Origin of the sequence: Candidatus Enterococcus leclercqii, assembly GCF_009933135.1 — a bacterium.
Classification (GTDB): domain Bacteria; phylum Bacillota; class Bacilli; order Lactobacillales; family Enterococcaceae; genus Enterococcus_C; species Enterococcus_C leclercqii.
In genome coordinates, this window is sequence record NZ_MAEH01000014.1 from 1 (window position 1) to 115,343 (window position 115,343).

Genomic DNA, 115,343 nt, shown 5'->3' on the forward strand with positions numbered 1-115,343 from the left:
TTCGAGTCCTACTGCCGGAGTACTTTTAAGACAGTATAGGTACTGTCTTTTTTTTATCTAAAATACGATTTAAAGGCTCTTTGTCAAATGGTGTTGATAGCTTCAAATCAAACTAGTAAAAAAGCTCAAGCAAGAGAAATTCTGGCTTGAGCTCTTTTTTTGCTCGTGCTTAAATGACAAGTAATAGGACTAGGACACAAGCTGACGAGATACTAGTACCGGTCTGTCCGCAGCAATACATAGATTCTTTCGCCGTTTTCAGGATCATAACGGCCACTGTCTTGAAAACCATGCTGTCGATAAAGAGCTGCGGTATTTGAATTTTCTTCATGGAGGCTGAGAAGAATTTTAGAGACGGGAAATTCAGAAAAGAGAAATGTCGTCAATAATTTTAGAAAGTTACTTCCAAGGCCCTTACCTTGAAAGTGATAATCCAACATAAAACGATCCAGCCAGACACTATGTTCACCGGCATCGTAAGCACCTACCATTGCAAAGCCCACCGCAATGTCTCCGTTAAATAATGCCAAAGGGCGCCACATCAAAGATTGGTCGTAAGCTGCTTCCAGTAAGGACTGCTGGTTACTCTCAATGAAATGGGATTGCTGAGGGGCAACTGTCAAGGCAGCAACTTCCCGCCAGTTGGTTTGATTAACAGGGTGAATCTTCAATTGGTTCATGGGTGACATCTCCTAGCTTAATCCGGGCGTCTCAGCGTTTCTAAGAGGCCCAAGTGGCTGTAATCATTGCCGGCCAACCGAGCGACTGGCGCCAGCTTTTCTGTCAAAATATATTCTCGCTTAGCATCAAAGACAGTTTCATCGAAATAGAAATCAGTGACTTCTAAATAAAAGATATCAGTCATAGGCAGGTCACTGCGATCGGTTAGGAGCTGGTGTTGAAATGGGCGGACATTGAACCGAATCTTTGCATTTTCCACTGCCAGTGGAGCATCTTTTTCCTGAAGTAGTTGCAGCTCGTCGGGCAGCAACTCCAGCTCGCTATCTGTAAAAGAGAGGGAAGCCGCGGTTTGATTCATAGCCGACAATAGCTCCGGTGTCACGATGTGGATCACACCGGCTGTACGCGCTGTTTCGTTTTTCGTTTCTTGAGCAGCTAGGAGATTACGGGCGGTATCTTTTGGTGTACCGTCTGGTCGGCGATTGACAGATAACATGACTAAGGGAATCCGACTACTGAGTATCGTAAAGAAACTAAACGGGGCCAAATTTGTCACACGGGTTTCGAGGTTGTGGGTGCTGATCCAGGCAATGGGACGTGGGGCAATCGCTCCGGTGAGAAATTTGTAAGCCTGCTTCTGGCTGAGTTGGTCGGCGGAATAATGGTAATGGGACATAGCGATTCATCCTTTCAAATAGGCAAGACTACCTTTTCTCTATCATACACAAAAACAAGCCCCGCTGCGAAAGTAGGGCTTGTTGGAAGTGAATATTATTGCCGCTTTTGGTTGGCGTCAGAAGTGTCAAACTCGCGGACGTATTCTTCAATCTCTTGCCGCTTAGGTTCTAAGAATGGTGGCAAAGAGAGAATTTCGCCGGCAGTTTCGTAGGTTTCGTCTTGTAAGAAGCCAGGGCCATCCGTAGCTAATTCAAAGAGAACGTTAGGTGCTGCCATGAAATATTCTGATTCGAAGTAGAAGCGTTCCACAAAACCGGAGTTTGGAAATTCTAAATCGTTGATGCGTTTGATCCACCATTCCAGCGCTTCTTTGTCAGCCACTCGCAGTGCCAAGTGATGAACGTTGCCGTAACCTTCACCAGCATCTGGAGACTGGTCGTCGTGGATTACGATGATTGATGCGCCATTGCCGCCTTCACCGATTTCATACAAGGTCATGTCACCGTCTTCAGCTGTCTTTTCAAAGCCTAGTACATTGACCAACACTAAATTCATATGGTCAAAATTGCGGACGCTGACAAAAGCCGGTCCTAAGCCGATGATTGCTTTATCTGCTGGTACGTTGCTGTTTTTCCATGGGGTTCCACCAGCAACGCCGGTATTTTTTTCATCTGAGATCAATTGATAGCGTTGATTGTCGAAGTCTTCAAATTCCAAATATTTTTTGCCAAAACGTTCTTGAATGTCACCGTGTTGAATAGCATGGGTGGTAAAGCGGTCAGCCCACCACGCCAAAGCAGCATCATCGGCCACTCGAAAAGAAGTTCGGGAAATGGTATTGGTGCCTTTTGTACCCTTAGGAACATGAGGGAAGTCAAAGAAAGTCATGTCCGTGCCGGCCGAACCCAAATCATCGGTGAAATACAGATGATACGTTTCGATATCGTCTTGATTGACTGTTTTTTTGATCATCCGTAGTCCTAAGATATCAGTAAAGAAGCGGTAAATCTTTTTCGCACTGGATGTCATTGCAGTAACGTGATGTAATCCTCTAATTTGTGTGTCCATTTTTATTTCCTCCTGAATGACAGTCGCCGCAACAAAATAGCAACGAAAGTTCAAATTTTAAGTGGTCCAACGAGTTAGTTGTTAATCGATACCTTACTAAAAGTAAGTATAAAGGTTTTTGTTTTTCTTAGCAAGAGTTCTGCTTTTAGCGACAAATTCACGTTATAATGGATGTAACTGACGATCGCAACGACGGGATCGATAGGAGGAAATAAGATGAAGTCACTTTTTTTTGATCTGGATGGAACAATCGTAGACTCCTCTGAAGGAATTTTCGCATCTGTCCGCTACGCAATGGCCAAAATGCAGCTGGAGCCTTTGACAGATGAACAGCTACGGAGTTTTATTGGTCCGCCCCTGAGTAAATCCTTTGAAAAATTAGGCTTGTCACCAGAAAGCGCGGCTGAAGGAGTCGCTTATTATCGGGAAAATTATCGCGCTGGCGGGATTTTCCAAGCTCAGGTCTACGACGGCATTGCAACCTTATTGGCACAATTGGGTCGTGATCCGGAAATCAGCGTATACCTAGCGACTTCGAAACCGGAAGTATTTGCAAAGCAGATTTTAGAGCATTTTCAATTGGCCGCTCACTTTGACGGGATCTATGGTGCCGATATGGCAGGAGAACGAGTGGCAAAAGAGGCTGTGTTGGCTTATGCCTTAGCAGCTGCTGGTACAAAAGATAAAAAGCAAGCTTGGATGATTGGAGATCGGGAACACGATATGATTGGCGGCGCCTTGAATGGTGTAACACCGGTGGGAGTCTTGTGGGGCTTTGGCGATCAGCAAGAGTTGGCGACAGCCGGGGCAAAATATCTGGTAGAAACCCCTTTGGCGCTGGCAGACTTAATCACTACTGAATTGAACTAGATTAGCAGAGGTATTAAGTGAAAAAGGGTGAAGAAGTCTGCTATGACGGGCTTTTTCTCCCTGTTAAAAGGGTAGCAAGAATTTTTAGTGATTTTTTACGTTTTCCACTTCAAAAGTGTTGACTTCATTGTCGGGATACCTTATAATTTCATTTGTGCTCGTCATTAGAATAACAAGATAATTGACGTGACTGCTTGTGGTGATGTGTCATTACCTACAAATTTTATTTTTTTAATCTGTTTTTATAACATGCCGCTTTAGCTCAGTTGGTAGAGCACTTCCATGGTAAGGAAGGGGTCAACGGTTCAAGTCCGTTAAGTGGCTTTCAGGTTTTCCAAGCACTCGTTTGGAAAACCTTTTTTTGTGGTGGCATTTTGGAAGTTGTCGCAGGCGTGTTCTTTTGCCAAATGCCATCCTTTGATCTTAAAAAAGGCGAATATCCAGTTAATCAAGTAGAGAATAAAACAGGAAAGATTGTAAAACGTAAAAACTGCAGCTAGCTGTCATTTAGATGATGACGCGCTGCAGCTTTTTTGTCTTAAAAGGCGGCATTCGTTCCTGTGATTCCGTCAAATAAATGAGTGATCAACTGTGTGTAGGGTTCAGGCTGATTGCTGTTGGTTAAAAGAATCACCCCACTTTTGGCATCTGGTGTTAGAAGCACCATGGCTCGTTGGCCTTGCTCACTACCATGGGCACGGATGTGGTCCGGATAAATATAGGAGCCACTGCGATAGGCAGGCTCGTTGTTGGCAGCCCAGAGATTTGCCAGTACCTTTTTGTCTACCACCTGACCTGCAAGTAATTGATGGAAATACCAATAGAGGTCGCGAATGTCCATGGAGACATTGCCGGTTCCCAGTTCATGGGCAAAGCTAGCAGGGGTTTCATTGATTTCTTCGGCATAAGGATCACCCTCGGCTTGCTTATAAGAATGAGTTCGCAGGGGGTCTTTCGGCCAGTTTTCGTAAAAACCGGTAGAGGTTAGACCCAATTGCTGCTGATAAGCTTTTTGAAACAATGTCTGATAATCGGTTTGATAAAGCTGTTCCAAAATTCCTGCCAGTATTATGAAATTCACCGGAGAATAAAAGTAATGTCCTTGATTCTTTAAGGTGGTGTGGGTTTTGACAAAAGCGATCAGGTCACTGTCAGTTGTGACGAAATCAGGTATTGTCGGCAGTCTCAAGCCGGAAGTCATTTCTAAAAGGTTGCGGATGGTAATGGTCTCAGCTGCCGGAAGCTCAGGATAAAAGTCACTGAGGGCCGTGTGAAAAGTCAGTTTGCCGGCTGCAATCGCCTGCATAATCAGGGAACCGGTAAAGCTTTTTTGAATGGAACCAATCTGATAGTGAGACTGGGGTGTATTGGGTTGTTGTGTTTGAGCATCGGCCAGACCGTAGCCTTTATTCAATAGGATCCGACCGTTTTTGATGAGTAAGGCACTGCCAATAAAGCCGGTCTCGCTAATCTTTTGGTCCCACTCGTCTGCTCCCTCCGTGACAACCGTTTTTTGCAAAGAGGCGTAATCATCGGCAGAAGGCGCGTCTATCAACTGTGTTAAAGCAGTCGCCTTGGAAACCGGAAGGACGGTTTCTGACTGAAAGAGGCCTAAAATTTTATCTGTCCAGGAGTTATTGGTTAAAATGATAAGTGCACCTGCCACTAGTAGGCAGCTAAAAAGCAAAACGAGATGGTGTTTTCGTGGTTTTGCGTGGCGCATTGGCATAAGCTCACCTGATTTCTTCGTATTCGGCCGTATTTAGAACAAGACGGAAAAAAACAGTCCTGTGTTCAACTGTTTCTTAGTAGCGAGTACTTTGTCACTGGCTGCTATTATTCTACTCAGTTGGCGCCTTTTTACAAGTGATAGCTGTCTGAGGAAACGAACAGTTTTGCAAGGTCTTGGTAGGGGCAGAGGCTTTGCCTTTTCTCTTGAAAAAATGCTTAAAAAAGTATTGTCAAAAGGCGGAGAACTTGATACTATATTTGTAACGGTTGGCTGGCATTTCGTTGGCTAAACCTTATTGTTTAATCTTCCGGCATAGCTCAGTTGGTAGTAGCGCATGACTGTTAATCATGATGTCGTAGGTTCGAGTCCTACTGCCGGAGTCTAAAAAACCTTTCGCATATGCGAAAGGTTTTTTTGCTGTCTTCAGGGGCTGCAGCTGATGGCTATCAAAAAAAGAAAAAAAGCACCACTTTTTGATTGCCAAATTAATAGCTAAAAAGTAGTGATTTTTATCAGTATACATAGCGTCAACTGTTGAAATCAGTGACCATGCGTTCAATCTCGGCAAGTAAGTCTGCCAATGCTGGAACATTGGCAGTGGATTTCGAGCTTTTATCACCTTTTTCGATGATGACCGCTTCTGCCAGTCCATCTGCGCGCTTGGGCATCTTCAATGCGGTCAACTCGTCGTAATCTCGAATTTTGTAGCCGCCTTCGCCTTCTTGAACTACGAAAATCTCGCCACCATCAGCTAACCATTCCTTGATTTTATCCATTAGGAAACATCTCTTTTCCAAAAATTTAGCGGATCATCATCCTCTAAAACAAGTCTAGCACCGGCAAGATAAAAAGAAAAATGATAACGCTTATTTTTCAGAGCTGCTTGCAGGAAGTTCCTTTAATTTGGTTTGAAGGGTAGTAAAAAGGGCCTTTGTCTGTGCAGGTTCTTTGAAGGTGAAGTAATAGTCTTTTTCCCTAGTGACCAGATGGAGTAACGGTTGAGAACGATTGTCGAGATAAAAGACGGCCTGTTTTCCATCGACTGTGAAACGGCCGATTTGATAATAAGCACCACCATAGCCATTGGTACGGTGGATACTGGCGACTCTATCCGAAATTTTATCGATGAGTTCTGCTTTTTGGATTGCTTCAATGGGAATCTGTGAACTGCCGGAAAGTGGTGCTGACAGATACACGTCACCATTATTTATTTCCCCTGTAAAGGGTTCATGACTAAAGTCCAATAGATAAGTGGGAAGTAAGGTCATGACCATCGCTCCGAGGACCAAAAGACCAATGAGCCCCACGAGGACTTTGCCAATTGGACGACCCAGATTCATAGAGATGTTCAAACCGATGCGATCAGCTACCATCAAGCGGTGATCAGCCGGGTTGATATAAACTCCAAAAAGCCAGTAGCGATCTTCACCAGCATAGCGGAAGTCTTCTGTCTGGGCTAATAGTGCGTCTTGCTTTTTTCGCAGTCCCAACAAGTGAGCGATACACAAGAAGATACTGCCAAAAATGGTTAAGAAGGAGACAATCGCTAAAAGAATGGCTCCTAGTCCGGATAGCTGTGGGCCGATAATCGACAAAAGAAAGATGGCCACAAATCCATAGGAAATTCCAACAGCCACTTGAGACCAACTACGTTTTGTCAGGTCATTGTAGCGACGGTTCAAGTCAGAATCATCTGTGGGTGCCATTACAGGTAGCCGCTTGACAGAGTACCAGCAACCAACTGCGAGCAGCCAACTAAAGATAGCAACGAGATTCATCATTAAATTGTCGTCAAAATCAGTGCTGAATTGCCAAATTGTAAATCCCAACGTTACGATTAGTGGCGGAATCAACCAGGCAAAACCCACCATTTGTTTGTTTTTGGCTACGGTTAGGCGAGTATCCACCATGATTGGTTCTACTGGAATCCGCCAGCCAAGTTGTGCTTTGAGCAGCGCCATTTTACGAATATACCGGATCTCAATTCCATAAAAAACCGTCAAAGGCACCAGCATCAGCAGCCAAAAGAAGGTCATTATCAAGGAATCGTAGGTGAAAATGAGTATCGTCAGTGACAACAGCGAACTCACGGCGGCGGTTTTCCATAAGGCGCGCTTGTAGCTATTGATTATTGCCAGGGTTTCCGGCGCAGTTAATTTGTCGGTGGGCAGTGTATTTTCCAGGATTACATTTTTATGAGGCTTGCCGGCAATCCCGAGACTGAAGGCCATAATGACATACAGAAAAATTAAGACACCCACCAGAATGAAGTTGACAAAAGCCATAATTATACCTACTTTCTCAAGGGGTTAAAAAGAGCGTTTCAAAGCTGTCGGCGACTAAAGATTCGGTTAGCTGATCCGATAGCGACTAGTATTAACAACAGTGCCAGCAAGATTGCCGGCCAACTGTGACTGATTTTGGCACTTCCTGTCAGCCATTCCAAGTTGCGGCTACCCAGTGTGAAGGGATCGTAGTCTTTAATCTTTTGAAAAATCCCCAGCAACATGGAGCTGCCTAATACCAATGCCATCAACAGTAAGCTTTGCATACTGCTGGCGGCAATGGCGGAGGCTGTTATCATTAAGCTGAGGAAAAGAACGCCGTAAAGCCATAGCAATAGGCAACTGGTCAAGATATGAAGCTGGCCACTGTCAGGAAAGAAGTAGCCAGTGTAGCCCCAACTGACCAAAAATGAGCCCCAAAAGCCCAATGTCCAAATGCTCAAAAGATACATGGTCTTCCCTAAGACGACAGCGGTCCGATTCATTCCTTTGGTCAATAAATTTACTAATGTGCTTCGTTCAATTTCCCCACACAATGTATCCGCGTGAAACAAAACCATTGCTAGAAGTCCGAATTGTAGACTGTTTTTGAAAAACTGTGTCCAGGCGTCAGCAGCGCTGGGAGCCGGCAACTGTAAAGCCATTCCTGCCGGCAGTGCGGCCCTCATGATTTCCGGCGTTAGTTTGGCCAAGGTGGGAGACATCAGTCCGGTAGCGACAAAGACAATCACCAATACCAAAATGCGTTTGCGACGCCATGCTTCAAAAAATTCTTTCTTCAATTGAATGCCGGTTTGTCTGATCATGAGTTAGCCACCACCTTTAAGAAAATCTGTTCCAAGTCTGGCTCAACCAGACGAAAACTACGAGGCAAAAGGGCCAGTTTCTCGATGAGATTCAATAGCTTACGACCCTCTGTCTCCGGCTGAGAAACACTAATTGTCAGACTTTCACCAGAGGTTTTAACGCTGCCGGGGAGGTCTGTTTGTACTTGTAAAGCCACCGCCAATTTTTCGCAAGCGCTGACTTCAGTAAAAATCACTTCATATTGAAAGGCACCATAAGATTGCTTTATCTCATCTAATGGACCACCCAATTGAATCTGACCCTTATGAAGTAGGGCCACATGATCGCAGATCGCTTCCACGTCATTTAGGATGTGGGTAGAAAAGAGGACAGTGGTTTTTTGTCTCAGTCCGGCAAAGATATCCAAAAAAGCACGACGGCCAATGGGATCTAGAGCAGAAGTGGGTTCGTCGCAGATCAAGATGGCTGGCTCATTTAATAAGGCTTGGGCCAATCCCAGCCGCTGCTTCATTCCCCGAGAATAGCCGCCAATCTTCTTGTTGACATTGCTGAGACCCACCAACTGTAGAAGCTCTTTGGTGCGCTTTGAAATTTGCTGAGGATCCATGTCGGTAATTTCACCGCAAAGCCGCAAGTATTCGGTGGCCCGCATATAAGAATAAAAGCTGGGAACATCAGGCAGATAACCGATGTTTCGATTGGTACTAGAACCACCCATTCGGACGGGTTCTCCCAATATCGTGATCTTGCCGCTGTCAGGAGGCAACAGTCCTAAAAGCAGTTTCATGGTGGTAGTTTTACCGGCGCCGTTTTCGCCGACGAAACCAAATATGCTACCTTGAGGAACGGTAAGATTCAACCCTTCCAAGATTGTTTTTTGACCAAAGCTTTTGGTGACGTCCCTCAATGTGATGGCGTTCATTCCTCTACCCCTTTTCCGAACGCGAAGTAGCAGATTGGGCCGATAAACGAGATTAGGCCACAGACCAGCACCCACAACAGTTTGTTGCCGAAACGATAGTGGGGGTGCCGCAAAACATCAACAATGGCAAAGATAGCCAGGCCCACCTGCAGGATAATCAGTGGAATCAGCACTGGTAAATATTGATTCAGATCAATCGTCATGATTTTTTTCTCCTTTAGTAACGCAAAACGTGTCGTGTTTGGTTGATAAAACTAATCGGTTTGCTGTTCATTTGTCTTTTCAAAAGTCTGCCAGATATCAGCAATAGCGGCTTCTGCTTGCTCTTTTGACAGCTGATGGACGTGAGCTTCTGCTAAAAGCAGTGCCAGTCGTTTTTGCCAATCCAAAAGAGCGACTTCAGGAAAAGGATCCGGCCGGGTGACAATCGAACCTTTTCGGCGGTCAGTTACCAGGTAGCCAGCCTCTTTCAATAAGTTGTAAGCTTTGGAAATCGTCATGGTGTTGACGCCCAACTCGTCTGCCAACTGCCGAACTGTGGGAAGCGTCTCACCAACGGCTAATTCCTGCCGTGCAATTCCCACAATAATTTGGTCACATAATTGCTGATAAATGGGGGTCTCGGAGCGGGTATCAATTTCAAGCAGCATAAGATCACCTCTTTGTATTATCAATATTAATACAAACAATACAAAAAGGCAAACACCAAAGCTGATTGGCCGACGTTGTTCAAATAAAAAAACAAAGACAGCTAGCGAAAGTTTTATGGTTCTCTTGGCGTAGTGATTCTTTTTATCTGAATAGAAAACAAGGATTCCGTTAGAGTCATGATGGTTTTTACAGAATTTTTGCACATTATTTGTTTTCAGAAAATCAAAGGAGTACAATGGTTTTCGTAAGTGTCTAAGCGTCGCTGGGAAGCGACACTTAGACCCAAGTAAAGAACGGCTGTCCCTGTCGTTAAGTCGGGTGGCAGTCGTGTCTGATGAATGAAAGGATGAATCACATGTCAGAAATCACCAAAGAAATGACAACCAAATTCGCGGCGGATTTCAATGCCAACAACAAACACAACGCCTTGGCTCGCGGGGTCATCAAAAACGGCATCACCGCTTCCGCAGAAAACTTCGAGACACAAGTCAACAATGTTCCGGTTTTCTCCCTGGATCTTGCTACTGGTAAAGTTGCCAATCAAAAGCAATCCGGCCGTTGCTGGATGTTTGCGGCATTGAACACTTTCCGCCACAAAATGCTCAACAGTTTCAAACTGAAGGATTTTGAATTGTCTCAAAACTATACATTCTTCTGGGACAAGTATGAAAAAGCCAACTACTTCTATGAAAATATCTTAGCAACGGCAGATCAAGAGTTGACAAGCCGTAAAGTGGCGTTTTTGTTGCAAACACCGCAACAAGATGGCGGCCAATGGGATATGATTGTTTCCATCTTCCAAAAATACGGTGTGGTTCCGAAAACGGTTATGCCAGAAAGCAGCAACTCGTCTAATTCTCGCGATTTGAACAACTATTTGAACAAATTGTTACGCAAAGATGCCGTTACTTTGCGAACAATGGTTGCTGAAGGCCAGGCAGCTGATGCCATTCAGGCAGCTAAAGGGGATATGTTGCAAAACGTCTACAACTTCTTGGCTATGTCTTTGGGAACTCCGCCGACTGAATTCGACTTTGAATACCGAGACGAAGACAAAAACTACCATATCGATCAAAACCTGACACCACAAAGCTTCTATGAAAAATACGTCGGTGTCGACCTGAATGACTACGTGTCAATTATCAATGCGCCAACCGCTGACAAGCCATACGACAAATCCTACACAGTAGAAATGTTGGGCAATGTCGTTGGGGGCAAAGATGTTAAATATCTGAATGTGGATATGTCAACCTTTAAAAAATTGGCTATTGCACAATTGGAAGCTGGCGAGTCTGTCTGGTTTGGTTGTGATGTGGGTCAATCTTCCACACGGGAATCAGGGATCATGGCTTTAGATGCCTATGATGTGAATGACTTGTTTGACATTGACTTTACGATGACTAAAGCACAACGTCTGGATTTTAGCGAAAGCTTGATGACTCACGCAATGGTCTTGACTGGTGTAGACATTGTGGATGGCAAATCCACAAAATGGAAAGTTGAAAACAGTTGGGGTGAAAAAGTCGGCGATAACGGCTTCTTCGTCGCGTCAGACGACTGGATGGATCAATACACCTATCAAATCGTCGTTCGCAAAGAGTTCCTGACTGCTGATCAATTGGCAGCTTTTGAAGCTGAACCAACTGTTTTGGCGCCATGGGACCCAATGGGAGCATTGGCATAAGCTTGTTCGTTGCCATTACTTGAAAAATATCATAAATAAAAAACAGAGAGGCAGGCCAAAAGCTGGCAGCTTCTCTGTTTTTTTTGCAGAATTGGTCGATGACTCTTCAAGATAACCGCCAGGATTAGCGATTCAAATCTTACTGATTTTTGCAGCGGCTTTGACTGAGATTGGTTAGCTATTCATTAGGGCTACTATTGAAAATGAGTGTGGGAAAATAGCGAGCTGTGGCTGTGTAAGGGGAAAATCAGATTTTGACAAAAAAGGAAAATCAGATAGTTCTCCTTTTTCATAAAAATTTCCGAGTTTCTTGAAAAGACATTTCTTAACTCTTTCGCTATAATAAGGTCGTCACTGATAATAAGTAAGTTATCAGAGTGAACTGTTGAAGAATGGTCACTGGGAACCTTTACTTCCTTTGACGGACTTGTCATTTAACAAATCCGGCTAGCGCCAGTTCTCTAAAAGCCTGTTCGTGGTCCTCCGTCCCGAGAGCAAGACGCGCTTTTTGTGTGGGCAAAATGCTGGAAAAAGAAAGGTTGATTCTATGACAACTCTGCTCATTGTACTTATTCTAGCCGTCTTTGTGGCGGCGCTGTATGGCTTTTATCGTATGCAGCAAAAACATTTGAAATTCTCCACTCGAGTATTTACGGCGCTTTTTGCCGGGATTATCTTCGGGGGGGCACTGCAGCTGATCTTCGGGACGGAAGACAAAGTTGTGACCGGTTCTTTGGAATGGATGAAGATTGTCGGCAACGGCTATGTCGCCTTTTTACAAATGCTGGTGATGCCGTTAGTCTTTGTTTCCATCGTTTGTGCCTTCACTCGGATGAAAGAAAGCAATCAGCTGGGCAAGATCAGTTTCACGGTTTTGGCTGTCTTGCTTAGTACTACAGCCATTGCCGCATTGATTGGGATCGGTTCGACGATGCTTTTTGGTTTGGACGGTGCTTCTTTCACTCAGGGATCAGCAGAAACCGCCCGCATCGCAGAATTGGCAGAACGCCAGACGGAAGTCGCTTCTCTGTCGATTCCAGAACAGATTTTGTCTTTCATTCCTAAAAATGTCTTCGCTGACCTGGCTGGGACACGACCGACTAGTACGATTGGTGTCGTGATTTTTGCAGCCTTTGTTGGGGTCGCCTATCTGGGGGTAAAACGAAAAGCACCAAAAGAAGCCCAAACATTTTCTGATTTGATGGATAGCCTCTACAAAATCGTGATGCGCATTGTGACTTTGGTGTTGCGTCTGACGCCTTATGGGGTGTTTGCTTTAATGACCAACGTCTTGGCATCTAGCAATTTCAAAGCAATTGTCAATTTGGGGAAATTTATTCTGGCTTCTTATTCAGCGTTGATCGTAGTACTGCTAGTCCATCTGTTACTGTTGGCTTTTGTTAAAGTTAGCCCGATTACTTACTTGAAAAAAGCGCTGCCGGTACTGAGTTTTGCTTTTACCTCCCGTTCATCAGCCGGTGCGATGCCGTTGAACATCGAAACCCAGACGAAAGCATTTGGCGTGGATGATGCCACGGCCAATTTTTCTGCTAGTTTTGGGATCTCCATTGGTCAAAATGGTTGTGCCGGGGTTTACCCAGCTATGCTGGCGACTATCGTAGCACCAACTGCCGGAGTCAATGTCTTTAGTCTGGAATTCATCTTGATGTTGATCGCCATCGTCACCATCAGTTCCTTCGGGGTGGCCGGTGTAGGGGGCGGCGCGACTTTTGCCTCTCTGATTGTTTTAGGAGCCATGAACTTGCCAATTGCAATCGTTGGGTTGGTGATTTCCGTTGAACCATTGATCGACATGGCCCGCACAGCAATCAATGTTTCTGATAGCATGGTAGCAGGAATTGTGACCAGCGCGCGTATCAAAGGGCTGGATCGCAACGTGTTGGAAGATCCAAATGCAGTAATTGACGCACAATAAGCTATTAAAAAAACAGCTGAAAAGCAATGGTCGTAAATCAGAATTCATTCTGAACTCTGGACCACAGCTTTTCGGCTGTTTTTTTAGGCAGAAGATTGACTGAAACTCGGAGCATCACTAAAAAAGCAGCTGCTGGCAAGTTTCAACTATTCTTTTCATGGAATGTCGGATCCGCTTCGTCGAGGATCTGAAACGTCAAATCGATTAAGTACAACAGGCAACAGGTTAAAAGCCCGATTAACAGATAAAACATCATCATCATCTCCAAGTCGTTTGTTATAGCCGACAGCTGAAACAAAAACGGACTGACCATTTTCTGATTATATTATACCTTGTTTTTTTTATTTGTGAACGGCATTCCTTCACTTTCGTAAGCTTCAAAGAAAAAAGCGTAAATAATAAGAATGTTTCGTCGTTTTCAGATAAAAAGGTTACAATCCTAAGACGGTTTTACGAGTTTCTGCTATACTCAGTAGTAACGAGGGCTTGTATCTTGGAAAAAAGTCGTTTACAAAAAGCAAATAGTTACAAGGTTTGCTGGTTACGGTCTTTGTACCAACGGCCCCAAAGCACAGAACGAATAGAAGGTGGAGGTCGTAACATGGTAGAACGATTGATTCGGCTGCAAGGTGCAGCAAATGTCCGGGATCTAGGAGGCTATCGCAATCGAGAAGGAGCAGCCGTCCGCTATAAAAAAGCAATCCGCTCGGCAGCAATTTCTGATTTAACTGCGGAAGATGCTGAGCAACTAGCGGCTTATGGCATTGTAAAAGTGGTTGATTTCCGTTCCATTGCTGAACAATCCAGGGAACCAGATGTCAAAATTCCTCATACCGAAAACATCTTTTTGCCGATCTTTAAAGAAGATGAAACCCAGGTGTCGGCAGCTCCCCGTACATTGATGGAACAGATTCAGGCAGGGCAGGATGCTGCACAGCAGATGCAAAAAGTATATCGACATTTTATTGAAGAAGATTATTCACGGGCTTCTTATCACCGTTTTATCGAAATTCTGCTGGAAAATGACGCTCCCGAGGCGGGCGTTTTGTTTCACTGCACTGCTGGAAAAGATCGTACTGGTTTTGGCGCGGCGCTGATTCTCGCTATCTTAGAGGTTGATCAAGACAGCATCATGGAAAACTACCTGGAAACCAACAGCAACATGGTGCAAAAAACCAGCGATATGCTGAAACAAGCCCAAGCAGCGGGAGCGCCAGAAGCAATGCTTGCTGGCATCAAAGAGTTGATGCGAGCCGATCAAAGCTATCTGGCAGAAAGCTTCAAAGCAATTACTAAAAACTATGGCGACATGTCCGGCTTTTTGAAAAATGGGTTGCAGTTGTCCACAAGTGATTTGTCAGACTTTCGCAAACTCTACACAGATTTTGCGTGAAGCTCGTGTTTGTTGAAAGCCGTGACTTTTTGAGGCAATTGTGTCGCAAACAAGCAGCTAAAGGGGGTAGATGACCGATGGGAACGACAGAAGTTATGACAAAGCTCGGATTGAAGGGTCAAGTTCTGCCTATCAGCGGTGGAGATGTCAATCAGAGTTTTCGAATCAATACCGAAGAGGGCAGTTTTTTCCTGAAATACCACCCAAATGTCAATGCAGAGTTCTTTCAGGCAGAGGTTCATGGGCTCAAAGAGATTTTCGATTTCGTGCGGGTACCTAAAATCTATGACTTTGGTGAAGTTCCTTCTGGCGCCTACTTGTTAATGGAGTGGATTGAGCCTGGGGAAGGGGATCATCGGGAGTTGGCGGCTTCGTTGGTAGACTTACACAAACAGAGTGCCCAACAATTCGGATTTTACGAGGATAATTTCATCGGGATCTTACCGCAAGTCAATGCCAAGACGGGGAGTTGGGTGGATTTCTTTTTGACCTGTCGCTTGGATGTCCAAGTAGAATTAGCCAAATTGCACAATGTTTGGAATGTGGAGCGGGAAGCTGGCTACTTGAAGCTTAAAGAATACGTTTGGAATCATTGGCGAGATCGCGATTTTATGCCGAGCCTGCTTCACGGTGACTGTTGGAGTGGCAATGTCTTTTTTGCGGCAAACGGCCAGCCAATTTTTATAGATCCAGCAGTTTCTTACGGGGATCGGGAGATGGATATTGCCATGAGTCAGCTCTTCGGTGGATTTAAGGCGGAGTTTCTGGAAACCTATCAAGATCTGTTTCCACTACCTTCAGGCTGGCAAGAACGCCAACCAATCTATCAGTTGTATTATCTGCTGGCGCATTTAAACCAGTTTGGCGAAAGCTACGGTACCCAAGTGGATCAGATTCTAGCAGCATTTTAATAAAATCACAGCGGGCAGCGGTTAGGCAGCAAGCCACCGCCTGCCTGTTTTTTGGGGGAATTATTTTGGCAGTCAAATATGCAACAACACATGAAGTCGCTTACTACGAGTGCGATGTCAACGGGACGATGACTTTTCCAGCCATGATCTCTGCATCCATCAAAGTCTCTGAAGAGCAAAGCGATAGTCTTAATCGTGGAACAAAATTTGTCCACAGTTTCGGATTGACTTGGATCTTGACCAACTATCAGCTGGAAATTACTCGCCTGCCACGAGTGGGTGAAGTGTTGACGATTGCTACGATGGCGATGGAGTACAACAAGTATTTCTGTTACCGTCATTTTTGGATTGAGGATGCTTTTGGCAACGAATTGGTGAAAATCGAAGCGGTCTTTGCATTGATGGATATCAAAAATCGGAAAATGGCCAGTGTGCCGGAAGAAATTATTGCGCCCTATGAAAGTGAAAAAGTGAAACGCATCCGCCGTTACCCGAAAATTGAAAAGATCGAAACAGGAACCTATCTGCCTTACCGGGTGCGTTTTTACGATATCGATAGCAACCATCACGTCAACAATGCTGTTTATTTCAACTGGATGATTGATGTGTTGGGGAGGGACTTTTTGACTACGCATGTTCCAGTGTACGTAATCGTCCGCTATGATAAAGAAGTAGAATATGGCAATGAGATTACCAGTCATTTCGAAATTCTGCCGCCAACAAAGGACAGTGATGGCTTGATTGTGACGCGCCACGAAATCCGTTTGGGAGAGGACCTTTGTTGTGAAGCCAACATCAAATGGCAGGAAAAAATGTCATAAAAGTGCGGGAATCTGACAAGCTTTCTGTCAACCTCCTCTAAAGCGGACACTACTAAATATGAGCCGCAAGCCAAAAGAGACACGTAGCTTCCACTGTTTATTAATGGAAGTTGCGTGTCTCTTGTTTGTTGAATATGTCATGCATTTTTTGCAGGTACGGTCACGTTTTTTTACGGAGAAAGCCCCAAGGAGTGCATCCAATATACTTTGTTTAAGCTTTGAAATAGTTGGCATTGCTCGGTGTTACAGCCTTGCTTTTTGTAAAATTGCAGCTTAGTTTTCCATGAAAGTCATCAATTCTTCACGGCTCAAGTGGCGGTTATGGGCAATCAGCAATTTAATACGAGCTTTTTGAGAATTGAGGCTGTTGGAGAAGATGATGCCCATTTCCTGTAGTTGGCGTCCGCCGCCGGTATAGCTATAGACGGGTTCGGCCACCCCGTTGAAGCAGCGGGACACTAAAACGATCGGTAGCCCACGATCTAACATCTGTTGTAGAGGTGGGAGCGTATCCGGAGGCAGATTGCCAGCTCCCAGGGCTTCAATCACCAAGCCGTCGATACTGCTTTGAGCTAAAGCCGTAAACAGTTCCCCATGCATCCCGGCATAAGCTTTGATGATAGGAATCAAGCCGTCTACGCGATCCACATCCCAATGAGGTGCGGGTAGTAGTTCTTGCATGAAGAGAATGCGACTTTTAGTCACCAGACCAATAGGCCCCAAAGTTGGCGTGCGGAAAGTCGCAACATTGGTAGTGTGAGTCTTCGTCACGTAACGAGCAGAGTGAATTTCGTCATTCATCACCACCATGACACCTTTATCCACTGCTTTATCGCAGGCAGCGACCCGAATGGCACTTTCAAAATTGTAAAGACCATCACTGCCTAGTTCGTTGGAAGAGCGCATGGCTCCGGTGACTACGATAGGAAGCAGATTACCAATAGTGGTATCCAAAAAGAAGGCTGTCTCTTCCAGCGTATCGGTCCCGTGGGTGATGACTATACTGTCAAAACCAGCAATTTTGGCAATCTGGATTCGTTCTTTGAGTTGAAGCATGTGTTCCGGCGTGATCTGAGGGCTGGGGAGATTAAAGATATCTTCCACTACCAACTCGACATCTAGAGGAAGTGCCACCGACGCATCCATTAGCGGATTTGCCACATCTGGTGTGACCCCGCCAGTCAAGGCATCTTCTTTCATGGCAATGGTGCCGCCGGTATGAAGAACCAGTATTTTTTTCATTGAGCCACCTACTTTGAAAATAATTTTAGTAAAACCAGCGGATTTTCGACCCGTTGTTTATTTCGAAGCCATTGTATCATGATACCTGAAATCCCCCAAGCAACAAAAAACGCCGACGCATCACTTACCATTTTCCCGTGGTTTTGATATGATAAAGTCATTGAAGTCATAAGAAAGGGAGGAAGACGCATGATTAAAGCAATCTTTTTTGATATCGATGGGACACTGCTTTCAGCTGGCGGTCATGTGCTTCCTAGCACCAAAAAAGCAATCCGTGCAGCGCAAGAACGGGGAATATTGGTGGGAGTTGCTACCGGTCGTGACCCTGCTAAAGTGGGGCGTTTATTAAAATGCCTGCCATTGGATATGTATGTTACCTATAACGGCCAGTTAGTTTATACCAACGAAGACCTCGTTTACTCGCGAACTTTTGAGCGAGAAGCTTTGGAGCAAATCGTCAGCTACGCCGATCAAAACAGTCGGTCCGTGAATTTTGGCTTGAGAGAACAAGTCATCGGCAGTCGCTTGATGAAATTGGGCCAGTCGGTAATCGGCCAGCGCTTGGTCCGCTTTTTGCCCCGCAGTTTGCCCGTCGGATTCATGAAAGGGGCGCTGCAAAAAATTCATTTTTTGCGTTCGGACTTGCATTATCGGCGGATGGGAATTTTGGATCAACCGGTGTACCAATGCATGATGTTCAGTCCCGTTGCTGGAGATCGGCGCTTGGCGGCGGCATTGCCAGGCTGTGATTTATTGCGCTCCAATACTTTTTCAGTGGATATCGTGCCAAAGGGAGGTTCCAAATTAGCGGGAATCCAGCATGTGTTGACAGAAAAAGGCATCGATACCAAAGAGGTGATGGCTTTTGGCGATCACCTCAATGACATTGACATGCTAAAGGGTGTAGGAATTGGGGTAGCAATGGGAAACGGCCAGCAACAAGCCAAAGCTGCGGCAGATTACGTCACTGGCTCCAATAATTCCGATGGGATTGCCCAAGCTCTTAGACACTATCGAATCATATGATTGCTTGCTAAAGGAGAAATAACTAATGACTGAGACAAAAAATAAGACGCCTTATGAAATGGTGGCGGCTTTTCATGATATTTTTGATCCTAGAAAGTCCCCACAACCCACGGCTTTTGATTTTCAAGAAGCTCTTTTTCGCGCAGATTTCAAAGTCGAAGAACTGGTCGAATTCTTATATGCCGCAGCCGCTGGCGATCACCGGCTATTTGACCAACAAGTGGAAGCACTCCATGAGGCAATTGATCGCGCACAGGCGAAGGTTTTACAAAAAAAGAGCCAGTGACCGATGCCTTGGTGGCTCAAACGGATGCATTGACGGATTTGTTATACCTGACTTATGGGAGCTTTGCTTTGATGGGGGTCGATCCCCAGCCAATTATGGCCATCGTGCATGAGGCAAATATGGGCAAGCTGTTTCCTGACGGCAAGCCTCATTATGATCCTGTCACGAACAAAGTAATGAAACCGGCAAACTGGGCTGAAGAATTCGCGCCGGAAGCCAAAATCAAAGAAGAATTGCAGCGCCAACTTCGACAAGGACAAGAAAATTGATCAAAGGTACGGCTAAATTCAAGTCTGACCTGCTAAACTTCTTTTAAACTGTTAAACAAAGTCGAAAAAACCGTGCTGTCTGAAGACCCGCCAACTGCCATATTTTGGCAACTGGCTATGTCTTAGACAGCACGGCTTTTGTTTAGTCAAAAAAGGTGTAATACAAGGTGCGGATAGCCAATTTCTCTTGGTCTTTATGGATGCCGAACATGATGCTGACTTCAGAAGAGCCTTGGTTAATCATTTCCAAGTTGATTCGTTTGCGAGCCAGTGCGGCAGTACTTTCTGATGTGACCCCGACTCGTTGACGCATTCCTTCACCCACCACCATAATCATGGAAAGATCATGGGTGATGCGCAGTTCATCTGGATCAATTTCATAAGCAATCTTACGCATCAGCTGTTCTTGCAGCTCATTGTCTAACTGATTGCTGCGAATGACAATTGAGATGTCATCAATTCCAGAAGGCATGTGTTCATAGCCGATACCAAACTCTTCTAAAATTGTCAGTACACGGCGGGTAAAGCCAATTTCTCGGTTCATCAGATATTTGCTGATGTAAATCATGCTGAAACCTTCATCACTGGCAATCCCGATGACTGGCTTTTCATGCTGATCGCGCTTGGGAATAATCTTGGTTCCCTTACAGTTGGGATTGTTGGTATTTTTGATAACCACTGGAATCTTCGCACGATAAGAAGGCATTAGCGCCTCATCATGGAAGACCGTAAAGCCGGCATAAGCCAGTTCTCGCATTTCCCGATAGGTCAGTTCTTTGATGATTTCAGGATGATGAACATACCCGGGATGGGCGGAGTAGATTCCGTCAACATCCGTGAAGTTTTCATAGAGATCCGCCTTCACACCGGCGGCGACAATCGAGCCACTGATATCTGACCCCCCGCGAGAGAAGGTACAAATATTGCCTTCTTCGGTGTAGCCGAAAAATCCGGGAATCACCAGGACAGCTTCTGAGTCGGCCCATTTATAGATTTTTTTGTATGCCTTGTAGAGGACCCGGGCGTTGCCGGGTTCGTCAGAAACTAAAATCCCCAGCTCTTTAGGATTGATATAGCGAGCATTGACGCCTTCTGCCTGCAAGATTCCGGCAATCAGCTTGGCATTGTTGTCCTCTCCTCGACTTAAAATATGATCGTAAAGATGAGGATTATTTTCAATAGGCAGCTGATTCACCGCCTCCAGATCAAGCCGAATCGCAGCCAGGTGTTCTTCATCGACTTCAAAGGCCTCACCAATCTCCAGATAGCGGGAGAAAATCTCCTCAATAACCGGTGAGAGACTTTTATGGGCCAATTTTCTTTCATATAGTTGAATCAACAGATCAGTCACTTTAGTGTCAGAACTGTTCCGCTTCCCCGGTGCGGAAACCACAACAAAACGCCGGGTTGGATCATCTTTGACGATAGCCACAACTTTGCGAACCTGTGCACTGGAAGCAAGCGAACTGCCTCCGAATTTGATAACCTTCATGTTGACCTACCCCTTTTGTGTAAAGTGAGGCATCCACCCTCCGATGCCTTCATGACAGAAACCTAAGTATTGTTTTTAGAGTACAAAAATCTGCCACAAATTGCAAGGTGTTTCCAATTGAATTGTCAGAAAAATGGAAAATTTGCTGAAAGACTTTATAAAAACTGCTGTAAATCTTTTAAAAGTTTCTAGGGCAAAGGAAAATTTCCACAGTGTTTATGAAAATTAAGCGTTGCAAAAAAATGTAAAGTTTTTTATGATAGCTAGTGCTAGTGTTGGGGCTTTGTGCTATAATCTAGCGTAGATGCCTTTTAGGGTATTTTCCATATATACAGTGTTTTTCACTACTTTTTTCATATAAAATAAGCCTGCTTAAAGGCATAATACCAGATATTTTGAATGCGGAGGAGACCAGCAATGTCTACACAAGTTATCATCGGGATCATCATCGCCATCGTCGTCGTGGCAGCCATCTTATATGGTGTCGGTTTTGTGATGAGGAAAAAGAATCAGGATAAGCTTCATGAGTTGGAAAAACGGCGGGAAGCACTCTTCGATCTGCCGGTCCTGGAAGAAGTCGACGATGTGAAAAAGATGCATCTGGTAGGACAAAGCCAAAACACCTTCCGCGAATGGAATCAAAAATGGACGGATATCTCCACTTCTTCTTTTGCGGAATTGGAAAGCCGCATTTTCGAGGTAGAGAGCCTAAATGAAACTTTCCGGTTTATGAAAGCTAAAGCGGCTATTGTGGATGCCGAAGAAACCATGAACGAAATGGAAACCGAAGTCGAGCAAGTCAGAAACGGCTTGAAAGAATTGCGGGAATCAGAGGAACGCAATTCATTGGAAGTCCAAAAAGCGCTGGATGTCTACGAAGAGTTGAAAAAGACATTGCGGGAAAACGGAGAGGAATATGGTCCAGCCTATTCCGAACTGCAAAAACAACTGAAAAATATCGAGATCGAATTTACCCAATTCGTAACACTGAATACTTCCGGCGATCCGGTTGAAGCTCGGGAAGTACTGGAACAAGCCGAACAGCACACCTATGAGTTGGAAGATACGATGAAGCGTATCCCGGCAGCCTATGAAGAATTGAACAAAACTTTCCCGGATCAGCTCAAAGAAATCCAAGAAGGTTACAAAAAACTGTTGTCAGACAACTACGTCTTTCCAGAAGAGAACTTCCAAACTGAAATTGACCGCGTGAAAAAGCGCGTTGAAAAATCAATGGGAGATCTGGAAAAAACCGAAGTTCAAACGGTGGAAGTTGCCAATCGCGACACGGCCAGTGCGATTGATTCACTGTACACAGTCATGGAACGAGAAATGGATGCCCGCAAATACGTGCACAAAAATCGTCCTGTTGTAGAAGAATACATTCAACATGCCAATAAGAATAATCATCAGCTGATGATTGAGATTGACCATACCTCTCAAAGTTATACGTTGAATCACAACGAATTGGGCAAGGTTCGTGGTTTCCAACAAGAAATCGACGAGCTAAACCGTCAGAAAAATGTAATCCATCCAAAACTGGATAACCACGAATTGCCATTTTCTGATGCGCAAACTTTCTATAAAGATGCCTACAAGATATTAGATGATGTGGAAGGCCAACAAGTAGAGATTGACAATGGCTTGCGAGAACTGCGACAAGGGGAACAAGCTGCTCAGAAAAAAATCGAGCAGTATGAATTCCGCTTACGCAACTTAAAACGCTATGTGGAAAAACAACGCTTGCCAGGCTTGCCAGGAGATTATCTAGAAGGGTTCTTCATGGCCACCGACCGCGTGGAAGACTTAAGCAAAGCCTTGAATAAGATTCGGGTCAACATGGTAGAGGTCAACAAATTGGTGGCCGATTGCGAAAGCGACATCAAGGCTCTAGAAACCAAAACCAACGATTTGGTGGATGCAGCAGCATTGACTGAACAAATGATGCAATACGCGAATCGTTACCGTCATTCTCATCCTGAGATCAAAGCGGCCATCGATCGTAGCCTGAGCTTATTTAGTAAAGAATACAAGTATCAAGCTGCTTTGGACGAAATTGGTCAAGCCTTGGAACGAGTAGAACCGGGTGCCTTCAAACGTATCGAAAGCTTCTACTTCAATAACCGCGACCTGGTTTAAGTCACAACCTGTCAATAACCAAAGACCTTCCGTGAAAGTTCGGAAGGTCTTTTTCTATCGAAAGCTTTTAAAGCTACGGATAGGACGGTTAAAAGTTTTTACAGAGGGGCTGTTCTATTCTGCCGACAGAACGATCACAAAATGCACATTGACGCGTTGTTAAAGTTTTAAGACCGAGTAAGGTCCCTTGAAAGGCAGGATAACAACGTATATAATGAGAAAGAATTTTTGCCTGCCGCTGCTCAGTACTTTTAGTTGGGCCCAGGGTAGGAACAGAGAGGACCGTAATTATGATATATTTTGACAACAGTGCCACTACCGCTATTCATCCATTGGCACTGGATGCTTACGTAAAAACCAGCCAGAAAATTATGGGCAATCCTTCCAGTCTGCATGATCTGGGGACACAGGCGAATCGTTTGATGCAGCAGGCTCGCAAGCAAATTGCCGGTATTTTGGCAGTATCACCTCATGAAATCTGGTTTACTTCCGGTGGAACAGAAGGCGATAACTGGGTGTTGAAGGGAACGGCTCTTGCTAAAAAGTCTTTTGGCAATCATCTAATTATCTCTGCTGTTGAACATCCAGCAGTTTCTGAGACCGCTCAACAGCTGGCAGAATTAGGCTTTGAAGTGAGCATTGCACCAGTGAACAAAGAAGGCTTCGTTGATGTGGACCAGCTGGCAGCACTTATTCGCAAAGAGACGATTTTAGTCTCGGTGATGGCAGTAAACAATGAAGTTGGGATGATTCAACCCATCCAAGCAATCAGCGAGCTGCTGAAGAATTATCCGAAAATCCATTTCCATGTGGATGCGGTTCAAGCGATTGTCAAGGTTCCTCAAGAACTCTGGCTAACAGAGCGAGTGGATTTTGCGACTTTTTCCGCCCATAAATTTCATGGACCACGAGGCGTTGGCTTTATCTATTGGCGAGAAGGCCGCAAACTAGCGCCACTTATGACCGGTGGTGGACAGGAAGAAAATCATCGCAGTGGAACCGAAAATGTTGCCGGAATTGTGGCGATGGCCAAAGCGCTACGTCTCGCTGTTGAAAAAAAAGCGGAACGACCTGCACATGTAGCAAAGTTGAAAGAATACCTGACCGAAGAACTACAGAAGTTTGCGAAGGTCACCGTCTTCAGTGGGGCAGAAAACTTCGCACCTCATATTCTGTGTTTTGCTCTACAAGGAATTCGAGGCGAGGTAATGGTTCATGCTTTGGAAGAAAAGCAAATCTACATTTCCACCACCAGCGCTTGTTCTTCCCGCAGTAAGACCGAAAGCAGCACGCTTCACGCCATGAATGTAGCCGGCAATTTGGCAACCTCTGCTGTACGGGTCAGTTTGGACGAAAGCAATACCATGGCAGAAGTGGAACAGTTTTTGATTATTTTCAATCAGCTGTACCGCAAATTTTCAAAAGTCAACTGAGACACAGCAAAGACCAGGCTGCTGTTTGATAGAAGCAGCTGTTCAATAGACAAGTAAAGGGGAAACGATAGTGAATTTGAATTATACCGAAATCATGGTGCGTTATGGCGAGCTTTCCACCAAAGGAAAGAACCGCAGAAGCTTCATCATGCGTCTGGCAGAAAATGTCAAAGGGGCATTGGCTGCTCATTCTGAAATCATTGTTCGGGCAGACCGTGACCGGATGCACCTGTATTTGAATGGGGCGGATGCGGCACCTATCATTGAAAAGCTGAAGAAAGTCTTTGGTATCCAAAACTTTTCTCCTAGTATCCGGGTGGAAAAAGAACTTGATGTAATCATCACTGCGGTGCAAGAGCTGATGAAGGAAATTTATACCGGTAGCGAGACCTTCAAAATTACTGCAAAACGCAGCGACCATGGCTTTGTGCAAAACTCTGATGAATTGAACCAAACACTGGGGGCAGCTGTTTTTCGGGCAATCCCCGGAATCAAAGCGCAAATGAAAAAGCCAGACATCAACTTGCGGGTGGAGATTCGGGAGAACGGTGCTTACTTGTCCTATGAAACTATCCAAGGTGCTGGTGGCTTGCCAGTAGGAACCAGCGGCCGAGGCATGCTGATGCTCTCTGGCGGTATCGATTCCCCCGTAGCCGGCTACTTGGCAATGAAGCGAGGCGTCGAGATTGAAGCTGTTCATTTTGCTTCGCCGCCTTATACCAGTGAGCAAGCCCTGCAAAAGGCCAAAGATCTGACAGTCAAATTGACCCCCTATGTGGGCAAAATTCAATTTATTGAAGTCCCTTTCACAGAGATTCAAGAAGAAATCAAACGCAGTGTCCCCCAAGGCTATTGGATGACCTTGACTCGTCGTTTCATGCTGCGAATCACAGATGCTATTCGTGAACAACGGCGCGGCCTAGTGGTTATCAACGGCGAATCTTTAGGCCAGGTTGCTTCTCAGACCCTGCAGTCGATGGTGGCTATCAACGAAGTGACCAGTACACCAATCATTCGTCCGGTGGTAACGATGGACAAATTGGAAATCATTGAAATCGCACAAGAAATCGACACCTTCCAATTAGCCATTCAGCCTTTTGAGGATTGCTGTACCATCTTTGCACCACCGCAGCCAAAAACACGACCAAAATTGGAAAAAGTCCATTACTACGAAGCACGTTTGGATGTTGAAGGTATGATTGCCCGTTCTTTGGCCGGTTTGAAAATTGAAGAAATTAGCCCTGACCAGGCAGCCGCTTCCCAAGCAGAAGCGGAATTTGCCGATTTGCTGTAAGAAAAGAAAGCTGTCCGGAGCGGGCGGCTTTTTTCTTATGAAATCAGTTGGGAGCGGGCAGCTGTCACCAATACAGCTAGTTTGATTGCTTGGAATAATTTCACAAATCTTCCGCTAATAATCAAAGGTGGTTATTGTGCAGGAGCGCATGAGATAAAAATGACAAATCATCTTTGTGAAGAAACTAAAAAACGTTGCGTATCTGTGGCTGTCGTGATACACTAACTATGTGAAAAAACGAACAAAGGAGCTTCCACCAATGGATGAACTCAATTTAAAAAATGTACCTAAAGCAACGGCAAAACGACTGCCATTGTATTTGCGGTATCTTAATATGCTGCAAGATTCCGGTGTCACTCGGATAAAATCAAAAGAATTCAGCGAGATCACCCAAGTACCCTCTGCCACGATTCGGCGGGACTTTTCCCATCTGGGGGAATTAGGACGTAGTGGTTATGGTTATGATGTCAGCTATTTGATTGAAGTATTTAACCGCATTTTGGATACCAATGAAGAAAAACGGATTGCTCTTGTAGGGTATGGAAATTTGGGTAAGGCGTTAGCTAATAATAATTTTCGCCGCAACTCCAATTTAAATATTGTTGCAATTTTTGATAACAACCCTGAGTTGGTAGGGACCGAAGTAGATGGGCATTATGTGTATCCCATCGAAGCCCTGCAAGAAAAAGTGGCGCAAGAGTGCATCACAGTAGCCATTTCAACTGTACCCAGCCAGTTTTCCCAAAGTGCGATTAATCAGATTGTGGCTGCCGGCATTACCGCAATCTTGAATTTTGCGCCAGACCGGGTGGATGTTCCCCAAAATGTCCATGTCCAATACATTGATTTGACAACTGAACTGCAGACCTTGATTTTCTTCGATCAAAATTATCAGAGCAAGATGGCGGAAAAAGTCTGAGACGCGGTTTGACTTTCAGAAAGTTCCATTGTAGAATGACCTCAGACATGGAACAAGAGGAGTAACCGCAACTTTGCTGCTTCAGAGATGGGATTCAAGGCTGAGAAATCCCTGCGGCAAGACGGTGAAGGTAGCTTGGGAGTCATCATTTCTGAAGAATGCTTTTTTGCGAAGTAGGAAGTGACGTTTTGTGCCCGTTAACGCACGTCAAAGTGGCAGAGAAATTTCTCTGCAAATTAGGTGGTACCGCGCATTCGCGCCCTAAGATGATTCGTCATCTTAGGGCGCTTTTTTTATTTGCCGACCGCCTGCCCACGCTCGTCAGCGTGTAACCCCTTGATTCCAACTAAGAAACGGAGGAACTGTTATGACTGAAAATTTGTCGACAAAGTACAATCCCCAGGAAGTAGAAGCTGGCCGTTACCAAAACTGGCTGGACCAGGATCTGTTCAAACCCAGCGGTGACCAAAATGCCGAACCCTATTCCATCGTAATTCCACCGCCAAATGTTACCGGTAAACTTCATTTGGGCCATGCGTGGGATACCACCCTGCAAGATATGATTATCCGTCAAAAACGGATGCAAGGCTTTGATACCCTCTGGCTGCCGGGAATGGACCATGCCGGGATCGCTACCCAAGCCAAAGTAGAAGAAAAGCTGCGAGAACAAGGAGTTTCTCGCTACGATCTGGGACGAGAAAAATTCGTTGAACAAGTTTGGGACTGGAAAGAAGAATATGCCGGTCATATCCGGGAACAATGGGCGAAAATGGGCCTGTCGTTGGATTACAGCCGCGAGCGCTTTACGCTGGATGATGGGTTGTCCGAAGCAGTCCGCAAAGTTTTTGTAGGCCTGTATGAAAAAGACTTGATCTACCGTGGCGAATATATCATTAACTGGGATCCACAAGCGCGGACTGCCCTTTCTGATATCGAGGTTATCCACAAAGATGTCGAAGGCGCTTTTTATCACATGACCTATCCGTTGGCCGATGGTAGCGGGGTGGTTGAGATTGCTACGACTCGTCCTGAAACTATGTTAGGAGATACGGCAGTTGCGGTACATCCAGCCGATGAACGCTACCAAGAGTTGATTGGGAAAAACGTCATCTTGCCATTGGTAGACAAAGAGATTCCAATTATTGCTGATGAATATGTGGACATGGACTTTGGAACCGGGGTTGTGAAGATTACGCCAGCCCATGACCCCAATGACTTTGAAGTGGGTAATCGCCACGACCTGCCACGGGTCAACGTAATGAATGACGACGGTTCCATGAACGATCTGGCGGGTAAATATGCCGGCATGGATCGCTTTGCTGCTCGTAAATTGGTTGTCAAAGATCTGGAAGAAATTGGCCGTCTTGTGAAGATTGAAAAGATGACCCACAGTGTCGGTCATTCTGAACGAACCGGTGTGGTAGTGGAACCACGACTGTCTACTCAGTGGTTTGTCCGCATGGAACCGCTGGCTAAAAAAGCCATGGCCAACCAGGAAACGGATAACAAAGTGGAATTCTTCCCACCTCGCTTCAATCAAACCTTCATGCAATGGATGGAAAATGTCCACGACTGGGTAATTTCTCGCCAACTGTGGTGGGGCCATCGAATTCCTGCCTGGTATAACAAGACCACCGGTGAAATGTACGTAGGGATGGAAGAGCCGGCTGATCCGGAAAATTGGGAACAAGATCCTGACGTGTTGGATACATGGTTCAGCTCGGCGCTGTGGCCGTTTTCAACAATGGGCTGGCCGGATGAAGAAGCCGCCGATTACAAACGCTATTTCCCTACCAATACTCTGGTCACAGGTTACGACATCATTTTCTTCTGGGTAAGTCGAATGATTTTCCAAAGTCTGGAATTTACCGGCGAACGTCCGTTTGAGAATGTTTTGATGCACGGGTTGATTCGTGACGAACAAGGCCGGAAAATGAGTAAATCATTGGGCAACGGGATTGATCCGATGGAAGTGATCGACAAATACGGCGCAGATGCCTTGCGTTGGTTCTTATCCAACGGCTCTGCACCAGGTCAAGATGTTCGTTTCAGCTACGAAAAAATGGATGCTGCATGGAACTTTATCAACAAGATCTGGAACGCTTCTCGTTTTGTTTTGATGAATGTCGAGGATCTCAGCTATGAAGAAATTGATCTCACTGGGCAAAAGACAGTGGCGGATCGCTGGATCTTGACCCGTCTTAATGAAACGGTGGCTAAAGTGACGGATTTGTTTGACCGCTTTGAATTTGGGGAAGCTGGTCGCCAATTGTACAACTTTATCTGGGACGATTTCTGTGACTGGTATATTGAAATGAGTAAGGAAATCTTGTACGGAGAAGATGAAGCGGCTAAGAAAACCAACCAAAGTGTGTTGGTCTATACATTGGATCAGATCCTGCGATTGCTACATCCAATCATGCCATTTGTGACTGAAGAAATCTGGAGCAAGCTGCCACATCAAGGCACATCCCTTGTAGTAGCAGATTACCCGGTAGTTCATCCGGAGTTTGATGATGAAAATGCGGTAAAAGGGATGGCGACACTGATTGAATTGATTCGCTCGGTTCGTAACATTCGGGCAGAAGTGAACACCCCGCTGTCCAAACCAATCACGTTATTGATCCAAACCGCTGATCCGGAAATCGACAAATTCTTAATCGAAAACCAGAACTATATTGAACGCTTCTGTAATCCGGAAGAATTGGTTATCTCAGGCTCTCTAGAAGCGCCGGAACTTGCGATGTCCGCTGTTTTGACCGGCGCTACTATCTACTTGCCACTGGCGGGGTTGATCAACATTGAAGAAGAAATCACGCGTCTGGAAAAAGAATTGGACAAGTGGACCAAAGAAGTCAAACGGGTTCAAGGAAAATTAGCTAACGAACGCTTTGTTGCCAATGCTCCGGAAGCGGTCGTGGCCGAAGAACGGGCCAAAGAAAAAGACTATTTGGAAAAACAACAAGCAGTGACAGATCGGATTGCACAACTAAAAACAATCGGTTAATGAACTGTTAGAAAAAGGGTGAAGCACTAACAATCATCAAATCACCTGCTTCTGAACTGAATACGACAAATGTGAGCCAGTAAAAAACGGCTATCTTTCATTAAATTTGATTGGAGGATAGTCGTTTTTTTTTGCCGACAATTTAAAGCTGGAGGATGCTGGAGTTCATCGTTTTAAAATCAGCATTCTTTTACGCTGCTCTTTGCAGCGACGAGAGGATAGTGTGCTTTCTTTGGTCGTCACGAATGCTTGGTTGGTATTTGGCTCCTGCGTTTTGGGGTGCTGAGAATCGTAGCTTTCTTTCTTGAAATTTTTTTAATGAAATAGTGAAAAAAATACTCTAAAAGCAAAAAATCAGACTATAGGCTGATTTTCGTCTATACTATGTATTGTATAGTATGAGTGTAAACAAGGTATAGGTTCAAATGGCTGCATCACCAGGGAAAATAATCATAGCAAGAAAAAGAATGGAGGGGATCGGTTGGACAGTCAGTTGAAGCGCGGCTTGTTGGAATACTGTGTGTTGGCTTTTTTGCTGCAAGAGGATTCTTACGGCTATGAGATTGTTAAAAATATCAGTCCGATTATTCATATCAGTGAGTCCACCTTGTATCCCATTTTAAAACGTCTGGAAGCCCAAAAGTTAGTAACTACCTACAAGCAGGAGTACAACGGGCGGCTGCGAAAATATTATCGTATCAGTAGCAAAGGGCGGGACAATCTGCGGATTTTTTATAAAGGAAAAGACAATGTTATCGCAATCTATGAGTATATTGGGAGGAGTTTGAGGGAAAATGGATAGAAAACAGTTCTTGGCAGCGTTGATGATGTATTTGCCGGCGGGGATAAATGATATTGAAAAATCAGAGTTTCTCGATTATTACGATGAAATGATTCGGGAGTTTGTGGCGGATGGCTATACAGAAGAAGAAGCGACTGCCATGGTAGGAGATCCTGAAGAAATTGTTGCCAATGGGGAATTTTCAAAGGCTTATATGAAGGACAATGCCGCATCAAAAGGCCGGATCAATCTGGGAATTCTTTTACTTTTGGTTTTGGGCTTTCCGCTGTGGGGGAGCATATTGTTAGCCGCAGTTTGTCTGCTGCTTTCAGGTTATATTTTGTTATGGACGCCGCTAATCGTGACAGGTAGTTTCACAGTTGCCGGGCTTTTGGGCGGGCTGGCTTCCATGTTATTGAGTCTAGTGGCGGTACAAGATGGTCTGGCAGTTGCACTGATGCAATTTGGCAGTGGTATGGTGCTGGTGGGCATTGGTTTGATTTGCGGAGTACTGACTGTCAAATGCAGCGGTTGGATTTTGGCAGTTAGCAAACGAAAAACAATGGCAATTTGGAATGGGTTGCAAAAGGGGGTCACCAGGTATGGCTACTAAGAAAATTTTGCAGATTGGCGGCGCGTTTATTTTGATTGGGCTGGTGCTGATGATTGGCGCTGTGTTGCTGGTGGGTGGTGACTTGAATCCCCTGATCTCCGGAGAATGGCATTGGTACCGCACCATTCATTTCGGCTGATTCGCAGGGGTGTTGAAAGAATTGTCATGGTTTTGTCAAGCTAATGTTCCAGAATAGCCTTAAAACCCGCAGAGGTCTGTTTTAGAGCAGCAATCTGCGGGTTTATTGTTTTTTCAGATCAAACGCTCTTTTTGACGAATATTTTACCAGGACAGCGTTCCCACGAAAAACCGGATAAGACAGGGGTTCAGGCTTTTGTTATAATGGGGATGTTCAGCAATCAGGGCGACCCGTACGAGAAAGTCGGGTACGTAAAAATGAGGTGCGGGAAAATGGTAAAAACAGGAAACGAAGCAATCGCATGGATCCACAGTCGGCTGCCTTTTGGCTCACGGCCGGGGCTGGAGCGGGTCAATGGACTTTTAGAACTTGTCGGCCATCCGGAAGACAAAGTTCCGACGATCCATATTGCCGGCACCAATGGCAAGGGCTCGACAGTCAGCTATCTGCGGGAAATGCTGCAAGAAGCGGGAATTACAGTGGGGACATACACGTCGCCTTATATCGAAGCCTTCAATGAACGAATCGCAATTGATGGCAAACATATCTCTGATGAGGAACTGGTAACGCTGGTGAATAAGTATCAGCCACTTGTCGCTCAGTTAGATGCCAAAGAAGAAGTCAAAGGAATCACCGAGTTTGAAACACTAACGGCCATGGCGCTGGACTACTTTTTGGAAAAAGAGGTGGATGTGGCAATTATCGAAGTTGGCCTTGGTGGCTTGTTGGATTCTACAAATGTAGTGAAGCCATTGCTGTGTGGAATTACCACTATTGGGATGGATCACACGGAAATCTTAGGGGACACGTTAGAGGCTATCGCTTACCAAAAAGCAGGAATCATCAAACCAGGTATTCCGGTGGTGACTGGGAACATTCCCGTCAATGCCCTGCAAGTGATTCAACAAACCGCGGCTGAAAAGCGGGCACCGATTTATCGCTATGAAAAGGAATATCATGTCAACTATAAACACCCTGCTGATGAGTGGGGAGAAGTGTTCGATTTTCTCAATGAGCGAGGCAAACTCACGAATTTGAAAACGGCTCTCATCGGTCGCCACCAACCAGAGAATGCCGGTATGGCTATCCAGTTGTTCGAATGCTACTGCCAAATCAAAGGCATTCCCATTGAGGAAAAAGCGATTCGTAACGGGTTGAAAGAGACCCACTGGCCAGCTCGAATGGAGCGTCTTAGTAAAGAACCGCTGATTTTGCTGGACGGAGCCCACAACACACATGCAATGCGCCGCCTCGTGGAAACGATGAAAAAAGAATTCAAGGAGTATAAGGTCAGCATTTTATTTTCGGCATTGTCTACTAAAAATGTCGATGAGATGTTGGCGCTGCTTCTAGAAATTCCCAATGCTAAGATTTATGTGACTACCTTTGATTATCCTAAGGCACTGGAGCTAGATGACAAGTTTGAAAATACTGCGGACAAGCGTGTGACCATTGTTTCGTTGTGGCAGTTTGGCTTGGGAGAAATCTTAGAGAAAATGACCGATGAAGACCTGCTGCTAGTGACTGGTTCATTGTACTTTGTCTCAGATGTTCGCTCACTACTGCTGGAGATGGGAGGAGACGGACATGCAGACTAAAGGAATCATTTTTGATATGGATGGGTTGATTTTTGACACGGAGGCACTGGTGTATAAAAGCAGTCAGCAAGCTGCCGATTCATTGGCAATGGCTTACGACAAACAAACGTATCTTCGCTATTTGGGAATCAGTGATGAAGAGTTCGTGGAAAAGATTCACGCAGACTTTGATGAACAGTACGGTGCTGAAACCATCAGTGAATTTGTTCGGCGGGCCTACGCCAATTCTGAAGCCATGTTTTCAGCTGGTTTGGTGGAATTGAAACCAGGGGTAAGAGAACTGTTGGCCTATCTGGATGAACAAGGAATCACCCGCATCCTCGCTTCTAGCAACAATCGACCAGCGATTAACCGCTTATTGGCGCAGGCTGAGTTGGCAGAGGAGTTTCCTGTTGTTGTCTCGGCAAATGATGTGAGCCGGGCCAAGCCTGATCCGGAAATTTTCTTATTGGCAGCTGAAAAATTGGCTTTGCCCAAAGAAAATCTGTTGGTACTGGAAGACTCCAAACACGGCGTCAATGCGGCATTTGCTGCTGATATTCCGGTGATCATGGTACCGGATCTTTTGGGTCCAGATGATGCACTGACTGCTAAAACTGCGGCAGTACTGCCGGATCTTTTGGCGGTACGAGACTGGCTCAAACACAACTGAAATTAGGACTCTTTTGCGTATGTTCTTTTGAAGAGACTGCACTGCTGTGGCGGTTTTTTTCAACAGCTGTCGGTGAAAAAAACGGCAGCTGCCATTCCTGCGCAAAGGAGTTTTTTTGTATGACTCAAGGATTTCAAACAATCCCTAAAAGCAGCCGTCCTCGGGAACGACTGCTGACATATGGTGCAGAAAGCCTGTCGGATCAGGAACTTCTGGCAATCTTACTGCGTACAGGCACACCGCAGTTAAATGTAATGGAGTTAGCTGCCCAAGTTTTGTCTGAGTTTCCTTCGTTATTTGATCTGAAGCTGGCCAGCCTGGCTGAGTTGCAACGGATCAATGGTGTGGGTCAAGTCAAAGCGTTAGAACTTTTGGCCATGATTGAATTGGGCGGGCGAATCCAAAAAGCCCTACAGCCGAAACTGGGACAAGTCCGCACCAGCATGGATCTGGCTTTCACGTTGATGGAAGATATGAAAGACTACCAGCAAGAACACCTGTTGTGTCTTTATTTGAATACTAAAAACGAAATCATTAAAAAAGAGACCCTCTTCATCGGTTCCCTTAATCAATCTGTCGCTCATCCGCGAGAGATCTTTCGTGGCGCGGTTCGGGTGTCAGCGGCTCATCTGATTGCTGTCCACAATCACCCCAGTGGCAATCCCGCACCAAGTGAGAATGATCTGCAATTTACACGGCGTTTGAAAGCTTGTGGCGAGATGATGGGAATCGAATTGCTGGATCACCTCATCATCGGTCATGACAGCTATGTCAGTCTGCGGGAAGAAGGTCTTTGGGAGAAGTAAAGGTATTTTTTCTCATTTATTAACTGTTATTGTCAGACCCGAACGTTTGCGCTAGAAATCATATGGGAAAGAATACCACAGGCTTGCAAATATCTAATGAGACGTGTAGAATGAGTATGTAATTTTGTTTGCTCCATAGAAGTGCTTAACACCTGTTAACGTTATACCTCTATCGTATGCAAGGCAATGTTACACTAAATTTTATTTGTGCTGATGCACGAGAGAGGATGTATTTAACATGGAACACGGAACAGTTAAATGGTTCAACGCAGAAAAAGGCTTCGGATTTATTTCACGTGAAGACGGCAGCGACGTATTCGTTCACTTCTCAGCTATCCAAGGCGACGGCTTCAAAACTTTGGAAGAAGGCCAAGCAGTATCTTTCGACGTTGAAGATTCAGACCGCGGCCCTCAAGCAACAAACGTTACAAAAGACTAATATCTGACGAACGTACCGGGCATCCTTCGAGGGTGTCCGGTTTTTTCTTTGTTCTAAATTCCAGCAGCACCAAATTAAATGCCTGACAGAAGTGAGGTTTGCTATACTGGAAAAGAGAGGGAGTGGCAGCATGTCCGTTTTGGAAGTACAGCAGATGAGTTATAAGTCAGGAGCAAATCAGATTCTCACAGAAATCAGTTTTGCTGTTTCACAAGGGGAATATCTGGCAATCTCGGGCCCGTCAGGAGGAGGCAAGAGCACGTTATTAAAAGTGATTGCCAGCTTATTGACACCGACCAGCGGCAAGATTTTATTTAAGGATAAAGACCAGAACGAGTATCCGGTGACTGACTATCGCCGGCAGGTTTCTTATTGTTTTCAGCAGCCGACACTGTTTGGAAAGACTGTCCGCGACAATACCGAATTTCCTTTTACCATTCGCAATCAAGTTTTTTCGGAGGATAAAGTTCGTGAGCTGCTTCAATTGGTGGACTTGCCGGTGTCATTTCTGGATAAACCAATCATTGAACTTTCCGGTGGAGAACGGCAACGAGTGGCGCTGATTCGCAATCTGATGTTTTTGCCGGAGATTCTGCTTTTAGATGAGGTAACAGTAGGCCTGGATGAAGAAAGTAAAGGTATCGTCCAAGCGCTGGTGCAAAACGTGCACAAACAGGGCGTGACTATCCTGCAGGTTAGTCATGATGAAGAGGATCTGCAACAGGCAGCTCGGGTTTTGAAAATGGAAGGGGGACATTTGAAGGATGAATCAATTGGCCGTTAACGATTTGTCATTGGTATTTGCTTTTTTACTGGTTTTGATTGCTGTCGGAATTAGTTATAAGGAAAAATTGCAGCTGTCAAAAGACATTCTTTATAGTATTTTTCGAGCTGTCCTCCAACTGGTGATTGTAGGTTATGTATTGAAATATATTTTCCAGCTGGACAATCTATTTTTGACAGCTAGCATGAGCCTGTTCATCGTCTTCAATGCCGCTTGGAATGCCCACAAACGCAATCCAAACCGCCAGAAGAAATATTGGACCTCCTTGTTGGCGATTTTTGTCAGCACTTATGTCACTTTAGGCGTGTTGGTGGCCGCCGGAGCGATTAAGTTCGTTCCTTCTCAGATTATCCCTATCAGTGGCATGATTGCTTCCAATTCAATGGTAGCAATCGGGTTATGTTACCGCAATCTAGCCAGCCAGTTTCGTGATCAACGACAACCAGTATTGGAAAAATTAGCCTTGGGGGCAGATGCCAAGGCAGCTTCTTTACCTATCCTGCGAGAAAGTATCAAAACTGCCATGCAACCAACCATTGATTCTGCGAAAACAGTGGGACTGGTGAGTCTACCAGGGATGATGTCAGGATTGATTTTTGCCGGCGTTGACCCGGTTCATGCTATCAAATACCAAATCATGGTGACCTTCATGCTGTTGTCTACCACTAGTCTGGGAGCTATTATTGCGGGGTATACGGCCTATCGAAATTACTTCAACGACCGTTTGCAGCTGCTGGATATGTAATTGCTGCCTGCTCTTTTGGAACTTGACGATTTTCAGTCCAACTGTTGCCAGGTTAAAAGCCGATTGATCAGCAGGGGCTAGACTAAAAACAGGCTCTGACAGCAATTATTTCTCAGTGGAAAGTGGTGAATGCTTGCATCTTAGTCTTAGAAGGAACCTTGCCATACCCATAGAGAAAAAATGAATGACACTGACTTTTCTTGATGAAATCAAGCTTAGTCAGTGTTTGAAATGTTTAGTAATGAAAAGCCAAGGCCCTTCCACTGTTTTTAATGGAAGGGCCTTGGCTTTTGAAATCTCACGTTTGGTAATGCTCGCTTTGAGGACGGTGACAGGTTGTGATCACCGTCCTTTTCATATTCTTATTCAGGTGCCATGATCATTGAGAGAATCATTGGATGGCGCTCAGTCTTTTCAAATAGGAAAGGCTGGAGCGCATTGCTCATGGCTTCTTTCAATTTGTGCTCATTGACATCTTTTTGATTCAAAGCTTCTCGCAAGGCTCTGAACAAAAGGGTTTGGGCTTCATAAATCATGTCGCCGGATTCTCGCATATAGACAAAACCGCGAGAAAGAATATCTGGGCCAGCTAAGACTTCTTTTTTATCCAAGTCGACTGTGGCAACGGCCAAAACCAAACCTTCTTCTGATAAAATGCGACGATCTCGCAAGACCACGTTGCCGATGTCCCCAATGCCACTGCCATCGATGTACACATCGCCGCCATTGAAATGACCGGCAATTCGAGCGCTATCCGCAGTCAATGCCAACATGTCGCCATTTTCCATGATGAAGCAGTTTTCTTTTGGTACACCAGTATCTTGTGCCAAGCCGGCGTGAATTTTCAGCATCCGATATTCACCGTGGATGGGGACAAAGAATTTTGGCTTAATCAGACGCAGCATCAGTTTTTGTTCCTGTTGGCCACCGTGGCCAGAAGTATGGACATTGTTCAATTTACCGTGAATCACTTGCGCACCAGCTTCCATCAACAAGTTGATGAGATGGTTGACGCTTGTAGTATTCCCTGGAATTGGTGAGCTGGAAAAAATCACTGTATCATCCGGCTGAATCGAAATTTGCCGGTGGGTTCCGTTGGCGATTCGGCTCAAAGCAGCCATCGGTTCACCTTGGGAACCGGTACAGAGGATCATCACTTTGTTGGCAGGCAAACGGTTAATCTCGCCAGCATCGACGAAAGTTCCTTCAGGGACATTGATATACCCGAGCTTCTGGCCGTTTACGATAGCATTTTCCATACTGCGTCCAAAGACCGCAATCTTACGTCCGCAGGCAACCGCCGCATCCGCAGCTTGTTGAAGACGAAAAATATTTGAAGCAAAGCTGGCAAAGATGATCCGTCCATCAATTTTTTCAAAGATCTTTTGGATGGATTGGCCGATTACTTTTTCCGACTGGGTAAAGGTGGGAATCTCCGCGTTGGTACTGTCAGACAAGAGACACAAAACGCCTTCTTCGCCAATCTTAGCCATTCGATGCAAGTTGGCAGGTTCGCCAACTGGAGTAAAATCAAATTTGAAGTCCCCCGTGTGCACGATATTGCCAGAAGGTGTTTTGACAACCACACCCAGCGCGTCCGGAATCGAGTGGGTAGTGCGGAAAAAGCTGACTGATGTCTTACGGAAGCGCAGGACAGTGTCTTCGTTGATTTCATGTAGTTCGGCATCCCGCAAAAGACCGTGTTCGTCTAGCTTGTTGCGAATAAGGGCCATGGCAAGCGGGCCGGCATAGATTGGAATATTGACTTGCTTTAGCAAGTAAGGAACACCACCGATATGGTCTTCGTGACCATGGGTGATAACCAGTGCTTTGACTTTATTGATATTTTGTACGATGTAACTATAATCTGGGATTACATAATCAATCCCTAACAAATCGTCTTCTGGAAACATAATCCCAGCATCGATAATGATGATCTCGTCTTGGAATTGAACCCCATAACAGTTCTTCCCGATTTCACCTAAACCGCCGACGCCGAATACGCCGGTTTCATTATTTTTTAAATTGACTTTCATAGATTAAAACTCCGTCAATTTGAAGTCGGCATTTTCTTTTTCATATTCCAAGTGGTTGCCGTCCAACTCTTGAATGAATTCGATATTGTATGGGGTATTTTTTTCGACTTCTGCCCGCGCATCTACTTCGCTGTTGGCTTCAATGTAAAGGGAATGTGTTTGTTCCCGTTTTGGATTGCGGACCTTGGTTTCTTGATAATAAACTTTGTAAATCATGTGTTAGTCTCCTTTGTAATAAATGTGTGAAAACAGGGTGAAACGGTGCACGAAAAAACACGAAGGGCAACCTCCGTCGATCACTATGCTTTTTACAGACAACTTGTGAGTAAAAAGAGAAGGCCTTGTCTTTGCCTTTCCGCATGTTCGAATGATTCTTCTACCGTCCATGTATGTCACCATACGTCAATTACCAATATTCTAGCACAGAATTTTTGATAAGTATAGAAACAGACCGGCGTGTAAGGGTTTCCCACTGAAAAAAAGCCGGATGTTTGGGTTCTCTTAAAATTTTGCCTGTGATATAGTAGAAGTAATTGCGACGGGAGAGAAGGTTGCAGCGGGCAAAGGCTGGCTGTAACGATTCTTGACACAGTCCTTCAATTTTCGAGCCAGGCTGTCGACTTCGGGTTTTTGACGAGGCGGCAGCCGGCTTTCTGTCGCCCGAAATGTCATGGGAAAAGATCGCGGTGTGGTGGCCGCTCACTCTTCTTTCGTTGACTTGAAGAACTGTTTGACACTGTAGGTCACAGCGTCACGAGATACAGCGGGATTTTACGTGCCTTCCGCAACAGTTGCGATTGTTGAAACAGCTGATCGTTTCATGGTTGTGAAGGTGTGAAGTCGGGTATCTGATTTTTAAAGGCCCCACCAGCTAAGCTAGTGAGGGTATCAGAAAAGAATAGGAGGTTTTTATTTGAAATTGATGTGGCACTATACGATGCGCTACAAGAAGCTGCTGCTTTTTGATTTTATCTGCGTATTCGGCTTTATTTTGATCGAGTTGGGGCTACCAACAATCTTGGCACGCATGATTGACCAGGCCATTCCTGCTGGAAGTACCAGTGATGTGAATCGCTTGGGAATTCTGATGGCAGTGGTGGTGGTTATTGGGGTAATCATGAATATTCTTTTGGGGTATTTCACGACTCGAATCACGACCAATATCACAGCGGATATCCGAGATGATCTGTTTGCCAAAACACAAGGTTATTCACATCGAGAATACGAAACGATCGGTGTTTCTTCTTTGATCACACGAGTAACCAACGATGCCTATCAGATCATGCTTTTCATGCAGAATATTTTGCGGATGGGCTTTATGACACCAATGATGTTTGCCGTTAGTCTGTACATGATTTTTCGGACCAGCCCGTCACTGAGCTGGTATGTTCTGTTGGCTTTGCCGGCACTGCTCGTGGCAGTCGTGGCAATCGCTAAAATTTCCGATCCTTTGTCCACGCGGCAACAAAAAAATCTCGACAAAATCAATGGTATTTTGCGGGAGAATCTTTCTGGTTTGCGGGTAATCCGTGCCTTCGTTAATGAAAAATTTGAGGAAAAACGCTTTGACAAGGTCAACACCGCCTATACGGAAAGCTCAACGAGTCTCTTCAAATTGATGGCTGTGGCGCAGCCGGGTTTCACTTTTTTGTTCAATATCGTCATGGTCTTGATCATCTGGAACGGAACCAAACAGATTGATGCCGGTCAACTACAAATCGGTGATTTAATTGCTTTTATCGAGTATATTTTCCACGCCTTGTTCAGCTTTATGCTGTTTGCCTCAGTCTTTATGATGTATCCGCGGGCCGCAGTTTCTGCTCGCCGGATTCAAGAAGCCTTGGATGCGACTTCGGAAATTCATGAAAATGCCCAGCCGGTGACTGAGACCGCACAAAAGGGTTATGTGGAATTTCAAAACGTCACCTTCGCCTATCCCGGGCATGCAGAAAGTCCTGTGATTCGTAACGTGAGTTTTACAGCCAAACCTGGTGAAACCGTGGCTTTTATCGGAAGTACCGGTTCTGGTAAATCAACACTGATTCAATTGATTCCACGTTTTTACGATGTCAGTGATGGCCGTGTATTGGTAGACGGTGTGGACACTCGAGATTTCAGCTTGGCAGCTTTGCGTCAAAAAATCGGTTATATTCCGCAAAAAGCATTGCTGTTCTCCGGTACCATTGCTGAAAACCTGCGTTATGGTAAAGAGGATGCGACAGTTGCACAAATGCAGCGAGCTGCAGATATCGCACAAGCAGCCGATTTCATCGCCGAACAACCAGATGGCTTTGATGCCCGTTTGTCAGAAGGCGGCACCAACTTTTCCGGAGGCCAAAAACAACGTCTGGCTATTGCCAGGGCTATCATTCGCGAACCGGAAATCTATATCTTCGATGACAGCTTTTCGGCATTGGATTACCAAACAGATGCAAAATTGCGGGCGCGACTGAAAAAAGAAACAACTGAGTCTACTGTCCTAATCGTGGCGCAGCGGGTGGGGACCATCATGCACGCCGATAAGATTATCGTGTTGAATGAAGGGGATGTCGTAGGAATGGGCACCCATCAGGAACTCCTGAAAAGCTGCCAGATTTATTATGACATCGCTGCTTCACAACTCTCAGAGGAGGAATTAGCCCAATGAAATCATTTTCTTCTTTGAAACGTTTATTCGTCTATTTGAAACCTTATCGTCGCAATTTTGCGTTGGTCATGTTTTTTACCGTGGTAACAGTGGCTGCCAATGCGGCACTCCCTTATGTCGCCGGCTTGCCCACTACCGAAATTGCCAATAATATTGCTAACGGAGAATCCTTGAATTTCAACTATGTAATTAAATGCTTAATTGCGATTGCTGCAGTCGGGTTGACCTATTGTGCCGCGCAATTAATTGCCGGTATCTTGATGGCTGGTGTCGTGCAAAGTGCTATGTACGATCTGCGGACAGACATCGATACTAAGATCAATCGTCTGCCAGTCTCTTATTTTGACCGCAATCAACAGGGAAATATCTTGTCTCGTGTCACCAACGATGTAGATGCAGTGTCTGGGGCCATGCAGCAGACATTGACGGGGATCGTTACAGCTGTTTTAGGTATTTTGACCGCAGTTGTGATGATGTTTTACATTAACTGGAAAATGGCACTGGTAGCGATTTTAATGATTCCGGCTTCCTTTTTGATTTCTCGTGGAATCATCAAGATCTCGCAAAAATATTTCCAAAGTATGCAAAATGCGCTGGGAGATCTCAACGGTTTTGTACAAGAAAACATGACCGGCTTTGCAGTGTTAAAAGTCTATGGTCGTGAAAAGCAAACGCTGGAAAATTTCAAAAAAGTCAATTACTCCGTGAGAAATTACGGCTTTAAAGCGTCATTTATCTCAGGCTTGATGATGCCGTTGGTGTCATTGACAGCTTATATCGCCTATATTGCCATGGCTGTGATGGGTGGGCACTATGTTATCGCAGGTGTGATTGCAGTCGGGCAGTTGCAGGCTTTCATCCAATATATTTGGCAAGTCAGCCAGCCGCTGGGAAATATCACTCAGCTGTCTTCTGTTTTGCAAGCTGCTTCGGCCGCTTCACGCCGGGTTTTTGAAATTCTCGATGAACCAGAAGAAGGGGTCAACCAAGAAAATCTGCCGTTGCCGGTACCGGTGGAAGGCAATGTTACTTTTGAAAAGGTGGCCTTCAGCTATGATCCGAAAAATCCATTGATTACGGATTTGAGTTTTGAAGTCAAAGCTGGTCAAACCGTAGCAGTGGTTGGTCCGACAGGTGCTGGTAAGACGACACTAATCAATCTTTTGATGCGCTTTTATGATGTAGACGCTGGTGCTATCAAAATTGATGGGGTCGACACTAAGCTGATGACTCGTAGCGACGTTCGCTCTGTTTTTGGGATGGTCTTACAGGATGCCTGGCTGTATGAAGGCACCATCGCGGACAATATTCGTTTCGGTAAGCTGGAAGCAACCGATTATGAAGTGGTGGATGCCGCCAAAACAGCCAATGTCGATCACTTTATCCGCACGATGCCCGATGGTTATGAAATGAAAATCAATGCAGAAGGCGACAACGTTTCATTAGGTCAAAAGCAGCTGTTGACGATTGCGCGGGCAGTGATTTCCGATCCCAAAATCTTGATTTTAGACGAGGCTACCAGCTCGGTGGATACCCGTTTGGAAGCCCTGATTCAAAAAGCAATGGACAAGGTAATGGAGGGGCGGACGAGCTTTGTGATTGCCCACCGCTTGTCGACGATTCGAGACGCAGATTTGATTTTGGTAATGAATCATGGATCCATCATTGAAAAGGGGAACCATGAGACCTTGTTGGCACAAGATGGCTTTTACAGCAAACTCTATCAAAGTCAATTCGCCGAAGAGGGCGAGTACGAATAATCTTGCTCACCTAATGAGTGTCGGAAAAAGACTTCAATTGTAACCAAAAATAAACTGGGATTATGACAGCTCTTCTGTCACCGTCCTGCGAAGCACCGACTAACTATGAGCCGCAAATAAAAGACAAGTCACCTCCATTAGCAAACAGTGGAGGTGACTTGTCTTTTTGTTGTTTACGATAGCGAACGATTCACTAGTTGCCATTCAGAAAACTTTAAATAAGCGATTGATCCATTAGCTTCCTTTCATATCCAAAAAAGAATAGTCACGGACATCATAGCGATTACGGCTACGGGAATACTCGAATGGTTTGCCGTCTTGCTGATAAACGATTTGGCTGATCTCAAGAATCGGATCTTCCGGCTGCGCCTGCAAATACAGTTTGTCGTAATCACTGGGCTTATCGGCACGGATTGTTCGGTAAGCGCCACTAATGCGCAGCCCTAATTGCTGACGGATATAATGATAAATCGAGTGCTCAAGAATTTCTTTTTTCATTCCAGGTACCAGATTCAGAGGCATATAGGTATGCTCAAGAACAAAGGGCTGATCCTCCACAAGACGTAAGCGCAGGATTTTATACACCGGTTCTTCTTCTGTCAATCGCAGCTTTTCCTGGACGGTTTCATCGGGAAATTCTACGCCAAATTCAATGACTTGACTGGTGAGTTGCCGATTTCCATGGGCCATTTCCCAGCTGAGTCCTTCATATTCAGATAATGTCGAAGTATCTCTTGTGGTAAAAGGATGGTCCAGCACAGTGGTACCGACGCCTTTTTTGGAGGCAACCAGTCCTTCCATCATCAGGACTTCAACTGCTTTTTGAACGGTCATTCGGCTGACATTGAACTCTGTCACTAGCTCAGTCTGCTTCGGTAAAAAAGAACCGGCGGGGTAATCCCCACTTTTGATCCGAGTTCTAAGAGTATTTGCAATGTCTTCATATTTTGCCATATTCGCCACCTCCCATCGATTATACTCAAGTTTTCATTGAACGACAAATTAAAGACAGTCATATGCTGTATCAAGTCTATCCGTTTTATGATAATGGCTGGAGGTAGCAGATAGCTGGTTTAGACGGTTGCCTACCAATGGGTGATGTGAGAAAGATGTTCCAGGAGAACTGCTGACACAAAAAGCTGAGCAATCACGATTTCCGACCGTTGCTAACGGGTGGCGAATTGAAAAGGAATTAAAGTTCATATGACTAGACATATATTTAAAATGATTGATTTTTGTTGGAGGGTAGATTACTATTGGGAGGAAGAACAGCAGTGAGACGTGAAAGCTGCATGGCGTCTGGTTGCTGTTGGTGGACAAAGCTGAGTGACAGTTGTCCGAAAATGATTGAAGGGTAGGTTTTAAGGATGGATTATACATTTCCAAAAGACTTTTGGTGGGGATCTTCTGCCAGTGGTCCGCAAACAGAAGGGCGCTTTGCAGGAGACGGCAAAGGAGACAATATTTGGGACTATTGGTATCAACAAGAACCCGAGAAATTTTTCGACGGTGTCGGTCCAGACGTGGCATCTCAAGTATATACAAAATATCAAGAAGACATTGCATTGATGAAAGAAATCGGGCATAACTCATTTCGAACCTCGATTCAGTGGAGCCGACTGATTCCAGCTGGAACCGGTGCAGTCAATCCGGAAGCAGTCAAATTTTATAACGCGTATATCGATGAACTGATAGCCAACGACATCGAACCGTTTATAAATCTCTATCATTTCGATATGCCGATGCCGTTGCAAGAAAAAGGTGGTTGGCTGAATCGGGAAACAGTGACAGCTTATGTGTCATTTGCCAAAACTTGCTTTGAACTGTTTGGCGATCGCGTGAAAAAATGGTTCACCCATAATGAGCCTATCGTGCCGGTTGAAGGCGGCTATCTCTATCAATTTCATTATCCCAATATTATCGATATGAAAAAAGCGGTTGCTGTCGGCTATCATGAAACACTGGCAAGTGCCAAAGCTATCGCAGCTTATCACGACATGAATTTAGGCGGGGAGATTGGCATCATTTTGAATTTGACCCCCAGCTATCCCCGAGACCCGCAAAATCCCGAAGATGTGCAAGCGGCAATTATGGCCGATGCCTTCTTCAACCGTTCTTTTTTGGATCCTGCTGTCAAAGGGGAATTTCCGGCGGAACTGGTGACAGTGGTCAAAGAGCTGGGGATGCTTCCTGAGATTAAAGACGGGGATTTGGAGACAATTCGCCAAAACACCGTCGATCTTTTGGGAATCAACTATTATCAGCCGCGGCGAGTGAAGGCCAAAGAAACACCTAAAGATCCACAAGCAGCGCCGATGCCGGATGACTATTTCGACAATTATGAAATGCCTGGTCGCAAAATGAATCCTTACCGCGGCTGGGAAATCTATGAAAAAGGCATTTACGATATTTTGACCAATACACGGGAAAACTATGGCAACATTCCTTGTTTTATCTCGGAAAACGGCATGGGAGTCGAAGGGGAAGCCCGCTTCAAAAATGCTGACGGGGTGATTGAAGACGATTACCGTATTGACTTCATCAAAGACCACCTGCGTTATGTTCACCAAGCAATCGAGGAAGGCACAGACTGCCGCGGGTTCCATATGTGGACTTGCATGGACAACTGGTCATGGACAAATGCCTACAAAAATCGTTACGGCTTTATTTCTGTGGATCTGGATCACGAAGGAGCGCGCAAAATCAAAAAATCAGGGCGCTGGTTCAAGACTGTGGCTGATCAGAATGGCTTTGACGACTGAGAGAAAAGTTCAGGGTCTGGCTTTAACGGAAAAAGATTGATCGATTTTTAAATACAATAGCAAAGCTCGCTGTGTAAACGTAGCATTCGCTCCTTTTTAGAATCTCTTGTAAAAAATTGCTATAATCAAATGAGCAATAGCCGGCAGCTGACTTTGATGAGGACTACCTTTTTCCGGCAATTTTTAAGCGGGGAAAATACAAAGCAAATTCAGCTAGCAAGCGCTTGGTTCAAATGAAAAGGAGCAAAGAAGATGAAACCATTTATCGCAAGAAATGCTGTCGTCGTGGGAGATGTGACACTGGGAGAAGATGTGACGGTCTGGTATAACGCCGTGATTCGTGGAGATGCCAACAAAATCAGTATTGGCGCACGTACGAATATCCAAGACGGGACCGTTATTCATGTAGATTATGATGCGCCGACTGAGATTGCAGAAGATGTGACAGTCGGACATCAATGTATGCTCCACGGCTGTCGTATCGAAAGTGGCGCCTTGATTGGAATGAGTACGGTTGTTTTAAACCATGCTGTAATTGGGGAGAACAGCTTGATTGGTGCCGGCTCTCTTGTCACGCAAGGAACGGTTATTCCCCCCAATGTTTTGGCATTTGGTAGGCCAGCCAAAGTAATTCGACCCTTGACCCCTGAAGAATTGGCAAAAAATCGTCAAAACATTCACCATTATATCGAAATGGGAACCGCTCATCGCAACGGTGAATTTCCCTTCACAAGAATCTAAGAGCATTTTCTTAGCGTAGTTATCAAAATAGCAGGGAGACTCGTTTCTCACTTTCTTTTTTGTGGCAGGGGATTTTTTGCCGCCCGCTGCTATTGATTTTTAATGAAGTCAGCTGAGATGAAGCAGTTTTTTCTATGAAACAGAGCATAGGCAAATTTTTTTGTAATGAAAAGACGGCAATCTTCCAAAAACTAAATGGAAGATTGCCGTCTTTTGTCTGAAGCACAGGTCTAGTCATATTCGGTTCGTAGAAGGGAACATGACTGATGATACGCCTTCGTTTTTGAGTTGATTATTTGTTCAAGCTCTTGGAAGATTCCATGATTTCGTCGATCAAGCCGTAATCTTTAGCTTGTTGCGCAGTCATGTAGTTGTCTCGGTCCGTATCTTTTTCGATAACGTCCAAAGGTTGACCAGTGCGTTCTGCCAAGATAGCGTTCAAGCGTTCACGAGTTTGCAGGATGTGACGAGCTGCAATTTCGATTTCTGTTGCTTGACCTTGCGCGCCCCCTAGTGGTTGGTGAATCATGATTTCAGCGTTTGGCAAGGCAAAGCGTTTGCCTTTAGTACCAGCAGTCAACAGGAAAGAACCCATTGATGCGGCCATACCCATCACGATGGTCACAACGTCAGCTTTGACGAAGTTCATGGTGTCATAAATAGCCATACCAGCTGTTACGCTACCACCAGGTGAGTTGATGTACAAGTAGATATCTTTTTCGGAGTCTTGGGCATCCAAGAACAGCAGTTGGGCGATGATTGAGTTTGCCAAATCGTCAGTGACTTGGCCGCTCAACATAATGATACGGTCTTTCAACAGACGAGAGTAGATGTCATAAGCTCTTTCGCCGCGGGATGATTGTTCGATTACTGTAGGGATCAAATTCATAATAAGGTATCCTCCTTCAAATTATCTGCCAAAGATAGCTGTCACAAACTCTTTTTTGAAAAGCTGTGATAGCAAGGTTCGGCACGTTTCTTCACCAATAAGTGTAGCACAAAATACGAAGAGCTACTAAACATATGTGTGACGGATCACAGGCGCAAAATCAGCTGCCTGCAACCTCTGACATGTAGTATACACTTATGGTCAAAAATGGTCAAACGAAAAACTTCCTGCGGATTGTCCTTTCATTTGGCGGTTTTTGTACCTTTTATGCTACAATAAAAATAACGAATGATAAAAGTGGAAAGCAAGGAAGCTACCCGCTTTTTATCTGATGAACAGTTGATAAAGTGAGGGATTATTATGACACCGACGATGGTTACGGCACTGGCTGCTTTGGGAGGCGTACTGGTGGGGGCACTGGTGGTCACTGTCGCTTTCGATTTACGGATCCGCTACGATGAACGAAAAGAAAAGCGCCGTCGCCAATTGGACCACAAAGTTAAGGAAATTGAGACGCTGTTGGTATTGAATAAAAAAATCCAGGAAATCTTACAAAAGCGCTCAGCAACAATGGCAGAATACGTTAGTTTTGATGGATTTGATGATGCCTATATTACAGTGGATGACTATGTCTATCTGCAATCTTTTTCGGCCCAAAACAACTTCTACTTGCCCAATTACATCATTGAAGAATTTTTCAAGCAGATTGGCCAGCGAAAAGTGATTTTAACACCAGAAGAAACGGTAAATATTGGTGGCTATGCTTACAAGGGTGGTCGAGTCTTGCTGGAACATTTTTCCGATACACTGATGGAGTTGGTGGACGAACGCAAAGCCCAGTTAAAGCAGCTGTCCAATGAAGAACTGACTTATTTTTCCCATTGATTTGCAGTGATCGTCATCTTTTCTCATATGAAAGGTGGCGGTCACTTTTTCATAAACAATGAAGAACTGTCCCACAAAAGCAGTTGGAAAATGAATTGGGGTTTTCATAGCCCAGCAAGCTATCTGCAAAGTAGTAGGAAAGTGGTACAATGAGACAGATTGGAGTGAACTGTGATGACCCAAGTAGTTGCTCACCGGGGAGCGAGTGGGACCCGGCCAGAAAATACGCTGCCGGCTTTTGCCGAAGCAATTCGTGTTGAAGCAGATGTGATTGAACTGGATGTTCATCTGTCAAAAGACGGTCACCTGATTGTAATGCATGATGAAGAAGTCGACCGAACCACTGATGGCAAGGGGCTAATTAGAGAAAAAACATTGGCAGAACTGAAACGGCTGAATGCTGGGAGCTGGTTTTCGCCAACCTTCAAAGCGACAAGGATTCCGACTTTAAATGAGGTCTTGAACTTGTTGCTGATGCGCAACTATCGCGGTGCGCTGACCATCGAAATAAAAACCGACAAATTCCATTATCAAGGAATTGAAGAAAAAATCAGTGAACTGATGCAAAGCCGCCAATGGCCGTTTGAGCATTGGTACTGTAGTTTTAATCTGCTTTCTTTAGAGATGATTCATGAGCTGGAACCAGACGCGCAGCTGGATTTCATCATGGGGACTGCCGAAAACAAGCCGGCGCAAGCCTTGGAGCGTCCCTTTATTGAGGGGATTCATCCGAAGCTGGACTGGGCAGAGAGCCATGCTTCTCAGATTAAGGATTTTCCAATAGCTGTGCGGCCATGGACCGTAGATACCGAAGCAAATATCCGTAAGTGCCTTTTAATGGGCGTGACTGGGATCATTACCAATTACCCGGAACGCTGTCGTCAGGTAATTGCGGCTTATCGACAGGAGAAACGATGAAAAAAGTATTAGCAATCGTCGGACCAACGGCTGTGGGCAAAACGGCCCTCAGCATCCGGCTGGCAAAAAAGTTTAATGGAGAAATCATCAGCGGCGATTCCATGCAAGTCTATCGCGGGCTGGACATTGGCACAGCTAAGGTGACAGAAGCTGAAGCCGAGAAAATTCCACATCATTTGATTGATATCTGTGACATTCAAGAGAGCTATTCCGTCGCGGCTTTTCAAAAAATGGGTCGGGTAGCAATTGAGGACATCACGGCTCGCGGAAAGCTCCCCATCGTGGTGGGGGGCACGGGGTTGTACGTTCAAGCTCTGCTCTATGATTTCAGCTTGGGAGGCAATCAGGAGAATCAGGATCCCCTGTTGCGGCAAAAATACGAGACCTATGGAACAACTCATGGCAGTCAAGCACTGTGGGAGCTTTTGGCTCAAAGAGATCCAGCGGCGGCAGCAAAAATCCATTTCAACAATCAGCGCAAAGTGGTGCGGGCGCTGGAAGTTCTTGAACAGACTGGCCGTAGTATTACGGCGCCGGAGGTTTTGCCGGAAAAGCTGTACGATTATTTTTTGGTAGGCTTGAATACCGAGCGAGAGCTTTTGTACCAGCGAATCAATCAACGGGTAGAATTAATGTTTGCTGCAGGTCTCAAGGAAGAAGCGGAGTTGTTGCGGGAATTTGCAGAAACGCAAGCTGCTAAAGGAATTGGGTATCGGGAGTTTTTCCCTTACTTTCAAGGGGAAAGTGATCTGTCAGCCGTCAAGGAGCAGATCAAACAAGATTCCCGTCGCTATGCTAAGCGGCAGCTGACTTGGTTTAGAAATCGGATGGCACCTCATTGGGTGGATCTGGTGCAAGAGCCGGAGTCGGTTGTAAAATTGGAAGAAGAGATCAAAGATTGGTTGGGGGTGTAACATGGAAGCAAAACAGGAACGCGTAATATTAGTCGGAGTCGAGACAGAAGAAACGTGGAAGAACTTCGGTGAATCAATGTTGGAGTTAAAAGGATTGACCAAAACTGCCAAAGGGGAAGTCTGCTTCTCGTTGATTCAAAAACGACCGCAAGTCGATCGCCAGACGGTTATCGGCAAAGGTAAATTACAAGAGTTGGCGCAGCTGGTAGAGGCCCATGAGGCTGATCTGGTCATTTTCAACCACGAACTGACTCCACGACAAGGGGCGTTGATCCAAGAAATCGTAGGGGTGCCGGTAATTGACCGAGTACAGCTAATCTTGGATATTTTTGCTATGCGCGCCCGTTCAAAAGAAGGAAAACTCCAAGTAGAGCTGGCGCAGTTGGAATACTTGTTGCCCCGACTGACCGGTCAGGGGAAAAATCTTTCTCGTTTAGGTGGGGGGATTGGGACAAGAGGACCTGGTGAAACCAAGCTCGAAACTGACCGGCGCCACATTCGCACCCGTATTACCATCATCAAACGAGAGCTTAAGGAAGTGGCTGCACACCGGGAACGGACGCGTCAAAAACGGCAAGGACAAGTATTTCAGATTGGTCTGATTGGCTACACCAATGCTGGAAAATCTACTATTTTAAACATCTTGACTAGCGCAGATACTTATGAAAAAGACGAGCTGTTTGCGACGTTGGACCCGTTGACGAAGCGCTGGCGGCTACCGGAGGGCTTTGAAGTAACTGTAACCGACACCGTAGGATTTATTCAGGATCTGCCGACGCAGTTGATTGATGCTTTTCATTCCACTTTGGAAGAAAGTCGCAACATGGATTTATTGTTGCATGTGGTGGATGCTAGTTCTGAAGATCGACCGCAACAAGAAGAAACGGTCATGAATTTGATGGAGGAACTGGATTTGCAGCACATTCCATTGCTGACAATCTATAATAAAGCAGATCGAATCATCAAAGATCAATTTGTGCCGACGATGTTTCCCAATGTCTTGATTTCGGCAAAGAGTAGTCTTGGCAAACAAGAGCTGACCGACGCTATTAAGCTGCGATTGATGGAGATATTGACCCCTTATGTTGCAACAATTCCACAAACAGAAGGCGGAAAGTTGAGTCGGTTAAAACGAGAAACCTTACTTTTACGGGAAGATTATGTGGAACAAGACGAAGCCTATCACGTAAGAGGTTTTGCAGAAGACGGCAGCTGGGTACTTCGCTAGAGCACGAGTAAGCAGGATCCGTCTTTTCCTTGAGAAGAGATGGATCTTTTTTGAATCAAAAAAATCGGAGGAAGATAAACATGAGTTGGACCGCAGGATTTGCACCGGAATTAGTAGAGAAAATTGAGAAAGCAGACCGCAAGATTGCTGGTCGTTTAGAGGAGATTCGTCAAATTGCATTGTCAAATCAGGCGAAAGTGTTGGCGGCCTTCACTCACCAACAAATTTCTGAGACCCATTTTATGCCCTCTACCGGCTATGGCCATGATGACATGGGACGAGATGCACTAGAAGCAGTCTATGCTGAAGTGTTTGCTACGGAAGCGGCACTGGTGCGTCCTCAAATTGTTTCAGGAACCCACGCCATCGCCACCGCTCTTTTTGGAAGTTTGCGTCCCGAAGAAAAGCTCGTCTATATCACCGGGACTCCGTATGATACCTTGTTGGAAGTCATTGGATTAGCGGGCAATGGAATCGGAACGCTGAAGGAATGGGGGATCGAGTATGATCAAGTTGAACTTGAGGCAGATGGCAGTGTCAGCTTCGCCGGAATCAAAGAAAAGTTGACGCCAGAAGTCAAGGTAGTCGGCATTCAACGCTCCCGCGGCTACGCCAGCCGTCCTTCCTTTACCATTGCCCAAATCAAAGAAATGTGTGATTACGTGAAGAGCATCGCTCCTGATGTGACCATTTTTGTAGATAACTGTTATGGGGAGTTTGCTGAACTGTTGGAACCTACCCAAGTTGGTGCGGATCTGATGGCTGGTTCCCTGATTAAAAATCCTGGCGGTGGCATCGCCAAAACCGGCGGCTACATCGTCGGCCGCAAAGACCTGGTAGAACGCTGTGCCTATCAGCTTTCAGCTCCTGGGATTGGGATTGAAGGCGGCGCTATGCTCAATACGGTTTTTGATATGTTGCAAGGTTTCTTTTTAGCCCCTCATGTGGTTAGTCAGGCAATCAGCGGTGCGGTCTTTACGGCTGCTCTTTTGGAAGAGTACGGGATTGATTCCACCCCTCGTTGGGATGATCCAAGGACTGACTTGATTCAGCTAGTGGATTTAAAAGAACAAGCCGCGATGGTTAAATTTGCCCAGGCGATTCAAGCCTTTTCGCCGGTGGATGCCTTCGTAGCGCCAATACCCTCTTACATGCCTGGGTACGAGGATGATATCATTATGGCAGCGGGCACCTTTATTCAAGGAGCTTCCATTGAGCTTTCCGCTGATGGCCCCATCCGCGAACCTTATTCTTTATATGTCCAAGGCGGCTTGACCTATGAGCATGTCAAAATCGCTGTTTCCAATGCGGTCAATCGGGTGTATCATGGTGAGTGAGCAACAATGAGGGAAACGTTTTGAGCTTTCTTATTCGCAGGCCCAATACAACAAAAGGATGGCGACACTTATCTTGTGATCCTTTTATAAAGAGAATATAAGCAAAGAGGAAAACAAAAAGGCGGGACAGTGGCAATTGGCCTGTCACCACCCTCCGAAGCCGACAATATCAAACGCGAGACACAACGAAAAGCCAAGTCACCTCCACTAAAAAACAGTGGGAGTGACTTGGCTTTTTGTTGTTAAAAATTACAGCACAGACTGTTCTTGATTTCATCATTGATGTTATAGCCTGTCTTTTTGTTATCAAAGCTACTGGTTTTAGCTGTCAAAAGCGTGCCTTATGAATAATGTTTCAACTGACAAACAAAGCGCCGTGAGCTTATCGCCCACAGCGCTTTGTTTCCTGTTAGATGATGAGTTTAGTACAATTCGAGATACTGTTCCCGCTCCCATTCAGAAACGGTTTGTCGGAAGGAAGCCCATTCCAGACGTTTGGCTTCTTGGAAGTTGGAGAAGATATGGTCACCCAAAGCTTCTTTCATCACGACGTCAGTGCGCAGTTCTTTGATGGCGTTATGAAGAGTAGAAGGCAGATCCTGGATTTGTGCTTCTTTGCGCTCTTCTTCGTTCATGATGTAGATATTGCGGTCAACGGCTGGAGGAGGTGTCAGTTTGTTATTGATTCCATCGAGACCGGCTGCTAAGAGAACGGCCATTGCCATATATGGATTAGCAGAAGGGTCAACAGAACGCAGCTCCAATCGAGTAGACAATCCACGAGATTCAGGCACACGGATCAATGGGGAACGGTTGCGACCAGACCAGGCAACATAGACCGGTGCTTCGTAGCCAGGAACCAGACGTTTGTAGGAGTTTACCAATGGGTTACAAACCGCAGTGTAAGCCCGGGCGTGTTTCATCAAGCCTCCTAAGAAGTGGTAGGCTGTTTCTGAAAGCTGCATTTCTCCTTTAGGATCGTAGAAGGCATTCTCGCTGCCTTTGAACATAGACATGTTGCAGTGCATTCCAGAGCCGTTGATGCCAAAAAGTGGTTTCGGCATGAAGGTTGCGTGTAGACCATGTTTGCGGGCGATTGTTTTGACTACCAGCTTGAAAGTTTGGATATTGTCACAGGCTTCAACGACATTGGCGTATTTGAAGTCAATTTCGTGCTGGCCAGGGGCAACTTCATGGTGGGAAGCTTCCACTTCAAAACCGAGACTTTCTAATTCCAAAACAATGTCGCGGCGGCAATTTTCACCTAAGTCAGTCGGAGCAAAATCGAAATACCCCCCGGCATCGTTTAGATCTGTTGTAATGTTGCCATCTTCATCTAATTTGAACAAGAAGAATTCCGGCTCAGGACCCAAGTTAAAGGAAGTGAAGCCCAATGCTTCCATTTTGTGTAATTGGCGTTTCAGATTGCCGCGGGGATCGCCGGCAAATGGCGTGCCGTCTGGATTATAGATGTCACAGATCAAACGAGCAACTTTGCCGTGGTCACTTTCCCAAGGGAAGATCATCCAAGTAGAAAGGTCGGGATACAAGTACATATCAGATTCTTCAATCCGAACAAAGCCTTCAATAGAGGAGCCGTCGAACATCATTTTGTTGTCCAGGACTTTTGCTAATTGGCTGACTGGGACTTCAACGTTTTTGATCGTTCCCATGATGTCAGTGAACATCAAGCGCAAGAAGCGTACATTTTCCTCCTGTGCGATACGAGTGATATCGTCGGTAGTGTAATTTGATTTTGGCATTTGATCCCATCCTTAAGTTAGTTTTTTTATTTCCACAACAGTGACTACATCCGCGGCCCCTGTTGGTATGGATTGTTTTGATTCAAACCGCCCTGTGAGAGCAGCTCGTCATAAAAGATTCGACGCACATCATTGTCAGTCAGTGGCTTTTTCGCCTTGGCTTGCTGTTCTTGCTTTTGTTTCATTTGATAGGCATGCTTGATTCCCGCCATATTCAGACCGTCTGTCAAGTAGTCTTTAATCTCCAACAGAGTATCAATATCGTTGAGGGAATACATGCGGCGGTTGCCTTCACTGCGCTCCGGGTGGATTAAATCTTGCTCCTCGTAATAACGAATCTGGCGAGCAGATAAATCTGTCAGCTTCATCACTGTGCCAATGGGGAAGACTGAGAGGGAACGGCGTAATTCTTTTTCGCGCATGAGGGTGCTCCTTTCCTGCAAAAGGTCCAGACCAGGTCTGGCAAGTCTTAACGAAACCCTTGTTGATTCAAGCAGTTTTTTGAAGCACCAACAGTCAGGTTCGTTTAACTTGTGATAACTATACCAACCGAGAAAAAATCCGTCAATGGCATATGTCAGGTTTTCTAACATAACAATCAAAAAAATATTCTGAAATTTTAGAAATGTTGATTTGCCGGGGATTTTGTAAAAAGTAAAAGACGAACGTTTATAAACTTTTTTGAGAAAAAGTGGTTGATCTGCTTGTATAAGCCGAAAATCGATTGAAAGGAGCCCTGATTTCAATTGTTTTCCGAAATAATCTGCGCTTTTGGTAGAGTTTCACTTCTTATGAAAGTAGGCTGTTGGTCTATGTTAAAATAAATGGAGAATGTAAATAGAAGATTTTTGGATGGGGGAGTTCATTTGCAAAGAAAGATTGCGCTGCTTTCAGATGTGCACGGAACAGTGACCGCACTGCAGGCAGTTTGTGACGAATTGAAAAGAGAAGAAATTACGGATTGTTGGTATTTGGGCGATCTGTTTTTGCCAGGACCTGGCGGCAGTGAGCTGCTGGAGCTATTGGCATCTGTGGGAACTTCTATCATCTTACAGGGGAACTGGGATAGCAGCATTCGAGAAATTCTAAACGGAGAATTTGATCTCGATGACCCCACAGATATTTATTTTGGAAAATTAGTGGAGTATTTGTTAGCACAGAAAAATTCAGAAAAAATCGAGGCAATCACTGTGGCATCGTTGACGGAGACGATCACTGTCAATGGCTTGCGAATTTGCCTCGCTCACCATACGCCGACTTGTAATTATGGCCGTTTTTTGGAGCAAAGTGCTGCGTCTGAGAACTTTGATGAGGCTGTACCAACAGATTGTGACATTTATATTTATGGACACATCCATCATCAATTGCTGCGCTACACGTCTGCTGACCAAGCCGTCATTAATCCCGGCTCAATTGGGCAACCCTTCTTACGACACGCACCGCTGTGTCAGGATTTGCGGGCGCAATACGCAATCTTGACGATAACCGATGAACAAGGCTGGTCCGTGGAATTTCGCAAAACGCCTTACGATGTGGAAGCTGAGTTGGCCTTAGCGGAGCAGCGAAATTTACCTTATTTAAGAATTTATGAAGAACAACTTCACACGAGTAAGATTCGCACCCATGATGCAGCTTATCTGGCGCCAATCAATGAAGCAATGGGGTATCGCGAGCAAGTTGAAAAGCGCTTTACCAACTAGCTTGCTAAACAGAAACCCCTTACTTGAAATTCCTACCCTTGACTTTTTTTTCGCCAGCTTGTATTATCCTACTTGGGCACCCTTGAAGAGGGTACACAAACTGTGATTTCAAAGCTCCCTATTCAAACGGATAGGGAGCTTTTTAAGTTTTTTGAAACCCGGAAGAGCAGTCAACAGGTTTTAAAAGGCATTGCAGCAGTGCTTCCAATGAAAAGATAGGCTAATGATTTTTATGATTGTTGGCTAGTCTTTGGCAGTGCAGATGATCCTTAACGGGATTCATTACTACAATAGGAAGAAGGAGTAGTTTTAATGACGAAATACATCTTTGTAACAGGCGGCGTGGTATCCTCCATTGGTAAAGGAATCGTAGCAGCATCTTTGGGGCGACTCTTGAAAAACCGCGGATTGAAAGTGACCATCCAGAAATTCGATCCTTATATCAACGTCGATCCAGGTACGATGAGTCCTTATCAGCACGGAGAAGTCTTCGTGACTGACGACGGCGCTGAAACTGACTTGGACCTGGGGCATTATGAACGGTTCATCGACATCAATTTGAACAAGTATTCCAACGTGACTACCGGTAAGATCTACTCTGAAGTCCTGCGTAAAGAGCGTAAAGGAGAATACTTGGGAGCGACCGTTCAAGTTATTCCTCATATCACCAATGAAATCAAAGAAAAAATCATGCGGGCAGCCAAGTTGACTGACTCCGATATTATTATCACTGAGGTTGGCGGAACTGTTGGCGATATCGAATCACTGCCGTTTTTGGAAGCCTTGCGTCAGATGAAAGCAGATGTCGGTGCTGACAATGTGATGTACATTCACACAACACTGATTCCTTATTTGAAGGCTGCTGGTGAAATGAAGACCAAGCCAACACAGCACAGCGTCAAAGAACTGCGGGGCTTGGGAATTCAGCCAAACATCTTGGTGGTTCGGACAGAATTGCCAGTAGAACAAGGCACGAAAAATAAATTGGCACAATTTTGTGATGTGGCACCAGAAGCGGTTATTGAATCCCGCGACGTAGAAACACTGTACTCGATTCCTTTGGCACTGCAAGCTCAGAAAATGGACCAAATCGTTTGTGACCATTTGAAAATTGATGCACCAGTTGCGGACATGACTGAATGGCGGGCACTGGAAGAAAAGGTATTGAATTTGAAGAAAACTGTTCGCATTGCATTGGTAGGTAAATATGTGGAACTGCCGGATGCATATATCTCTGTGGTGGAATCATTGAAACACTCCGGCTTTGCTTTTGATTCTGACATCTGCATCGACTGGATCAAGGCTCAAGACGTGACTCGTGAAAATGTCGATGAATTATTGAAAGACGCAGATGGTATCTTGGTTCCCGGTGGCTTTGGCGATCGCGGGGTAGAAGGTAAGATCGAAGCGATTCGCTATGCTCGTGAAAACGACGTACCTTTCTTGGGAATCTGTCTGGGTATGCAAATGGCCTGTGTTGAATTTGCCCGTAACGTTGTCGGCTTAGAAGATGCTGCTTCAGCAGAAACAGATCCGAACACAGCCAACAACATCATCGACTTGATGGCGGATCAAGAAAATATCGAAAATCTTGGTGGTACCTTGCGCTTGGGACTGTACCCATGCAAGCTGAAAAAAGGTACACAGACAGCGACGGCTTATGATGGCGAGGATGTTGTCCAAGAGCGCCACCGTCACCGTTATGAATTCAACAATCGTTACCGTGAAATCTTCGAAGACAACGGCATGACATTCTCAGGTGTTTCTCCTGATAACCGTCTGGTAGAAATCGTTGAATTGACGGACAAAAAATTCTTTGTCGGTTGCCAATTCCACCCAGAATTAATCTCTCGTCCCAACCGCCCACAACGCTTAATCAAAGCCTTTGTCGGCGCGGCGTTGGCAGACAAAGAAAGCAAATAAACAATTAGCATCCTTTTGCTGGTTTGATAAGCGAAAGCAGATTAAAAGAGAAACGGCGACCGCAGCAATAGTCGCCGTTTCTCTTATTTTGTCTTTGATAATTCATCAGCAAATAGTAAGGCCACATCGAAATAGTCGCCAACGTGGCGCCTGCGTTGATTTTTCCGACGATCCCAACCTTTCATATGGATATGATCGGCAGAATAGAAAAAATGGAGCAGACGATGACCACGAAATTGAGACCAGGCAAAGGTTGCTGCTGCCTCCATATCAACGAAAACGGCACCTTGTTCTTTGCGATGCGCTAATTTTTTTGGCGTTTCCCGAAAAAAAGCATCTGTTGTCCAAGTAAGTCCTTTCTCATAGCGAATCTCATGACGTTGCAAAACTTTTTCCATCAAGTGAATGGCATTAGGATCCGCTTTGATGACATCAGCTGGCGGAGCATAATGGTAACTCATTCCCTCGTCTCGCAAAGCTGCCGTAGGGAGGTTAATTTGATCGGAAGCCTGTTCTGCCTTTAACACACCGCAACTGCCGAAAATAATGAAATTTGTGATTCCTAAAGGAGCCAGGTCTTCCAACGTCCCGATGCAGGCGGGGCTGCCTACTTTTGCCAGCATGACAAGTACATCAGGACCGGCTGGGCGAGACAATAAATAAATTGGTGATTTTCCATTGATACTTTTTGTATAGCCAATCGGACGAATTTGCTTTCTCTGGAGTAGATGAGTGATGATTTCTCCAGAGAAAGGACAAAGAATTGTTGTCGGGAGCGGTAATCGATAATCCAGTAGTACAACATCGGAATCATCTGGATTGATGATAGCCTTTGGATTTGGATCGAATTCTTCTAATAACATGGCAGACTCCTTTCTAAAATCGGGATCAGCAGCCTAAAACGTTAGATAAACAGTAAAAAATCGTTATTTTCTATTAAGCAGCTGTCTAAGACTCTGACAATAAATTATCAAACCAGGACCATAAATAGCGCCTAACATATAAAAATAAACGGAAAAAAAGATAGCCTGCCGCCAATAAAAAGAAGGCAAAGTGCCAAGCGAACAGCTGCCACACCATTGCCGGAAAGGTAATAAAAACCGTTCGACAAACTTCAGGAGCTAATACAAACCAATAGAGTAAGTGACTTCCTATACTACTGCCGACTAGTAGACAACCGATAAAATAAATACTCTGCAAGGCGAACTCAATACTGATAATTTCGGTACGTTCGCCAATTAAACTCATGATTTTGAAATCTGCTCTTTGGGTCATAGCAAACAGTCGGAAGATTCGGTGACAATAAGCGATTAGAAGAACACCGGCGCACAAGATGACAAGCATCGCTAGCCCTTGGAATAGTCGGATGGGAAGTAGTGGTGTCTGGATCATCTGTATCAATGAGCCAGTTGTCTCATTATTTTCAGCAGCAGTTGTGACGATTTCTTGGTACCAATGCTCAAGCAAATAAAAGCCATTTACTCCACAGTAGGTAATTATTCCAAGTAAAAAAATCAGCATGCCACTGGACCAGACCCCTGGGGTGCGCAACAGGTTTTTACCAGCATTTCCTGCGACATAACCAGCTTTTTGGAAATTAGACATGGGCATCGTCATTTTTCAAACGCGACCAGACCTTTAGCCCATCTACCATTCCTTTGACATTGTGCACTCGCAGAATCTCGACATTATCTCTATCACAGGCAAACAAAGAAGCTGCGATAGTACCATAATCTCTTTTTCGGGGATCCGGCTCGTCTGTCAGATGTTCGATAGTTCGTTTGCGAGAAACCCCGTAAAGGACTGGAAAATCGCGAAAACGAAACTTTTCCGGCTCACGGATAATCGTGACATTTTCTGCGGGCGTTTTACCAAAACCAACACCAGGATCAAAACACAGTCGCTGCGGATCGATACCACTGGCTAGACAAGCTTCGTATTTTTCCAGATAGAAAGATTGGATGTCCTGGGCAACAGTCAATTCCTTGCGTCGAGGACGAGAATGCATGATGATAATCCCGATATGGGGCGCTTTGGCTAAGACGGCTAGCATTCCCGGCGTGTCCAGTCCGCGGATATCATTGATGATGTCACAGCCGGCAGCAATAGCGGCTTCTGCAACTTCTGGAAAATAAGTATCTACTGATAGGGGAACAGAGGTGGTTTTCTTCAATTCTCGAATCACTGGTACGATACGAGCGATTTCTTCTGCCGGTGACACTTCCACATAACCTGGTCGAGTGGACTGGCCACCGATATCCAAAATGGCGGCGCCGTCAGCGATTAGTTGTTGTGCATGAAGTAGCGCCTCGTGGGTATCAAAATGTTCACCACCATCAGAAAAAGAATCTGGTGTGACGTTTAAGATGCCCATCACTTGATATTTTTTTGTAAAATCAAACATGTTCTTCACCTCGTAGTTGTTCAATAAGTGCCAGCAGTGCTTGTACCCGTGGACTGTAGCCATCTCGTTGTGACTGAGGCAACTGTGCCAGCGTCTTTTTTTCAGTTGGCAACCAAAAGATTCGATCGAAGCCGTAGCCCATCTCGCCTTTTTCAGGAACAATTTCCCCTGTCAAGGTGCCCTCTGCTGTCAGAAAATCCTCGGAGGAGCGATAATAGACGAGGCAGGCATGCAAATGGGCTTTTCGTGATGCAGCAGTATTTTCAAACAACGAAAGGATTTCTTGGTTTTTGGCCCGGTCACTTTCGCCTTTAAAAAAACGACTGGTGTGAAGGCCCAACAAGTTGGGAAAAGCTGTCAGCTCAAGACCGCCATCGTCCGCAATGACTGGTCGGCCTAGTAAATCAGCATAAAAGGCAGCCTTAATCAGAGCGTTTTCCAGATACGTCGAGCCATTTTCTGCGGGAGCATCCGGTAAAGAGGAAAGAAAATCAGTCACCGGTCGCAACCGAACCGTCGGGTCCGCGTCTCTTAATCCTCTGCGCATTTCCTCGAGCTTTCCCAAATTATGTGTTGCAACAATCAGCTCCATTGAATGAGTTCACCTCCAGAAATAATTTCGTGGGATTACTTATGAACGAATTGCCAATAGAAAATCATCTTTTTGTTCACGGTCTTCATTGAAGCAACCGGAATAATAGAAGGTTTTCGTTTTAGATTGGGGACTGCGAACGCCCCGCATCGCCATACACATGTGCTCGGCTTCGATAGCGACAGCTACTCCTTTGACCGGGATATGGGCTTCCAATTCCTGACCAATCATCTTGGTCAGGTTTTCTTGAACAGACGGACGGCGGGCGCAATGTTCCACCAAGCGCGGCAGTTTTGAAAGACCAATCACTTTATTTTCTGATGGAATATAGGCGATGTGGACGTGGCCAAAAAAGGGTAGTAGGTGATGCTCACACATCGAATAAAAGAGAATATCCTTAACTACGACCATTTCGCCAGCACTTTCAGAGTCAAATAATTTATAGTCGTCAAACTCATTGTTTAGTCCACTGAACACTTCTGCATACATGCGAGCAACTCGTGCCGGAGTTTCTTTTAAACCGGACCGTTGGGGATCTTCTCCGACAGCTGTCAGTATTTCCGTGACGGCTTTTTCAATAATTGCTTGTTCTTCCATCCTTACCACACCTTTTCACTTTTTCGTACTTCTGAGCGATTTCCGGAAGCGGTGATCCACTCGGTTAGCGGGCGCCCCAGTAAATTTTCATCGGGGTAGACATCTTGTAGGGGAACCAACACAAAAGAACGCTTGGTCAGCTCTTTGTGAGGAATCGTCAATTGTGGTGTATCCATCGCAAGGTCTCCCAGTAAAAGAATATCAATATCTACCGTACGAGGCCCCCAGTGAATTTCTCGAGTGCGCCCCAGTGCGGCTTCGATACGATGAATCTCTGCTAATAGCATTTCCGCAGGGAGCTGGCACTCGATTTGAAGCACCGCATTTAAAAAATCATCTTGAGCCACTGGACCATAGGGATCAGTTTCGTATAGCTTGGAGGACTGTAAAACAGTGACTCCCTCTAATTGATCCAATCGGTCGCGGGCGGCAGTTAGGTTTTTCAAGGAATCACCCATATTGGAGCCCAGAGCCAAATAGCCAATCATTTGGGGAACCTTCTTTCCAGCTGCACCTCAACATTGTCAAAGGTGCCGGGCATTGGTACCCCGTATTTACGCACCCGTACCAAGGCACTAGCCAACTGCTGAGAAAAATCGGCTTCGATGTCATCTAAAAGAGCAGAAGCGACAGCCTCAATCAAGTTGAAGGAGCGAGTAGTAATCGTTTGGCTGATTTTTTCATTTACCTCCGCATAACTCACCGTATCAGCAACGTCATCGCTTTTACCGGCTTTGGCTAAATCAAGGCGTAATTCGATATCGACTTCTAGTTGTTGGCCCAAAACCCGCTCTTCAGGCAGGACCCCATTTTTCGTATAAAATTTCAGATTGTTGATTTTGATCAAATCCACCAAAACAACCTCCAATCACAGTTTGGATAGAAAGCGACACAAATAGCCAAGTGTTGCATTAGACCATTGGCCGCAAACTATCATTGGGCTTATTATACCAAGAAGCAGCCGCAAGTCGACTGTTTCCGGCTTTTTTAAAGATTTACGGGGCTTAAACAGTTGCTTTAGTTATTTTTTCTATCAGGCAGACCGCTTTCTTTGTTTTAACAATCATTAGTTTTCTGAAAAAAGCCGGAAAATTTCGCTATTTTATTGTAAATCAGCTAAGAAAAAGTCGGTAACACTAGCGCTTAGCGGATAAGTTTGCTAAAATATAAGCGTTGGTTAAGTCAAGGCTTAACAAATAAAGTACTCAATTTTAGGAGGAATTTTATCATGCCAGTAGTATCATCAGCAGAATTTCTGAAAGCAGCTCGTAAAGGCGGCTATGCAATCGGCGGTTACAACACAAACAACTTGGAATGGACACAAGCTATTTTGGAAGCTGCAGAAGCTAAAAAAGCGCCAGTTCTGATCCAAACATCTATGGGTGCTGCTAAATACATGGGCGGCTACAAAGTTATCAAAAATATGATTGAAAACTTGGTTGAATCCATGAATATCACAGTTCCAGTTGCTATCCATTTGGACCATGGTGACTACGATGCAGCTATGGAATGTATCGAAGTTGGCTACACTTCAGTTATGTTCGACGGCTCTCATCTGCCTTTTGAAGAAAACTTGGCAAAAGCTCGCGAAGTTGTTGCAGCAGCACATGCAAAAGGTATCGCAGTAGAATGTGAAGTTGGTTCTATCGGCGGTGAAGAAGACGGAATCATCGGTGCTGGCGAATTGGCTGACATTGAAGAATGTAAACAAATGGTAGCTACAGGGATTGACTCTTTGGCTTGTGGTATCGGTAACATCCACGGTGTTTACCCTGAAAACTGGCAAGGTTTGGCATTTGACCACTTGCAAGAAATCGCTGACGCTGTTGGCCATGAAGTACCATTGGTATTGCACGGCGGCTCAGGTATCCCTCAAGAACAAATCCAAAAAGCAATCTCTATGGGTATCTCTAAAGTCAACGTAAACACTGAATTCCAATTGTCATTTGCTAAAGCAACTCGTGAATACATCGAAGCTGGCAAAGACCGCGAAGGTAAAGGCTTTGACCCTCGTAAATTGTTGGCACCTGGTAAAGCTGCCATCATTAAAGACGCTGAAGAACACATCGACTGGTTCGGTTCAGCTAACAAAGCATAATCTAACATTTGCATGATAAAAATCCCTGCTTCTGATAGAGGCAGGGATTTTTTCTATTTTCTGAGAAAGTCATTTCGGCTGCTACGGCCAACAAGCGGGAAGCCTTCTTACAAATTGTGGCCTGTGGGTTGTTACTATCAGCTCAGAGGGGGGAAAAGATTATTTCTTCAATACCGCCAAGGCGGCCGCTGGGATTTCATCTTCAAAGACCTCTTCATAAGTCTCCACGTAAGCTCCTTTATTTTTCAACTTCAGGTAATGACCCACTTTTAGCTCGCTCATACCGGAAAATTCGATGGTTCTGGTTTGACCGTCTTTGTCCACTGCAGTTTGCCGATAAGTAGCGGTGCCGTAGCCGTTGACTTCATCGGCTTTTTTGGTTTTGACATAGACTTCACCTTCTGCTACCAGGGGATTGAAACGGTCAATGATGCCAGCGATTTCCCCACCACTGTTCTTGGTAAGCTGAGGAATCACCAGTAGTGCACCGCCAATTAATGTGCCGCCTGCGAGTAGTGTAATGAACAATTTTTTCATAGTTAATTCTCCTTTGGTTTGTTTGTTGCTTGCCCAGGGGCAGCTCAACTTGATGTTCTTATCTTATCAAGGAGAAAATCGTGTGATATCGGCCTTGAGAACCAGTTTACTCTTACACTTTCGTCATTTTATCTCTCTTAGGTAAAAGAATAAACTTGTCAATAGCGATTCGATGCGCTATGATGCAATCAAATCACTGTTTGCAGGGGGACGCATTTGGCGTTGAGAAGGTAAAACCTGACCCTTTGAACCTGTTGGCTAACACCAGCGTAGGGAGCAACGTCGAGCGCAGTCTTGTAGCTTTCAGCGGCTACCGACCCAGCGGATTCAGACACCTTCCTATTGCGGGAAGGTGTCTTTCTTTTTTGCAAGGTGATTGTCAGAAAATCGTCAGCTTATTTACCAAAACAGTGAAAATCAGCCTAAACCCAAAGGAGAACAAGCAAATGATGAAAACAGCATTGACCATCGCCGGCTCTGATTGCAGCGGCGGTGCAGGGATCCAAGCGGACTTGAAGACTTTTTCGGCTCACGGTGTTTTCGGGATGTCTGCTATTACCTCAGTTGTCGCAGAAAATACGGTGCGGGTAATCAGCGTACAAGATATCACTCCCGAAGTCATTCAGCAGCAAATCGATGCCGTCTGTGAAGATATTTTTCCTGATGCCGTCAAAATCGGCATGCTGTCAGGAGTGGAGACGATGAAAGCCGTCGCAGAAAGCCTAGAAAAATGGCAGCCACAAAATATTGTATTGGACCCGGTAATGTATGCGAAAAATGGTGCGCCATTGATGGCTCTGTCTGCCATCGAGACCTTGATTGAAAAAGTGCTGCCCTTGGCGACGTTGATCACGCCAAATATCCCGGAAGCTGAGTATATTGCCGGGATGAAGATCGAATCACTGGAACAGATGAAAGAAGCCGCCGCTGTGATTCAGCAACGCACCGGTGCCGCGGTTTTAGTAAAAGGGGGGCATGCAGCAGGGGATGCCACCGATATTTTATTTGACGGGAAAAGCTACTATAGTTTCAATTCTCCTCGGATCGACACGAAAAATACTCATGGTACCGGGTGTACCTTGTCTTCAGCAATCTGTGCCCAGTTGGCGTTGGGAGCGGAGATAAAAGAAGCCGTAGCTAGTGGAAAAGACTACATCACACAGGCAATCCGCTATTCATTGCCATTAGGAAAAGGACATGGCCCTACCAATCACTTTTGGAAATTTTTTGCAGCAGAATAAACCGAGTTCAGTTAACACCCGTCGATTTTCGGCGGGTGTTTTGCTAGAAACGAAGACCGCTAGCGAGTACTAAAGACTTAGCTATGAGGAAACCAGCTATTATTTAAATAAAAAAAGAGCTATCATTTAGGATCACCACAAGCAGTTAGCTCGTGAATTTTTGAAGGAGCTGCGGCAGTAAGCAAGGGGATTTACTGTTTAGAAATGACAGTGCCTGTGTTAAAATCGAAAGTGAATGTAGTCAATACATACCAATAAAAAACGTGATATAAGGTGACGATAGATGAAAAAAATAAAAATTCGCGGTGGCCGTCCATTGAAGGGCGAAGTCACCATCAGCGGTGCAAAAAACAGCGCCGTGGCACTGATCCCAGCTGCGATTTTGGCAGATTCGCCGGTGACTTTAGAAGGCGTACCGGATATTCAAGACGTCCATTCTTTAATTGAGATTCTGGAAATCATGGGAGTGCGCACAAACTTTTCTGACAACACCTTGATGATTGATCCCACCGACATCGTGTCAATCCCAATGCCGAGTGGTAAGATCAACAGCTTGCGGGCGTCTTATTACTTTATGGGAGCATTGCTGGGGAAATTCGGTGAAGCAGTTGTCGGTCTGCCGGGGGGCTGCTATTTAGGTCCTCGTCCTATCGACTTGCATATTAAAGGCTTTGAAACTCTCGGTGCACAAGTGACCAACGAGCACGGGGCAATGTATCTGCGAACGCAGGATAAAACCCTTCATGGAGAACGAATCTTTTTGGATATGGTATCCATCGGCGCCACCATCAATATCATGCTGGCAGCGGTCAAAGCAGAAGGCCGAACGATTATCGAAAATGCTGCCCGGGAGCCAGAAATTATCGACGTAGCGACCCTTTTAAACAACATGGGGGCGAAGATTCGCGGTGCCGGTACCAATGAAATTAGAATTGAAGGCGTAAAAGCACTTCATGGCTGTCGACATGCGATTATTCCCGATCGCATCGAAGCCGGTACCTATCTGGCTTTAGCCGCTGCGGTAGGTGAAGGAATCAAAGTAAACAACGTCATTTATGAGCATTTGGAAAGCTACATTGCCAAACTGGAAGAGTTAGGGGTGCCGATGTCGATTTCCGAAGATACCATTGAAGTTGGAACAGCCACGGATTTGAAACCAGTTGTGGTAAAAACCTATCCTTATCCGGGATTTGCTACCGATTTGCAACAGCCCATCACGCCACTTTTAATCAAAGCCGGTGGTACCTCAGAAGTTATCGATACGATTTATTCTAAACGAATCAACCATATTCCGGAACTGAATCGCATGGGGGCAGACGGACAAATCGAAGGCAACATGATGATTATCAATGGTCCAACAAAACTCCACGGAGCCGAAGTCGTGGCTAGCGATTTGCGGGCAGGAGCCTGTTTGGTAATCGCCGGGCTCATGGCGGATGGTGAAACGACTATCACAAATGTAGAATTTATCCTGCGGGGCTACGACCATATCGTCGAAAAACTCACAGCATTGGGTGCAGACATCGAAATGATCGAGGTAGATGAATGCCAATGATTTACGGTGAAGAGCTGACAAAAAAAGACGAGGTGGCCCATGGCTGATTATTTGACAATGGCGGAGTTGGAAAACAAAACCTTAAAGGAAATTTACAACTACGCAAAGCAATTCAAGATTCCTTATTACAGTCAGATGAATAAAAAGGAATTGTCCCTGGCAGTTATCCGCGCACAGGCTGAGAAACAGGGCTTTTACTACATGGAAGGAATCTTAGATATCATTGGGCAAGAAGGTTATGGCTTTTTACGGCCAATCAACTATGGCCCCAGTGCTGAAGATATCTATATTTCTTCTTCGCAAATTCGACGTTTTGGTCTTCGCAATGGAGACAAGGTAGCCGGAAAAGCCCGGCCACCTAAGGAATCCGAGCGTTATTATGGATTGATGCACGTAGAGTCTGTCAACGGCAAAGATCCTGAAGAAGCTAAACAGCGTCCTCATTTTCCGGCACTCACTCCCTTATATCCGCAAAGACAACTACAATTAGAAACCACTTCGGGACGTCTGGCTACCCGCATGATTGATATTTTCGCACCAGTGGGCTTTGGTCAACGAGGCTTGATCGTCGCCCCACCAAAAGCCGGAAAAACCAGTATCTTAAAAGAAATTGCCAACGGGATTACCGATAATTATCCCGAAGTAGAATTAATCGTACTTCTCATCGACGAACGACCAGAGGAAGTCACCGATTTGGAACGCAGTGTCAAAGGAGATGTGGTATCTTCGACATTTGACTTGCAGCCGCAAAACCACACGCGGGTTTCTGAGCTGGTCTTAGAGCGAGCCATGCGTCTGGTTGAAGACAAGCGGGACGTTGTCATTCTGATGGACAGTATCACTCGATTGGCTCGCGCTTACAATCTGGTTGTTCCTCCCAGCGGTCGGACACTAAGCGGCGGGATTGACCCGGCGGCATTATACAAGCCAAAGAAATTTTTCGGTGCCGCCCGTAATATTGAAGAAGGCGGCAGCCTCACCATCTTAGCCACTGCCTTAGTGGATACCGGCAGCCGCATGGATGACGTGATCTACGAGGAATTCAAGGGAACCGGTAACATGGAACTCCACTTATCTCGGGAACTCTCGGAGCGTCGCATCTTCCCAGCCATCGACATCAAGCGTTCTGGTACCCGCAAAGAAGAATTGCTGATGACGGCAGCTCAGTTGGATGAAACCTGGAAGCTGCGCAACAATATGATCGGTGATGCCTTGGAATATACGGAACAGTTCCGCCAACTTCTGAAGAAAACCAAGAACAATCAAGCGCTCTTTGAAGCATTTTCCGAAGTTTCTTTCGGTCATAAAAATAATAGCCGGAATCAAAAAAGATAATTGCATCTGATTTTGAATCATGGTAAGATGTTCATGTTGTAAATCAGACAAAATGAACTCTGGTGCAGCAGATGGACCAGGGCAAAGGAGCGAAAACGACTATGAAAAAAGATATCCATCCGGATTACCATCCAGTTGTATTTATGGACTCAACAACAGGTTTTAAATTCTTGTCAGGTTCTACTAAATCTTCACAAGAAACTGTTGAATGGGAAGACGGCAACACTTATCCGTTGATCCGTGTCGAAGTTACTTCCGACTCTCATCCATTCTACACTGGCCGTCAAAAATTCACCCAAGCAGACGGACGCGTGGACCGTTTCAACAAGAAATACGGTCTCAAGGACGCCAACGCTGCGGAATAATTCTAACTTGCTTAGAATACTGTTGTGTCAACAGTTCAGAGGTTCTTCCTTTACCCGGAAGAGCCTCTTTTTTGTCTACCTATTGATCTCAATAGTTAACCCTTCCATAAGTAGACTACTTCTCGCCTGTCGTGGGGGCAACGGATCAACTTAGAAAGTTCAGATTAAACTGAAGGTACGGCTTTAACCATTTATTTTGTAAGGCAAAGAGCCAAAAGAAATTCCGTTCTTTTGGCTCTTACTCCAGCTAAAATATGGTTTAATACAGTCTCCTCACAGCAAAAGTTCATAAGGGGCGATTCTTTTTGCGAGATCGATCATAGCGGCTATTTGCTCTGGTGTTTCCGTGGCGCCTTTGCGAATCCAAACCATAATAATGGCGATGATGCTGGATAAAAGAATTTCCATGGCATAGTCTTCCGGGATTTCTTTTTTGGGAAACAGCAGTTGATTTGTGGTTTCAAGTTGGGCATGAATCATTTCTTCCATCACTTCTTTGATAAGGGTGGGAAAGTTAGGATCACCGCCTTTACTCGCCAGTGCCGCGACAAAGGGGAAGTCATCTTTTATATAATGCATGGCAGTTACAATCCGATCATAAGGGACTAAATCAATGGTTTGGCCATGCATGGTTGGAGTGGATGCATCATCTGACAACATAATTTGTTTTAAATCATAGATAATTTCCATTTCCAATTTTTCTAATAAGTCATACTTATCTACATAATGAAGATAAAATGTTCCCCGATTAATCTCAGAACCACGGGCAATGTCGCTGACGGTTAGATTATCAAATCCTTTCGTGTTTAATAAATCGATAAAGGTTTTCCGAATATCATTTTTTGTTGATGTTTGACGTTTTTTCAACGTAGTCACTCCTTAAATGAACACTTCGCTTAGTAGTGTCAATTGCCAATTTCTATTACTCATTCTATACTGAGTCCATCGTTAAATCAACACGGTGTTTTAATTACAAGGAGTGAGTCAAATGAGTTACATCGAGGTAAAAAATAGTTGGAAAAGATACCAGATGGGTGACACGATTATTGCTGCAAATAATAATGTCAGCTTTGAAGTTGAAAAAGGTGAACTAGCGATCATTTTAGGGGCATCAGGTGCAGGAAAATCAACGATGCTGAACATTTTAGGTGGCATGGATACCAATGACGAGGGCCAAATTCTCATTGACGGCAAGGATATTTCAGGTTATAACGCAAAACAGTTGACCCGTTATCGTCGCGAGGATGTAGGCTTTGTCTTTCAATTTTACAATTTAGTTCCCAATTTGACGGCTAAAGAAAATGTAGAGTTGGCCTCTGAAATTGTTGAAGGGGCGGCCGATCCGGTGGCGACTTTGAAGAATGTCGGTTTAGCTGATCGGATCAATAACTTTCCTGCGCAACTTTCAGGTGGGGAGCAGCAGCGTGTTTCGATTGCTCGAGCAGTGGCTAAAAATCCTAAAATTCTATTGTGTGATGAGCCAACTGGTGCATTGGATTATGAGACTGGGAAACAGGTGCTGCAAATCCTACAAGACATGAGCCGGGTGCAGGGGGCGACGGTGATCATCGTAACCCATAATGCAGCAATTGCACCGATTGCGGACCGGGTAATTCGCATGCGAGATGCCAAGGTTCAAAGTGTCGATCTAAACCCAAATCCAACGGCAATCGCAGACATCGAATGGTAGGTGATACAAAATGAAGAAGAAAATGCTTTGGAAGGACGTTTTCAAATCTATTTCAAAGTCTAAAGGACGATTCTTTTCGATAGTTGGACTGATGTTGTTAGGTTCCTTTGCATTGGTCGGATTAAAAGTGACCGGACCCGACATGCGGGCAACCGGCGAAAATTATGTGAATAGATTAGATAGTGCCGATATCACTGTAATCAGTCCGCTTGGCTTGGATGATTTTGACGTAAAGACTCTCAATAAAACCAAAGGGACTCAGCATATTGAATACGGCTACTTAAAAGACGTGGTTATAAAAGGCAGCGATGAAAGTATTCGTCTGTATTCAATGGGAAAAGACTTATCTGGCTATCACTTGGTGAAGGGCCGGCTGCCGGAGAATGCCAATGAAATTGCCTTAGACAATATTCATAATGAAAAGTACCAGATTGGTGACACCTTTAAAGTGGCTGAAAAAGCGGATGCTACGGGGACGAAAATCTTAAAAACGAATAATTTTAAGATTGTGGGCTTCGTCTATTCAGGAGAAATTCTCTCCAACGTTAATATGGGCCAGTCCACAGCTGGTAGTGGTGAATTAAAAGGGTATGGTGTTGTTACGAAAGAGACATTTGATTCTCCATACTACATGCTTGCCAGGATGAGTTTTAAAGATACAGTTGCTGTGGATCCGTATTCGGATAACTACACGAATAAGATTCAAGCCCATAAAGAGGCATTAAGTAAATTGTTAGAAAACCAACCCGAAATTCGGTTGGCAGCTATTCAAAACGAGTATCAACAACAAATTGACGCTGGACAAAAGAAAATCAATGATGCAAAAAAACAATTAGCAGATGCTAAAAAACAATTGACTGCTGGTGAGTTGAAAATGAAAGCTGGTCAAGAACAGATTCAGCAGGCGCAGGACGCCATAAGTCAAGGGGAAACGCAATTAGCCAGTGCAAAAGAAGCCTTGTCGTCAGGCAAAACAACGCTAGACGAAAAATGGACACAACTACAAGTAGGAAACAGTCAGTTAGCCAGGGCTAAAAGTTCATTAGATGTTGGGGCGGTCCAATTATCTGAAGCCGCAAATGCAATTGCAGATGGCAAAAGCCAACTGGATTCCGGGCAAAGGCAAATTACTCAAAAAGAAGCCGAGCTAACCGCAGCAAAACAAGAATACGCGGATAAAAAGGCCCAACTTGACACTTCACAAGTAACGTATAGTGCTGGAAAGAGCAAATATGATGCGACAGAAAAAGAAATTGAAAAAAATGAGCAACAATTAGAGGCCGGAAAGGATAAGTATGAATCTGGCTTGCAACAATTATCCACTGGTATCGATCAGGTCAATGCCGGACTCAGCCAAATCCAGCAACAATTAGCAGATATTGAAAAAGCTCTGGCACAGCCGGATTTACCAGAGGACCAAAAACAGCAATTAGCAGCCCAACAGCAAACCCTAAACCAGAAAAAAGCGGAAGTTCAAAAGCAATTAGCTGCTTTGACAATAAAGCAAACGGCTACTCAAGCAGAATATGATGCCTTTAAAACGAATACTTACACTCCTGGTAAAACGAAGCTGGAGACGGCGAAAAAAGAATTGGCAGCTCAAAAGAAAGCGTTGGACCAAGCAGCTGAAAAAATCAGGACAGGACAACAACAGCTGACCGCAGGAGAGGCTCAGATAATTAACGGCGAGCAGCAATTAGCAGCAGCCAAAGAAACGATTGCTGCAAATCAACAAGTGTTGGCTGAAAAAGAACAGGAGTATCAAGCAGCTCTTGCCCAGTACAATAGCGGCTTGGCCAGCTATAACCAAAATCAAGCGGCCTATTATGCGGGCTTAGCCCAATGGACCCAAGGAGTGGAGACGCTAGATACGAAATCAGCGGAATACCAAGCAAATAAAGACAAATTAGCAGCTGCCAAGTCAGAACTGGCAGACAAGGAAACGGATTTGTCAGAAGCAAAAGATGAATTGGCGGAAAAGCAAAAAGCGTTTGCTGAGAAAGAACCAGATGCCAAAAAAGGAATCGAAGAGGCCGAGGAAAAACTAAACGACGCGCAAGAGACACTAGACAAGTTGAAGGCGCCAGTTTACAGTTTGGATAGTCGCCGTGAAATTCCCGGTAGCGAGGGGTACAAAATGTATAGTACCATCTCAGAAATTGTCGATGCTTTAGCCAATGTGTTCCCGATTTTCTTGTATTTTGTTGCGGCATTAGTCACCTCGACAACGATGGCGCGTTTTGTTGATGAAGAGCGAATCAACTCAGGAACACTGAAAGCACTGGGTTATTCCAATAAAGATGTTTTGAAGAAATTCACTTTTTATGGATTAGTATCAAGCTTACTAGGAACAATCATCGGGATTATTCTGGGGCATACGCTATTACCTCTTATTGTGTATAATGCTTATCACGATGGATTTGTGTTCCAAACTATTGAACTGCATTTCAATCCGGGAATTTCTCTGGTTGCTATATTATTGGCGGTCATCAGTTCTGTTGGTCCCGCCTGGTTAGTCGCAGCAAGTGAGTTGAAGGAGCAGCCGGCCACATTGCTATTGCCTAAACCACCGGCAGCCGGCTCCAAGATTTTATTGGAAAGAATGCCGTTTATATGGAAAAAAATGAGCTTCACTCACAAAGTAACTGCTCGAAATATTTTTCGTTACAAAAAGCGCATGCTGATGACGATTTTTGGGGTAGCCGGAGCCGTGGCATTGCTATTCGCCGGCTTTAGCGTGCAACATTCCATTGGTGGAATCAGTGAACGACAATTCGGTGAAATTATTCACTACGATATGATCATCGCTGAAACCGATCACCTGCTGACTAAACAAAAGACCGAGGTAGAAGATCAATTAAAAGAAACTGAAGTGAAGGAATCTTTGGGAATTCACTTTGAATCCATGACAAAAATAGCAGGAGCTAACAAAGATGCCCAAGAGATTAAGCTAATTGTTCCAAGTGATACGAAAAAACTGCCAAATTATGTGTCTTTAGATAATCGCAAAAGTGGGGCAAACCTGACACTCCCAGATGATGGTGTGGTTGTCTCAGAACGATTGGCAAAATTATTGAACGTGCAAATAGGAGACACAATTACTCTGCAGGATGGCGAGAATATTAGCCGCAAGCTGAAGATTAGCGGGATTGCTGAGATGTATATGGGACATTTTATCTTTGCCAGCAAGACAAGCTATGCCCGTATTTTTGAAACGGATTATCAAACGAATGCCTATTTAGTGAATTTAGAAAATAACTCCCTTGGCAATACAGAAAAACAAGCGGCGAAATTCATGAATCTTGCCGGTGTAAAAGGCGTCGTCCAAAATACGACAATGATCAATCAAGTGCATACTATCGTGAATTCATTAAACAAAATCATGAAAGTCTTGATTGTGATTGCCGCTCTATTGGGTATTGTTATCCTGTATAATTTGACCAATATCAATGTCTCCGAGCGAATTCGTGAGCTTTCTACGATCAAAGTTCTTGGATTTTACGATGGGGAAGTGACGATGTATATTTACCGAGAGACGATTCTCTTAACGATTCTCGGGGTACTAGCAGGATTTGGGATTGGTGAAGTACTCCATCGTTATATCATTACGGTTGTGCCGCCAGATGATGTCATGTTTAATCCGGCTTTAGGTACAACAAGCTTTGTGATTCCAGCGATAATTATTGCATTGGTGACTGCAATTTTAGGCTTTGTTGTCAACTATCGCTTGAAAAACGTGGATATGTTGGAAGCATTGAAGTCCGTGGATTGATTTTCTTACGACGAGAGGCCCACTGATTTGGATACTGGGAAAGCCTTCAGTCTGACAGTCAATTAGCGCTTTACAGAAAAGTAAAAAGAGGTTCTCTCAATTTCGAGGGAACCTCTTTTTGCACGAGCAGTTACTTAGAGAGTCGGTATTTTTGCAAAGGGACTTCTGATGTTTAGCGATTTTCCTGCGAGGCGCTGTGGACCAGTTCGTTAAAGAAGAGTCTGGCTACATTTGAAAAAGTTCCATTTTTCTTCCAAATGACACTGGTGTTGGCCGTCAGAGGAGGGGCAAAGGGAATAAATGTCAAACCGAGGTTTTTAGTGTTGATGATCCCATCAATACAAAGCGCGATAGCTTGGCCGTATTTTACTAAGACTGAAGCGTTGTAAAGCAGATTATAAGTTCCAACAACGTTATAGTTGCTTAGGTTTCCACCTAACCAGTCAGCTAGCTGATTGTCCACTAGAGACTGACTGGAAATTAAGAGTGGTTGATCAACCAAATCTGCCGAAGTAATTTGCGTTTTGCAGGCTAACGGGTGACCATCGTTAATCAAAATACCCCAGCGATCAGAAAGTGGCAAAGGCAGATAATCATATTTTTGCTTTTCAACAGGATCAATGACTAACCCAAAATCCAACAGGCCCTTATCAATTTTTTCTTTGATGTCATCGGCATTTCCACTGTAAAGATGGACGTTGATCTCAGGGTATTGTTCTAATAAAACATTTAAAATACGAGAAATAAATTGAAACGCTTGAGTTTCTCCACCACCGATTGTGATATCACCACCGATGATATCATTTTTTTTCAGGTTGGCAGTGGTGGTTTCTACCAGTGAGAGGATCTCTTTTCCACGATTCACTAAGTAAGTTCCTTCTTCGGTCAAAGTGATTTCACGGTTGCCCCGGATAAAAAGTTGTACGCCAAGTTCTGCCTCCAATTCTTTTAATTGCTTGGAAAGAGCAGGTTGTGAGAGGTATAAAGTCTCTGCGGCTCGACTGATTGTCTTTTCTCGTGCAACAGTCATGAAATAATTTAAAACACGTAAATCCATTGGCAGCTCCTTCTATAATAAAAAGTTATATTTAGGTATGTTCTATAAGTATTATTCATTATTAGTGTACCTGATTATACTTAAACTGACAAACCAACAAGGAGGCAAATAGATGACTGAAGCGAGCTTACTCGAACAAATAAGCAATAAAGAAATTTTGGCTGATTCAGAATTATTTAAGGAGATCCATCGAATAAAGCATCAAAACGAAGGCGTAATTGCAGAAATGAATACCGGCTACCATGATGCGGTAGAGACGTTACAATATTTCGAAGCTATCACAGGGAAAAAACTGGATTCCACTGTGACAGTGTCGCTACCTTTTTACACTGACTTTGGTGCTCACATTATGCTGGGCAAGAATGTTTTCATCAATCAAAATGTTACCTTTGTAGATCTAGGAGGGATTGTGATTGAAGAGGATGTGTTGATTGGACCAATGAGCCGGCTGATTACAGTAAATCACCTATTGGATCCGCAAAAGCGCAGAGGTTTGCTGACCAAGCCAATCACAATTAAGAAAAATGCATGGATTGGTGCAAATGTTACGATCTTACCAGGGGTCACCATCGGAAAAGACAGTGTAATTGCTGCCGATTCAACTGTAACCACAGATATTCCTGAGGGGGTCATTGCCGCAGGAACACCAGCCAGAGTAATCAAGCAGCTAATAAGCGATGAGGAGGAAAAAAATGAAGACTTTAAATGATACAGTAATTGTAATTCTTGGTGCTTCTTCTGGTATTGGGGAAGCTACTGCAAAAATATTAGCTGAAAAAGGTGCGCAGTTAGTAATCGCTGCTCGGCGAGAAGATCGACTGAAAAACTTGGCAACAACGTTAGGGAGAAATGTCTATTATAAAACTGCGGATGTTACAAAAAGAGAACAGGTACAACAAGTTATTGACTTAGCGATGGAAAAATTTGGCAAAATTGATGTCATCTTTAATAATGCTGGGATCATGCCCCAAGGTAATTTAGCAAAACTAGAATATGAACAATGGGAGCAGATGCTAGCGGTCAATATCATGGGTGTCTTAAACGGAATCGGAGCCGTTTTGCCAATCATGCAAAAGCAGCAGGCTGGTTTGATCATTACGACAGATTCGATAGCTGGGCATGTCGTTTATCCAGGATCAGCTGTTTATAATGGAACGAAATATGCGGTGAGAGCAATTATGGAGGGGTTAAGACAAGAGGAGCTAGAAAATGGCATTCGCGCAACAATCATTTCCCCGGGCATGGTTGCATCTGAATTGTTCAAAACAGTAGGAAATCCTGTATTAGAAGCCTCCTTGCGGCAAACCGCTAGTCAACCAGGAAATAGTTTGCTTCCACAAGACGTAGCTCGAGCCGTTTTATATGCGATTGAACAGCCGGCCCATGTTACTGTCAGTGAAGTGCTTATCCGGCCAGCAAAACAATTGATCTAGCTGAGGATAGTGAAAATGACGAAACGAGTAAACAAAGCCTATCTTTTTTTATCTTGCATGGGATTGAGTGGTTGTTGCAGTGTAGCAAAGGAACAGGTAAATGTGGATGATATGGACAGAACGCCGCCTTATATTTCCTCAGAAAATGAAAATACTCTGACTTCTGGGGGTGATAAACAGGCGAGTCTAACCCTGTGGATTGAAGATGAAAAATTTGAAATCTGCCTAGCGGAAACCCCTGCAGCCGCGCAATTGGTGCAACTATTACCAAAATCATTTATAATGCATGATTTGAACCAGCAGGAGAAGTATTATGTGCTTTCGCAAGCGCTACCTGAAGAGCCAATAAGTGTTGGCCAGATTCAAGCTGGCGATGTGATGCTATACGGCCGTGATACGCTGGTAATTTTTTATAAAAAATTTGAGACTTTCTATTCCTATACTCGACTGGGAAAGGTTGTGAATCCCGTTGAGTTAGCAAAGCTTTCTAGAAATGGCCCACTTGCTGTGGAAATCAATAATTAAGATCCAGAACGTTGGAAAACTGCTAGAGAGAATTTTTCATAAAGAAAGATGCGAGCTAAAATCCGACACAGTATTTCATGAAGCCGCTTTTTTGACGCTTCTTTTCATCCGTGTTACGTTTAAAGTAGCACTTAGCAATTTCCTAAGGAGGCCGAGGATGAAAAGATATGACAAGCTTTTTTATGATGGTAATTGGCAGGCAGCACACTCAGAAAAATTGGCAGAAGTAATCAATCCCACGACAGAAGAAGCAATCGCACAGGTAATTCAGGCAGACCACGAGGATATTGACCGGGCAGTGGCGGCAGCTAAGGAGGCTTTTCCAGCTTGGAATGAGACAGCCCCTTTTGAGCGAGCCGTTTATTTGAAAAGAATTCTAGCGGGATTGACAGCGAGAAAAGAGGAAATTGCGGATGTAATCGTTCAAGAGTTAGGAGCTAGTCGATCATTTTCGGAACAGGGGCAAGTGGGCCTAGCTCTTAAGGAATTGCAAGCAACGTTGGAAGAATTGGCAGATTTTGCCTTTGAAGAAGAAATCGACAATGCGACAATTATTAAAGAGGGCTTTGGCGTGGTAGCTTGTATTACACCATGGAACTATCCCCTAAATCAGATTCAGCGGAAGATCACGCCGGCTCTTTTGACTGGGAACACAGTGGTTGTCAAGCCAGCGTCCAATACGCCGTTAACCGCGATTTTATATGCGGAGATCATCCAAGAAGCAGGATTACCGGCTGGGGTCTTTAATTTGGTGACAGGCAGTGGCAGTGATGCCGGAAACTATTTGGCTGAACATGAAGACGTGGCGGTGGTTTCTTTTACGGGATCAACAGCAGTTGGGAAAAAACTATCTGCCAGTGCGGCTGCTACGGTCAAAAAAACAGTGATGGAACTAGGAGGCAAATCTGCTATGATTTACCTTCCTGGCGGGGATCTGGCGCTTGCCGTCAAGCTGGCAGCAAGTACAGTATTAGACAATCAAGGGCAGACCTGTTCGGCCCTCACTCGATTATTGGTTCCAGAAGACATGCTGGCTAAAACCAAAACAGCGCTGAAAGACTACTATGAGAACGTCACAGTCGGGAATCCGGCAGAGCCGACAACTCGAGTGGGCCCGGTGGTTTCGGAAGAACAGTTAAAGACTGTGTTGGATTACATTGAAATCGGAAAAAAAGAAGGAGCCGAAGTTTTGATCGGGGGCAAGGCCATTGAAGGGACTGGCTATTTCGTAGAACCGACTGTCTTCATTAATGGAAATAATCAGATGCGTATTGCTCGTGAGGAAATCTTTGGACCGGTTTTGACAGTCTTGACCTATAGTTCAGTTGCAGAGGCCATCACTATCGCCAATGATTCCGACTATGGCTTGTCTGGTGGGGTCGTTGGTCCAGAGGAGGCTGCCTATGAAGTGGCTAAAAAAATGCGAACCGGCAATGTCATCATCAATGGCAGTAATCGTACACCGAAAGCTCCTTTTGGCGGCTATAAACAGTCAGGTATTGGTCGAGAGAATGGCCGTTTTGGATTGGAAGATTACGTAGAGATTAAAGCAGTCTTTCATGGATGAGTAGAAATAAGTTTTAAAAGGGTGAGTGTCTTTTCAGATGCTCGCTTTTTTTTGGATACATTTTGCCACCGATGGATTGTTTTATTTATCACAATTATTTCTAAATTCACGAATTTGAAAACTTCTTTAATTTGTTTCTTTATACCTTTAGTTTGTATCTGTAAGTTTCCCTCTGGAAGCGGTATCTTTGGATTGATCACAAGCTACCTAGTTATGACATAGTGAAAGTCTGGCGATTTGAACTGCTTGTTCTATAATCTTACGTTATTTATCAGAAAACAGCTTTTATTTTAAGAGATTGCAGAAAAATCTCATTACGTTGAGAGTTCGTTTTTTTTTGTCAGTACCTTAGTCTTTATAACCGGTAAGTAATTGGGATCTGGTCAGTGTTGACGAATTTTCGTGGGCACAAAAAGTTACGAGGAGGAGAAACATGAAAAACATTCGCTTCAAAAGTGTGGCAGTTTTGACATTGTTGGCAGCGCTAACAATAGGAGCAGCCGGCTGTCAGAAGAACACAGGTCAAAGTCAGACCAAGGATGAAACCAAGATTGTGTATTCCGAAACCGAGGAAGCCAAATTGAATCGTGGGATGGACAATCAGCCCCAGTCTTCTTATTGGTTCCCAGAAGATCTGTTGAAGTGGGATTTTGCCAAGGATCCTGATGCCAAATATAACGTCAGCACCACACCATTGGCAAAACGAGCAGATAAAAAATCGTTGGCAACTGTCAATGATACGCAAGATCCGGATATGCAGGTAGTGGCACTGTCCATCATGAATTCCAGCACGAGCGGCAATGCGCCTCACGGGATCAATACCTTTGATGCCAACATCTTTTCATCTTGGCAATACATCGACAAAATGGTCTACTGGGGTGGCTCTTCTGGTGAAGGAATCATCGTGCCGCCAAGTGCTGATGTAATTGATGCTGCCCACAAAAACGGCGTACCGGTTTTGGGAACGATTTTCTTCCCGCAAACTGCCCACGGTGGGAAAATTGAGTGGTTATCACAATTTTTGGAAAAAGACAAAGACGGGAATTTTCCAATCGTAGACAAGATGATCGCAGTGGCAGATGCTTACGGATTTGACGGTTGGTTTATCAACCAAGAGACAGACAATGAAGTCACCAGCTTTGACGAAGCCGCAGAAAACAAGACAGAAACAAAAGAGGATAAAGCCACTTCTGAGTTGAATAAAAAACATGCCGAGCTGATGCAGGAACTGATTAAAGCCTACAAAGCCAAAGTCGGGGATAAGCAAGATCTCATGTGGTACGACTCCATGACCAAAGAAGGTAAGATGGATTGGCAAAATGCGTTAACCGATAAAAACGATGCTTTCATGGTGGATGCCGAGATGAATCCGGTAGCTGACAATATGTTCCTGAATTTCTGGTGGAATACCGATGAACTGGCTGGCGACAAACTGTTGGAAAAATCTGCCGCCAAAGCTAAAGAATTGAACATCGACCCTTACGAGCTGTTTGCCGGTATCGACGTTCAAGCAGATGGCTACATGACACCAACGCGTTGGAGTCTATTTACTGATAAAAATAACAAACCTTACACTTCTCTTGGACTATACGTACCGGATTGGACGTATTTCTCCGGTGGCACACCAGATGATATCCAAGCCCGGGAAAATACCTTCTGGGTCAATGGTCAAGCTGATCCAACTTTGAGCGTTCCAGTAGAAGATGGTGCTTGGCCGGGGGTTTCCACCTATGCAGTGGAACAGACGGCCATCACAGACATGCCTTTTGTTACTAATTTTAATTTGGGAAATGGCTACAATTACTTTATTGATGGTAAAAAAGTTTCGGGTCTCGACTGGAACAATCGCAGTCTGCAGGACATTTTGCCGACTTACCGTTGGATCTTCAATCACGGCAAAGGCAATGATTTAGACGTATTGATGGACTATGCAGAAGCTTATCAAGGCGGAAATTCCTTGAAGCTGCGGGGCAACATGAATGAAAAAACTGCTAGCACAATTAAGCTTTATGCCACTGATTTTGAACTGGCAAAGGATGCAGTCTTTACTACGACCGCCAAAGCGACAGAAGATACTGCCCTTGATTTAGTTTTGACACTGGCAGATGGCAAAGAAGAAACCTTCAAAGCCGATAAAAAAGTTGGCTCAGATTGGACGACAGTCACTTACGATGTTGCCAAAGCAGCCGGCAAAGAGATCAAAGGTATTTCTTACAGCATCACCAGTGAAAAAACCAGCGACGTTTACGAGCTGAATTTCGGTCAAATTTCCCTCACTGGTAAAGAGAGCAAATCTGAAATGGCTGTAAAAAATGTCAAGATTGAGGATACACTATTTGACGAAGAGGAAAGCAATTATGCCGGCGTGCGTTTGACTTGGGAGGCTGTCGATAGCGATAATTTTTCGCATTATGAAATCTATCGGATTAATAAAGACAACAGCCGCTCATTTATCGGTGCGACACCGGCAGCCAACCATTATATCAATGCGCTGGAACGAAATGATGACACCAATAAGACGAGTTTTGTGGTAGTGCCAGTAGATATCTGGGGCAACCGGGGCAAGGATTCCGATAAAGTGACAATGGAGTGGCCGAACAACGCGATTCCAAAAGCAGCTTTCAAAGCATCCCGGACCTTGATTGCACCTGGTGACAGCGTAACCTTTACCAATGCGTCTTCTGCCAATACCGAATCAGTTAAATGGGAATTTGAAGGAGGCAATATCAGCGACAGTACCGACGATGCACCAGTCGTAACTTACGACAAAGCCGGTACCTACGCAGTGAAATTGACGGCTAAGAACAAAGCCGGTGAAACACCTGTTGAAGTCAAAGAATTCATTACTGTTTCTGAAGATGCTAAAGGAGACTTGGCCTTGTTGTCAGCAGGAGCCAAAACAGAGGCATCCGGCTTCACCAACGATAACGAAGCGCCACAAATGGCAGTTGACGGCAAGTTGGATACCAAGTGGTGTGCCACTGGAACACCGCCTCATGAAATTACTTTGGATCTAGGGGCAATCAAGACCGTCAGCGAAGTACACTTGGCTCATGCCGAAGCAGGTGGTGAAAGCCCAGATATGAATACGAAAGCTTACACAATTTTTGTCAGTGAAGACGGCAAAGAGTTCACGCAAGTTACCCGGGTCATCAATAACGCAGCACCGGAATCGGTCGATACGTTCCCGGCAGTCAAAGCTCGCTATGTAAAACTTGCTACTGACAAACCGACACAAGGCTCTGATTCAGCAGTTCGTATTTATGAAATGGGTGTGTACGGATTGAAATAAATGACGACAGGTTGAAAGGCTCACTTAAATGAAGCAATGACAACTGCTTTGTCACCCCGCCTTTAAAGGGAATATGACTAAATGACAAGCAACTTCCATTGAAAAGCAGTGGAAGTTGCTTGTTTTTTCGCTTCAGAATACTTGATGTCACACCTGTTTTCTTGTGAGTCAAGGCTAACAGCACGGGTCTATTCAAGACAGAAATCAGCTTCTGGGATTGACGGGCTGGTAAAGAAGCGGGATAATCGCTTTATGTTGAAAAAAAGAGGGCAGACTATGAAAAAGATCATCAAACAGACGCTGACAGCAGCGGCGTTGCTTTTATTACTGGGGGTTGCCGGTTGTGAGAAGAGAAACAGCAGTGACCAATCGACTGCCAAAAACAGTACTGAGACAACGGTGCTACAGGAGAGTACAACGGTTACTGCAAAATCCTCAGAAGCATCCGCAGACAAGACTCTAAGCACTACTTCACAATCAACAAGCTCAGATTCAGCTACTGACGCGACAAAAACGACACAGCAGCTGCAAAAATTGCGAAATGAGACGCTTGAGGAATTGGCAGCGAAAGATTACAGTGGGACTCAGACGATTGAAGTCAATGGGAATCGGCCCTTTTTCTCTGATACGGATCTTTCCACCAAAGCCGGCTCTTGGGAAAAATATGGTGAGCTGGATCATTTGAATCGAGTCACGACCGCAGAAGCCCTTTTAAATCAAGATTTGATGCCTACGGAAAAAAGAGGGGATATTTCCAGTGTTACTCCCACCGGTTGGAAGAATAAAAAAATCAATGGTGCCTATTTGTTCAATCGTTCTCATTTGATTGGCTATGCACTGGCCGGAGAAAATGCCAATTGGAAAAATTTATTTACTGGTACCAGGCAACTGAACTCCCCGGAAATGCTGCGATATGAAATGGATATCAAGTATTATTTGGAAAAAAGTTCCGAGAATTACGTTCGCTATCGGGTCACACCGATTTTCCGCGAAAATGAGTTGGTGGCTCGGGGCGTACAGATGGAAGGACAGTCGATAGGCAGCGACGCCATCTGTTTTAATGTCTATATCTTCAATATACAAGACGGAGTGACGCTGAATTATGCGGACGGCTCTAGTACCATTACCTCTGCTGGTTCTGATGCGTCTCAAAGTAGCGATACAGCACCAGCCACTTCTAAAAATGATGCTGCTGCAAATACGACAGAAGCAGCAGAAAAACAATATGTTGATGAAAACGGCAAAGGTCTAATCAAAGGATCTAAATCCAAAATCTACCATATTCCCGGCTCAAAACACTATGAACAGACCACCAACCCTAAAGCCTGGTTTAAGACTGTCAAGGAGGCCGAAGAAAACGGCTACCGGGCACCAAAAGATCAGTAACTGTTTGGCAGTGCCAATTCTCAAAAAGGATAGCCGGGTGCAGAAAACCAGTAAAAGTTAAGCGAAGTAAATCCGTAGCTGACGATTGAAGCAATCGACAGCTACGGATTTTTTTGATTTTGGCAAAAAGTCTGGGCAATACAAAAGACCCGGCGTAAGCGCACCGGGTCTTTCAAGGAAAATAAAGAATATGGGGTTTAAAGAAATGAACACAAGGGTTAAATCAAATTACAGATTAAGGCAATTTGATAACTTCTTCAGATTCTTTGTCGAAGAAGTGAGCTTTGTTGATGTTGAAGGCCAAGTCGATTTGTTCGCCTGGTTTGTGGAAGTCACGAGCATCAACTTTAGAAATGAACTCTGTATCACCAGTTCTAGTGTACAACATTGATTCAGCACCCAACAATTCAGATACAACAACTTCAGCGTTAACTGTTGCTTCAGGTGAAGCTTCAATAGCCACTTGTTCAGAATGGATATCTTCTGGACGGATACCGAAGATCAATTGTTTGCCTTCGTAACCTTTTTCTACTAAGACTTTGTTTTTGCCTTCAGGAATGCGCAAGTTCAAGCCGTGGCCATCAGAAATCATGCCATTGTTCAAGGTAACGTTGAAGAAGTTCATTGCTGGAGATCCGATAAAGCCTGCAACAAAGACGTTAACTGGAGTATCATAAACTTCTTGAGGTGTACCGATTTGTTGGATGAAGCCGTCTTTCATGATAACGATACGGTCAGCCATAGTCATCGCTTCTGTTTGGTCATGGGTTACGTAGATAGTTGTTGTGTTCAAGCGTTGGTGCAATTTTGCGATTTCAGCACGCATGGCTACACGCAATTTTGCATCCAAGTTTGACAAAGGTTCATCCATCAAGAAGACTTTTGCATCACGAACGATGGCACGACCCAAGGCAACACGCTGACGTTGACCACCAGACAATGCAGCTGGTTTACGGTCCAAGTATTCAGTCAAGCCCAAGATTTCAGCAGCGTTGTCAACACGGGCTTTGATGTCTGATTTGTCATATTTACGCAATTTCAAACCGAATGCCATGTTATCAAAAACAGTCATATGTGGGTACAATGCGTAGTTCTGGAATACCATGGCGATGTCGCGGTCTTTAGGAGCAACATCATTCATTACAGTGTCGCCAATGTACAATTCGCCTTCAGAAATATCTTCCAAACCAGCGATCATACGCAGAGTAGTCGATTTACCACAACCGGAAGGACCTACGAAAACGATGAATTCGCGGTCGGCGATATCCAAGTTGAAGTCTGTAACGGAGTAGTTATCGTTATTGTCGTATTTTTTGTAAACGTGTTTTAATGCCATTTCTACCATAAGTAGTTACCTCTTTTCGTTTTTCTGTACCCATAATATAACTGAAAACGCTTTTCTTGTCCTATGACAATCTGCACAAAAGAACAGCTATTTTTTTGTATAGTTTGTTGAAAACGCAAACACCACCGGCTTTATCTGATAGCCGATGGTGAAAGAGATACTGATATAAAAGGGTTTATACTAATTTTTAGCCCAATTGGAGGATCTGTTGGTTTTCTTGTGCAGGTTTACCAAAAAGTGAAGAGGTGGCATTGTAGATGTGTCGAGCCGTGGTGGCGTTGTTCATAGTGTACAAATGAATACCAGCGACATCTTGGGTCACCAGATCCACGATTTGATCAATGGCATAGGCCAAACCAGCATCTCGCAGTGCCACTGGATCATGTTCATACTTGTCCAAAATTGCTAAAAACTTGCGAGGCAGCTTGGCTTCAGAGGTTTTGATTAAGCGCAGTGCTTGCTTGCGGTTGATGATGGGCATGATTCCCGCCAAAATTGGTGCTTGGATGTCTGCTAGTTGGCAGTTTTCTTGAAAGCGATAGAAGATTTCATTGTCGAAAAACAGTTGGGTAATCAGATGTTCACAGCCCTGGTCCGCTTTGTGTTTCAAATGCTTGATGTCGGTCACCCGGTCACAAGATTCTGGATGAACCTCGGGATAGCAAGCCCCGCTGACTTTGAAGTGAGGGGCGGTTTCTCGAATGAAAGAAACCAGGTCTGATGCATAGTGAAAATCAGTTTTCGGCGGGACATCAGGAATGATATCTCCTCGCAGGGCTAATATCTGATGGATTCCCAGTTGATCCAGAGCTTTTAGAATATCGGTTACCTGCTGACGAGTAAGATAGGCTGCCGGCAGATGGGCGATGGTAGCAACCCCCAAGCGATTTTTTACATAACCAGCGACTTTCAAAGTCGTCTCTTCAATGTTGCGTTTGTTATTGGAACAGGTGACACTGATAAAATCCGGTGCCAAGCCGCCCAACTCGGCCAAAGTTCCCATCAGTTTTTCTTCTCCGACTTGGGTATTGGGTGGAAAGATTTCAAATGAAAGTGTTGCGTGTTTTTGTTGAGCAGCTGACATGGCAGGGATTCCTTTCTTGACTACCGTTATAATCAATTGCTGAGGGCAGCCGAGTATTTTTGTAGTGACGTGTTTATTTGTAAATTCTGTAATGAGAAAGCTTGGCGCTTTGAAAGAATTTCAGAGACTTCAGCAATCTCAAGAAACAGGTCGTATCTTTCAGAGCGGGTGTCTTACAATTCATCACGGACTTGCTTAGCAGCAGTGGTCATATGGATGAGGCTGGCGCGAGTTTCCGGGATACCTCTGGTTTTTAATCCACAGTCGGGATTGATCCAAACTTTGCGGGCCGGTACTTTGGCCAAAATTTTATGGATGGTTTCAGCGATTTCTTCCACTGCCGGTACCCGAGGAGAGTGGATATCATAAACCCCTGGCCCCACTTGTGTTTGGAAGTTCTGCGCTTTGAGTTCATCCAAAATCTCCAGATTGGAACGAGACGCTTCAAAAGAGATGACATCTGCATCCATGTTGTCGATTGCGGGGATGATGTCGGTGAACTCGCTATAACACATATGGGTATGAATCTGAGTCTGCGGTTGGACTTTGCTGTGAACCAGACGGAAAGCGGGAATTGCCCAGTCAAGATATTCGCTGAACCAGTCGCTTTTACGCAGCGGTAGTTTTTCCCGCAGTGCAGCTTCGTCAATCTGAATGATGCGGATGCCATTTGCCTCTAAATCCAGCACTTCTTCTTGGATTGCTAAAGCAATCTGTAAAGTTGATTCCTTCAATGAAATGTCTTCTCGCGGAAATGACCAGTTCAAGATAGTTACCGGTCCTGTCAGCATCCCTTTGACAATCTTATCGGTTTGCGATTGGGCATATTTGGACCATTTAACAGTGATCGCCTGTTCTCGTTTGACATCGCCCCAGATAATCGGTGGCTTCACGCCGCGGGTACCGTAAGATTGGACCCAGCCATTCTTACTAAAGAGATAACCGGAAAGATTTTGACCGAAGTATTCCACCATGTCATTGCGTTCAAACTCACCGTGGACCAGGACGTCAAGTCCAATTTCTTCTTGCCAGGCCAACCAATCGTTGATTTGTTGTGCGACAAACGTGTCATAGTCTTCTTGGGAAATCTCGTTGCGGTTAAATTGAGCCCGAGTCCGCTTAACTTCCCTGGTTTGGGGGAACGAACCAATCGTAGTCGTCGGCAATAGCGGAAGTTGGAATTGTTGGGCTTGTAGCGCTTCTCGTTTTGAAAAGGCCGGTAAGCGGGTAAAGTCCGCTTCTGTTAGACCGTTGACTTGTGCTTGGACGCCAGCATCTTTTTGGATACGCTCTTTTGTAAAGAGCTGGTGATTTCTTGTCAGCAGGTCCTGTTTGTCTGCGGATAAGATAGCGGACAGCTCGACGAGTTCGGTCAATTTTTCTTTGGCAAAGGCAAAATGTTCCAATATTTCTTGTGGAAAAGTTTCATTTTCGGTTGTGAAAGGCACATGCAACAATGAACAACTCGTGGAAAGAACGATCTGTTTAGCTGGTAACTGTGCAAGGATAGCCAGGCTTTTTTCATAGTCGTTGCGCCAAATGTTTTTGCCATTGACGATGCCGGCAAAAAGGATCTTATCTTCAGGAAAGCCTTGTTGCACCAAAGCTTGTGTTTGGACACCTTCCACAAAATCTAAGCCAATCCCGTCAAAGTCTAGTGCGGTAACGGTTTTATATGCATCTCGAATATCACCAAAATAGGTTTGGAGTAAGACCTTTAATCCGGACTTGGCTGCCAAAAGCGGGGTATAAAGAGAAACAAAGAGCTCTAAATCTGCTGAGGTGAGGTCTTTTACCAGGGCGGGCTCGTCGACTTGAATCCAGTCGGCACCTATTGAGGCCAACTTGGCAAAAATTTCCTGATAGGCACTGATTAGACCCTCGAGATAATCTGCAGCAGTCTGGCCATCAGCATACTCTCCTAATGCCAATAGGGTAAATGGCCCCAAAATTACTGGCCGCGTGGTAATACCCAGCTCTTTTGCTTCAGCAAATTCGGTGAAAATCTTGTCGCCGGTGACTTTGATTGCGGTGTTCTTTTCAAATTTCGGTACCAGGTAATGGTAATTGGTGTTGAACCATTTTTTCATGGGGCGTGCTTTGATGTCCCCTTTTTCTCCTTGGTACCCGCGAGCCAAGGCAAAATATTTATCTTGAGAAGACAAATCGATAGCTGCCACTTCTTCGGGGATAATATTTAACAGAAAAGCAGTATCCAGCGTTGTATCATAGAAGGAAAAATCATTGGAAGGAATCTGATCGATGCCAGCTTCTTTGACTGTCAGCCAATGTTTTTGCCGCAGCTCTTTTCCCAGCTGTTGCAGTTGGTCTTGGTCGATTTCTTGGCGGAAATATTTTTCAGTCGCAAATTTCAGTTCTCGGTGTTCACCAATCCGAGGAAAGCCGATGATGGTTGTTGTCATAGTATCTGCTCCTTTAACATTTTCTGAAAAAATTCAGGAAATGTAAGATTCAATTGCTTGTTAGCAATTTACCACGTTTGAGAAACCTTGGATAACTGAAAAAAAATATCACTGGTTATAGCTTTAAACTATAGATTGGATTAAACTATAAGAAAAATAAGGGAGAAGGTAGACAAATGCGCATTCAGCAGCTGGAATATTTAGAAAAGATTGTCGAGAAGGGCTCCATCAATGAGGCTGCCAAAGATTTGTTTTTGAGCCAGCCCAGTTTGTCTAATGCATTGAAAGATCTGGAAGAAGAGATGGGAATCAAGATTTTGCGGCGACACAAATCCGGCGTTAGTTTGACAGATGAGGGGCGGGAATTTATGGTCTATGCTCGCCAGATTTTAGACCAGGTAAATCTATTGGAAGAAAAGTACAAACGAGGTACTCCCCGCAAACAGGCTTTTTCGGTTTCAGCACAGCACTATGCCTTTGTTGTCCATGCCTTTGTCCAACTGATTCGGGAAGTAACGACAGAAGAATATCAGTTTACTTTGCGAGAAACGGAGACCCGCAATATTCTCGATGATCTGACAGCTTTCAAAAGTGAATTGGGGATCTTGTATCTCAATCGCTTCAACCGGCAAGTTATGGAAAAGCTTTTCAAGGAGCTGGATTTGGAGTTTCAGCCGCTGTTCACTGCAACCCCTCATGTGTTTGTCAGCCGCAGCAATCCTCTGACCACGCAAAAAACGGTAGCCTTGGCAGATTTAGCGGAATATCCTTATTTGTCTTATGAGCAAGGGGATGCGGAATCTTTTTATTTTTCCGAAGAAATACTCAGCACGTTAAATCGTAAAAAGAACATCAAAGTCAGCGATCGGGCGACGATTTTCAACTTGATGGTAGGCTTAGACGGCTATACAATCAGCTCCGGAATCATTTCCAGTGAACTAAATGACGATAAAATCGTAGCCATCCCGTTAGAAGTCGATGATCCCATCCAACTAGGCTGGCTAAAGCACCGGCAAGTTATCTTGTCTCCTTTAGGGGAGCGCTACTTAAATCTACTGAAAGAACATATCCAGGGTTACGGATTTTCAGTAGCGCAAGAATAGCTGATAGTAAAAAAAGCCCCCGCTCAATTGAACGGGGGCTTTTTTAAGATAGTCGGAGCTCATGTCATGCACAGTAATCACTGTTCGGAAAAAACTGCGATTAACAAATGACAGAAGACAAGATCATCCATATTTTTCAAATCCAAACGAGTAGCTTCTTGAAACTTGTCGATGCGGTACAAAACGGTATTGCGGTGCAAAAAGAGTTCCTTGGCAGCAGAGCTAACATTGCCTTGATTTTCCCACAGTGCCCTGAGAATGGCTACCATCTCAGGGTCACTGAACCATTCTCGAAAAAGCGAGTTCATCAACGGGCTTTCTTTGATTGGCTCATTGATAAAAAAACTGATTGCAGAACGAGTAAAAGGAAATTCTTTTTGACGTGTGCTAGCTGCTAGTTCTTGCTGAAAAATCTGACGTTCTTCTAGGAAATTAGCTGCCAATAAAGCTGATTCATGATGAAAAGCACCAACGAAAACCTGAGTATACAAATCAAAGTCGCTGTCTAATGCTTGAAACAAACCGAAAATTTCTTCGACGGGATAGTTGGTATCAGCCTTTTCTTCCACCAGAATCAACTCAGTTTCGCTGATAAAAAAACTGTCCGCCAACTGTAAAAACATGTCTTTAATTTCTGCAAGCCACTCTGTCTGTAAAAAGGCACGAGGGGTCCGTATTCGAATCTGAATTACACGAATCGGAGTGGTTGTCACAGGCTTTTCGCCATCAAATAAAATCCGGTACCACTGGTGATTTCGAGCTGGGTTTTCAGTAGGTGCCTGTGGCATCAAAAGCTCGATCAGCTGCTGTTCTTTAGGCGACAGCCGCTCTTTTTCTAAAAGAAAAAAACCCTGATCGGTGGTGAAAGTAAAGACGGCATCACTTGTGGCGGCTTCATCTGAAAAGTGGCCTTCCGGAAAAAGGGTTTGTAATTTTTTACTGTCCATAGGGGTCATCCTTTTCTTGAGGGAGATCCGGCAACCAACAGCCGGTCATCATCTTTTTCATTCTAGCAGTAAAAAATAAAAAAAGGTAGCTGTCTGAAAAAAATGCGAAAGATCGGAAAATTTGCTTTAATTTTTTTACCTGTTAGAATAGATTGTAGCGCTTGTTATTTTTTGCGAGCAGACATGAATAAAAGGGGGTGATGAACCATGCATGATGATCACTTCCGGCAGGTCATCACCTGGCGGATCCATTGATAGAAAACAATAGGACAAAAAGACAAGCTTTCATATTTGAGCTTGGCTTTCTGCCTTAAAATCAGGAGGATTCCACCATATGTATATTATTGAAGGAAACGGAAGAAAAACTCAGCACGTCTGGGAACACATCAAACGGCGACACACCGGCGATAAGATTTGTGTCGTGGGCTTTGCCAACGCCCTGCCAGAAAACTATTTGCGGAATAAGCAAGTTATTTTTTATGAAGCATTACGGCAACAAGAGTGGTTGCCAGAAGCTGAAACCTTTATTGCCAAGTTTGAAGAACAGTTTGACGGTATGATTTTTTATGTTGATTGCACACCGGAAGAGGCAGCCGGCCTAGCCGAAATTGCAGCGAAATACAATAGCCGTATCACGGCAACTGTTGCCGGTGAAGGGGAGGTTGCAATCAAAAAGCTTCCATTAAAAAAAGCAGCCTAATCCTCTCCTTATTTGAAAAGGGGAGGTGAAAAGATGTATAAAGAAGTGATTCGCACGGAAACTGTCAAAAATTCAGTTCTCTTCGGAGGATTACGACTTTTCCAAAAAGCTGACTGGCGGCGCAGTAAAAAAGCGAAAGAACTAAATCGCTTGTCCCGTCAGCTTCAGAATATGATGCAGCTTCATCTGGCCACTGATCGTCTCGTGGTGGGAATACCTATGGCCAACTATGAGGTGATCTTGATGGAATTAGCTAGCAGTGAGCCTGGAGAATTTTATCATCAAGTAGAAAAGATTGTTGAATCCAACGAAGGCCATTTTGTCAAGGTGACGAAGATTGCCGCATAAAGAAGCACTACTGCCTGGCGAAAGTGAAAAGCAGTACCGCTGAATCTTCAAGAGAGAAGATTTAAGTGGTGCTGCTTTTTTGAATCCTCTTCTTACCAAAGTGATGAAAACAGCTATGGTGACAAAGTGTCACTTAGGGTGGTATACTGAACTAAGTTAAAAGAGGAGGTGATATGAATGGAAAAGCTTTATAAAACAAGCCGCAATTATTTGATTCTGGGATTGGTGCTGGGTGTTTTCTATCGAGAGTTTACGAAGTTTAATGATTATACTGATTTTACACAGCTAGCCGTTTTACATACCAATGCGTTGGTATTGGGGATGTTTTTCTTTTTAATCTTAGTCATTTTAGAAAAACTTTTTCGACTCTCAGAAGCCTCTCGTTTCAAATTGTTTTACGGCGTATACAATGCCGGATTAGGTCTAACGCTATTGCTGATGTTAATTCACGGTGTTTTGACTGTACTGGGAAAAGAAAGCGGAGCAGCCATTTCAGGAATCGCCGGCTTAGGACATATTCTCTTGACAGCAGGGTTTCTGTTGTTTTTCTCTGTCCTTCATGAAAGAATCAAAGCTGTTCACTTTTGAAAAGTTACTTTTAAAACTTGAACATAATAAAAAACGTACCCGTGGAATTTCTCCCATGTGTACGTTTTTTTATTAGAAACTGCGACCACCGCCGCCAAAAGTACCGCCGCCAGAAGAATGAGTGGTGGAGCCGCCGCCACCACCGGACCCGCCAGAGCCACCGGTATTTCGTGGAATCCGTCGTGTTGTAACAAAGGAATTGATCAACTGGTTTTCGTTGACTGTCAGATTGACATCTGAGTTTTCTTGGTAGGGGTAGGTGTAAGTACCAAGCTTTAGCTGATACTTGGACTTGATGACTATAAAGAAAGCTGCGGCGATTACCGCGGCCACTAGTAAAGCGATGACAGCTTCCAGTGGTGAAATAGTCCTGTAATAGGTAATTTTTCCGGTGTCTGCATCCACTCGATAATGCCCCCGTGGTACACCGGCCTCGACATAGTCAGCTCCTTGCTCATAAAAGGCCGTCGCTGCTTCATAGGGATTATCAGCTGACATGGCGTCGTACACCTGATCCAAGATATTGCTGATGCGATTATCATCTAAATAATCAATCATGTTACCAGAAGTTGAGATATAGAGTTCTCGTTGCCCCATATCCATGAGCAGAACCGCACCATTATTATCATTTCCCACTTTGTCTCGTAGGTATTCGTCTGCAAATTTCGCCGGCTCAAGAGTGTTGTTCGTATTGGTAACAATATAAACGTTCCCTTTGATTTTTTCGCCTAGAGACTGGGCCTTGTTTTCCAATGCTTGAATTTGTGCATCAGAAAAGAGGCGGGCACCGTCTTCGATATGGGTACTATCTGCTGTAGCATTGAGGGGCAGAAGAATCACAGTTAATAGGAACAATAACACTGGGGTCAAAAAATTCAGCCATTTTCTCATATCAGATACGCCACCCCCAAAAAGATTGCTGCCAAAACAGCGAAGATTCCGATGCTGACCAAGCCCAGCTTTTTATAGCTGATGGGGAGGATTCCGGCAACTTTACCGGTTTGTCCATTCATTGCATAATAGAAGGTTCGCTTTTGCTGGTCGTCAGCCTTATAAGTTACCAGCCAAACCGGCAGCAATAGGTATTCTTTTTGCTGATCCCGCAGTTCAAGGTGACTGCTGTTGGCAACAAAAGTAGAGAAGCTGCCAACAGTTCCCCGTAAGAGACTGTCCGCATATCCCTTCAGTTCTTTTTCGACATCCGGTTCCAATTTTTCGTATTCGATGTCTCGTTTTTCCGCTTGAAAACCCGACAAGTACTGATCTTTAAATGGGACTGCCCGCTCCAGCTGGAAAGGCTGAACAGAAGCCACCATTTTTTGCTGAACATTTTTGGACAGGGCATTTTTCACTAAATCGCGAAATTTAAAGCGCCCTGCTCGCCGAACAGAATACTGCTTGGTCTCCGTATATTCAATATCCCCTACAATCCAGATTCGAATAGAAGTTCCTGTCCCGTTTAAGCCACCCTCTGCTTCAGCGTTGACGTTCCAATAAGGAAAGTAGACACCTGTGAGCTTTTCAACCTGCGCTTTATTGAAGAAATCTTTGGGAACGAACCACTTCTTCTGAGACCATTCCAAAAATTTCGCTACGGCCTCATCTTTGGCGACTGCAAAAGGCAACACTTTGTCTGGCAGAAATTGACCGGACAAACGCCCCTTCAGCACTACCGGATTATGGCAGTAATAACAGTAGGTAGCTGCTGTTGTTGCATCGGTGACGATTTCTGCTCCGCAGTTAGGACAGAGGTAAAGCTCCATCGTTGCGCTGGCGGCTGTCTCTTTTTCCGAACTGACACTGCTTTTTGAAGCTGCAGTGTCACCTGGACTGTCACCTGAGCCACCAGAAGTCGTTACTGCCTCAGTGGTTTCATCAGCTAAGCGGGCTTTTTGCTGCTGCTCTTCAAAAGCTGTGACTTCTGCTTCGGTGAAAATGCTTAGGCAGTAGGGACAGTGGAATTTCTGATCGGAAGGTTCGAAGGTCAACGGACCGCCGCAGTTGGGGCATTTGTGTGTGATTACGTCCATAGTTTCGACCTACCTTCTGTATTAGTCATCCAAAGGGACCCCTTTGAAGGGTTTACCGCAATGAGGGCAAAACTTCGGCACACCATTGGATAAGTCCACGACTTCTCCACATTCGGCACACTTCATTTCAACTTTAGCGCTGCTAGTTGCCTGAGGTGCTGGCTTGGGCTCACCACAGTTGCTGCAGAATTTGCCAGTATTCTGAGTGCCACATTTTGGGCAAGTCCAAGTATCAGCGGCAGCTTGCTGATTTTGTTGTTGCATCTGTTGATTGTTGTTTTGAGATGCCTGGTTCAAAAAGCCACCACCGGCATTCATTCCCATACCCATGCCGACAAACCCCGTCGTTGCACCGGCTTCGTTTTTACCGGCAGCTTCCATGCCCCGGGCAACCGAGCCTTGAACGTATCCTTCGCGTACACTGGGATCACCCAACATCGCTCCTTGGTTGCGCATGTTAATTAACTGCATGGAGTCGTCCGTATAAGAAATGCTAGCCACGGCCACCGCTACGATTTCCATACCGCGCAATTGACGCCAGTTTTCGTCTAAGACATCCCCCATATACTTGGAAAGCTCCATGCTTTTTGATGGAACGTAGCTGATCCGTTGACCGTCAGCAGACATTTGGTTGATGGAAGATTGCAAGGCGGTCAGAAATTCATTGAGGTACTGTTCATTGATATCGTTGATGTCGACTTGCGTTTTATTTTTGGGAATCGCATTTGAATAAAACAAGATTGGGTCGGTAATCTTGATGGAGTAGGTGCCGTGAGCCCGCAAGAAGAGTTCGGCATTGTAGAAGTTGTCGAAATAATTCAAAGGCGCCGGTGTCCCAAATTTGATTCCTTTGATCTCTTGTAGATTGATATAAAAGACTTGTTGCTTTTGTGGTGTCACGCCGCCAAATTTAAAACGACTGAAGGTTTCTTTGACCGCTTCTTTTAAAGGTCCGTTGAACAGAGAAGGAGCGGCGTCATTTTTCACCGTATAGTAACCTTCTTCGGCAGTGTAATCGATGATTTTGCCACCATCTACCAACAACATCATCATGTTGGGATAGACATGGACGACTGAACCATCTGTGATGACATCTTCTGTTCCTTTACGGTTGGATCCGCGTTTGTCGTCTTGGCGAACTTTAACGCCTTTGGTCATGACGGTTGTGTCTCCCATGTCCTCTGGTTCGATAACCTCGAGCCACTGATCCGCTAAACCTCCGCCAATCGTACTTGTTGCAGCTTTGATAATACCCATGAATTTTTCCTCCTTTGGGAATGTTTTCTGTCGACCAGGAAGTAAAAAGCTTCGCTGTCTGACAGTAAGCGCCGGGAATTTTTGAGATGCCTGCTTCCGAAGCGCTAGTTTCTTCTAAAATTATAGCATAGCCTAGGTGTTTTCCCTTATCAGACGCAAGACTGATTTTCACCAATTCTGAAAAAAGGAGTTGCCTGCTAAAAGAGACTGTGGTGGAGGAATAAGGGGAAATTTTTTTGCAAAGGATTCCATGGGTAGTTTTTTAACTATATTTTGCGTATAATAATAGCTAGTGAATTTTGCAGTTTTCCGATGTCTTTAATGGAAAGCCTACAAACAGAAAGGGGGGAAATCCGTGGCGTATCAAGCACTTTATCGAGTCTGGCGTTCTCAGCGTTTCGACGATGTTGTGGGGCAAAAAGCCATTACCCAGACGTTGAAGAATGCCGTTTTGCAAAATCAGATCTCCCATGCTTATCTGTTTACCGGACCGCGGGGGACAGGTAAAACCAGTGCCGCCAAAATTTTTGCCAAGGCGATTAACTGCCCCAACAGTCAGGATGGTGAACCTTGTAATGAATGTGAAATGTGTAAAGCAATCACGGAAGGTTCCCAAGAAGATGTTATTGAAATCGATGCGGCTTCCAATAATGGGGTAGACGAGATTCGCTTCATTACGGATCGAGCCAAATATTCACCGACACAGGCCAAATACAAAGTTTATATCATCGATGAAGTCCATATGCTTTCCACCGGTGCTTTCAATGCATTATTGAAAACATTGGAAGAGCCCCAGGAAAGCCTCGTCTTTATTTTAGCCACAACGGAACCCCATAAGATTCCGGCGACAATTATTTCCCGGACACAGCGCTTTGATTTTAAGCGAATTGACACCAAAGATATCGCTGAACATTTGGCTTATATCTGTGAGCGAATCAATGTCCCTTACGAAGCGCAGGCGCTGACGGTGATTGCTCAAGCGGCAGAAGGTGGCATGCGAGATGCCTTAAGTATGCTAGATCAAGCCATCTCTTTTTCTGAGGGAACCATCACGATGAAAGATGTGATGGAAGTCACCGGTTCGTTGACTTATGAAATGATGGACCGCTTCATGGGGGATTGCTTTGCTCAAGATGCCACAGCGGCTTTGGAAGATTTGGCTGAAATTTTAGCCTCTGGCAAAGAAGCCAGACGCTTGTTGGAAAATCTCCTGGTCTACTGTCGAGATCTATTGCTTTATCAAAAAGCACCAAATTTATTAGTAGAAAAAAGCGGCTATTTGACAGATGAGTTTAAGAAACTGGCAGAAATGATTCCGGCAACCCAGCTGTTCACTTGGATTCAGCTGTTGAATGATACACAAAATGAAATCCGCTTTACCAATAGTCCTACGATTTACTTGGAAGTGGCCACGGTTAAGCTGGCGGGACCGCCGGCAGCTGCTCCGACAGCCGGGGCAGTGGAAGCTTACACACCAGCAACTAGCAGCCCCGACAGCCAGCTGGTCCAAGAGCTGCAGCGACAAGTTCGTCAATTGGCAGAAGAGCTGCAGCAATTGAAGCAAAATGGCATTACGACTACGAGTACCAGCGCCAACACGTCCCACAGTGCTATTCATGCCACCAAAGACAAGAGCGGGAGTAGTAGTAAATATCGGCTGCCTAAAGACAAGGTGTATAAAGTGTTGGAACAGGCGACCAAAGACGATGTGGTTAAAGTCCGCAATGTTTGGGGAGATTTATTGATGATGTTCAATGCACTACGCAAAGGACTTTTAGTAAATACCCAGATTAAAGCTGCGGGGCCACGGGGATTAGTCCTTTCTTTTGAGTCGGAGATGGTTTGTCAAAAGGCTTCCGAAGACGAAGAATTGGCGCTGATGATTTCTAATAATCTCAGTCGTCTGATTGAAGGCTATGCACCGGATACGGTTTTTATCCCTGAGTCTGCATGGCTTGAATTGCGGCAGGGCTTTTTGAACCAAAAGGATTCACAAACAAGCAGTGATGCTAACCAACAAGAAGAGGCTGCAGCTGATAGAGAAGACCAGGTGGCAGCGTCTGAAACAGGCATGGCTATGACGGAGTTGCAACCGCCTGAAAGCTGGGCGGATAGTGGTTTGTTAGAAGGCTTGGAAGATTCAACAGCTCCCAAAGAGGATCGATTGGTGACTAAAGCCGATGAACTGTTCGGTGATTTGACCACAGTTGTTGACGATTAACTAAAACAGAAAGCGAGTGATTGAGTGATGATGCGAGGAATGGGCAACATGCAAGGTATGATGAAACAAATGCAGAAGATGCAAAAGGATATGGTGAAGGCTCAAGAAGAGCTTAATGCAAAAAACTTTGTGGGGGAATCCACCAGCAGCTATGTGAAAGCCACGTTTACCGGTGACCGTAAAATGGTAGGAATCGAAATCGCTGAAGCAATCATTGATCCTGAAGACCCGGAAATGTTACAAGATTTGGTAATTATGGCTGTCAATGACGCCTTAACCAAAATCGAAGGCGAAACCGAACGTACAATGGGCCAATACACGAAAGGTTTGCCAGGATTCTAAACTGGCGCGATGTGTAATTTTGACAGGCAGTAGTGCCCTAGCAGGAGATGACGTGAGATGCAGTATCCAGAACCGATCGCAAAGTTGATCGACAGTTATATGAAACTTCCCGGTATCGGACAAAAGACCGCTACTCGTTTGGCTTTTTATACAATTGATATGAAAGATGAAGTCGTCAACGAGTTTGCCAAGTCGCTACTCAGCGTCAAACGAGACCTGCATTTTTGCAGTATCTGCGGCAATATCACGGAAGAAGATCCTTGTGAAATCTGCCGAGATACCACGCGAGACCGCAGCACGATTCTCGTCGTTGAAGAGCCTAAAGATGTGATGGCATTGGAAAAGATGCGAGAATATCATGGCTTATACCACGTCTTACACGGGGTATTGTCACCGGTGGAAGGTACCGGTCCAGAAGACATCAACATTCCTTCATTGATCAAACGACTTCACGATGATACCGTCAAAGAAGTAATTATTGCTACCAATGCAACCACTGAAGGTGAAGCGACTGCGATGTATTTGTCCCGCTTGATCAAACCGGCAGGCATCAAGGTCACTCGCCTGGCACACGGACTTTCCGTGGGCAGTGATATTGAATACGCCGATGAGGTCACCTTGTTGAAGGCAGTAGAGGGCCGCAGAGAATTATAGGTTTTGTGCAATTGTTTTTTTTCTAGTACAATAGAGATACAAGAGATGGAGGACACGCTTCGTGAACGGATTATTTATTACCATTGAAGGACCAGACGGCGCCGGCAAGACCAGTGTCATCAATGAGCTTTATCCGCGATTGCAGCTGATCGCAAAAAAGGGGATCGTCAAGACTCGGGAACCAGGAGGCGTCAAGATTGCCGAAAAGATTCGCCGTATCATTTTGGATCCTAAAAACGAAGAGATGGATGATCGGACGGAGGCATTGCTGTATGCAGCTGCTCGTCGTCAGCATCTGGTAGAAGTTATTTTGCCAGCATTGAACGCAGGCAAGATTGTGATCTGTGACCGCTTTGTAGACAGTTCACTGGCGTATCAGGGAGCAGGCCGTCGAATCGGGATGCCGGAGATTCGCAAGATCAATGATTTTGCAACAGAAGGCACCAAACCGGATTTTACCTTGTACCTGGATGTCGATAGTGATACTGGTCTGAAACGGATTGAAAACGAACGTTCCGGCCCAGCTGATCGATTGGAAATTGAGAGTCTTGAATTCCATCAGCGGGTCCGTCACGCGTATTTGAAGTTGGCGGAAGAAGAGCCGGTGCGTATTCATAAAGTGGATGCCCGCATGCCATTGACTGATGTTGTCGATGCCAGCTTTACGGCAATCACGGAAACCTATCCTCATTTCTTTTGAGTTCCATATGACCGGCAGTGAATTTCAGCGCAAGCAGGCTTCAATTAATTGAGGCACAGCAGAGTGTAACCAATACATTTATTACGGAGGGATTTTCATGAAACTGATCATGGCTATTGTACAAGACAAAGACAGCAACCGTTTGGCAAATGAGTTCATCGATGCTAATATTCGGGCGACAAAATTGTCCTCTACCGGGGGCTTTTTGAAGGCCGGCAACTCCACGTTCATCATCGGAATCGACGATGATCGGGTACAAGACACATTGGAGCTCATCAAAAAAACTTGTCAATCCCGTAAGCAATATGTTTCGACTCCGATGTCGTTGGATATTTCATTGGACGGACAAGTTCCTTACCCAGTGGAAGTAGAAGTTGGCGGCGCGACGGTCTTCGTGTTGCCGGTGGAAGGTTTCCATCAATATTAAAAGGAGCCGACAAATGGAAGAAACCGTCTTTTTGACACAGCACCAATCCTTTGTCTTCTCCCAAATCAGAAAAAGTGTGAAGCATGGGCGTTTGGCTCATGCTTATCTTTTTGAAGGGGATCAAGGGACCGGCAAGCACCTGCTGAGCAGCTGGTTGGCAAAGCGGCTGTTCTGTACCGATGTAACAGATAACGAACCCTGCGGCCAGTGCAATAACTGCCTGCGAATCGCAGCTGGCGAGCATCCTGATGTTCGCCTGATTGAGCCGGATGGGCAGAGCATCAAAGTTGACCAGATTCGACAGCTGCAACAGGAGTTTGTTCGCTCGGGCTTTGAATCCCGCTTGCAGTTTTTTACAATCCGACAGGCGGATAAAATGAATGCCAGTGCTGCTAACAGCCTGCTAAAATTTCTGGAGGAACCTCAGGGAGACTTTGTCGCTGTCTTGGAAACTGATGCGCCGGGCAAAATCTTGCCCACCATCCAATCCCGGTGTCAGATTTTGCATTTTGCACCGTTAAATCCCGCAGAATTAGCGCAGCGGCTGGTGACTGATGGTATAACCAGCGAGTCTGCCAAACTCTTGGCAGGGCTTACCAACAGTTACCAAAAAGCAGTTGAAATCTCTCAGGATGAATGGTTTAATGATGCTAAGGATGCCGTCGCACAATGGTACCTTTATTTGCGTAAAGGGGACTTGATGGCCTTTGTCTATATCCAAAAAAGGCTGATTGCCTTAGCGAAAGAAAAGGAACAACAGCGCTTGCTTTTGCAGATGCTAATGCAAGCCTTTCGTCATGAGCGCAACGAACTTTTGCGTCAGTCTCAGACTAGACAGCTTCTTGAAAATACCCGCAATGTCCAGTTGATCTTGGAAGCCGAGCAGAAGCTTGCAGCCAATGTCTCTTTCCAAAATGTCAGCGAGCAGTTGGTACTGCGGATATTGCGCCAAACAGCAGTTGATGATTGAACCAACAGCAGCCGAATCTGTCTATTGCCGAGGCTGCTGATACCATAGAAAACAGGGGGGAACAGCCGATGGAAGTCGTTGGTGTCCGTTTCCGCGAGTCAGGGCATATTTATTATTACGCCCCTGGCAAAGCCGAATATACTTATGATGAACAAGTGATCGTGGAATCTCAGCAGGCCAAGATGATGGCCAAGGTGGCGATCCCCAAAATTGATATCGATAAAAGCGACCTGCCCCATGAGGTCTTACAAATCCTGCACAAAGCCGGTGAACAGGAAATTCAAAAAGCACAGCAAAACCTGCTCGATGCCAAAGCCGCAATGGCAGTTGGTAAGAAAAAGATTCGCAGCCACAGTCTGGATATGAAACTCGTAGGGGTAGAATATACCTTTGATCGCAGCAAGATGATCTTTTATTTTACCGCTGACGGCCGGGTGGATTTCCGAGAGTTGGTGAAAGACCTGGCTGGAGAATTTCGGACGCGGATCGAACTGCGTCAAATCGGTGTCCGTGACGAAGCCAAAATGCTTGGCGGTATCGGACCCTGTGGACGACCACTGTGTTGTTCCACTTTTCTTGGAGACTTTATTCCCGTCTCCATCAAGATGGCCAAGGACCAGGGGCTTTCTTTGAACCCGACTAAAATTTCCGGACTCTGTGGTCGTTTGATGTGCTGTTTGAAGTATGAAAATGACGAATATGAGCAAGCCAAAAAGGAAATGCCTGATTATGGCAAAGAAGTCCAAACACCGGATGGCAAAGGGCGGGTCGTAGGTCTGAATCTATTGAACCGCATTGTGAGAGTCCGTCTGATTGGACGAGAAACACCGGTGGAATATTTAGCCAGCGAGTTGGAATTTACCAAAGGGCGGGGAAAACCCAAAGCAAAAGCAGGTGATCAGCATGTCCATGGATAAACGAGAACTTTATGATGGTCTGGCCAAGTTAGAGGGAGATTTGAGGATTTCTTTGGAGCAGCTTTCAGAGATGAAGGAATCCTTGCAACAGATTGTAGAAAAAAATACGACGTTGGCCCTTGAAAATCAGAAACTGCGGGAATACTTGCAGGAACTAGATGAAAAGAACACGCCGCCAGCACCAGAAGCCGATTCAAGACAAGAACCGGGAATGTCTAAATCCCGTATGAACTTGGAAAAGATATACGAAGACGGCTTTCATATCTGTCGGGAGTCTTATGGAGCCCGCAGAGAAAATGATGAGCAGTGCGTCTTTTGTTTGGAAGTTTTGTACCGGGAAAGTCAAGCCTAAAATGACTCTCAGATGTCCGCCACAGACCGCTGCGGCGGGCTTTTTACTGTTCTGCTGCTTGCTGTAAAGGTTCTGGAGGTATCGGACTGTCCCAGTCATTTGCCACCTCGAAAAAGGAGAATACTATGCAAAAACAACAAAGTTTTAAAGGAAAGACTGACTTAGGAACGCTTTTTTTGGTACCTACGCCCATCGGTAACTTGGAAGATATGACGATTCGTTGTCTCAATACGTTGAGATCTGTGGACTTGATTGCATCAGAAGATACCCGCAATACCCAAAAATTATTGAATCATTTTGAGATTACGACGCCTCAGAGAAGTCTCCATGAACATAATTATCAAGAGCGAATTCCCCAGTTGACTGCTTTACTTTTGGAAGGTCGCAGTATCGCTCAAGTTTCCGATGCCGGGATGCCTTCCATCAGTGATCCGGGTCATGAGCTGGTAATTGCCTGTATTGAGGCGCAGATTCCAGTGGTTTCCCTTCCCGGACCAACTGCTGGATTGACGGCATTGATTGCTTCAGGATTAAACCCGCAGCCAAATTTGTTTTATGGTTTTCTTCCTCGCAAGAAAAGTGAGCAGCAAAAAGCCTTAACTGAACTGCTGCCGCAGACAGCTACGATGATTTTTTATGAGTCGCCCCATCGTATCGGGGAAACAGTTAAGAATATGGCCGCAATCTTCGGAGGTGAGCGACAAGGAGTAATCTGTCGTGAACTGACCAAACTCCATGAAGAGTATCTGCGGGGAAGTCTGACGGAACTTGCAGCATATCTCAAAGAAACCGATTTAAAGGGAGAGTGCTGTTTGATGGTGGCAGGCAATCCCGATCCTGAAGGCTGGCAGGTGGTAACAGCAGTTGCTGAAGAACGAACCGTAAAAGAGCAGGTGGAGGAGCTAATTGCTTCGGGGATGAAACCCAATGGGGCAATTAAGGAGATTGCCCAACGCCTTTCCAAGAAGAAACAGGAAATTTATAACGAATACCATGAGTTAAACTGAGTCACTTTAGATTTTTAGATTTTGTATAAATATATGAAAAAGCAATGCCGGTCTCGTACATTGGGACAGCATTGCTTTTTTGATTTGACAGGCTTTTAAAGGAGACTGTTTGAGACTCAATTCTAGCCGGTTAGCTGTGAATTTAGTAAATCTGCGGTGAATGGTGACTGTATGTAATAAAATCTCACATGAAAAGCGATGAAAATTCAGAAAATTTCATTAATTTGCGAAAATCACTGGAAACTGCCGAAAACCAGTGTTATGATTTCTCACATAGTAATTCAAAAGATGACTGGACACCATCTTTTGCTGACTTGTGTGCACCAAGTCACTGTTACAAAGGGCAGATCAAGGAAATTGAGGAGGAGATTTTATGGACACAGGAAATATTGGATTTATCATCGTTTGTACGGGATTGGTGTTTATTATGACGCCGGCGCTGGCTTTTTTCTATGGGGGCTTGGCACGACAAAAAAATATCTTAAATACCATGATGATGGTGATTGCCGTCATGGGTTTGGCTTCGATTTTGTGGATAGTAGCCGGCTATAGTCTGGCTTTCAGTGGAGAAAATTCCTTCGTTGGTAACTTGGATAAAGTCTTTTTCAAAGGTGTCGAAACGACGGCTGTTAACGGCTTACCAGAGGGATTGTTTGCGGCTTTTCAGATGATGTTTGTTTTGATTACAGCAGCGATTTTGACAGGTGCGGTAGCTGGTAGAATGCGTTTTTCTGCAATCTTAGTCTTTTTAACGGCTTGGATTCTGTTGGTTTATGCACCAATTGCCCATATGGTTTGGGGCCACGGTTTTTTGGAAGAAATCGGGTCAATTGACTTTGCTGGCGGAAATGTGGTGCATATCAGCTCCGGAATCTCAGGCTTAGTATTGGCGGCAGTGCTGGGAAAACGTCACCGGCAAAAGGGTGAAGCATTTGCTCCTCACAATATTCCCTTTGTTGTTTTGGGGACTGGGCTTTTATGGTTAGGCTGGTTTGGCTTCAATGCCGGTTCGGCGCTAGCTGCTGACGGTACAGCAATCCACGCACTTTTAACTACAAATACAGCAGCGGCGGCAGGGATGCTTTCTTGGATGGGAATCGAGTGGGCGGTAAAAGGCAAGCCTTCCATCGTCGGTACCTGTACCGGTGCGATTGTTGGACTGGTCGCCATTACACCGGGAGCAGGATTTGTTTCTATCGGTGCGGCGTTGGTCTTTGGTTTGTTGGTTTCGCCAGTTTGTTTCTTTGGAATCCAGCTGGTCAAAGATAAGCTGGGCTTGGACGATGCGCTGGATGCTTTCGGATGTCATGGCTTGGGCGGCATTTTTGGCGGTATCATGACGGGGATTTTTGCCGATCCGTCAATTGGCGGCAAGACCGGCTTGCTTTTCGGTGAAACAACCCTCTTTATTGCCCAGATTCTCAGCATTTTATTTACCTTAGCTTTTGCCGGTGGCGCCAGTTGGGTGATTATTTCAGTCATCAAAAGAGTCATGCCGATTCGAGTGAGTACGGCCGAAGAAGTCGCCGGTTTAGATAATGTTCTCCATGACGAAAAAGCTTATAACACAACACTGGGATTGGAATAAAAGTAAATACCTGAATCTTTTTAACGCGGGACTCCCTATTGTTCTATACAGAACGTTTTTGCCAAGTAGTGTGTCAATCTCTGAAAAAAGAGCGGGACTATCCTTATATGGAGAAGGGAACGGCGTGGACTTTGTCAGATAAAGTCAGGGTTAGTTGTTGTTTGAAATTTTTAACAAGGAGAAGACGGGTCACTTCTGTTTTTTTAACGGAAGTGACTTATTTTTGTGTTTTGTTTTTGACAGTGCTCACTCTAAAAGGCGGTGAAACGACGATTATCAGGCTATCTTTGTGGATTGTACAGGAACGTTCGTTCGGTTATAATGGAGAGAAAAGAAGGGGTAAGGCGACAATCAGGTTTATGTCAGGAGGTGCCAGATGAGCGGATTGCAGTTTCCTTTAAAAAATGATACGTCTCGTAAGATCATTCATATCGATATGGATGCTTTTTTTGCATCGGTGGAGGAGCGGGACAATCCGGAGCTGGCGAAGCATCCATTGGTCATCGCCCGTCATCCTAGCGATACTGGCGGACGGGGGGTAGTGACCACTGCCAATTATCTGGCTCGCCAATATGGCATTCATTCAGCGATGAGTGCTCAAAAGGCATATGAGCTGTGTCCTCAAGCAGTTTTTATTCCGGGAAACCATGAGAAATATCGAGAAATCTCTCGCCAGGTGAGGGCGGTTTTTCACCGCTACACGGATATCATTGAGCCGGTTTCGATCGATGAAGCTTATTTGGACGTGACAGTCAATAAAATGCAAATTCAATCTGCGGTCAAAATCGCCCGTATGATCCAACGAGATATCTGGAATGAGGTTCACCTGACCTGTTCAGCGGGAGTCAGCTACAATAAGTTTCTCGCCAAGCTGGCTTCGGATTATCAAAAACCTCGGGGCCTGACATTGGTGGCCCCTGATGAGGCAGAGGAATTTCTGAGAGTTTTACCGGTAGAAAAATTTCACGGAATCGGCAAAAAAACGGTGCCAAAGATGCATGAATTAGGGATTTTTACTGGGACAGATTTGTATGAGGTCAGCGAAATGGAGTTGATTCGGCTTTTTGGTAAAATGGGCTATTCCCTATTTCGAAAGGTCCGAGGTATCCACGATTCTCCCGTCAATGTCACTCGCGATCGGAAATCTGTTGGGAAAGAACATACCTATGGCAATCCGCTGTCAACAGAAAATGAGGTCTTGGGCCAGCTGCGGCAGTTAGCAGAACAAGTCGCATTGGCGTTGAAAAAAGAAAGCAAGCATGGTCAAACGATCGTCTTAAAAGTCCGGTATGCTGACTATACCACCATCACGAAACGACACACTCTCAATCGCTACATTTCTGATAAAGAAGCGATTTTTTCAGAAGCCAGCTTGATCTTTGAAGAGATTCTGGGAGTAGAAAATGGTATCCGGCTTTTAGGCATTACCGTCACCAATCTCGATCCGATAACCTACGAAAATATTCTCTTACCTTTGTGGCAAAATGACGCTACGTCCGATAAGTCTCAAGCAGGCGCCGACGACAAAAAGGATTCAGAGCTATAAGTAACTTTCAAATAAAAGAAATTGCAGGGGCGAGTCGATTTAAGTGAGAACTGCTTTTTAGTCTGCCCTTAAAATAGTTAACAATAAAAAGCAAAAAGCCAAGCCACTTCCACTGTTTTTCAATGGAAATGACTTGGCTTTTCGTTGTGGCTCGCGTTTGATAGTGTTTGCCTCGTAAGTAGTTCATAGCAGGCTTGTTTGCCAGTTTAAGAAAACTTTCATAGCACCGCTTTAGAGTGAAGTTTCAGTTTTTTTTTGCCGAGGGAGTTAGATGAGATCTTTTTTGCGAATCTGTTCGTAGCTTTCGGCGGCATCTTTGCATTTATCCCAAATAATGGCTCGACCGGCAGCTAATGAGCGGGGCACATCAATGATCCGTTGATTGCTGCTGCCACGAAACTGCAAATTCAAGTTGCGTTTGCTCAGTTCAAAGCGGCCGTCCACTAAGATATCAATGCTATGAAGCAATTCTAATTTGTCAGGAGTCTCCAGAAGCAACTCTTCAAAAGTATAGCCGCTCCAACTCCAAATATCTTTTGTATCACCGAATGTTTCCTTGACTCGACGAACGACTTGCAGACAGACGGCTGTATTCAAAAAAGGTTCGCCGCCTAAAAGCGTCAGTCCTTGTACGTAGTCATGAGCCAGATCGGTGAGAATTGTTTCTTCAAGTTCCGGGGTAAAAGGCGTGCCGTAGCGGAAATTCTGGACGGCTTTATTGAAGCAGCCCTCACAGGCAAAAAGACAACCGGAGACGTACAGACTGTTTCGAACGCCTTCTCCATCAACAAAGTTAAAGGGTTTGTAATCGGCGATATGGTGTTGGCTGTAGTTTTCTGACAGCCATTCTTGTGGTTTGGGATTGCGCATGACAAGACTTCTTTCTATAGGGAATCTGTACAACTCTGTGGAATAGTAGGAATAAGAATAACCGAGAAACAAGTCGAACAGCTGCCTTCTCTAAAATTCAGAGGGCTGTCGTCAACGTGTTCCTCGGATAGTCGTTTCTGCCAAAGTTAGAGAATGACTCCTGTGTTTTGGCAATTGTCAGTGGTGATTACTTCATGTGTTTGACGCGAGAAGAAATTTCTTTGTGACGGCCGTGGACCATTGGACGAGCTTGTGGATTGCCAAGATAGCCGCAAGTCCGTTTCACAACGTCACAAGTTTTTGGATCATGGTTGTGACATTGAGGGCATTCGAACCCTTTTTCAGTCGGTGTGAAATCCCCTTCAAACCCGCATTCGTAGCAGTGATCAATTGGTGTGTTGGTACCCAAGTAGCCCACCTTATCGTAAGAGTAATCCCAGACAGCTTCCAAAGCTTTCGGATTTTGCTGCAGCATTGGGTATTCACAATAATGGATAAAACCACCGGAACAGTATTTCGGATAATCTTTTTCAAAGTCCAGTTTCTCAAATGGTGTCGGATTTTTGCGGACATCATAATGGAAACTGTTGGTGTAGTAATCTTTGTCGGTGATATTTTCAACTTTACCGAATTTTTCGGTATCCAAACGACAGAAACGATCCGTCAAGCTTTCAGAAGGGGTGCAGTAGACGCTGAAGTGATAGCCATATTCGTTGCCCCAAGCATCCGCATGAGCTTTCAGTTCTTTGATAATCGACAAGGTGAAGTCTTTAGCTGTCGCGTCTTGCTCCCAATCACCACCGTAAAATGCAGAGGCAACTTCGTACAAACCGATGTAGCCTAATGAGACTGTCGCACGTTTGTTTTTAAAGAGTTCATTGACATTGTCCCCACGGTTTAGTCGTTTACCAAAGGCACCGTACATGTACAAAATTGGCGCGTTTGCCGGTGTTGCTTCTTTACAACGCTCAACTCGATAGACCATTGCATCTTTGACAATTTCCAAGCGTTCTTCCAAAATCTGCCAGAATTTATCCAAATCTCCGGCAGCTTCCATAGCGATACGAGGTAAATTCAAGGTCACGACTCCCAAATTCATCCGGCCCACATTGACTTCTTGACCCTGTTCGTCTTTCCAGCCTTGTAAGAAGGAGCGGCAACCCATCGGCACTTTAAAGCTGCCTGTGAGTTCTACCAGCTTGTCATAATTCAAAATATCCGGATACATCCGTTTAGTGGCACATTCTAAAGCCAACTGTTTGATGTCGTAGTTGGGATCAGTTGGGGCATAATTGACGCCTTTTTTAATGGAGAAGATTAGTTTCGGAAAAATCGCTGTACGACGTTCGCTCCCCAGACCGTTGATACGAATCTGTAAGATCGCCCGTTGGATTTCCCGTTCAAACCAAGTGGTCCCCAGACCAAAACCCAGTGACGTAAATGGTGTCTGACCGTTAGAGGTAAAGAGGGTATTAATTTCATATTCCAAACTCTGCATGGCATCGTAAATGTCTTTGCGAGTCTTTTCTTTGGCGTATTCTTGCCGTTTTTGTGGTGATTCAATCCAACGATCGGCATCTTTCAGGTGCTTTTGATAGTTCAATTCAGCAAAAGGTGCTAACAGCTCATCAGTACGGTCAGCCGAGCAACCACCGTATTGGCTGGAAGCAACGTTAGCGATAATTTGTGAGATTTGTGCAGTGGCCGTCTGAATCGATTTTGGTGATTCTACTTCTGCATTGCCAATTTTGAAGCCGTTGTTCAACATCCCTTTGAAGTCAATCAGACAGCAGTTGGTCATTGGTGTGTAAGGATGATAATCGAGATCGTGGTAGTGGATGTCACCTTTTTGATGAGCATTTGCTACATGAGGCGGCAACATTTTCAACCCAATCGACTTGCCGACAATACCGGCAGTTAAATCCCGCTGTGTATTGAAAACATCAGAATCTTTGTTGGCATTCTCATTGACGACAGTCCGGTCTTTATTGATGAGTTTGCCGATGGTGAAGTTGATGTCAGTGGCTTTGCTTCTGGAAAAATCGCGACGGGTGCGGTAATTGATATAAGATTCAGCCAACTCATATTCATTTTTTTCTAACAGAATATGCTCCACCACGTTTTGAATCTCATAAATTTTGACATTTTCTGTAAAACGTTCGGCAATCTCGGAATCTACCCGCTCGACGATCTCTAAAATCCGATCGTGATCCAGGGGGGACAGGGCTTGATAATTGACAGCTTCACGTTTGGCTTTCACCAGGGCATCATAGATCTTCTGGTCATCAAAATCGACCAGACGACCGTCACGCTTAATAATCTTCATTTCACGAAGACGGGGATGAGAACCAAAAGCAGCGACGTTCTCGCGTTTTATTTCCATCATAGGGCATACACTCCTCTTCTGATCAACAAGTTGCGGCTGTAAAATCAGGCTTCTTGTTTTTCTTCACGTCCTATCATAGCGAAAAAAGTACAAACAGGCAACCTATATATAGTGCTAAATTTAACTGTAAGGCGTTGAAAAACACTAGATATTGTGTTTGGGCTTCTTGAAAAAAGAATGAAAGCACAAGGGGACAAGGTTTCAACCCCCTCGGCTTTTTATAAAAAAATCATGTAAGAAAAAAACTGTTTTTTGTTTAGCAAAAAAATCCAGTTGGAAAAATTTACCCCAGAACAAACAATCAGTAGCCTAATCTGTCACTTCTTGTAGGAAACTTCTAGACTGTACTATATATAGAAGAAAACCGTCGCTTTGTGGAGTGCAACTGCCGGTAAAGTTGTCGATTTTCTGAATTCTTGATAGTATGAAGCAAAGATCGCCAGAGGTTCGGTGGCGGAAAGGAGCAGTTATGAAAAAAATCATCGATGTCAAACACCTTAGCAAAACCTATGGCAATCGTTTCAATGAGACCAAAGTTTTGGACAATTTATCTTTTAGTGTAGATGAAGGAGAATTCGTGGGCATCATGGGTCCCAGTGGTGCCGGGAAAACTACGTTGATGAATATACTGGCCTCTATCGCGTTGCCGACATTTGGAACAGTGGAAGTCGCCGGTAAAGATGTGACCAAAATGGGGGAGAATCAGTTGAGCGATTTTCGGCGGCAAGATCTGGGATTTATTTTCCAGGAGTTCAACTTATTGGACACACTGACTGCCAGAGACAACATCATCTTACCCATGGCTATTGACAAGCTGCCGGTGAAAGAGATTGATACGCGCCTTGCCCACGCAGCGGAACTGTTAGGAATCAGCCACTTGTTGGAACGCTATCCGGCAGAATTGTCAGTGGGGCAGCGTCAACGAGTGGCAGCGGCGCGAGCAATCGTGGTTCGACCAAAAGTCATTTTTGCCGATGAGCCTACCGGGGCGCTGGATTCAAAATCAGCTACCGAATTGCTGCATTATTTGGCCACTGTCAATCAGGAAGAGGATGTCACCATTTTAATGGTGACTCACGATCCTTATACCGCCAGTTATTGCAACCGTATTTTATTCATCAAAGATGGGGTGTTTTTCTCCGAAATCGTCAAACGAGGCAGTCGCAAAGAATTTTTCAATCGGGTGATCGATATGCAAGCGACGATTGGCGGAGGGGGTAAGCGTCATGCTTACTAAGATCTCTTGGCGCAGTTTTTTGCGCCAGTATCGGGATTATAGTATCTATTCTATCTGTATGATGCTCGCAGTAATGATCTATTATTCCTTTGGGGCGATGACCAATGACCAACCGCTGGTGCAACGTGCCCAACCGGACATCCAGATATCCTATGTATTGAGCTTGGGCAATCTGTTTATGCTGCTGATACTCGCAGGATTTATGCTGAGTGCCAATCGTTTTTTTGTCGTTAAGCGTTACCGGGAAGTCGGCTTGTATCAGCTTTTTGGTTTGCGCAAGAGCCGCATTATCATGCAGTTTGTGATTGAGAACTTCATAATGAATACGCTGGCTTTTGTTTCTGGAATTGTGATGGGAATTATTTTTTCAAAATTTTTCTCCATGATTTTGATTAAAGCGATGGATTTAGAGCTGGCTAGTCATTTTTTCATCTCGTTGCGGTCAATTTATGCGACGATGATCGTCTTTTTTTGGATCTCGCTGGTGATTGCCGGGCAAAACGCTTGGTTAATTTATCGCCATCAGCTAATCGATCTGTTTGAAGCCAAATCTCAGAACACAATTCGCAAAATGCCGGCAACCCTTTGGACCGGAATCTTTGGTGGAATGGGCCTGTTTTTTTTGGTAGGAGGCTACTGGCTGTCATTTTTCAGCCGTGAGTATATGATTCATTACATCTCGGCTACGGGAAGCTACGGCATTGTCTTCTGGTTGCCCTTTTTGGTGTTGGTGCTGTGTATTATTGGCACCTACCTGTTTTACCGTTTTACATTGAAGGCATTGTTTGAATGTCTGCGGCGATTGCGACGACGGTCGTATCAGTACCTGCGTTTTTATGCGTATGGTAGCGGGCGCTTTCAGATGCTGAACAATTGGCGCTCGTTGGCTTTTGCAACGTTAGCGACGGCTGCGGCGATTACAGTGATCGCTGGGGCAATTTCAGTCATTAGCATTCGCTCCCAGATTTTGTTCAATAGCAACCCTACTGATTTTCAGATCAGAGGAGAGGAGAACAAAAAACTGGAACAAGAGATCAAAGCAGTAGGCGGTGAAGTCACCGAGGAGACCCAACTGCATTTCAAGGTAACGGTGGCCCATATGACTCGCCGCTTTCTCCATAATGATGAGAGTCAACAAGAACAACTCTACGATCTTTTAACAGAAGAAGAATATGCCGCTTTTTCAAAGCAACACAAAGAGTTGCCGGAGATTCATTTGAACACTGGGCAAGAAGCTGTCTTATTTGACTATGAGTATAATATTTTTCGTAATTTAACAACCGTTGACCGCAAGTTCATACTTCCTAATGGACAAGCGGTACAAGTCAATAAGATCTATCCGGATTATCTGGGGGATTCGAATATGCGCTATGGTGCTGGTGTGTTGGTAGTGAAACAGTCTGTCTATGAAAAGGCGAATGGTATCATTTATCCGGTGGCAATGATTGATGCCAAAATGCCATCAGACCGTAGCTGGTCACAAAAGTTGGGAGATCGCATGACCACCGAATGGGGGGACGAGATTCGCTACAACTATCAGTATACTACAGGACATTTGTCAGCTGAATTCACTAAGGAGAAAATAGAAGATTCAACTGCAGACACCACTTCTTTTAGTTACAATCGGCTGAATTTTACTAGCCGTTATCGAGAACTGCGGCGGTTTCGACGAGAATCCGGGATTTTTGTCTATGTTGCTATTTTTATCGGTGTGACTGTCTCGGTAACCACTGCCGGTATCATGATGTTGCGGCAGTTTTCTCAAATGAGTAACGAGCGTGAGAACTTCCAACTGTTGAAAAAATTAGGTATATCCCGTGGCTCCATTCGCAGTCTGATCTATCGCCAGCTGTCTTGGGTCTTTTTACCGCCGGTGCTGCTGATTACGGGACATTCATGCTTTGCGATTCACCTGTGGGCACAATTCATCCACAGTGACGCTTATTGGCTGGCCTACCTTTTCTGTTTGGTTATGGCGTTATTGTATGTGATTGCCTATCTGATTACGGCTCATTTTTATATTCGTTCTGTTGAAAGCCAATAATTCTGCTAAGGGATGGAGTGGGGACAATCGTTGAGTCACCGTCCTACGAACCGAATCATGCCAAATGTGAGAGGCAAGCAAAAGCCGACGATCTTCCATTAAAATCATTGGAGGATCGTCGGCTTTTGCTTGCTGTAAATTTCAAATGCTGGCTATAAAAATAAATTTAAGGAAAACTCAGGAAATAATCCGGGCTTTTCGGAATGTGACGAAAGTGTTAGGGAGAAAGCGCTTGTTGATAGGGGCAATCACTGTTCATTTTTTTGGAGAGCCTCTAGAATGGACTAGAAGAATTAGAAAGTGGTCTGTTTTTTCGAACCTTCCCTAAAGACTGTGATCTATAAGCACTTCAAGTGATGTTTAATCGGTCTCAACAATGAACACAGCAGAGTTACTGATGTTCGAGAAGTTGCAGTGAGACCAAAAAAAGGCTTGCTGAAAAAATGCGAGGAGGAAATGACATGAGGCAATGGTTGAACAAGCCCAAGACACTGTATTGGCTGTCTTTTATCGGCAAGACGTTGTTTTATTTTGCGGTGGTCCTCATATTGATTTATCTGTACCATTATCGCAACATCCAAGGTGGTAATTTTATCTATAACGAGTTTTAGAAAGCAGGTGATTAGATGCCAATTACAAGTATTATTGAAGCCATCGACAGCTGGCGCAAGCAAACACCAGAAGCCTTCTGTTACCAAGATGGCACCCTGTCTTATACGTATCGTCAGCTGGGGGATTTCTCAGAAAGATTGGCGGTTCATTTCGATGAGCAACTGGTGCAAGGTGCGCCGATTATGGTATACGGTGATTTAGAATTTGACATGCCGGCGGTCTTTTTGGCAGCCATCCGCTCTGGTCATGGCTATATCCCCATCGAAGCTGGCACCCCGAAAGAACGCATCCAGTTGATTCTTGAAGTAGCCCAACCGGCCCTGATTGTCGCCGTCGAAGCTTGGCCGGATATCGAAACGTCAGTGCCTGTGTTGGCAGCAGAACAGTTGCAGGCAATCTTTTCAAAAGCAGTCTCAGAGGATGCGGTTGCACAGTTGACACCTTTACAACCGGATGAGACTTGTTACATCATCTTTACCTCGGGGACTACAGGAGTGCCTAAGGGAGTGCAAATCAGTCATGAAAATCTGTTGTCCTTTGTAAATTGGGAGCTGCAGGATTTCCCTATCGAAAGCGGCATGCGCTTTATGTGTCAGGCACCGTTTTCCTTTGATTTGTCCGTGATGGATTTGTATCCGGCGTTGTGCTCTGGCGGAACATTGGTACCGATGAAAAAAGCGGTTATCGAAGATTTCAAAGAACTCTTTGTCCGGCTACCGGAAATGCAGTTGGATGTCTGGGTCTCCACGCCTTCATTCATGGATATTTGCCTGATGGAACAGACCTTTAATGAAAAGACAGTTCCAACGCTGAAGGTCTTTTTATTCTGTGGCGAAGAGTTGACCAAGCAGACGGCCAAGACGTTGTTGGAACGTTTTCCTAACAGTCAGATTTTCAATACCTATGGACCCACAGAGACGACAGTAGCTATTTCAGGTGTTCAGGTAACGCCGGAAATTTTGACAGCCTCTGACCGGATTCCTATCGGGTATGTTAAAACAGACACCCGCGTGGTAATCATGGAAAAAGAGCAAGCGTTGCCTCAAGGAGAAGTCGGTGAGATTGTGATTGCAGGGCCCAGTGTCTCAAAGGGCTACATGAACAATCCTGAAAAAACGGCAGCAGCCTTCTTTGTCTTTGAGGGACAGCCTGCTTACCGAACCGGTGATGCCGGACGTTTAGCAGAAGACGGATTGCTATTGTATGAAGGTAGAATGGACTTTCAAGTGAAGCTCCACGGGTTTCGTATTGAGCTGGAGGACATTGATCACCACCTGACAGAAGTCTCTTATGTTCGTCAAGCCACAGTGGTTCCTAAGTATAAAGAGCATAAGGTGCAACAGCTGGTGGCATTTATTGTCAAAGATCAAGATCCTTTTGACAAAGAATTCCGTTTGACCAAAGCAATCAAAGAAGAGCTGGCCACACGAGTGATGCCCTACATGATTCCACAGCGCTTTGTTTATGTGGATCAGCTGCCCCGAACGGCCAACGGTAAGATTGATCGCAAAGGACTGATTCAAGAGGTGAACAGCTGATGTTATTTCCTCATATGATTCCTTATGCTGATCCCACTTATTTTGTAATCCTGGCTGTTGCGCTATTGCCTATGATCGTCGCTTTGTTGTGGAAGGGCAGACGCTTAAACGGCTATCAAGTGCTGTTGACATTGTTCTTCTTGTACATGAGTTTTGGTGGTAAAGACTGGCATCAGGGAGTTGCACTGATTATCTATGTCTTCTTCCAGACACTCTTGGTATGGGGCTATTTCAGGTATCGACAGGAAAAAAACAACAGCAAGGTCTTTTATCTGGCTGTTTTTCTCGCCATCTTGCCATTGGCCATTACGAAAATCACGCCCTTTTTTTCAGGTGGTGTCGCATCGATTCTGGGCTTTTTGGGAATCAGTTACCTGACATTTAAGTCCGTACAGATGATCATGGAAATTAGAGACGGCATGATTAAAGAGTACCATCCGTTTCGCTACATCCAGTTCCTGCTGTTTTTCCCCACGATTTCTTCAGGCCCGATTGATCGCTATCGGCGCTTTGAAAAAGACTTATTGGCAGCACCTGCCCGGGAAAAATACGTTGAGCTGTTGGAAAAAGGCATCCACAATATTTTTCTGGGCTTTTTGTACAAATTCATCATTGGCTACTACTTTGGTTCTGTAATGCTACCGGTGGTTTCTCGGGATGCCTTGAGCCACGGCGGTTTATCCTGGGCGCTAGTGGGCTATATGTATGTTTACAGTATGTACTTGTTCTTCGACTTTGCCGGTTACAGTTTATTCGCTGTCGGAACCAGTAATCTGATGGGCTATGAAACACCGCCAAACTTCAACAAACCATTTTTATCTTGGAACATCAAAGAATTTTGGAATCGTTGGCACATGACCTTGTCCTTTTGGTTTCGGGATTATATCTACATGCGCTTGATGTTCACACTAATCAAAAAGAAAACCTTTAAAAGTCGGGTCGTGGCCTCAAATGTCGGTTACTTTGCCTTGTTTATGATTATGGGTGTCTGGCACGGACTGACTTGGTATTATCTGTTGTATGGGTTTTATCACGCTCTGTTGATCTGTCTGACA

The 115,343-nt window shown here is 44.8% G+C and carries 102 protein-coding genes, 2 tRNA genes, 1 pseudogene, 1 riboswitch and 1 other annotated feature (1 of these 107 running past the window's edge); of the genes and pseudogenes, 68 read left to right on the forward strand and 37 right to left on the reverse strand.

The features are described from left to right. Positions 1–212: 212 nt before the first annotated feature. From BAU14_RS06490 to BAU14_RS06500, 3 genes are all read right to left on the reverse strand, one after another. Positions 213–680, reverse strand: coding sequence for a GNAT family N-acetyltransferase (locus BAU14_RS06490; RefSeq protein ID WP_161899283.1), 468 nt, complete (start codon positions 678–680; stop codon positions 213–215). A gap of 17 nt (positions 681–697) precedes the next feature. Then, entirely contained in the window at positions 698–1,357 is a 660-nt protein-coding gene (locus tag BAU14_RS06495; protein WP_161899284.1) for a flavin reductase family protein, read from the reverse strand. 95 nt (positions 1,358–1,452) lie between these two features. Then, a complete protein-coding gene (locus BAU14_RS06500) occupies positions 1,453–2,427 on the reverse strand; it encodes a ring-cleaving dioxygenase (RefSeq protein ID WP_161899285.1) in 975 nt (324 codons plus the stop codon). A gap of 216 nt (positions 2,428–2,643) precedes the next feature. Here BAU14_RS06500 and BAU14_RS06505 point away from each other — a divergent pair, with 216 nt between their 5' ends. Together BAU14_RS06505 and BAU14_RS06510 are read left to right on the forward strand one after the other, a co-directional pair. Further along, positions 2,644–3,297 carry an HAD hydrolase-like protein gene (locus BAU14_RS06505; protein ID WP_161899286.1) on the forward strand — a complete coding sequence of 218 codons (654 nt, stop codon included), beginning with the start codon at positions 2,644–2,646 and terminating at the stop codon, positions 3,295–3,297. A 251-nt stretch (positions 3,298–3,548) separates the two neighbouring features. Then, positions 3,549–3,621 (forward strand) — tRNA-Thr (locus BAU14_RS06510). A gap of 214 nt (positions 3,622–3,835) precedes the next feature. Here the strand turns inward: BAU14_RS06510 and BAU14_RS06515 are convergent. Continuing rightward, complete coding sequence (locus BAU14_RS06515) at positions 3,836–5,020, reverse strand: serine hydrolase domain-containing protein (protein ID WP_161899287.1); 1,185 nt, start codon at positions 5,018–5,020, stop codon at positions 3,836–3,838. Between the two features lie 315 nt (positions 5,021–5,335). Here BAU14_RS06515 and BAU14_RS06520 point away from each other — a divergent pair. Beyond that, a tRNA-Asn gene (locus tag BAU14_RS06520) sits at positions 5,336–5,409 on the forward strand. Between the two features lie 147 nt (positions 5,410–5,556). Here BAU14_RS06520 and BAU14_RS06525 read toward each other — a convergent pair. The 6 genes from BAU14_RS06525 to BAU14_RS06550 all read right to left on the reverse strand — a co-directional run bounded on the left by BAU14_RS06525 (position 5,557) and on the right by BAU14_RS06550 (position 9,693). Continuing rightward, complete coding sequence (locus BAU14_RS06525; RefSeq protein ID WP_161899288.1) at positions 5,557–5,805, reverse strand: hypothetical protein; 249 nt, start codon at positions 5,803–5,805, stop codon at positions 5,557–5,559. Positions 5,806–5,895: 90 nt separating this feature from the next. Then, the gene (locus tag BAU14_RS06530) at positions 5,896–7,314 is read right to left on the reverse strand and encodes a hypothetical protein (RefSeq protein ID WP_161899289.1); all 1,419 of its coding nucleotides are present in this window, start codon (positions 7,312–7,314) and stop codon (positions 5,896–5,898) included. 38 nt (positions 7,315–7,352) lie between these two features. Further along, positions 7,353–8,120, reverse strand: a complete 768-nt coding sequence (locus BAU14_RS06535; RefSeq protein WP_161899290.1) for an ABC transporter permease — start codon at positions 8,118–8,120, stop codon at positions 7,353–7,355. After that, positions 8,117–9,043, reverse strand: a complete 927-nt coding sequence (locus tag BAU14_RS06540; protein WP_161899291.1) for an ABC transporter ATP-binding protein — start codon at positions 9,041–9,043, stop codon at positions 8,117–8,119. The genes BAU14_RS06535 and BAU14_RS06540 overlap by 4 nt, the downstream gene beginning before the upstream one ends. Next, the gene (locus tag BAU14_RS06545) at positions 9,040–9,246 is read right to left on the reverse strand and encodes a PLD nuclease N-terminal domain-containing protein (RefSeq protein WP_161899292.1); all 207 of its coding nucleotides are present in this window, start codon (positions 9,244–9,246) and stop codon (positions 9,040–9,042) included. The genes BAU14_RS06540 and BAU14_RS06545 overlap by 4 nt, the downstream gene beginning before the upstream one ends. A 51-nt stretch (positions 9,247–9,297) precedes the next feature. Continuing rightward, positions 9,298–9,693, reverse strand: a complete 396-nt coding sequence (locus BAU14_RS06550) for a GntR family transcriptional regulator (protein WP_161899293.1) — start codon at positions 9,691–9,693, stop codon at positions 9,298–9,300. 356 nt (positions 9,694–10,049) lie between these two features. Between BAU14_RS06550 and BAU14_RS06555 the strand changes: the two genes are divergently transcribed. The 5 genes from BAU14_RS06555 to BAU14_RS06575 all read left to right on the forward strand — a co-directional run bounded on the left by BAU14_RS06555 (position 10,050) and on the right by BAU14_RS06575 (position 16,439). Beyond that, on the forward strand, positions 10,050–11,378 hold the full coding sequence (locus BAU14_RS06555; RefSeq protein ID WP_161899294.1) for an aminopeptidase C: 1,329 nt from the start codon (positions 10,050–10,052) through the stop codon (positions 11,376–11,378). A gap of 547 nt (positions 11,379–11,925) precedes the next feature. Continuing rightward, the gene (locus tag BAU14_RS06560) at positions 11,926–13,314 is read left to right on the forward strand and encodes an L-cystine transporter (protein ID WP_161899295.1); all 1,389 of its coding nucleotides are present in this window, start codon (positions 11,926–11,928) and stop codon (positions 13,312–13,314) included. A 601-nt stretch (positions 13,315–13,915) separates the two neighbouring features. After that, positions 13,916–14,707: a tyrosine-protein phosphatase gene (locus BAU14_RS06565; protein ID WP_161899296.1), complete on the forward strand. Its 792-nt coding sequence runs from the start codon at positions 13,916–13,918 to the stop codon at positions 14,705–14,707. Between the two features lie 77 nt (positions 14,708–14,784). Further along, entirely contained in the window at positions 14,785–15,618 is an 834-nt protein-coding gene (locus BAU14_RS06570) for a fructosamine kinase family protein (RefSeq protein ID WP_161899297.1), read from the forward strand. Between the two features lie 65 nt (positions 15,619–15,683). Further along, complete coding sequence (locus BAU14_RS06575) at positions 15,684–16,439, forward strand: acyl-[acyl-carrier-protein] thioesterase (protein ID WP_161899298.1); 756 nt, start codon at positions 15,684–15,686, stop codon at positions 16,437–16,439. A 273-nt stretch (positions 16,440–16,712) separates the two neighbouring features. Here BAU14_RS06575 and BAU14_RS06580 read toward each other — a convergent pair whose 3' ends face one another. Continuing rightward, positions 16,713–17,681 (reverse strand): asparaginase, encoded by a 969-nt coding sequence (locus BAU14_RS06580; protein ID WP_161899299.1) that lies wholly within the window; start codon positions 17,679–17,681, stop codon positions 16,713–16,715. A 189-nt stretch (positions 17,682–17,870) separates the two neighbouring features. Here BAU14_RS06580 and BAU14_RS06585 point away from each other — a divergent pair, with 189 nt between their 5' ends. Next, positions 17,871–18,707, forward strand: a complete 837-nt coding sequence (locus BAU14_RS06585; protein WP_161899300.1) for a Cof-type HAD-IIB family hydrolase — start codon at positions 17,871–17,873, stop codon at positions 18,705–18,707. A 25-nt stretch (positions 18,708–18,732) separates the two neighbouring features. Then, positions 18,733–19,262: pseudogene (locus BAU14_RS06590) on the forward strand (HAD family hydrolase). 142 nt (positions 19,263–19,404) lie between these two features. On the opposite strand, the gene BAU14_RS06595 reads toward BAU14_RS06590, so the two are convergent. Then, positions 19,405–20,754, reverse strand: a complete 1,350-nt coding sequence (locus BAU14_RS06595) for an aspartate kinase (protein ID WP_161899301.1) — start codon at positions 20,752–20,754, stop codon at positions 19,405–19,407. Between the two features lie 417 nt (positions 20,755–21,171). Here BAU14_RS06595 and ezrA point away from each other — a divergent pair, with 417 nt between their 5' ends. The 14 genes from ezrA to BAU14_RS06665 all read left to right on the forward strand — a co-directional run bounded on the left by ezrA (position 21,172) and on the right by BAU14_RS06665 (position 36,103). After that, the gene (gene ezrA / locus BAU14_RS06600; protein ID WP_161899302.1) at positions 21,172–22,893 is read left to right on the forward strand and encodes a septation ring formation regulator EzrA; all 1,722 of its coding nucleotides are present in this window, start codon (positions 21,172–21,174) and stop codon (positions 22,891–22,893) included. Positions 22,894–23,183: 290 nt separating this feature from the next. After that, on the forward strand, positions 23,184–24,326 hold the full coding sequence (locus BAU14_RS06605) for a cysteine desulfurase family protein (RefSeq protein WP_161899303.1): 1,143 nt from the start codon (positions 23,184–23,186) through the stop codon (positions 24,324–24,326). Positions 24,327–24,402: 76 nt separating this feature from the next. Beyond that, positions 24,403–25,620, forward strand: coding sequence for a tRNA uracil 4-sulfurtransferase ThiI (gene thiI, locus BAU14_RS06610; RefSeq protein WP_161899865.1), 1,218 nt, complete (start codon positions 24,403–24,405; stop codon positions 25,618–25,620). Between the two features lie 259 nt (positions 25,621–25,879). Further along, a complete protein-coding gene (locus tag BAU14_RS06615; RefSeq protein WP_161899304.1) occupies positions 25,880–26,539 on the forward strand; it encodes a redox-sensing transcriptional repressor Rex in 660 nt (219 codons plus the stop codon). A gap of 39 nt (positions 26,540–26,578) precedes the next feature. Beyond that, positions 26,579–26,806, forward strand: a binding site (T-box leader). A gap of 100 nt (positions 26,807–26,906) precedes the next feature. Further along, positions 26,907–29,546, forward strand: coding sequence for a valine--tRNA ligase (locus BAU14_RS06620; protein WP_161899305.1), 2,640 nt, complete (start codon positions 26,907–26,909; stop codon positions 29,544–29,546). A 481-nt stretch (positions 29,547–30,027) separates the two neighbouring features. After that, on the forward strand, positions 30,028–30,348 hold the full coding sequence (locus BAU14_RS06625) for a PadR family transcriptional regulator (protein WP_161899306.1): 321 nt from the start codon (positions 30,028–30,030) through the stop codon (positions 30,346–30,348). Next, a complete protein-coding gene (locus BAU14_RS06630) occupies positions 30,341–30,940 on the forward strand; it encodes a DUF1700 domain-containing protein (RefSeq protein ID WP_161899307.1) in 600 nt (199 codons plus the stop codon). Before BAU14_RS06625 ends, BAU14_RS06630 begins: the two co-directional genes overlap by 8 nt. Then, positions 30,930–31,079: a hypothetical protein gene (locus BAU14_RS06635; protein WP_161899308.1), complete on the forward strand. Its 150-nt coding sequence runs from the start codon at positions 30,930–30,932 to the stop codon at positions 31,077–31,079. The genes BAU14_RS06630 and BAU14_RS06635 overlap by 11 nt, the downstream gene beginning before the upstream one ends. 272 nt (positions 31,080–31,351) lie before the next feature. Next, on the forward strand, positions 31,352–32,677 hold the full coding sequence (locus tag BAU14_RS06640) for a bifunctional folylpolyglutamate synthase/dihydrofolate synthase (protein WP_161899309.1): 1,326 nt from the start codon (positions 31,352–31,354) through the stop codon (positions 32,675–32,677). Then, positions 32,667–33,329, forward strand: coding sequence for an HAD family hydrolase (locus tag BAU14_RS06645; RefSeq protein ID WP_161899310.1), 663 nt, complete (start codon positions 32,667–32,669; stop codon positions 33,327–33,329). The genes BAU14_RS06640 and BAU14_RS06645 overlap by 11 nt, the downstream gene beginning before the upstream one ends. A gap of 119 nt (positions 33,330–33,448) precedes the next feature. Continuing rightward, complete coding sequence (radC, locus tag BAU14_RS06650) at positions 33,449–34,135, forward strand: RadC family protein (RefSeq protein ID WP_161899311.1); 687 nt, start codon at positions 33,449–33,451, stop codon at positions 34,133–34,135. 238 nt (positions 34,136–34,373) lie between these two features. Further along, the gene (locus tag BAU14_RS06655) at positions 34,374–34,574 is read left to right on the forward strand and encodes a cold-shock protein (RefSeq protein ID WP_161899312.1); all 201 of its coding nucleotides are present in this window, start codon (positions 34,374–34,376) and stop codon (positions 34,572–34,574) included. 130 nt (positions 34,575–34,704) lie between these two features. Next, positions 34,705–35,358 carry an ABC transporter ATP-binding protein gene (locus BAU14_RS06660; protein ID WP_161899313.1) on the forward strand — a complete coding sequence of 218 codons (654 nt, stop codon included), beginning with the start codon at positions 34,705–34,707 and terminating at the stop codon, positions 35,356–35,358. After that, entirely contained in the window at positions 35,339–36,103 is a 765-nt protein-coding gene (locus BAU14_RS06665) for an ABC transporter permease (RefSeq protein ID WP_161899314.1), read from the forward strand. The genes BAU14_RS06660 and BAU14_RS06665 overlap by 20 nt, the downstream gene beginning before the upstream one ends. A gap of 362 nt (positions 36,104–36,465) precedes the next feature. On the opposite strand, the gene rnjA is transcribed toward BAU14_RS06665, so the two are convergent. Next, a complete protein-coding gene (gene rnjA / locus BAU14_RS06670) occupies positions 36,466–38,139 on the reverse strand; it encodes a ribonuclease J1 (RefSeq protein WP_161899315.1) in 1,674 nt (557 codons plus the stop codon). 3 nt (positions 38,140–38,142) lie between these two features. Then, positions 38,143–38,355, reverse strand: a complete 213-nt coding sequence (locus BAU14_RS06675) for a DNA-directed RNA polymerase subunit epsilon (protein WP_161899316.1) — start codon at positions 38,353–38,355, stop codon at positions 38,143–38,145. A 697-nt stretch (positions 38,356–39,052) separates the two neighbouring features. Between BAU14_RS06675 and BAU14_RS06680 the strand changes: the two genes are divergently transcribed. After that, positions 39,053–40,786 carry an ABC transporter ATP-binding protein gene (locus BAU14_RS06680; protein ID WP_161899317.1) on the forward strand — a complete coding sequence of 578 codons (1,734 nt, stop codon included), beginning with the start codon at positions 39,053–39,055 and terminating at the stop codon, positions 40,784–40,786. Then, on the forward strand, positions 40,783–42,546 hold the full coding sequence (locus BAU14_RS06685) for an ABC transporter ATP-binding protein (protein ID WP_161899318.1): 1,764 nt from the start codon (positions 40,783–40,785) through the stop codon (positions 42,544–42,546). Before BAU14_RS06680 ends, BAU14_RS06685 begins: the two co-directional genes overlap by 4 nt. A 234-nt stretch (positions 42,547–42,780) precedes the next feature. Here the strand turns inward: BAU14_RS06685 and BAU14_RS06690 are convergent, their stop codons facing one another. Next, on the reverse strand, positions 42,781–43,500 hold the full coding sequence (locus tag BAU14_RS06690; RefSeq protein WP_161899319.1) for a GntR family transcriptional regulator: 720 nt from the start codon (positions 43,498–43,500) through the stop codon (positions 42,781–42,783). Between the two features lie 413 nt (positions 43,501–43,913). On the opposite strand from BAU14_RS06690, the gene BAU14_RS06695 reads away from it, so the two are divergent. Continuing rightward, positions 43,914–45,308 carry a glycoside hydrolase family 1 protein gene (locus BAU14_RS06695; protein ID WP_161899320.1) on the forward strand — a complete coding sequence of 465 codons (1,395 nt, stop codon included), beginning with the start codon at positions 43,914–43,916 and terminating at the stop codon, positions 45,306–45,308. Positions 45,309–45,560: 252 nt separating this feature from the next. After that, positions 45,561–46,049 carry a gamma carbonic anhydrase family protein gene (locus BAU14_RS06700; protein ID WP_161899321.1) on the forward strand — a complete coding sequence of 163 codons (489 nt, stop codon included), beginning with the start codon at positions 45,561–45,563 and terminating at the stop codon, positions 46,047–46,049. Positions 46,050–46,341: 292 nt separating this feature from the next. On the opposite strand, the gene clpP is transcribed toward BAU14_RS06700, so the two are convergent. Continuing rightward, complete coding sequence (gene clpP / locus BAU14_RS06705) at positions 46,342–46,938, reverse strand: ATP-dependent Clp endopeptidase proteolytic subunit ClpP (RefSeq protein ID WP_161899322.1); 597 nt, start codon at positions 46,936–46,938, stop codon at positions 46,342–46,344. 372 nt (positions 46,939–47,310) lie between these two features. On the opposite strand from clpP, the gene BAU14_RS06710 reads away from it, so the two are divergent. The 5 genes from BAU14_RS06710 to BAU14_RS06730 all read left to right on the forward strand — a co-directional run bounded on the left by BAU14_RS06710 (position 47,311) and on the right by BAU14_RS06730 (position 52,220). Beyond that, positions 47,311–47,823: a hypothetical protein gene (locus BAU14_RS06710; protein WP_161899866.1), complete on the forward strand. Its 513-nt coding sequence runs from the start codon at positions 47,311–47,313 to the stop codon at positions 47,821–47,823. Positions 47,824–47,997: 174 nt separating this feature from the next. Continuing rightward, the gene (locus BAU14_RS06715; RefSeq protein WP_161899323.1) at positions 47,998–48,741 is read left to right on the forward strand and encodes a glycerophosphodiester phosphodiesterase; all 744 of its coding nucleotides are present in this window, start codon (positions 47,998–48,000) and stop codon (positions 48,739–48,741) included. Then, the gene (miaA, locus tag BAU14_RS06720) at positions 48,738–49,655 is read left to right on the forward strand and encodes a tRNA (adenosine(37)-N6)-dimethylallyltransferase MiaA (RefSeq protein WP_161899324.1); all 918 of its coding nucleotides are present in this window, start codon (positions 48,738–48,740) and stop codon (positions 49,653–49,655) included. Before BAU14_RS06715 ends, miaA begins: the two co-directional genes overlap by 4 nt. Before the next feature lies 1 nt (position 49,656). Next, a complete protein-coding gene (gene hflX, locus BAU14_RS06725; protein WP_161899325.1) occupies positions 49,657–50,883 on the forward strand; it encodes a GTPase HflX in 1,227 nt (408 codons plus the stop codon). Between the two features lie 80 nt (positions 50,884–50,963). After that, complete coding sequence (locus BAU14_RS06730) at positions 50,964–52,220, forward strand: aminotransferase class I/II-fold pyridoxal phosphate-dependent enzyme (RefSeq protein ID WP_161899326.1); 1,257 nt, start codon at positions 50,964–50,966, stop codon at positions 52,218–52,220. Positions 52,221–52,642: 422 nt separating this feature from the next. Here the strand turns inward: BAU14_RS06730 and glnA are convergent, their stop codons facing one another. Continuing rightward, on the reverse strand, positions 52,643–53,983 hold the full coding sequence (gene glnA, locus BAU14_RS06735; protein ID WP_161899327.1) for a type I glutamate--ammonia ligase: 1,341 nt from the start codon (positions 53,981–53,983) through the stop codon (positions 52,643–52,645). Positions 53,984–54,027: 44 nt separating this feature from the next. Further along, complete coding sequence (locus tag BAU14_RS06740; protein WP_161899328.1) at positions 54,028–54,405, reverse strand: MerR family transcriptional regulator; 378 nt, start codon at positions 54,403–54,405, stop codon at positions 54,028–54,030. A gap of 444 nt (positions 54,406–54,849) precedes the next feature. On the opposite strand from BAU14_RS06740, the gene BAU14_RS06745 reads away from it, so the two are divergent. Further along, positions 54,850–55,683 (forward strand): metallophosphoesterase family protein, encoded by an 834-nt coding sequence (locus BAU14_RS06745; RefSeq protein WP_161899329.1) that lies wholly within the window; start codon positions 54,850–54,852, stop codon positions 55,681–55,683. 312 nt (positions 55,684–55,995) lie between these two features. Beyond that, positions 55,996–57,606 carry a CTP synthase gene (locus tag BAU14_RS06750; RefSeq protein ID WP_161899330.1) on the forward strand — a complete coding sequence of 537 codons (1,611 nt, stop codon included), beginning with the start codon at positions 55,996–55,998 and terminating at the stop codon, positions 57,604–57,606. A gap of 83 nt (positions 57,607–57,689) precedes the next feature. On the opposite strand, the gene BAU14_RS06755 is transcribed toward BAU14_RS06750, so the two are convergent. The 7 genes from BAU14_RS06755 to folB all read right to left on the reverse strand — a co-directional run bounded on the left by BAU14_RS06755 (position 57,690) and on the right by folB (position 62,052). Then, positions 57,690–58,469 (reverse strand): nucleoside phosphorylase, encoded by a 780-nt coding sequence (locus BAU14_RS06755; RefSeq protein WP_161899331.1) that lies wholly within the window; start codon positions 58,467–58,469, stop codon positions 57,690–57,692. 85 nt (positions 58,470–58,554) lie between these two features. Further along, complete coding sequence (locus tag BAU14_RS06760; RefSeq protein ID WP_161899332.1) at positions 58,555–59,211, reverse strand: hypothetical protein; 657 nt, start codon at positions 59,209–59,211, stop codon at positions 58,555–58,557. Beyond that, positions 59,204–60,010, reverse strand: a complete 807-nt coding sequence (gene folP, locus BAU14_RS06765) for a dihydropteroate synthase (RefSeq protein ID WP_161899333.1) — start codon at positions 60,008–60,010, stop codon at positions 59,204–59,206. Before folP ends, BAU14_RS06760 begins: the two co-directional genes overlap by 8 nt. Then, positions 60,003–60,602 carry a non-canonical purine NTP pyrophosphatase gene (locus tag BAU14_RS06770; protein ID WP_161899334.1) on the reverse strand — a complete coding sequence of 200 codons (600 nt, stop codon included), beginning with the start codon at positions 60,600–60,602 and terminating at the stop codon, positions 60,003–60,005. The genes folP and BAU14_RS06770 overlap by 8 nt, the downstream gene beginning before the upstream one ends. A 39-nt stretch (positions 60,603–60,641) precedes the next feature. Then, entirely contained in the window at positions 60,642–61,199 is a 558-nt protein-coding gene (gene folE / locus BAU14_RS06775) for a GTP cyclohydrolase I FolE (RefSeq protein ID WP_420022081.1), read from the reverse strand. A 2-nt stretch (positions 61,200–61,201) separates the two neighbouring features. Then, the gene (gene folK / locus BAU14_RS06780; protein WP_161899336.1) at positions 61,202–61,687 is read right to left on the reverse strand and encodes a 2-amino-4-hydroxy-6-hydroxymethyldihydropteridine diphosphokinase; all 486 of its coding nucleotides are present in this window, start codon (positions 61,685–61,687) and stop codon (positions 61,202–61,204) included. Then, positions 61,684–62,052 (reverse strand): dihydroneopterin aldolase, encoded by a 369-nt coding sequence (folB, locus tag BAU14_RS06785; RefSeq protein WP_161899337.1) that lies wholly within the window; start codon positions 62,050–62,052, stop codon positions 61,684–61,686. Before folB ends, folK begins: the two co-directional genes overlap by 4 nt. A 375-nt stretch (positions 62,053–62,427) precedes the next feature. Between folB and BAU14_RS06790 the strand changes: the two genes are divergently transcribed. Beyond that, positions 62,428–63,297 (forward strand): class II fructose-bisphosphate aldolase, encoded by an 870-nt coding sequence (locus BAU14_RS06790; RefSeq protein WP_161899338.1) that lies wholly within the window; start codon positions 62,428–62,430, stop codon positions 63,295–63,297. Positions 63,298–63,456: 159 nt separating this feature from the next. On the opposite strand, the gene BAU14_RS06795 is transcribed toward BAU14_RS06790, so the two are convergent. Further along, entirely contained in the window at positions 63,457–63,834 is a 378-nt protein-coding gene (locus tag BAU14_RS06795) for a YxeA family protein (RefSeq protein WP_161899339.1), read from the reverse strand. A gap of 194 nt (positions 63,835–64,028) precedes the next feature. After that, positions 64,029–64,127: riboswitch (TPP riboswitch) on the forward strand. Positions 64,128–64,283: 156 nt separating this feature from the next. Between BAU14_RS06795 and thiD the strand changes: the two genes are divergently transcribed. The 4 genes from thiD (at position 64,284) to BAU14_RS06815 (ending at position 68,330) form a co-directional block, all read left to right on the forward strand. After that, positions 64,284–65,075: a bifunctional hydroxymethylpyrimidine kinase/phosphomethylpyrimidine kinase gene (gene thiD, locus BAU14_RS06800; protein ID WP_161899867.1), complete on the forward strand. Its 792-nt coding sequence runs from the start codon at positions 64,284–64,286 to the stop codon at positions 65,073–65,075. Positions 65,076–65,358: 283 nt separating this feature from the next. After that, positions 65,359–66,630 carry a UDP-N-acetylglucosamine 1-carboxyvinyltransferase gene (locus BAU14_RS06805; RefSeq protein ID WP_161899340.1) on the forward strand — a complete coding sequence of 424 codons (1,272 nt, stop codon included), beginning with the start codon at positions 65,359–65,361 and terminating at the stop codon, positions 66,628–66,630. 39 nt (positions 66,631–66,669) lie between these two features. Further along, on the forward strand, positions 66,670–67,965 hold the full coding sequence (rho, locus tag BAU14_RS06810; protein WP_161899341.1) for a transcription termination factor Rho: 1,296 nt from the start codon (positions 66,670–66,672) through the stop codon (positions 67,963–67,965). 101 nt (positions 67,966–68,066) lie between these two features. Further along, positions 68,067–68,330, forward strand: coding sequence for a type B 50S ribosomal protein L31 (locus tag BAU14_RS06815; RefSeq protein WP_161899342.1), 264 nt, complete (start codon positions 68,067–68,069; stop codon positions 68,328–68,330). 273 nt (positions 68,331–68,603) lie between these two features. Here BAU14_RS06815 and BAU14_RS06820 read toward each other — a convergent pair whose 3' ends face one another. Further along, positions 68,604–69,197, reverse strand: a complete 594-nt coding sequence (locus BAU14_RS06820) for a TetR/AcrR family transcriptional regulator (protein WP_161899343.1) — start codon at positions 69,195–69,197, stop codon at positions 68,604–68,606. A gap of 121 nt (positions 69,198–69,318) precedes the next feature. Between BAU14_RS06820 and BAU14_RS06825 the strand changes: the two genes are divergently transcribed. Next, on the forward strand, positions 69,319–70,020 hold the full coding sequence (locus BAU14_RS06825) for an ABC transporter ATP-binding protein (RefSeq protein ID WP_161899344.1): 702 nt from the start codon (positions 69,319–69,321) through the stop codon (positions 70,018–70,020). A gap of 10 nt (positions 70,021–70,030) precedes the next feature. Continuing rightward, the gene (locus BAU14_RS06830; RefSeq protein ID WP_161899345.1) at positions 70,031–73,792 is read left to right on the forward strand and encodes an FtsX-like permease family protein; all 3,762 of its coding nucleotides are present in this window, start codon (positions 70,031–70,033) and stop codon (positions 73,790–73,792) included. A 172-nt stretch (positions 73,793–73,964) separates the two neighbouring features. Here BAU14_RS06830 and BAU14_RS06835 read toward each other — a convergent pair whose 3' ends face one another. Then, positions 73,965–74,849 (reverse strand): LysR family transcriptional regulator, encoded by an 885-nt coding sequence (locus tag BAU14_RS06835; protein WP_161899346.1) that lies wholly within the window; start codon positions 74,847–74,849, stop codon positions 73,965–73,967. Positions 74,850–74,961: 112 nt separating this feature from the next. Between BAU14_RS06835 and BAU14_RS06840 the strand changes: the two genes are divergently transcribed. The 6 genes from BAU14_RS06840 (at position 74,962) to BAU14_RS06865 (ending at position 83,052) form a co-directional block, all read left to right on the forward strand. After that, positions 74,962–75,558, forward strand: a complete 597-nt coding sequence (locus BAU14_RS06840; protein WP_161899347.1) for a DapH/DapD/GlmU-related protein — start codon at positions 74,962–74,964, stop codon at positions 75,556–75,558. Further along, positions 75,542–76,282: an SDR family oxidoreductase gene (locus BAU14_RS06845; RefSeq protein WP_161899348.1), complete on the forward strand. Its 741-nt coding sequence runs from the start codon at positions 75,542–75,544 to the stop codon at positions 76,280–76,282. The genes BAU14_RS06840 and BAU14_RS06845 overlap by 17 nt, the downstream gene beginning before the upstream one ends. Positions 76,283–76,297: 15 nt before the next feature. Continuing rightward, complete coding sequence (locus BAU14_RS06850; protein WP_161899349.1) at positions 76,298–76,807, forward strand: cyclophilin-like fold protein; 510 nt, start codon at positions 76,298–76,300, stop codon at positions 76,805–76,807. A gap of 157 nt (positions 76,808–76,964) precedes the next feature. Then, positions 76,965–78,374, forward strand: a complete 1,410-nt coding sequence (locus BAU14_RS06855) for an aldehyde dehydrogenase family protein (protein ID WP_161899350.1) — start codon at positions 76,965–76,967, stop codon at positions 78,372–78,374. Positions 78,375–78,807: 433 nt separating this feature from the next. Continuing rightward, a complete protein-coding gene (locus tag BAU14_RS06860) occupies positions 78,808–81,666 on the forward strand; it encodes an endo-beta-N-acetylglucosaminidase (RefSeq protein WP_161899351.1) in 2,859 nt (952 codons plus the stop codon). Between the two features lie 276 nt (positions 81,667–81,942). After that, a complete protein-coding gene (locus BAU14_RS06865) occupies positions 81,943–83,052 on the forward strand; it encodes a DNA/RNA non-specific endonuclease (RefSeq protein ID WP_202622178.1) in 1,110 nt (369 codons plus the stop codon). Positions 83,053–83,287: 235 nt separating this feature from the next. Here BAU14_RS06865 and BAU14_RS06870 read toward each other — a convergent pair whose 3' ends face one another. The 3 genes from BAU14_RS06870 to metE all read right to left on the reverse strand — a co-directional run bounded on the left by BAU14_RS06870 (position 83,288) and on the right by metE (position 87,904). Then, positions 83,288–84,397: an ABC transporter ATP-binding protein gene (locus BAU14_RS06870; protein WP_161899353.1), complete on the reverse strand. Its 1,110-nt coding sequence runs from the start codon at positions 84,395–84,397 to the stop codon at positions 83,288–83,290. 187 nt (positions 84,398–84,584) lie between these two features. Continuing rightward, entirely contained in the window at positions 84,585–85,481 is an 897-nt protein-coding gene (metF, locus tag BAU14_RS06875; protein ID WP_161899354.1) for a methylenetetrahydrofolate reductase [NAD(P)H], read from the reverse strand. A 173-nt stretch (positions 85,482–85,654) separates the two neighbouring features. Continuing rightward, on the reverse strand, positions 85,655–87,904 hold the full coding sequence (metE, locus tag BAU14_RS06880) for a 5-methyltetrahydropteroyltriglutamate--homocysteine S-methyltransferase (RefSeq protein WP_161899355.1): 2,250 nt from the start codon (positions 87,902–87,904) through the stop codon (positions 85,655–85,657). 176 nt (positions 87,905–88,080) lie between these two features. Here metE and BAU14_RS06885 point away from each other — a divergent pair, with 176 nt between their 5' ends. Beyond that, the gene (locus BAU14_RS06885) at positions 88,081–89,007 is read left to right on the forward strand and encodes a LysR family transcriptional regulator (RefSeq protein WP_161899356.1); all 927 of its coding nucleotides are present in this window, start codon (positions 88,081–88,083) and stop codon (positions 89,005–89,007) included. 77 nt (positions 89,008–89,084) lie between these two features. Here BAU14_RS06885 and BAU14_RS06890 read toward each other — a convergent pair whose 3' ends face one another. Further along, on the reverse strand, positions 89,085–89,954 hold the full coding sequence (locus tag BAU14_RS06890; RefSeq protein WP_161899357.1) for a helix-turn-helix domain-containing protein: 870 nt from the start codon (positions 89,952–89,954) through the stop codon (positions 89,085–89,087). A gap of 334 nt (positions 89,955–90,288) precedes the next feature. On the opposite strand from BAU14_RS06890, the gene BAU14_RS06895 reads away from it, so the two are divergent. The 3 genes from BAU14_RS06895 (at position 90,289) to BAU14_RS06905 (ending at position 91,590) form a co-directional block, all read left to right on the forward strand. Next, entirely contained in the window at positions 90,289–90,654 is a 366-nt protein-coding gene (locus BAU14_RS06895; protein ID WP_161899358.1) for a hypothetical protein, read from the forward strand. Between the two features lie 33 nt (positions 90,655–90,687). Then, positions 90,688–91,002 (forward strand): hypothetical protein, encoded by a 315-nt coding sequence (locus BAU14_RS06900; RefSeq protein WP_161899359.1) that lies wholly within the window; start codon positions 90,688–90,690, stop codon positions 91,000–91,002. Between the two features lie 177 nt (positions 91,003–91,179). After that, positions 91,180–91,590, forward strand: a complete 411-nt coding sequence (locus BAU14_RS06905) for a DUF2871 domain-containing protein (protein ID WP_161899360.1) — start codon at positions 91,180–91,182, stop codon at positions 91,588–91,590. Positions 91,591–91,662: 72 nt separating this feature from the next. Here BAU14_RS06905 and BAU14_RS06910 read toward each other — a convergent pair whose 3' ends face one another. Genes BAU14_RS06910 through BAU14_RS06920 form a run of 3 tightly spaced genes read right to left on the reverse strand, consistent with a single transcriptional unit; the run spans position 91,663 to position 94,877 of the window. Continuing rightward, a complete protein-coding gene (locus BAU14_RS06910; protein ID WP_161899361.1) occupies positions 91,663–92,481 on the reverse strand; it encodes a TPM domain-containing protein in 819 nt (272 codons plus the stop codon). Beyond that, the gene (locus tag BAU14_RS06915; RefSeq protein ID WP_161899362.1) at positions 92,478–93,620 is read right to left on the reverse strand and encodes a TFIIB-type zinc ribbon-containing protein; all 1,143 of its coding nucleotides are present in this window, start codon (positions 93,618–93,620) and stop codon (positions 92,478–92,480) included. The genes BAU14_RS06910 and BAU14_RS06915 overlap by 4 nt, the downstream gene beginning before the upstream one ends. 21 nt (positions 93,621–93,641) lie before the next feature. Then, positions 93,642–94,877: an SPFH domain-containing protein gene (locus BAU14_RS06920; protein ID WP_161899363.1), complete on the reverse strand. Its 1,236-nt coding sequence runs from the start codon at positions 94,875–94,877 to the stop codon at positions 93,642–93,644. Between the two features lie 355 nt (positions 94,878–95,232). Between BAU14_RS06920 and dnaX the strand changes: the two genes are divergently transcribed. The 11 genes from dnaX to dinB all read left to right on the forward strand — a co-directional run bounded on the left by dnaX (position 95,233) and on the right by dinB (position 105,601). Next, the gene (gene dnaX / locus BAU14_RS06925; protein WP_161899364.1) at positions 95,233–97,098 is read left to right on the forward strand and encodes a DNA polymerase III subunit gamma/tau; all 1,866 of its coding nucleotides are present in this window, start codon (positions 95,233–95,235) and stop codon (positions 97,096–97,098) included. A 27-nt stretch (positions 97,099–97,125) separates the two neighbouring features. After that, complete coding sequence (locus tag BAU14_RS06930; protein WP_161899365.1) at positions 97,126–97,440, forward strand: YbaB/EbfC family nucleoid-associated protein; 315 nt, start codon at positions 97,126–97,128, stop codon at positions 97,438–97,440. Positions 97,441–97,497: 57 nt separating this feature from the next. Beyond that, the gene (gene recR / locus BAU14_RS06935) at positions 97,498–98,094 is read left to right on the forward strand and encodes a recombination mediator RecR (RefSeq protein WP_161899366.1); all 597 of its coding nucleotides are present in this window, start codon (positions 97,498–97,500) and stop codon (positions 98,092–98,094) included. 61 nt (positions 98,095–98,155) lie between these two features. Continuing rightward, a complete protein-coding gene (gene tmk, locus BAU14_RS06940; RefSeq protein WP_161899367.1) occupies positions 98,156–98,794 on the forward strand; it encodes a dTMP kinase in 639 nt (212 codons plus the stop codon). A gap of 97 nt (positions 98,795–98,891) precedes the next feature. After that, on the forward strand, positions 98,892–99,221 hold the full coding sequence (locus tag BAU14_RS06945) for a cyclic-di-AMP receptor (RefSeq protein WP_161899368.1): 330 nt from the start codon (positions 98,892–98,894) through the stop codon (positions 99,219–99,221). A gap of 13 nt (positions 99,222–99,234) precedes the next feature. Beyond that, entirely contained in the window at positions 99,235–100,191 is a 957-nt protein-coding gene (holB, locus tag BAU14_RS06950; protein ID WP_161899369.1) for a DNA polymerase III subunit delta', read from the forward strand. A 68-nt stretch (positions 100,192–100,259) separates the two neighbouring features. Further along, positions 100,260–101,108, forward strand: coding sequence for a PSP1 domain-containing protein (locus BAU14_RS06955; protein ID WP_161899370.1), 849 nt, complete (start codon positions 100,260–100,262; stop codon positions 101,106–101,108). Next, on the forward strand, positions 101,101–101,460 hold the full coding sequence (locus BAU14_RS06960; RefSeq protein WP_202622191.1) for a DNA replication initiation control protein YabA: 360 nt from the start codon (positions 101,101–101,103) through the stop codon (positions 101,458–101,460). Before BAU14_RS06955 ends, BAU14_RS06960 begins: the two co-directional genes overlap by 8 nt. Positions 101,461–101,585: 125 nt before the next feature. Beyond that, entirely contained in the window at positions 101,586–102,467 is an 882-nt protein-coding gene (gene rsmI / locus BAU14_RS06965; protein ID WP_161899372.1) for a 16S rRNA (cytidine(1402)-2'-O)-methyltransferase, read from the forward strand. A gap of 373 nt (positions 102,468–102,840) precedes the next feature. Continuing rightward, positions 102,841–104,055, forward strand: coding sequence for an ammonium transporter (locus BAU14_RS06970; RefSeq protein WP_161899373.1), 1,215 nt, complete (start codon positions 102,841–102,843; stop codon positions 104,053–104,055). Between the two features lie 376 nt (positions 104,056–104,431). Next, positions 104,432–105,601 (forward strand): DNA polymerase IV, encoded by a 1,170-nt coding sequence (gene dinB, locus BAU14_RS06975; protein WP_161899374.1) that lies wholly within the window; start codon positions 104,432–104,434, stop codon positions 105,599–105,601. A gap of 267 nt (positions 105,602–105,868) precedes the next feature. On the opposite strand, the gene nrdG is transcribed toward dinB, so the two are convergent. After that, the gene (nrdG, locus tag BAU14_RS06980) at positions 105,869–106,471 is read right to left on the reverse strand and encodes an anaerobic ribonucleoside-triphosphate reductase activating protein (protein WP_161899375.1); all 603 of its coding nucleotides are present in this window, start codon (positions 106,469–106,471) and stop codon (positions 105,869–105,871) included. Between the two features lie 187 nt (positions 106,472–106,658). Further along, positions 106,659–108,857, reverse strand: a complete 2,199-nt coding sequence (gene nrdD / locus BAU14_RS06985) for an anaerobic ribonucleoside-triphosphate reductase (RefSeq protein ID WP_161899376.1) — start codon at positions 108,855–108,857, stop codon at positions 106,659–106,661. A gap of 469 nt (positions 108,858–109,326) precedes the next feature. Here nrdD and BAU14_RS06990 point away from each other — a divergent pair, with 469 nt between their 5' ends. From BAU14_RS06990 to dltB, 5 genes are all read left to right on the forward strand, one after another. Beyond that, positions 109,327–110,094: an ABC transporter ATP-binding protein gene (locus BAU14_RS06990; protein ID WP_161899377.1), complete on the forward strand. Its 768-nt coding sequence runs from the start codon at positions 109,327–109,329 to the stop codon at positions 110,092–110,094. Then, a complete protein-coding gene (locus tag BAU14_RS06995; RefSeq protein ID WP_161899378.1) occupies positions 110,084–112,138 on the forward strand; it encodes an FtsX-like permease family protein in 2,055 nt (684 codons plus the stop codon). The genes BAU14_RS06990 and BAU14_RS06995 overlap by 11 nt, the downstream gene beginning before the upstream one ends. Before the next feature lie 461 nt (positions 112,139–112,599). Next, a complete protein-coding gene (locus BAU14_RS07000; RefSeq protein WP_161899379.1) occupies positions 112,600–112,749 on the forward strand; it encodes a teichoic acid D-Ala incorporation-associated protein DltX in 150 nt (49 codons plus the stop codon). A 15-nt stretch (positions 112,750–112,764) separates the two neighbouring features. Further along, on the forward strand, positions 112,765–114,288 hold the full coding sequence (dltA, locus tag BAU14_RS07005; protein WP_161899380.1) for a D-alanine--poly(phosphoribitol) ligase subunit DltA: 1,524 nt from the start codon (positions 112,765–112,767) through the stop codon (positions 114,286–114,288). Then, on the forward strand, positions 114,288–115,343 hold the 5' portion of the coding sequence (gene dltB / locus BAU14_RS07010; protein WP_161899381.1) for a D-alanyl-lipoteichoic acid biosynthesis protein DltB. Its footprint extends 150 nt past the window's final position; only the first 1,056 of its 1,206 coding nucleotides appear in the window; it begins with the start codon at positions 114,288–114,290; its stop codon lies off the right edge, out of view. The genes dltA and dltB overlap by 1 nt, the downstream gene beginning before the upstream one ends.

Excerpts from the sequence above, each read along its gene's own strand:
- BAU14_RS06490 (WP_161899283.1), bottom strand. The coding sequence starts at position 680 with ATGAACCAATTGAAGATTCACCCTGTTAATCAAACCAACTGGCGGGAA.
- BAU14_RS06495 (WP_161899284.1), bottom strand. The coding sequence starts at position 1,357 with ATGTCCCATTACCATTATTCCGCCGACCAACTCAGCCAGAAGCAGGCT.
- BAU14_RS06500 (WP_161899285.1), bottom strand. The coding sequence starts at position 2,427 with ATGGACACACAAATTAGAGGATTACATCACGTTACTGCAATGACATCC.
- BAU14_RS06505 (WP_161899286.1), top strand. The coding sequence starts at position 2,644 with ATGAAGTCACTTTTTTTTGATCTGGATGGAACAATCGTAGACTCCTCT.
- BAU14_RS06515 (WP_161899287.1), bottom strand. The coding sequence starts at position 5,020 with ATGCGCCACGCAAAACCACGAAAACACCATCTCGTTTTGCTTTTTAGC.
- BAU14_RS06525 (WP_161899288.1), bottom strand. The coding sequence starts at position 5,805 with ATGGATAAAATCAAGGAATGGTTAGCTGATGGTGGCGAGATTTTCGTA.
- BAU14_RS06530 (WP_161899289.1), bottom strand. The coding sequence starts at position 7,314 with ATGGCTTTTGTCAACTTCATTCTGGTGGGTGTCTTAATTTTTCTGTAT.
- BAU14_RS06535 (WP_161899290.1), bottom strand. The coding sequence starts at position 8,120 with ATGATCAGACAAACCGGCATTCAATTGAAGAAAGAATTTTTTGAAGCA.
- BAU14_RS06540 (WP_161899291.1), bottom strand. The coding sequence starts at position 9,043 with ATGAACGCCATCACATTGAGGGACGTCACCAAAAGCTTTGGTCAAAAA.
- BAU14_RS06545 (WP_161899292.1), bottom strand. The coding sequence starts at position 9,246 with ATGACGATTGATCTGAATCAATATTTACCAGTGCTGATTCCACTGATT.
- BAU14_RS06550 (WP_161899293.1), bottom strand. The coding sequence starts at position 9,693 with ATGCTGCTTGAAATTGATACCCGCTCCGAGACCCCCATTTATCAGCAA.
- BAU14_RS06555 (WP_161899294.1), top strand. The coding sequence starts at position 10,050 with ATGTCAGAAATCACCAAAGAAATGACAACCAAATTCGCGGCGGATTTC.
- BAU14_RS06560 (WP_161899295.1), top strand. The coding sequence starts at position 11,926 with ATGACAACTCTGCTCATTGTACTTATTCTAGCCGTCTTTGTGGCGGCG.
- BAU14_RS06565 (WP_161899296.1), top strand. The coding sequence starts at position 13,916 with ATGGTAGAACGATTGATTCGGCTGCAAGGTGCAGCAAATGTCCGGGAT.
- BAU14_RS06570 (WP_161899297.1), top strand. The coding sequence starts at position 14,785 with ATGGGAACGACAGAAGTTATGACAAAGCTCGGATTGAAGGGTCAAGTT.
- BAU14_RS06580 (WP_161899299.1), bottom strand. The coding sequence starts at position 17,681 with ATGAAAAAAATACTGGTTCTTCATACCGGCGGCACCATTGCCATGAAA.
- BAU14_RS06585 (WP_161899300.1), top strand. The coding sequence starts at position 17,871 with ATGATTAAAGCAATCTTTTTTGATATCGATGGGACACTGCTTTCAGCT.
- BAU14_RS06595 (WP_161899301.1), bottom strand. The coding sequence starts at position 20,754 with ATGAAGGTTATCAAATTCGGAGGCAGTTCGCTTGCTTCCAGTGCACAG.
- ezrA (WP_161899302.1), top strand. The coding sequence starts at position 21,172 with ATGTCTACACAAGTTATCATCGGGATCATCATCGCCATCGTCGTCGTG.
- BAU14_RS06605 (WP_161899303.1), top strand. The coding sequence starts at position 23,184 with ATGATATATTTTGACAACAGTGCCACTACCGCTATTCATCCATTGGCA.
- BAU14_RS06615 (WP_161899304.1), top strand. The coding sequence starts at position 25,880 with ATGGATGAACTCAATTTAAAAAATGTACCTAAAGCAACGGCAAAACGA.
- BAU14_RS06620 (WP_161899305.1), top strand. The coding sequence starts at position 26,907 with ATGACTGAAAATTTGTCGACAAAGTACAATCCCCAGGAAGTAGAAGCT.
- BAU14_RS06630 (WP_161899307.1), top strand. The coding sequence starts at position 30,341 with ATGGATAGAAAACAGTTCTTGGCAGCGTTGATGATGTATTTGCCGGCG.
- BAU14_RS06635 (WP_161899308.1), top strand. The coding sequence starts at position 30,930 with ATGGCTACTAAGAAAATTTTGCAGATTGGCGGCGCGTTTATTTTGATT.
- BAU14_RS06640 (WP_161899309.1), top strand. The coding sequence starts at position 31,352 with ATGGTAAAAACAGGAAACGAAGCAATCGCATGGATCCACAGTCGGCTG.
- BAU14_RS06645 (WP_161899310.1), top strand. The coding sequence starts at position 32,667 with ATGCAGACTAAAGGAATCATTTTTGATATGGATGGGTTGATTTTTGAC.
- radC (WP_161899311.1), top strand. The coding sequence starts at position 33,449 with ATGACTCAAGGATTTCAAACAATCCCTAAAAGCAGCCGTCCTCGGGAA.
- BAU14_RS06655 (WP_161899312.1), top strand. The coding sequence starts at position 34,374 with ATGGAACACGGAACAGTTAAATGGTTCAACGCAGAAAAAGGCTTCGGA.
- BAU14_RS06660 (WP_161899313.1), top strand. The coding sequence starts at position 34,705 with ATGTCCGTTTTGGAAGTACAGCAGATGAGTTATAAGTCAGGAGCAAAT.
- BAU14_RS06665 (WP_161899314.1), top strand. The coding sequence starts at position 35,339 with ATGAATCAATTGGCCGTTAACGATTTGTCATTGGTATTTGCTTTTTTA.
- rnjA (WP_161899315.1), bottom strand. The coding sequence starts at position 38,139 with ATGAAAGTCAATTTAAAAAATAATGAAACCGGCGTATTCGGCGTCGGC.
- BAU14_RS06675 (WP_161899316.1), bottom strand. The coding sequence starts at position 38,355 with ATGATTTACAAAGTTTATTATCAAGAAACCAAGGTCCGCAATCCAAAA.
- BAU14_RS06685 (WP_161899318.1), top strand. The coding sequence starts at position 40,783 with ATGAAATCATTTTCTTCTTTGAAACGTTTATTCGTCTATTTGAAACCT.
- BAU14_RS06690 (WP_161899319.1), bottom strand. The coding sequence starts at position 43,500 with ATGGCAAAATATGAAGACATTGCAAATACTCTTAGAACTCGGATCAAA.
- BAU14_RS06695 (WP_161899320.1), top strand. The coding sequence starts at position 43,914 with ATGGATTATACATTTCCAAAAGACTTTTGGTGGGGATCTTCTGCCAGT.
- BAU14_RS06700 (WP_161899321.1), top strand. The coding sequence starts at position 45,561 with ATGAAACCATTTATCGCAAGAAATGCTGTCGTCGTGGGAGATGTGACA.
- clpP (WP_161899322.1), bottom strand. The coding sequence starts at position 46,938 with ATGAATTTGATCCCTACAGTAATCGAACAATCATCCCGCGGCGAAAGA.
- BAU14_RS06710 (WP_161899866.1), top strand. The coding sequence starts at position 47,311 with ATGGTTACGGCACTGGCTGCTTTGGGAGGCGTACTGGTGGGGGCACTG.
- BAU14_RS06715 (WP_161899323.1), top strand. The coding sequence starts at position 47,998 with ATGACCCAAGTAGTTGCTCACCGGGGAGCGAGTGGGACCCGGCCAGAA.
- miaA (WP_161899324.1), top strand. The coding sequence starts at position 48,738 with ATGAAAAAAGTATTAGCAATCGTCGGACCAACGGCTGTGGGCAAAACG.
- hflX (WP_161899325.1), top strand. The coding sequence starts at position 49,657 with ATGGAAGCAAAACAGGAACGCGTAATATTAGTCGGAGTCGAGACAGAA.
- BAU14_RS06730 (WP_161899326.1), top strand. The coding sequence starts at position 50,964 with ATGAGTTGGACCGCAGGATTTGCACCGGAATTAGTAGAGAAAATTGAG.
- glnA (WP_161899327.1), bottom strand. The coding sequence starts at position 53,983 with ATGCCAAAATCAAATTACACTACCGACGATATCACTCGTATCGCACAG.
- BAU14_RS06740 (WP_161899328.1), bottom strand. The coding sequence starts at position 54,405 with ATGCGCGAAAAAGAATTACGCCGTTCCCTCTCAGTCTTCCCCATTGGC.
- BAU14_RS06750 (WP_161899330.1), top strand. The coding sequence starts at position 55,996 with ATGACGAAATACATCTTTGTAACAGGCGGCGTGGTATCCTCCATTGGT.
- BAU14_RS06755 (WP_161899331.1), bottom strand. The coding sequence starts at position 58,469 with ATGTTATTAGAAGAATTCGATCCAAATCCAAAGGCTATCATCAATCCA.
- BAU14_RS06760 (WP_161899332.1), bottom strand. The coding sequence starts at position 59,211 with ATGTCTAATTTCCAAAAAGCTGGTTATGTCGCAGGAAATGCTGGTAAA.
- folP (WP_161899333.1), bottom strand. The coding sequence starts at position 60,010 with ATGTTTGATTTTACAAAAAAATATCAAGTGATGGGCATCTTAAACGTC.
- BAU14_RS06770 (WP_161899334.1), bottom strand. The coding sequence starts at position 60,602 with ATGGAGCTGATTGTTGCAACACATAATTTGGGAAAGCTCGAGGAAATG.
- folE (WP_420022081.1), bottom strand. The coding sequence starts at position 61,199 with ATGGAAGAACAAGCAATTATTGAAAAAGCCGTCACGGAAATACTGACA.
- folK (WP_161899336.1), bottom strand. The coding sequence starts at position 61,687 with ATGATTGGCTATTTGGCTCTGGGCTCCAATATGGGTGATTCCTTGAAA.
- BAU14_RS06790 (WP_161899338.1), top strand. The coding sequence starts at position 62,428 with ATGCCAGTAGTATCATCAGCAGAATTTCTGAAAGCAGCTCGTAAAGGC.
- BAU14_RS06795 (WP_161899339.1), bottom strand. The coding sequence starts at position 63,834 with ATGAAAAAATTGTTCATTACACTACTCGCAGGCGGCACATTAATTGGC.
- thiD (WP_161899867.1), top strand. The coding sequence starts at position 64,284 with ATGAAAACAGCATTGACCATCGCCGGCTCTGATTGCAGCGGCGGTGCA.
- BAU14_RS06805 (WP_161899340.1), top strand. The coding sequence starts at position 65,359 with ATGAAAAAAATAAAAATTCGCGGTGGCCGTCCATTGAAGGGCGAAGTC.
- rho (WP_161899341.1), top strand. The coding sequence starts at position 66,670 with ATGGCTGATTATTTGACAATGGCGGAGTTGGAAAACAAAACCTTAAAG.
- BAU14_RS06815 (WP_161899342.1), top strand. The coding sequence starts at position 68,067 with ATGAAAAAAGATATCCATCCGGATTACCATCCAGTTGTATTTATGGAC.
- BAU14_RS06825 (WP_161899344.1), top strand. The coding sequence starts at position 69,319 with ATGAGTTACATCGAGGTAAAAAATAGTTGGAAAAGATACCAGATGGGT.
- BAU14_RS06830 (WP_161899345.1), top strand. The coding sequence starts at position 70,031 with ATGAAGAAGAAAATGCTTTGGAAGGACGTTTTCAAATCTATTTCAAAG.
- BAU14_RS06835 (WP_161899346.1), bottom strand. The coding sequence starts at position 74,849 with ATGGATTTACGTGTTTTAAATTATTTCATGACTGTTGCACGAGAAAAG.
- BAU14_RS06840 (WP_161899347.1), top strand. The coding sequence starts at position 74,962 with ATGACTGAAGCGAGCTTACTCGAACAAATAAGCAATAAAGAAATTTTG.
- BAU14_RS06845 (WP_161899348.1), top strand. The coding sequence starts at position 75,542 with ATGAAGACTTTAAATGATACAGTAATTGTAATTCTTGGTGCTTCTTCT.
- BAU14_RS06850 (WP_161899349.1), top strand. The coding sequence starts at position 76,298 with ATGACGAAACGAGTAAACAAAGCCTATCTTTTTTTATCTTGCATGGGA.
- BAU14_RS06855 (WP_161899350.1), top strand. The coding sequence starts at position 76,965 with ATGAAAAGATATGACAAGCTTTTTTATGATGGTAATTGGCAGGCAGCA.
- BAU14_RS06860 (WP_161899351.1), top strand. The coding sequence starts at position 78,808 with ATGAAAAACATTCGCTTCAAAAGTGTGGCAGTTTTGACATTGTTGGCA.
- BAU14_RS06865 (WP_202622178.1), top strand. The coding sequence starts at position 81,943 with ATGAAAAAGATCATCAAACAGACGCTGACAGCAGCGGCGTTGCTTTTA.
- BAU14_RS06870 (WP_161899353.1), bottom strand. The coding sequence starts at position 84,397 with ATGGTAGAAATGGCATTAAAACACGTTTACAAAAAATACGACAATAAC.
- metF (WP_161899354.1), bottom strand. The coding sequence starts at position 85,481 with ATGTCAGCTGCTCAACAAAAACACGCAACACTTTCATTTGAAATCTTT.
- metE (WP_161899355.1), bottom strand. The coding sequence starts at position 87,904 with ATGACAACAACCATCATCGGCTTTCCTCGGATTGGTGAACACCGAGAA.
- BAU14_RS06885 (WP_161899356.1), top strand. The coding sequence starts at position 88,081 with ATGCGCATTCAGCAGCTGGAATATTTAGAAAAGATTGTCGAGAAGGGC.
- BAU14_RS06890 (WP_161899357.1), bottom strand. The coding sequence starts at position 89,954 with ATGGACAGTAAAAAATTACAAACCCTTTTTCCGGAAGGCCACTTTTCA.
- BAU14_RS06895 (WP_161899358.1), top strand. The coding sequence starts at position 90,289 with ATGTATATTATTGAAGGAAACGGAAGAAAAACTCAGCACGTCTGGGAA.
- BAU14_RS06900 (WP_161899359.1), top strand. The coding sequence starts at position 90,688 with ATGTATAAAGAAGTGATTCGCACGGAAACTGTCAAAAATTCAGTTCTC.
- BAU14_RS06905 (WP_161899360.1), top strand. The coding sequence starts at position 91,180 with ATGGAAAAGCTTTATAAAACAAGCCGCAATTATTTGATTCTGGGATTG.
- BAU14_RS06910 (WP_161899361.1), bottom strand. The coding sequence starts at position 92,481 with ATGAGAAAATGGCTGAATTTTTTGACCCCAGTGTTATTGTTCCTATTA.
- BAU14_RS06915 (WP_161899362.1), bottom strand. The coding sequence starts at position 93,620 with ATGGACGTAATCACACACAAATGCCCCAACTGCGGCGGTCCGTTGACC.
- BAU14_RS06920 (WP_161899363.1), bottom strand. The coding sequence starts at position 94,877 with ATGGGTATTATCAAAGCTGCAACAAGTACGATTGGCGGAGGTTTAGCG.
- BAU14_RS06930 (WP_161899365.1), top strand. The coding sequence starts at position 97,126 with ATGATGCGAGGAATGGGCAACATGCAAGGTATGATGAAACAAATGCAG.
- recR (WP_161899366.1), top strand. The coding sequence starts at position 97,498 with ATGCAGTATCCAGAACCGATCGCAAAGTTGATCGACAGTTATATGAAA.
- BAU14_RS06945 (WP_161899368.1), top strand. The coding sequence starts at position 98,892 with ATGAAACTGATCATGGCTATTGTACAAGACAAAGACAGCAACCGTTTG.
- holB (WP_161899369.1), top strand. The coding sequence starts at position 99,235 with ATGGAAGAAACCGTCTTTTTGACACAGCACCAATCCTTTGTCTTCTCC.
- BAU14_RS06955 (WP_161899370.1), top strand. The coding sequence starts at position 100,260 with ATGGAAGTCGTTGGTGTCCGTTTCCGCGAGTCAGGGCATATTTATTAT.
- BAU14_RS06960 (WP_202622191.1), top strand. The coding sequence starts at position 101,101 with ATGGATAAACGAGAACTTTATGATGGTCTGGCCAAGTTAGAGGGAGAT.
- rsmI (WP_161899372.1), top strand. The coding sequence starts at position 101,586 with ATGCAAAAACAACAAAGTTTTAAAGGAAAGACTGACTTAGGAACGCTT.
- BAU14_RS06970 (WP_161899373.1), top strand. The coding sequence starts at position 102,841 with ATGGACACAGGAAATATTGGATTTATCATCGTTTGTACGGGATTGGTG.
- dinB (WP_161899374.1), top strand. The coding sequence starts at position 104,432 with ATGAGCGGATTGCAGTTTCCTTTAAAAAATGATACGTCTCGTAAGATC.
- nrdG (WP_161899375.1), bottom strand. The coding sequence starts at position 106,471 with ATGCGCAATCCCAAACCACAAGAATGGCTGTCAGAAAACTACAGCCAA.
- nrdD (WP_161899376.1), bottom strand. The coding sequence starts at position 108,857 with ATGATGGAAATAAAACGCGAGAACGTCGCTGCTTTTGGTTCTCATCCC.
- BAU14_RS06990 (WP_161899377.1), top strand. The coding sequence starts at position 109,327 with ATGAAAAAAATCATCGATGTCAAACACCTTAGCAAAACCTATGGCAAT.
- BAU14_RS06995 (WP_161899378.1), top strand. The coding sequence starts at position 110,084 with ATGCTTACTAAGATCTCTTGGCGCAGTTTTTTGCGCCAGTATCGGGAT.
- BAU14_RS07000 (WP_161899379.1), top strand. The coding sequence starts at position 112,600 with ATGAGGCAATGGTTGAACAAGCCCAAGACACTGTATTGGCTGTCTTTT.
- dltA (WP_161899380.1), top strand. The coding sequence starts at position 112,765 with ATGCCAATTACAAGTATTATTGAAGCCATCGACAGCTGGCGCAAGCAA.